The organism is Reyranella sp. CPCC 100927, from assembly GCF_007859315.1.
Classification (GTDB): Bacteria; Pseudomonadota; Alphaproteobacteria; order Reyranellales; family Reyranellaceae; genus Vineibacter.
Genome location: NZ_VOHA01000016.1, coordinates 1 through 113986, shown reverse-complemented (window position 1 = coordinate 113986; position 113986 = coordinate 1). Strand labels below are relative to the sequence as shown.

108 protein-coding genes, 1 tRNA gene, 1 pseudogene and 1 riboswitch (1 of these 111 cut by a window edge) are annotated in these 113986 nt (G+C 66.0%); of the genes and pseudogenes, 69 read left to right on the top strand and 41 right to left on the bottom strand.

The features are described from left to right. On the bottom strand, positions 1–1002 hold the 5' portion of the coding sequence (ribA, locus tag FQU96_RS30590; RefSeq protein ID WP_146545169.1) for a GTP cyclohydrolase II. The gene continues 183 nt to the left of window position 1, outside the view; only the first 1002 of its 1185 coding nucleotides appear in the window; its start codon is at positions 1000–1002; the stop codon falls past the left edge of the window. Positions 1003–1110: 108 nt separating this feature from the next. On the opposite strand from ribA, the gene FQU96_RS30585 reads away from it, so the two are divergent. Both FQU96_RS30585 and FQU96_RS30580 read left to right on the top strand, forming a co-directional pair. Beyond that, positions 1111–1986: an alpha/beta hydrolase gene (locus tag FQU96_RS30585; protein WP_178130800.1), complete on the top strand. Its 876-nt coding sequence runs from the start codon at positions 1111–1113 to the stop codon at positions 1984–1986. A 208-nt stretch (positions 1987–2194) separates the two neighbouring features. Next, positions 2195–2887, top strand: a complete 693-nt coding sequence (locus tag FQU96_RS30580) for a response regulator transcription factor (protein ID WP_146545167.1) — start codon at positions 2195–2197, stop codon at positions 2885–2887. A gap of 88 nt (positions 2888–2975) precedes the next feature. Here FQU96_RS30580 and FQU96_RS42860 read toward each other — a convergent pair whose 3' ends face one another. Next, complete coding sequence (locus FQU96_RS42860; RefSeq protein WP_255468634.1) at positions 2976–3098, bottom strand: hypothetical protein; 123 nt, start codon at positions 3096–3098, stop codon at positions 2976–2978. A gap of 541 nt (positions 3099–3639) precedes the next feature. Here FQU96_RS42860 and FQU96_RS30575 point away from each other — a divergent pair. Further along, positions 3640–3957, top strand: coding sequence for a hypothetical protein (locus tag FQU96_RS30575; protein WP_146545166.1), 318 nt, complete (start codon positions 3640–3642; stop codon positions 3955–3957). Positions 3958–3992: 35 nt separating this feature from the next. On the opposite strand, the gene FQU96_RS30570 is transcribed toward FQU96_RS30575, so the two are convergent. Beyond that, a complete protein-coding gene (locus tag FQU96_RS30570) occupies positions 3993–4268 on the bottom strand; it encodes a hypothetical protein (RefSeq protein WP_146545165.1) in 276 nt (91 codons plus the stop codon). A gap of 847 nt (positions 4269–5115) precedes the next feature. On the opposite strand from FQU96_RS30570, the gene FQU96_RS42855 reads away from it, so the two are divergent. From FQU96_RS42855 to FQU96_RS30545, 4 genes are all read left to right on the top strand, one after another. Further along, the gene (locus FQU96_RS42855; protein WP_255468633.1) at positions 5116–5457 is read left to right on the top strand and encodes a hypothetical protein; all 342 of its coding nucleotides are present in this window, start codon (positions 5116–5118) and stop codon (positions 5455–5457) included. Positions 5458–5654: 197 nt separating this feature from the next. Next, complete coding sequence (locus tag FQU96_RS30555; RefSeq protein ID WP_146545163.1) at positions 5655–6035, top strand: hypothetical protein; 381 nt, start codon at positions 5655–5657, stop codon at positions 6033–6035. A gap of 143 nt (positions 6036–6178) precedes the next feature. Next, positions 6179–6484: a hypothetical protein gene (locus tag FQU96_RS30550; protein WP_146545162.1), complete on the top strand. Its 306-nt coding sequence runs from the start codon at positions 6179–6181 to the stop codon at positions 6482–6484. Positions 6485–6579: 95 nt separating this feature from the next. Beyond that, the gene (locus tag FQU96_RS30545; RefSeq protein ID WP_218574943.1) at positions 6580–7077 is read left to right on the top strand and encodes a cupin domain-containing protein; all 498 of its coding nucleotides are present in this window, start codon (positions 6580–6582) and stop codon (positions 7075–7077) included. Between the two features lie 99 nt (positions 7078–7176). On the opposite strand, the gene FQU96_RS30540 is transcribed toward FQU96_RS30545, so the two are convergent. Both FQU96_RS30540 and FQU96_RS30535 read right to left on the bottom strand, forming a co-directional pair. Next, positions 7177–7896, bottom strand: coding sequence for a GntR family transcriptional regulator (locus tag FQU96_RS30540; protein WP_146545161.1), 720 nt, complete (start codon positions 7894–7896; stop codon positions 7177–7179). Positions 7897–7937: 41 nt separating this feature from the next. After that, positions 7938–8960: a ferredoxin--NADP reductase gene (locus FQU96_RS30535; RefSeq protein WP_178130799.1), complete on the bottom strand. Its 1023-nt coding sequence runs from the start codon at positions 8958–8960 to the stop codon at positions 7938–7940. Between the two features lie 210 nt (positions 8961–9170). On the opposite strand from FQU96_RS30535, the gene FQU96_RS30530 reads away from it, so the two are divergent. After that, on the top strand, positions 9171–10238 hold the full coding sequence (locus tag FQU96_RS30530; RefSeq protein WP_146545159.1) for a ferritin-like domain-containing protein: 1068 nt from the start codon (positions 9171–9173) through the stop codon (positions 10236–10238). 42 nt (positions 10239–10280) lie between these two features. Here FQU96_RS30530 and FQU96_RS30525 read toward each other — a convergent pair whose 3' ends face one another. Beyond that, complete coding sequence (locus FQU96_RS30525) at positions 10281–11222, bottom strand: pyridoxamine 5'-phosphate oxidase family protein (RefSeq protein ID WP_146545158.1); 942 nt, start codon at positions 11220–11222, stop codon at positions 10281–10283. A 4-nt stretch (positions 11223–11226) separates the two neighbouring features. Next, entirely contained in the window at positions 11227–11871 is a 645-nt protein-coding gene (locus FQU96_RS30520) for a glutathione S-transferase family protein (RefSeq protein ID WP_146545157.1), read from the bottom strand. Positions 11872–11978: 107 nt separating this feature from the next. On the opposite strand from FQU96_RS30520, the gene FQU96_RS30515 reads away from it, so the two are divergent. Continuing rightward, entirely contained in the window at positions 11979–12881 is a 903-nt protein-coding gene (locus FQU96_RS30515; protein ID WP_146545156.1) for a LysR family transcriptional regulator, read from the top strand. 111 nt (positions 12882–12992) lie between these two features. Here FQU96_RS30515 and FQU96_RS30510 read toward each other — a convergent pair whose 3' ends face one another. After that, positions 12993–13661, bottom strand: a complete 669-nt coding sequence (locus FQU96_RS30510; RefSeq protein ID WP_146545155.1) for a hypothetical protein — start codon at positions 13659–13661, stop codon at positions 12993–12995. Between the two features lie 125 nt (positions 13662–13786). Next, a complete protein-coding gene (gene hspQ, locus FQU96_RS30505) occupies positions 13787–14110 on the bottom strand; it encodes a heat shock protein HspQ (RefSeq protein ID WP_146545224.1) in 324 nt (107 codons plus the stop codon). A gap of 190 nt (positions 14111–14300) precedes the next feature. Between hspQ and FQU96_RS30500 the strand changes: the two genes are divergently transcribed. The 11 genes from FQU96_RS30500 (at position 14301) to FQU96_RS30450 (ending at position 25757) form a co-directional block, all read left to right on the top strand. Then, positions 14301–15317 carry an NADP-dependent oxidoreductase gene (locus tag FQU96_RS30500; RefSeq protein WP_218574942.1) on the top strand — a complete coding sequence of 339 codons (1017 nt, stop codon included), beginning with the start codon at positions 14301–14303 and terminating at the stop codon, positions 15315–15317. Positions 15318–15460: 143 nt separating this feature from the next. After that, on the top strand, positions 15461–16312 hold the full coding sequence (locus tag FQU96_RS30495; RefSeq protein ID WP_146545153.1) for an MBL fold metallo-hydrolase: 852 nt from the start codon (positions 15461–15463) through the stop codon (positions 16310–16312). A gap of 145 nt (positions 16313–16457) precedes the next feature. After that, positions 16458–17330, top strand: coding sequence for a class I SAM-dependent methyltransferase (locus tag FQU96_RS30490; RefSeq protein ID WP_146545152.1), 873 nt, complete (start codon positions 16458–16460; stop codon positions 17328–17330). 37 nt (positions 17331–17367) lie between these two features. Then, entirely contained in the window at positions 17368–18828 is a 1461-nt protein-coding gene (locus FQU96_RS30485; RefSeq protein WP_218574941.1) for an adenylate/guanylate cyclase domain-containing protein, read from the top strand. Between the two features lie 161 nt (positions 18829–18989). Continuing rightward, positions 18990–19697: a Tim44/TimA family putative adaptor protein gene (locus tag FQU96_RS30480; protein ID WP_146545151.1), complete on the top strand. Its 708-nt coding sequence runs from the start codon at positions 18990–18992 to the stop codon at positions 19695–19697. 148 nt (positions 19698–19845) lie between these two features. Further along, positions 19846–20979, top strand: coding sequence for a murein transglycosylase A (locus FQU96_RS30475; protein WP_146545150.1), 1134 nt, complete (start codon positions 19846–19848; stop codon positions 20977–20979). A 161-nt stretch (positions 20980–21140) separates the two neighbouring features. Beyond that, positions 21141–21953 (top strand): (Fe-S)-binding protein, encoded by an 813-nt coding sequence (locus tag FQU96_RS30470; protein WP_146545149.1) that lies wholly within the window; start codon positions 21141–21143, stop codon positions 21951–21953. Between the two features lie 19 nt (positions 21954–21972). Then, a complete protein-coding gene (locus FQU96_RS30465; RefSeq protein ID WP_146545148.1) occupies positions 21973–23400 on the top strand; it encodes a LutB/LldF family L-lactate oxidation iron-sulfur protein in 1428 nt (475 codons plus the stop codon). Further along, a complete protein-coding gene (locus tag FQU96_RS30460; protein WP_146545147.1) occupies positions 23397–24068 on the top strand; it encodes an LUD domain-containing protein in 672 nt (223 codons plus the stop codon). Before FQU96_RS30465 ends, FQU96_RS30460 begins: the two co-directional genes overlap by 4 nt. Before the next feature lie 17 nt (positions 24069–24085). Then, positions 24086–24835, top strand: coding sequence for a methyltransferase domain-containing protein (locus FQU96_RS30455; protein ID WP_146545146.1), 750 nt, complete (start codon positions 24086–24088; stop codon positions 24833–24835). Positions 24836–24866: 31 nt separating this feature from the next. Beyond that, on the top strand, positions 24867–25757 hold the full coding sequence (locus FQU96_RS30450) for a transporter substrate-binding domain-containing protein (RefSeq protein ID WP_178130798.1): 891 nt from the start codon (positions 24867–24869) through the stop codon (positions 25755–25757). A 58-nt stretch (positions 25758–25815) separates the two neighbouring features. Here FQU96_RS30450 and FQU96_RS30445 read toward each other — a convergent pair whose 3' ends face one another. The 3 genes from FQU96_RS30445 to FQU96_RS30435 are packed head-to-tail and all read right to left on the bottom strand — an operon-like array spanning position 25816 to position 28836. After that, positions 25816–26589, bottom strand: coding sequence for a class I SAM-dependent methyltransferase (locus FQU96_RS30445; RefSeq protein ID WP_146545144.1), 774 nt, complete (start codon positions 26587–26589; stop codon positions 25816–25818). 39 nt (positions 26590–26628) lie between these two features. After that, positions 26629–27759: a succinylglutamate desuccinylase/aspartoacylase family protein gene (locus tag FQU96_RS30440; protein ID WP_146545143.1), complete on the bottom strand. Its 1131-nt coding sequence runs from the start codon at positions 27757–27759 to the stop codon at positions 26629–26631. 15 nt (positions 27760–27774) lie between these two features. After that, the gene (locus tag FQU96_RS30435) at positions 27775–28836 is read right to left on the bottom strand and encodes a cyclopropane-fatty-acyl-phospholipid synthase family protein (protein ID WP_146545142.1); all 1062 of its coding nucleotides are present in this window, start codon (positions 28834–28836) and stop codon (positions 27775–27777) included. A gap of 383 nt (positions 28837–29219) precedes the next feature. Here FQU96_RS30435 and FQU96_RS30430 point away from each other — a divergent pair, with 383 nt between their 5' ends. The 7 genes from FQU96_RS30430 (at position 29220) to FQU96_RS30400 (ending at position 38878) form a co-directional block, all read left to right on the top strand. Continuing rightward, positions 29220–30218, top strand: coding sequence for a hypothetical protein (locus tag FQU96_RS30430; protein ID WP_218574939.1), 999 nt, complete (start codon positions 29220–29222; stop codon positions 30216–30218). A 431-nt stretch (positions 30219–30649) separates the two neighbouring features. Beyond that, positions 30650–31987, top strand: coding sequence for a hypothetical protein (locus FQU96_RS30425; protein ID WP_146545140.1), 1338 nt, complete (start codon positions 30650–30652; stop codon positions 31985–31987). A gap of 271 nt (positions 31988–32258) precedes the next feature. Next, positions 32259–33872 (top strand): ShlB/FhaC/HecB family hemolysin secretion/activation protein, encoded by a 1614-nt coding sequence (locus tag FQU96_RS30420; RefSeq protein WP_178130797.1) that lies wholly within the window; start codon positions 32259–32261, stop codon positions 33870–33872. A 30-nt stretch (positions 33873–33902) separates the two neighbouring features. Next, positions 33903–34595: a tetratricopeptide repeat protein gene (locus FQU96_RS30415; protein ID WP_146545138.1), complete on the top strand. Its 693-nt coding sequence runs from the start codon at positions 33903–33905 to the stop codon at positions 34593–34595. A 32-nt stretch (positions 34596–34627) separates the two neighbouring features. Next, on the top strand, positions 34628–35638 hold the full coding sequence (locus FQU96_RS30410) for a response regulator (RefSeq protein WP_178130796.1): 1011 nt from the start codon (positions 34628–34630) through the stop codon (positions 35636–35638). 57 nt (positions 35639–35695) lie between these two features. After that, positions 35696–38338, top strand: coding sequence for an ATP-binding protein (locus tag FQU96_RS30405; RefSeq protein WP_146545136.1), 2643 nt, complete (start codon positions 35696–35698; stop codon positions 38336–38338). Positions 38339–38539: 201 nt separating this feature from the next. Continuing rightward, positions 38540–38878 (top strand): hypothetical protein, encoded by a 339-nt coding sequence (locus FQU96_RS30400; RefSeq protein ID WP_146545135.1) that lies wholly within the window; start codon positions 38540–38542, stop codon positions 38876–38878. 6 nt (positions 38879–38884) lie between these two features. Here the strand turns inward: FQU96_RS30400 and FQU96_RS30395 are convergent, their stop codons facing one another. Both FQU96_RS30395 and FQU96_RS30390 read right to left on the bottom strand, forming a co-directional pair. Next, positions 38885–39547 carry a hypothetical protein gene (locus tag FQU96_RS30395; RefSeq protein ID WP_178130795.1) on the bottom strand — a complete coding sequence of 221 codons (663 nt, stop codon included), beginning with the start codon at positions 39545–39547 and terminating at the stop codon, positions 38885–38887. Positions 39548–39656: 109 nt separating this feature from the next. Next, a tRNA-Ala gene (locus FQU96_RS30390) sits at positions 39657–39732 on the bottom strand. A gap of 154 nt (positions 39733–39886) precedes the next feature. Here FQU96_RS30390 and FQU96_RS30385 point away from each other — a divergent pair. The 6 genes from FQU96_RS30385 (at position 39887) to folD (ending at position 43366) form a co-directional block, all read left to right on the top strand. Further along, positions 39887–40267 (top strand): RidA family protein, encoded by a 381-nt coding sequence (locus FQU96_RS30385; RefSeq protein WP_146545134.1) that lies wholly within the window; start codon positions 39887–39889, stop codon positions 40265–40267. A 33-nt stretch (positions 40268–40300) separates the two neighbouring features. Beyond that, complete coding sequence (locus FQU96_RS30380) at positions 40301–40567, top strand: hypothetical protein (RefSeq protein WP_178130794.1); 267 nt, start codon at positions 40301–40303, stop codon at positions 40565–40567. Further along, a complete protein-coding gene (locus tag FQU96_RS30375) occupies positions 40567–41667 on the top strand; it encodes an FHA domain-containing protein (protein ID WP_146545133.1) in 1101 nt (366 codons plus the stop codon). The genes FQU96_RS30380 and FQU96_RS30375 overlap by 1 nt, the downstream gene beginning before the upstream one ends. A 149-nt stretch (positions 41668–41816) precedes the next feature. Continuing rightward, complete coding sequence (locus tag FQU96_RS30370; RefSeq protein ID WP_146545222.1) at positions 41817–42119, top strand: YggT family protein; 303 nt, start codon at positions 41817–41819, stop codon at positions 42117–42119. Next, positions 42116–42430, top strand: coding sequence for a DUF167 domain-containing protein (locus tag FQU96_RS30365; RefSeq protein WP_146545132.1), 315 nt, complete (start codon positions 42116–42118; stop codon positions 42428–42430). The genes FQU96_RS30370 and FQU96_RS30365 overlap by 4 nt, the downstream gene beginning before the upstream one ends. A gap of 39 nt (positions 42431–42469) precedes the next feature. After that, positions 42470–43366 carry a bifunctional methylenetetrahydrofolate dehydrogenase/methenyltetrahydrofolate cyclohydrolase FolD gene (gene folD, locus FQU96_RS30360; protein WP_146545131.1) on the top strand — a complete coding sequence of 299 codons (897 nt, stop codon included), beginning with the start codon at positions 42470–42472 and terminating at the stop codon, positions 43364–43366. Positions 43367–43409: 43 nt separating this feature from the next. Here the strand turns inward: folD and FQU96_RS30355 are convergent, their stop codons facing one another. The 3 genes from FQU96_RS30355 to FQU96_RS30345 all read right to left on the bottom strand — a co-directional run bounded on the left by FQU96_RS30355 (position 43410) and on the right by FQU96_RS30345 (position 46899). After that, complete coding sequence (locus tag FQU96_RS30355) at positions 43410–44252, bottom strand: TorF family putative porin (protein WP_146545130.1); 843 nt, start codon at positions 44250–44252, stop codon at positions 43410–43412. A 206-nt stretch (positions 44253–44458) separates the two neighbouring features. Continuing rightward, positions 44459–45517, bottom strand: a complete 1059-nt coding sequence (locus FQU96_RS30350; protein WP_146545129.1) for a lysine-2,3-aminomutase-like protein — start codon at positions 45515–45517, stop codon at positions 44459–44461. A 47-nt stretch (positions 45518–45564) separates the two neighbouring features. Continuing rightward, complete coding sequence (locus FQU96_RS30345) at positions 45565–46899, bottom strand: hypothetical protein (RefSeq protein WP_255468640.1); 1335 nt, start codon at positions 46897–46899, stop codon at positions 45565–45567. A gap of 65 nt (positions 46900–46964) precedes the next feature. On the opposite strand from FQU96_RS30345, the gene msrB reads away from it, so the two are divergent. Further along, a complete protein-coding gene (gene msrB, locus FQU96_RS30340) occupies positions 46965–47381 on the top strand; it encodes a peptide-methionine (R)-S-oxide reductase MsrB (protein ID WP_146545128.1) in 417 nt (138 codons plus the stop codon). 114 nt (positions 47382–47495) lie between these two features. Here the strand turns inward: msrB and FQU96_RS30335 are convergent, their stop codons facing one another. After that, the gene (locus FQU96_RS30335) at positions 47496–48200 is read right to left on the bottom strand and encodes a dienelactone hydrolase family protein (RefSeq protein ID WP_255468632.1); all 705 of its coding nucleotides are present in this window, start codon (positions 48198–48200) and stop codon (positions 47496–47498) included. 17 nt (positions 48201–48217) lie between these two features. Here FQU96_RS30335 and FQU96_RS30330 point away from each other — a divergent pair, with 17 nt between their 5' ends. Further along, positions 48218–48856: a GNAT family N-acetyltransferase gene (locus FQU96_RS30330; protein WP_370461488.1), complete on the top strand. Its 639-nt coding sequence runs from the start codon at positions 48218–48220 to the stop codon at positions 48854–48856. A gap of 19 nt (positions 48857–48875) precedes the next feature. Here the strand turns inward: FQU96_RS30330 and FQU96_RS30325 are convergent, their stop codons facing one another. Next, positions 48876–50456 carry a winged helix-turn-helix domain-containing tetratricopeptide repeat protein gene (locus tag FQU96_RS30325; RefSeq protein ID WP_146545127.1) on the bottom strand — a complete coding sequence of 527 codons (1581 nt, stop codon included), beginning with the start codon at positions 50454–50456 and terminating at the stop codon, positions 48876–48878. A 429-nt stretch (positions 50457–50885) separates the two neighbouring features. Between FQU96_RS30325 and FQU96_RS30320 the strand changes: the two genes are divergently transcribed. The 3 genes from FQU96_RS30320 (at position 50886) to FQU96_RS30310 (ending at position 52677) form a co-directional block, all read left to right on the top strand. Continuing rightward, positions 50886–51407 carry a hypothetical protein gene (locus FQU96_RS30320; protein ID WP_146545126.1) on the top strand — a complete coding sequence of 174 codons (522 nt, stop codon included), beginning with the start codon at positions 50886–50888 and terminating at the stop codon, positions 51405–51407. An 84-nt stretch (positions 51408–51491) separates the two neighbouring features. Continuing rightward, entirely contained in the window at positions 51492–51701 is a 210-nt protein-coding gene (locus FQU96_RS30315; RefSeq protein ID WP_146545125.1) for a hypothetical protein, read from the top strand. A gap of 223 nt (positions 51702–51924) precedes the next feature. Continuing rightward, positions 51925–52677: an SDR family oxidoreductase gene (locus tag FQU96_RS30310; RefSeq protein WP_146545124.1), complete on the top strand. Its 753-nt coding sequence runs from the start codon at positions 51925–51927 to the stop codon at positions 52675–52677. A gap of 65 nt (positions 52678–52742) precedes the next feature. Here the strand turns inward: FQU96_RS30310 and FQU96_RS30305 are convergent, their stop codons facing one another. Then, entirely contained in the window at positions 52743–54326 is a 1584-nt protein-coding gene (locus FQU96_RS30305; RefSeq protein ID WP_146545123.1) for a winged helix-turn-helix domain-containing protein, read from the bottom strand. Between the two features lie 161 nt (positions 54327–54487). On the opposite strand from FQU96_RS30305, the gene FQU96_RS30300 reads away from it, so the two are divergent. The 5 genes from FQU96_RS30300 to FQU96_RS30280 are packed head-to-tail and all read left to right on the top strand — an operon-like array spanning position 54488 to position 59341. Further along, the gene (locus FQU96_RS30300; protein ID WP_146545122.1) at positions 54488–55252 is read left to right on the top strand and encodes a sensor histidine kinase; all 765 of its coding nucleotides are present in this window, start codon (positions 54488–54490) and stop codon (positions 55250–55252) included. Between the two features lies 1 nt (position 55253). Next, positions 55254–55943 (top strand): response regulator transcription factor, encoded by a 690-nt coding sequence (locus FQU96_RS30295; protein WP_146545121.1) that lies wholly within the window; start codon positions 55254–55256, stop codon positions 55941–55943. Between the two features lie 52 nt (positions 55944–55995). Further along, positions 55996–57402 carry an HlyD family secretion protein gene (locus FQU96_RS30290; protein WP_370461453.1) on the top strand — a complete coding sequence of 469 codons (1407 nt, stop codon included), beginning with the start codon at positions 55996–55998 and terminating at the stop codon, positions 57400–57402. Next, positions 57392–59017 carry an MFS transporter gene (locus FQU96_RS30285; protein WP_146545120.1) on the top strand — a complete coding sequence of 542 codons (1626 nt, stop codon included), beginning with the start codon at positions 57392–57394 and terminating at the stop codon, positions 59015–59017. The genes FQU96_RS30290 and FQU96_RS30285 overlap by 11 nt, the downstream gene beginning before the upstream one ends. A gap of 57 nt (positions 59018–59074) precedes the next feature. Further along, positions 59075–59341, top strand: a complete 267-nt coding sequence (locus tag FQU96_RS30280) for a hypothetical protein (protein ID WP_146545119.1) — start codon at positions 59075–59077, stop codon at positions 59339–59341. A 73-nt stretch (positions 59342–59414) separates the two neighbouring features. On the opposite strand, the pseudogene FQU96_RS42850 reads toward FQU96_RS30280, so the two are convergent. Next, a pseudogene (locus FQU96_RS42850) lies at positions 59415–59504 on the bottom strand (IS5/IS1182 family transposase); the annotation flags it as partial. A 224-nt stretch (positions 59505–59728) separates the two neighbouring features. On the opposite strand from FQU96_RS42850, the gene FQU96_RS30270 reads away from it, so the two are divergent. The 7 genes from FQU96_RS30270 to FQU96_RS30240 all read left to right on the top strand — a co-directional run bounded on the left by FQU96_RS30270 (position 59729) and on the right by FQU96_RS30240 (position 67040). Next, positions 59729–60637, top strand: a complete 909-nt coding sequence (locus FQU96_RS30270) for an MBL fold metallo-hydrolase (RefSeq protein WP_146545118.1) — start codon at positions 59729–59731, stop codon at positions 60635–60637. Positions 60638–60919: 282 nt separating this feature from the next. Beyond that, positions 60920–61834 (top strand): MBL fold metallo-hydrolase, encoded by a 915-nt coding sequence (locus FQU96_RS30265; protein WP_146545117.1) that lies wholly within the window; start codon positions 60920–60922, stop codon positions 61832–61834. Between the two features lie 300 nt (positions 61835–62134). Further along, entirely contained in the window at positions 62135–63361 is a 1227-nt protein-coding gene (locus FQU96_RS30260; RefSeq protein ID WP_146545116.1) for an NAD(P)/FAD-dependent oxidoreductase, read from the top strand. Between the two features lie 77 nt (positions 63362–63438). Beyond that, a complete protein-coding gene (locus FQU96_RS30255; RefSeq protein WP_146545115.1) occupies positions 63439–64215 on the top strand; it encodes an acetoacetate decarboxylase in 777 nt (258 codons plus the stop codon). A gap of 29 nt (positions 64216–64244) precedes the next feature. Continuing rightward, positions 64245–65438, top strand: a complete 1194-nt coding sequence (locus FQU96_RS30250; RefSeq protein ID WP_146545114.1) for a patatin-like phospholipase family protein — start codon at positions 64245–64247, stop codon at positions 65436–65438. A 41-nt stretch (positions 65439–65479) separates the two neighbouring features. Continuing rightward, a complete protein-coding gene (locus FQU96_RS30245) occupies positions 65480–66262 on the top strand; it encodes a 3-hydroxybutyrate dehydrogenase (RefSeq protein ID WP_146545113.1) in 783 nt (260 codons plus the stop codon). A gap of 379 nt (positions 66263–66641) precedes the next feature. Beyond that, on the top strand, positions 66642–67040 hold the full coding sequence (locus tag FQU96_RS30240; protein WP_146545112.1) for a hypothetical protein: 399 nt from the start codon (positions 66642–66644) through the stop codon (positions 67038–67040). Positions 67041–67046: 6 nt separating this feature from the next. On the opposite strand, the gene FQU96_RS30235 is transcribed toward FQU96_RS30240, so the two are convergent. Next, the gene (locus tag FQU96_RS30235; protein ID WP_146545111.1) at positions 67047–68633 is read right to left on the bottom strand and encodes a winged helix-turn-helix domain-containing tetratricopeptide repeat protein; all 1587 of its coding nucleotides are present in this window, start codon (positions 68631–68633) and stop codon (positions 67047–67049) included. Between the two features lie 388 nt (positions 68634–69021). Then, positions 69022–69152, top strand: a riboswitch (TPP riboswitch). 60 nt (positions 69153–69212) lie between these two features. Between FQU96_RS30235 and thiC the strand changes: the two genes are divergently transcribed. Beyond that, positions 69213–71054, top strand: a complete 1842-nt coding sequence (gene thiC / locus FQU96_RS30230; RefSeq protein WP_146545217.1) for a phosphomethylpyrimidine synthase ThiC — start codon at positions 69213–69215, stop codon at positions 71052–71054. 201 nt (positions 71055–71255) lie between these two features. On the opposite strand, the gene FQU96_RS30225 is transcribed toward thiC, so the two are convergent. The 5 genes from FQU96_RS30225 to FQU96_RS30205 form a co-directional block, all read right to left on the bottom strand. Further along, positions 71256–72557, bottom strand: coding sequence for an NtaA/DmoA family FMN-dependent monooxygenase (locus tag FQU96_RS30225; RefSeq protein WP_146545110.1), 1302 nt, complete (start codon positions 72555–72557; stop codon positions 71256–71258). 123 nt (positions 72558–72680) lie between these two features. Next, positions 72681–74627, bottom strand: coding sequence for a LysR substrate-binding domain-containing protein (locus tag FQU96_RS30220; RefSeq protein ID WP_146545109.1), 1947 nt, complete (start codon positions 74625–74627; stop codon positions 72681–72683). A 58-nt stretch (positions 74628–74685) separates the two neighbouring features. Then, positions 74686–75591: an ABC transporter permease gene (locus FQU96_RS30215; protein WP_178130793.1), complete on the bottom strand. Its 906-nt coding sequence runs from the start codon at positions 75589–75591 to the stop codon at positions 74686–74688. Further along, positions 75588–76529 (bottom strand): ABC transporter permease, encoded by a 942-nt coding sequence (locus FQU96_RS30210; protein ID WP_146545108.1) that lies wholly within the window; start codon positions 76527–76529, stop codon positions 75588–75590. The genes FQU96_RS30215 and FQU96_RS30210 overlap by 4 nt, the downstream gene beginning before the upstream one ends. Positions 76530–76542: 13 nt before the next feature. Beyond that, entirely contained in the window at positions 76543–78132 is a 1590-nt protein-coding gene (locus tag FQU96_RS30205) for an ABC transporter substrate-binding protein (RefSeq protein ID WP_146545107.1), read from the bottom strand. 208 nt (positions 78133–78340) lie between these two features. Between FQU96_RS30205 and FQU96_RS30200 the strand changes: the two genes are divergently transcribed. Next, complete coding sequence (locus FQU96_RS30200) at positions 78341–78586, top strand: hypothetical protein (protein ID WP_146545106.1); 246 nt, start codon at positions 78341–78343, stop codon at positions 78584–78586. Between the two features lie 51 nt (positions 78587–78637). Next, the gene (locus tag FQU96_RS30195) at positions 78638–79819 is read left to right on the top strand and encodes a multidrug effflux MFS transporter (RefSeq protein WP_146545105.1); all 1182 of its coding nucleotides are present in this window, start codon (positions 78638–78640) and stop codon (positions 79817–79819) included. Between the two features lie 45 nt (positions 79820–79864). Here the strand turns inward: FQU96_RS30195 and FQU96_RS30190 are convergent, their stop codons facing one another. Next, positions 79865–81052 carry a hypothetical protein gene (locus FQU96_RS30190; RefSeq protein ID WP_146545104.1) on the bottom strand — a complete coding sequence of 396 codons (1188 nt, stop codon included), beginning with the start codon at positions 81050–81052 and terminating at the stop codon, positions 79865–79867. Positions 81053–81372: 320 nt separating this feature from the next. Here FQU96_RS30190 and FQU96_RS30185 point away from each other — a divergent pair, with 320 nt between their 5' ends. Then, positions 81373–85725, top strand: coding sequence for a DEAD/DEAH box helicase (locus FQU96_RS30185; protein ID WP_146545103.1), 4353 nt, complete (start codon positions 81373–81375; stop codon positions 85723–85725). An 82-nt stretch (positions 85726–85807) separates the two neighbouring features. Here the strand turns inward: FQU96_RS30185 and FQU96_RS30180 are convergent, their stop codons facing one another. From FQU96_RS30180 to FQU96_RS30160, 5 genes are all read right to left on the bottom strand, one after another. Then, on the bottom strand, positions 85808–86896 hold the full coding sequence (locus FQU96_RS30180; protein WP_370461485.1) for a TRAP transporter substrate-binding protein: 1089 nt from the start codon (positions 86894–86896) through the stop codon (positions 85808–85810). A 38-nt stretch (positions 86897–86934) separates the two neighbouring features. Continuing rightward, positions 86935–87705 carry an amino acid ABC transporter ATP-binding protein gene (locus tag FQU96_RS30175; RefSeq protein ID WP_146545101.1) on the bottom strand — a complete coding sequence of 257 codons (771 nt, stop codon included), beginning with the start codon at positions 87703–87705 and terminating at the stop codon, positions 86935–86937. Positions 87706–87711: 6 nt separating this feature from the next. Then, positions 87712–88380: an amino acid ABC transporter permease gene (locus FQU96_RS30170; RefSeq protein ID WP_146545100.1), complete on the bottom strand. Its 669-nt coding sequence runs from the start codon at positions 88378–88380 to the stop codon at positions 87712–87714. Between the two features lie 5 nt (positions 88381–88385). Beyond that, positions 88386–89051: an amino acid ABC transporter permease gene (locus FQU96_RS30165; protein WP_146545099.1), complete on the bottom strand. Its 666-nt coding sequence runs from the start codon at positions 89049–89051 to the stop codon at positions 88386–88388. A gap of 136 nt (positions 89052–89187) precedes the next feature. After that, positions 89188–90060, bottom strand: coding sequence for a transporter substrate-binding domain-containing protein (locus tag FQU96_RS30160; RefSeq protein WP_146545215.1), 873 nt, complete (start codon positions 90058–90060; stop codon positions 89188–89190). Positions 90061–90245: 185 nt separating this feature from the next. Here FQU96_RS30160 and FQU96_RS30155 point away from each other — a divergent pair, with 185 nt between their 5' ends. Next, on the top strand, positions 90246–90869 hold the full coding sequence (locus FQU96_RS30155) for an HAD-IA family hydrolase (protein ID WP_146545098.1): 624 nt from the start codon (positions 90246–90248) through the stop codon (positions 90867–90869). Positions 90870–90873: 4 nt separating this feature from the next. On the opposite strand, the gene FQU96_RS30150 is transcribed toward FQU96_RS30155, so the two are convergent. Next, positions 90874–91857, bottom strand: a complete 984-nt coding sequence (locus FQU96_RS30150; RefSeq protein WP_255468630.1) for an alpha/beta fold hydrolase — start codon at positions 91855–91857, stop codon at positions 90874–90876. A 102-nt stretch (positions 91858–91959) separates the two neighbouring features. Here FQU96_RS30150 and FQU96_RS30145 point away from each other — a divergent pair, with 102 nt between their 5' ends. Then, on the top strand, positions 91960–92460 hold the full coding sequence (locus tag FQU96_RS30145) for an OsmC family protein (protein WP_146545096.1): 501 nt from the start codon (positions 91960–91962) through the stop codon (positions 92458–92460). 84 nt (positions 92461–92544) lie between these two features. On the opposite strand, the gene FQU96_RS30140 is transcribed toward FQU96_RS30145, so the two are convergent. From FQU96_RS30140 to FQU96_RS30130, 3 genes are all read right to left on the bottom strand, one after another. Beyond that, entirely contained in the window at positions 92545–93672 is a 1128-nt protein-coding gene (locus tag FQU96_RS30140; protein WP_146545095.1) for a YeeE/YedE family protein, read from the bottom strand. Between the two features lie 70 nt (positions 93673–93742). Next, complete coding sequence (locus FQU96_RS30135; RefSeq protein WP_146545094.1) at positions 93743–95269, bottom strand: DHA2 family efflux MFS transporter permease subunit; 1527 nt, start codon at positions 95267–95269, stop codon at positions 93743–93745. Between the two features lie 89 nt (positions 95270–95358). Next, positions 95359–96984, bottom strand: coding sequence for an alpha/beta hydrolase (locus tag FQU96_RS30130; protein WP_146545093.1), 1626 nt, complete (start codon positions 96982–96984; stop codon positions 95359–95361). 292 nt (positions 96985–97276) lie between these two features. Here FQU96_RS30130 and FQU96_RS30125 point away from each other — a divergent pair, with 292 nt between their 5' ends. The 3 genes from FQU96_RS30125 to FQU96_RS30115 are packed head-to-tail and all read left to right on the top strand — an operon-like array spanning position 97277 to position 99451. Continuing rightward, the gene (locus FQU96_RS30125; RefSeq protein WP_146545092.1) at positions 97277–98332 is read left to right on the top strand and encodes a type III polyketide synthase; all 1056 of its coding nucleotides are present in this window, start codon (positions 97277–97279) and stop codon (positions 98330–98332) included. A 59-nt stretch (positions 98333–98391) separates the two neighbouring features. Beyond that, positions 98392–98880 (top strand): M48 family metallopeptidase, encoded by a 489-nt coding sequence (locus FQU96_RS30120; RefSeq protein ID WP_146545091.1) that lies wholly within the window; start codon positions 98392–98394, stop codon positions 98878–98880. Positions 98881–98893: 13 nt separating this feature from the next. Further along, a complete protein-coding gene (locus FQU96_RS30115) occupies positions 98894–99451 on the top strand; it encodes an isoprenylcysteine carboxyl methyltransferase family protein (RefSeq protein ID WP_146545090.1) in 558 nt (185 codons plus the stop codon). Here FQU96_RS30115 and FQU96_RS30110 read toward each other — a convergent pair. Then, complete coding sequence (locus FQU96_RS30110; protein WP_146545089.1) at positions 99394–100689, bottom strand: UbiH/UbiF/VisC/COQ6 family ubiquinone biosynthesis hydroxylase; 1296 nt, start codon at positions 100687–100689, stop codon at positions 99394–99396. The genes FQU96_RS30115 and FQU96_RS30110 overlap by 58 nt on opposite strands. A 220-nt stretch (positions 100690–100909) precedes the next feature. Here FQU96_RS30110 and FQU96_RS30105 point away from each other — a divergent pair, with 220 nt between their 5' ends. The 4 genes from FQU96_RS30105 to FQU96_RS30090 all read left to right on the top strand — a co-directional run bounded on the left by FQU96_RS30105 (position 100910) and on the right by FQU96_RS30090 (position 104714). Then, complete coding sequence (locus tag FQU96_RS30105) at positions 100910–101248, top strand: P-II family nitrogen regulator (RefSeq protein WP_146545088.1); 339 nt, start codon at positions 100910–100912, stop codon at positions 101246–101248. A 27-nt stretch (positions 101249–101275) separates the two neighbouring features. After that, positions 101276–102637: an ammonium transporter gene (locus FQU96_RS30100; RefSeq protein WP_146545214.1), complete on the top strand. Its 1362-nt coding sequence runs from the start codon at positions 101276–101278 to the stop codon at positions 102635–102637. A gap of 369 nt (positions 102638–103006) precedes the next feature. Further along, positions 103007–103345 (top strand): P-II family nitrogen regulator, encoded by a 339-nt coding sequence (locus FQU96_RS30095; protein ID WP_146545087.1) that lies wholly within the window; start codon positions 103007–103009, stop codon positions 103343–103345. A gap of 46 nt (positions 103346–103391) precedes the next feature. Then, entirely contained in the window at positions 103392–104714 is a 1323-nt protein-coding gene (locus FQU96_RS30090; RefSeq protein ID WP_146545086.1) for an ammonium transporter, read from the top strand. A 31-nt stretch (positions 104715–104745) separates the two neighbouring features. Here FQU96_RS30090 and FQU96_RS30085 read toward each other — a convergent pair whose 3' ends face one another. The 3 genes from FQU96_RS30085 to FQU96_RS30075 form a co-directional block, all read right to left on the bottom strand. Next, positions 104746–107328, bottom strand: coding sequence for a PAS domain S-box protein (locus FQU96_RS30085; RefSeq protein WP_146545085.1), 2583 nt, complete (start codon positions 107326–107328; stop codon positions 104746–104748). Between the two features lie 77 nt (positions 107329–107405). Further along, the gene (locus FQU96_RS30080) at positions 107406–107831 is read right to left on the bottom strand and encodes a response regulator (protein WP_146545084.1); all 426 of its coding nucleotides are present in this window, start codon (positions 107829–107831) and stop codon (positions 107406–107408) included. A 16-nt stretch (positions 107832–107847) separates the two neighbouring features. Beyond that, positions 107848–108222, bottom strand: coding sequence for a response regulator (locus FQU96_RS30075; RefSeq protein ID WP_146545083.1), 375 nt, complete (start codon positions 108220–108222; stop codon positions 107848–107850). A gap of 344 nt (positions 108223–108566) precedes the next feature. Here FQU96_RS30075 and FQU96_RS30070 point away from each other — a divergent pair, with 344 nt between their 5' ends. From FQU96_RS30070 to FQU96_RS30045, 6 genes are all read left to right on the top strand, one after another. Next, a complete protein-coding gene (locus tag FQU96_RS30070; protein ID WP_146545082.1) occupies positions 108567–109877 on the top strand; it encodes an NAD(P)/FAD-dependent oxidoreductase in 1311 nt (436 codons plus the stop codon). Between the two features lie 84 nt (positions 109878–109961). Beyond that, complete coding sequence (locus FQU96_RS30065) at positions 109962–110327, top strand: DUF3817 domain-containing protein (protein WP_146545081.1); 366 nt, start codon at positions 109962–109964, stop codon at positions 110325–110327. Beyond that, on the top strand, positions 110324–110752 hold the full coding sequence (locus FQU96_RS30060; protein ID WP_178130792.1) for a CopD family protein: 429 nt from the start codon (positions 110324–110326) through the stop codon (positions 110750–110752). The genes FQU96_RS30065 and FQU96_RS30060 overlap by 4 nt, the downstream gene beginning before the upstream one ends. Before the next feature lie 90 nt (positions 110753–110842). Further along, positions 110843–111283: a hypothetical protein gene (locus FQU96_RS30055; RefSeq protein WP_146545079.1), complete on the top strand. Its 441-nt coding sequence runs from the start codon at positions 110843–110845 to the stop codon at positions 111281–111283. A gap of 289 nt (positions 111284–111572) precedes the next feature. Continuing rightward, positions 111573–112772 carry an aminotransferase class I/II-fold pyridoxal phosphate-dependent enzyme gene (locus tag FQU96_RS30050; RefSeq protein WP_146545078.1) on the top strand — a complete coding sequence of 400 codons (1200 nt, stop codon included), beginning with the start codon at positions 111573–111575 and terminating at the stop codon, positions 112770–112772. Between the two features lie 2 nt (positions 112773–112774). Further along, on the top strand, positions 112775–113986 hold a 1212-nt coding region (locus tag FQU96_RS30045; RefSeq protein WP_178130791.1), incomplete at its 3' end, for a DNA translocase FtsK 4TM domain-containing protein.

The window sequence follows — 113986 nt, the reverse complement described above, 5'->3', positions numbered from 1 at the left end:
GGCGGCCGGCCAGTACAGCCGTTCATCGGGATCGAAGCCCAGCTGTTCGTTGGCATCGACGGTGTCGAAGCCGCCGTCCTGCAGCTGATAGGCACGCAGCTTGTTGACCAGCCCGATGCCGCGGCCTTCCTGCGCCAGGTACAGCAGCACGCCCGAACCGTGGCGGGCGATCTCGGCGATGGCGCCACGCAGCTGCTCGCCGCAGTCACAGCGCAGGCTGGCCAGCAGATCGCCGGTGAAGCACTCCGAATGCAGCCGCACCAGAACCGGTGCTGTCGGATTGATCTCGCCGATGACGATGGCGAGATGCTCCTTGCCGCCGTCGGCCGGTCGCCACGCCACGATGCGCGCGTTCTCGGCGTTCTCCAGCGGCACGCGGGCGTCGGCCACCGGCCGCAGCTCGGATGCAGCCTGCTTCTCGTAGCCGCGCACATCGTCGGCATCGACATAGGCAACATCCCGTGTCGCCGCCCACTCGCGCCAGGGCCGCGTGCGGTCGCGGGCCAGCGGACCCAGCACGACCGCCGGCATCAGCCGCGCCAGTTTGCTGAGCTCGATGGCGGCCTCCGCGATCGCCGGCGCATGGCTGGCGATCGGCCGCGACAGATGGCGGGTCGCAATATGGGCGCGCTGGTCGGGTGTCGTGGGATGCAGGATCACGTCCACCGGCACGCCGGAGGGCAGGTCGAGTGTCACCGGCTTGTTGGCGTCGCCCATGCCGCCGGCGATGTGCGGCGGGATCTCGATGCCGACGGCTTCGGCGCGCCGACGCGTCGTCACCAGCACCGGCGCGTCGCTGGCGAGGCCCCGCAGCCGGGATAACGTCGTATCGCCACAGGACTCGGCGGCGGCCGCCAGACCGGCGGATCCATCAGTGTCGCGAACCAACACAACGCCGCCGCGGCGCAACTCCGCCACCGCGCGTTCGACGATCGCCAGGCGTGACGGCGATACGGCATCGGCCGGCTTGACGTCACTGCGGCGGGAAGAGGGAGTCGGCATGATGGCGCCCTTTTACCTGTCGGGCCCGTGCCACTCCAGCGTGACAAGCCGTTTCCAGGAATGAGAAAGTGTTACCCTCGGATTATCCTATTGCCGGCGATCGGTTCCATGACCTTGATCTATCGCGATTTTGACCAGGCGGGCCTGGATGCGGCCTACAACAACCGCCTGGCGGTACCGGACTTCGAGGCCGCTTATGTCGGTCGCTGGATGGCGCTCAGCGCCGACGCCCGGGCTCGGGTCCCGTGTCGGCTCAACCTCACCTACGGGCCATCGCCACGTCAACGCCTGGATGTTTTCATGCCGCCGGGAACAGCCCCATCCGGGGGACGCCCGGCGCTGCTCTACATCCATGGCGGCTACTGGCAGGGCGGCGACAAGGATATCTATTCCTTTCTGGCATCAGGCGTCACCGACAAGGGTGCCCTCTTTATCGCGGCGACCTACGATCTTTGTCCGACCGTCACCATGTCGGCGCTGGTGGAGCAGACGCGCCAGGTCGTCGACTGGGTGCATGCCCGTGCGGGCGAGATCGGGCTCGATCCGGGGCGCCTCGTGGTGGCGGGCCATTCGGCGGGTGGTCACATCGCCGCCACCCTGGCGCACACCGATTGGGCGGCGCGTGGCCTGCCGGCCAACGCCTTGGCCGGTGCCCTGCCGCTCTCCGGTCTCTACGATCTCGAGCCGATCCGGCTCAACTACCTGAACGCGGCCTGCCGGATGGACGCCGCCGAGGCGGCGCGGCTCAGCCCGATCCGGCACATCGGCCGGACGGCGCCCCCGACGGTCCTGGCGGTGGGCGCCGCCGAACTGCCTGAACTGGTGCGTCAGACCCGCGACTACGGTGCGGCGCTGACCCGGGCCGGCGTGCCGCCCCGGGCCATTGTCGAGACATCAGGCGATAACCATTTCTCCATCGTCGACACCCTGCTCGACCCTGGCAGCGCCTTGTGGCCTCATCTTAAGTCATTGATGAAGCTGTGATTTTATCCTGCCGGGGATGTGACGCAGGGTGTTCGGGCCGCTCGTGTCTCTAACCGGACCGTGAACGGGCGTGACAGGTATTGGAACCATACTCGGGCCATCATGGCCGCCCACACTCACCCGATGGTATAAGACCATGCAATCCCACCCTTCCGCATCCGCGCCGGCGGCTGGCGGCGTAACCGCCTCGATCGCTCCGGGACAAGAGATGGCAACCAAAGGCAAGAAAATCCTTCTGATCGACGATGACGCTTCGCTGCGCACGGTTCTCGTCGAACAACTCGAGCTCTATGACGGCTTTGCCACCATCCAGGCGTCGACCGGCGCCGAAGGGCTGGAGATCGCCAAGAAGCAGCTCTTCGACGCCATCCTGCTCGATGTGGCGCTGCCCGACGGCGATGGACGGGACATCTGCAAGCTGATGCGGCGCGAGGGCGTGCGTGCGCCGATCCTGATGCTGACCGGCGCCGACACCGACGCCGACACCATTCTGGGTCTGGATTCGGGTGCCAACGACTACGTCACCAAGCCATTCCGCATCAATGTTCTGCTGGCCCGCCTGCGCGCCCATCTGCGCCAGCACGAGCGCAGCGAGGACGCCATCCTGCAGATCGGTCCCTACGAGTTCCAGCCGGCCGCCAAGATGCTGCTCGAGAAGGGCGGCAAGAAGAAGGTGCGGCTGACCGAGAAGGAAACCTCGATCCTCAAATACCTCTACCGTGCCGGCACCCGTGCTGTCGGCCGCGACCAGTTGCTGGGCGAGGTGTGGGGCTACAATGCCGGCGTCACCACGCACACGCTGGAAACCCACATCTACCGGCTGCGCCAGAAGATCGAGAAGGATCCTGCCAACGCCGCGATCCTGGTGACGGACAAGGGCGGTTACCGGCTGCAACCGTAAGACGGGCGATCACAGACCGTCCATTGCCGCCCGATCGTTCCCCGACGCGCCCACCTGCAGACGCTAAGGTTGGCCGTCGTCGGAGACTCTAGGCTGGCTTCCTCTTGGCGGGCGCCACGAGGAAGGGCGATGGCGCGGCTGCCGCCGGTTTCTTCTTGGCGGATTTGGGTTTCTTGATCTCGCGGTTGCTGCGACGTTGTCCTTTGGCCATGTTCATCCTTTCCATGGGCAAGTAACCGGCAACATTGCCGATCTCAAGTGTGCGTCCGATCTGACAAGCTCAGATTCAGTCTGGCTGTGCGCTGACGCTCGTGACGGCTCCTTTGTGACATGGAGCCAGAAATTCGCCGTCTTCGAAAGTTGGCGCCCGGCCACAAGAAGACCGAAGCAGATCTCGGGGCCGACAGCGGCAGTTGATCTTTCAATCCTTGTTTTCGCCGCTTCTTTGCTTTGATTTCCTCAATACATTTTATTAAGTGCTCAGTTTTTTGTATTGAGATTTCATCAGGAATATTCGTATGCTTTATACATCAAACGCACAACCAAATATTGCCTGACTTTTCTGCCCTGTATTGAAACGGCTGGTTCCGGTCTCGCAAGACAGTCGCAGGCTCGAACCCGACTGGCCGGCGGGACAAGGCCATTGTGCGTTCGGGTCTTTGAGCGCAGTAGTCGACTTCAACAGCGATGGCTGGGTTGTTCCGCGTGAATGGTGGGACGACGGCTACCGCAGACCGGATGAGGCCAGGGCCATGTCGGACGACCCGATCGTACTCGACCAGCGCCGGGGCATGGCAGCGCAAAAGGCCACCGAAATCCGGCGACGTCTCGCCGAGGTCAAGGCGGATCAGGTCGCCTTGCGGGACCGACAGGTCGAACTCGAGAAAGTCTATGCTGCCACGTCGGTGCAGACATGGGCGGAGGCCGCCGAGAAGGCCCGGTACTTGATCGAGCTGTTCGCCGCCACACCAGCGGCGCAAGATCCACGTCGACAGCGGCTGATCGAGAGTGTGCTGGAGGACTTCAGGCGCCTGTCCGATATAGCGACGCCACCGCGCGACCATGACTAGTCACTTCCGGATCATGCAACGTGCCTCGGCGACCGTTACCCGGTTTCGGCACTGCGGATTGCCAGCGCTAACGCCGCGCGCGTGCCGATGAGGACGGCGAGTCCGGCGAGCGGGATGACGATGGCGCTCTGCAGGACGGTGGCGCTGGAGATGCCCGCAAGCGGACTATAGATCGACATGCCGACCAACCCGGCCGACACCACGATACTGCCGGCAAAAACCGCCTTTCCCAGCCACCAGCCGGCAATACCGATCCGCTCATACCAGCGAAGCTGGTCTGTCCAATAGATATCAGGCCGCCAGAAGCTCATACCGATCCCCTCGGCGTCGACCTAGGGTGAAACGGCAATGCATGCATTGTCGATGGTATGACGACGAAGTCGGTCGAATACAAACGAATATAAGTCCGGCGCGATCCAGAGGCCGATTTGCCCTGCCCTTGGTGGCAAAGGGTGCTACAAGGCTGCGCGACAGCGTCCGAATCCATCCGGGCCATAGCAGATTGTGATTTTGACGGCAGGACGTTTGGAAACGCGCTGGCGCTCAGTTCAGCGCGATCTGCTGCCTTGTTATTGGGTGCATTTCTATACGCGTGCTGCGGCGTGCGCCGAAGGATCCGAGCAGGAGGAGGCCCGCCATGGCGGCAGGTGAGATGCAGAGCCCGACCCGTGGACACCGGGCACTACAGCGGTCGAGCCAACAGCGAAGAGATGAGCTCCTCAAGGCGTTGCAAAAGACGCGGGACGAGGAACGGGTGAGATTGCTTGAAGCGGAAGCCGCCAAGACAGCCCGTCTTCGGGCGCTTCGGTTGGCCAAGGAGGCTGCCGCAGGGGAGACCCCGCTTCTCAAAGGCGTCTGCGTCGAGCCTTGATTGACGATCTGCGTAACAATCTGTGTGGTCTGGAACAAGATCATCTCAGGGGCTATCGATGCCATTCAAACCCAACTACGGTCACCAGCGCGCCGAGCGCGCCCGCGCTCAAGGAGCCCGGCGTGAAGAAAAGCTGAGGCAACGGCAAGAACGGTCAGAAGAACGCAAGGCTGCGGCTGCCGCGGCGGAAGCCGTGCCGAAGCAAGGCGTCGAAGGGCGACCTGCCCCGATAGACCCCAACGGCGGGTCTGAGCACAAAGACTGAACAGGCGGCGCGGCCGCACGCGATGGCGGCCGCTTTCGTTTTCGCCACGCTCGTGATCGGCCCGGAAAGGCGTGTCGGGGCGATGTTACCACTGAACATATCGAGGACCGGCGTCGGCGGTCGTTCGACAACGGAGCAATCGATGTCTCGCAAGAAAAGCAACGGCGAATTCACGGCATTCGACGTCGTCTACGAGGACGGTTCACGCACCTCGAACCGCAAGATCGCCAATTCGGAACTGGATGGCGCTCAAGACGACGCGGTCGTCCGCACGATCATCGAAGCCCAGGATCAGAAGGTTGCGGAACTCTCCGGTCGCCCTCGGGGCGCCATCAAATCGATCGCGCGATCGGCCGGTCGCTGAGCCTCGTCGATACGCCGGGATACCGCGGGACAAGGGCTGCGCGCTGAGCACCCGCGCCGCCGATCGCGCCAGCCATGCCCGTCCTGCATGTGCCGGCGTGCCGACCTGCGCCGGAGACCTTGAGACTCGCTTTTGTCCTGGCTCGGCTGTCGGGTACGATGCGTTGGGAAGGGGCCTTGGGCGCTAGGAGGCGGATCGTGTCCGAAACGACATTCATGAAGGTCGACGGCCTGGAAGGCGATGCGCGCGAGCCGCGCGACTATGTCGGCTGGTTCAAGGTCGAGAAGTTCACCTGGGATCGTGCCGAGAACATCCAGTTCGGTGAAGGCAAAGATGTCGATGCCATCGTCACCATCGCCGGCGGCAAATACGCCTCGCCGTTCTACAAATTCCGCACCAGCCACGAATCGATCAATCGCGTCGAACTGCACGTCATCGATCGCGGCAACCTGGAACAGTCGATCGAACTGAGCGACGTGGTCGTGATCGACTACGGCCGGGCCGGCGAAACGAAGCTCAAAACGCAGCTCATCGAGCTGAGGCTCAACGCGACGCGTGCCCTGGTCAAGGGCGGTTGACTCTTCATCGACCGAATGGCGTGAGGGCTCGACAGCCATTTCCGCTGCTGAACCAGCTGTCGGACGGGCTTCGTGGCGTGATACTCGATTACCTTTGGGATCGCGCCACGCTTCACGCGCTGACGGGTCTTCACGAGGTGACGGTGCCCGTCATCGACCTTGCGTGGCATCTCGATCTGCCGTTCTGGGCGAACGGCGGGAAGCCGTTCAAGGTGCGGCCGTCCGCCGTGGCAGCGGATCGCAGCCGGTATCCGGCTCAATGGGAACGGACGATGGCCGCTGACCTGCGGTTCGCGTTGCATGCGCGCACGCGCTCTACCGGACAGGTCGTCATCCTGGACGGCATTCACCGACTGCTGAAGGCATCGATCCTCGGTTGGCCGACTGTGAATGTTCGGCTTTTGACAGAAGCTGATCTCGACGACATTGCGATTGCCGCCCCACGGTAAAAGCACGGCACGGACTGCTTGCGCCAGCCTCCGATCGTGAGATATTGTATCCAATATTGTCGATATAGGATACAGTAAGAATCAGGAGGAGACCAATGTCTGACGCCGCCACGATGACCGATATCGACGATGTCACTCGCTTGCCGAAGAAGGACCCGATGAAAGGTCCCCTGACCGCGGCGCACCATCCACACGAGATCCGGCACATCGACGACATGGACTGGGAGATGCTTCGCTATCCCGGGCAGTGGAGCAAAATGCTCTTCCATCCGCGACCGGACCGTCCCACCGAGCCGAACGCAGGTCTCTTCCGCGTCGAACCAGGCGGCCATCACCCGATGCACAGCCACTACTTCGCGCAGGTCTGGTACATCCTCGAAGGCGAGTTCGACATCGGCGGCAAGATGTACGGGCCGGGCACGATGGTGTTCCATCCCGATCCGCATGTCGAAGCGCCGCTGCACACCAAGACGGGCGGCCTCATGCTGTTCGTCCAGTATCCGGGTCCGACGACTGGCAAGCCCGCTGTCTACGACGGCCGCTTCAACGTGAAGGAACGCAAGCCACTCGACGCCGAGAAATATGACTGGTGACACACCTGTCATCCCGAGCGTAGCGAGGGATCTCCTGCGTGTGACGCAGAGCGCTATTCTCGGGAGATCCCTCGCTGCGCTCGGGATGACAGTCGCGACTCAATCGCGCTCGAGGTAGCCGCAACTTTCCAGCCACCAGACCATGATCTCGCCCGAGCGCAGAATGTGATGGGTCATGGCGCGGCGTACCGCCGTCGCGTCACGCCGCTCGATGGCGTCCAGGATCGCATCGTGCTGCGCCACGTTTTCGCGCATGCGCTGCCCGTCCATCGCCAGCGCCGACATCATGATGCCGCGCGTGAAGCCGATGTGCATGTCCTGCGCCACCTGGCTCAGGCGTCGGTTGCGGCTCGCTTCCAGGATGACGGCGTGAAACGCGTCGTTGGCTTCGACCCAGTTGGGGAGCCTCGCGGCGGGGTTGCGCGCCGGCCCCTTCTTGTCCTTCGCCGCGGCCAGCTGTTCCACGGCCTGGGCGAAGCGCGCCTGCGCCGCCCGGATGCGCTCGATCTGCGCATCGGTGATCCATTCGACAGCGAGTTCTGCAGCGAGCCCTTCCAGCTCGGCGCGAACCTGGTACGCCTCGCGGATATCACGGGCGCTGAGCGCGCGCACCGTCGCGCCCTGGTTCGGCGTGTGCTGGACGACGCCTTTCACTTCCAGCTGACGCAGCGCTTCGCGGATCGGGGTGCGACTGACCGAAAACGCTTCCGCCAGCGCCTCCTGCCGCAGTCGCGTGCCGGGTGGGTACTCTCCCGACACGATCTTGGCGTTTATCTTGTCAGCGAGGTGACTGACGAGCTTTTCGCTGGGTGCCGACATGGACTCTCAGACCGCTGCGCTGTCTGGAGACTACACCGCTCTCACACCACGTCGTAGGTGATCTCGACCTCCTCGCCGAAGGCATGGCCCTGGCAGGTCAGGATCCAGCCGCTGGCGAGATCGTCCTCGGTGTAGATGTCGTTGTTGGCCAGCACAATCTTTCCCTTGATCTTCTTGGCCGCGCACGAGGCGCAGAAGCCTTCCTCGCAGGCCGAGTTGGGCGACAGGCCCGCCTCGCGCGCCGCGTTGAGGATCGACAGGCCCTTGCGATAGGGCACGCGATGCACTTTGCCCTCGAAGTGGATGGTGATCGCATCAGGGATCACGTCGCCGTCCTCAGGCGGCGCCATCGGCACGGCCTCGTTGCCTGAGGCCTCGAAGCGCTCAATCAGCACGCGGTTGCGCGGCATGCCGGTCTTCAGCAGCGTGTCCTCGACCAGGGTCATGAACGGACCCGGGCCGCAGAGATAGGCTTCCGCCGTCTCGAATCCCGCCAGCGTCTGGGTGACCTCGGCGGCCGTCGTCAGGCCCTGCTGGTCGTCGAGGTGATGGCGCACCTCCAGGCGGTCGGGATGGGCACGCGCCAGCGCGTCGAACTCGGCCTGGAAGATCACTGATGGCGCATCGCGGTTGGCGTAGAACAGCCGCATGCGCCGGTTGGTGGTCTTCAGCGCCGACTTGATCAGCGACATCACCGGTGTGACGCCGCTGCCGCCGGCGAACAACAACAGCGGAGCCTCGCCGCCGTTCAGCACGAAGCGGCCGGCAGGCACCATCACGTCGAGCGTGGCACCTTCCTTCAGCGCGTCATGGAACCAGTTCGAGCCGCGGCCGCCGTCCACCCGCTTGACCGTGACCTTGGCCTCGCCGTCGGTCTCCGGCGCACTGGAAAGCGAATAGCAACGCGCCACGGTGCCGTCGGGATGTGGCACCTTGAAGGTCAGGAACTGGCCGGCGCGATAGCGGAAGCGGTCGGCGAGTTCGGGCGGCACGGCCAGCACAAAGGACCGGGCGTCCGGTGTTTCCTGCACGATGCGCGCGACGCGCAACTGGTGATACGACATCAAGGCTCTCGTCATCGAAGATCGGCGCGGTCCGCCTTATGCGCGATTCCGGGCTGACAGTGCTAGCAGAACATGCTAGCGTCCGCCCACAAATATGAACGGAGCGTCATAAATTTTCCGTTCGTTGGAGAGGAAGCGGCGGCCCGGGTCGGTGTTCATCGGCCTTGTTGGGGCGTCGCGCGACAGCCGTGACCGCCTGGAGGCCGTAGCATGACGTCCACGAAAATCTATGAGCTGCCCGTCGACATCACCGAGTGGAAATTCGACGGCAAGACCCAGATGCATTTCACCTGGGAGTACGAGGACGGCTCGGCCGAGCTGCTGAACCTCTACGAAAAAGGCAAGCAGCAGCAGTGGAACGCGACAGACCGGCTCGACTGGACGCAGGAGTTGCAGGAGGACAACCCGATGGGGATGTCCGACGAGTCGATCCCGATCTTCGGCTCTCCGTTCTGGGACAAGATGACGGAGAAGGAGAAGATCTGGCTGCGCTGGAATCTCGCGTCGCACACGATCTGCCAGTTCATGCATGGCGAGCAGGGCGCGCTGATCGCGACCGCCAAGATCGTGAACACCGTGCCGGACATGAACGCCAAGTTCTATGCCGCCACCCAGGTGATGGACGAGGCGCGCCACGTCGAGGTCTACAAGCGGCTGATCCACGAAAAATTCAAGATGGCGTATCCGATCACGGAGTCGCTGAAGAACCTGCTCGAGCAGACGCTGACCGACAGCCGCTGGGACATGACCTATCTCGGCATGCAGGTGCTGATCGAAGGCCTGGCGCTGGCCGCGTTCCAGCGCATCCGCGATCAGGCGAAGAACAACCTCTCGGCCGCCGTCAACGCCTACGTCATGCAGGACGAGGCGCGTCACGTCACCTTCGGCCGCCTGGCGTTGCGCGACTACTACCCGCAGCTCAGCGACCATGAGCGTGCCCAGCGCGAGGAGTTCTGCGTCGAGGCGCTCTACTTCATGCGCGACCGCTTCAACCAGAGTGAGGTGTGGATGCGCTCGGGCCTGCCGGTCGACAAGCTGATGGAGTACGCCTTCAACTCCGGCGTCATGCAGGCTTTCCGCACGCGGCTCTTCACGCGCATCGTGCCGATCCTCAAGGACATCGGCCTGTTCGGTCCCAAGGTACAGAAGGCGCTGACCGACATGGGCGTCATGGAGTACGCCAAGATCGACGCATCGACCATCCTCGCCAACGACGGCAAGGTCGCAGAGGATTTCGACAAGAAGCGGTTCGTGACCGACGCGATCGCCGCGCAATAGCACCGTCTGGCGATGCCGGCGACCATTGAGTCGCCGGCATTCTCAGGTCCAGGCGCCCGTCTTCGCCAGTTGCGGCGCATACTCGGGCGCGGACCAGCGCAGCGGCAACGCACGCTGAAGCAACCGGCCGTGCGTGATGCGCAGCCGCAGCAGCCGTTCGGCGCCCTGGAAGGCCGCAAGCTCGGCACCGTCCCAGATAACCTCGGCCTGCGCGGCCAGCATCAGCAGATCACCGCTGTCGAAATCGACGAACAGCAGGCCCGCACGCGGATCGAGCGCGATGTTGCCCATGGTGTTGAAGAAGGCGTTGCCACGGAAGTCCGGGGCGGTCAGCACGCTGCCGTTGTCGTCATGGTCGACGCGCACGAAGCCAGGCTTGCCGCCGCGATGGGAAACGTCGACCCCTTGCTGGGGCGCCGCGGAGGCGATGAAGAAGGTATCCGCCTTGGCGACAAGGGCGCGCGCATCGACCGATAGACGAGCCGTCTCGGATAGCAGCGCAGGCGATGGCGTATCGACCCGATAGGGCCGACGCGCCTGAATGTACTGCGCGCAGTTGCCGAAACTCTGCTCGACGGCCACGGTGAAGCCTGCCGCATCCAGCGCCGTGATCGAACCGTTCAGTCTATTGCGCCGGCGCGTTTCAAGTTGAATGCCGAGCAGGCCCAGGTCACTGCCGACATCCAGGTTCTCCGCCAGCGGATCACCGGGAACGGGCCTTGCGTCGACGCGCAGCGTTCTGGCGTCGGGCGACGCGGCGAAACCCGGCGCGCCGGTTAGCACCGAAGCCCAGGGCTGGCCGCCGGCGTCCCTGCTGCCGACGAACAGCAACGGCAGCAGGGCGAAGAAATCGCGATGCTGATCGGGCATGGCGTGCCGGATGCCCACGGCGCCCGGTTTGGCGAAACGCGCCGCCATCCCGGCTTGTTGCTGCATCTGCAACTCGCCGGGGTGGAAGGGAAAGGGGATGCGGTTGTCGTCCATGGGATCACGCGGCCGCCACCGGTGTCTGGCGCATCGCGACGAAGCCCGGCAGCGCCTCGATGCGCGCCAGCCAGTCGCGGATGTGCGGATAGGGCTGCAGCGAGACGCCGCCTTCCGGAGCGTGGGCGGTGTAGCTGTAGAGCGCCAGGTCGGCGATCGTCGGCGTGGCGCCGGTGACGAAAGCGCGCGCGGCGAGGTGCGATTCCAGGACGGCGAACAGCGCCGCCGCAATGCTCTTGGCGCGTTCGTGGTCCAAGGGCGCGCCGAACACGGTCACCAGCCGCGCCGCCGCCGGCCCGAAGGCCAGGGGACCGGCCGCCGCCGACAACCAGCGCTGGACAGCGGCAGCGGCAACAGCGTCGCGCGGCAGCCAACGGCCCGCCGTGTCGTAGCGGGTCGCCAAGTAGACCAGGATGGCGTTGCTGTCGGCCACGATGACGTCGCCGTCCTCGATCACCGGCACCTGGCCGAAGGGGTTCTTGGCGAGGAAGGGAGCTGATTTGTGCTCGCCACCCTTGAGGTCAACGTCGGCCAGCGCATAGGGCAGGCCGAGCAAGGACAGGAAAAGCTCGACCCGATGGGCGTGGCCCGAGAGAGGGTGACGATACAGCCGGATCGGCTGGGCTGGAGCGGCGGGCGAGACGGTCATGACGGGAACCCCGGTTGGTATGGCGCGTGACCTCCCATATGCTATTGCCAAGATCGATATGAACATCCACAGAAGGCAACCCACTATTTCATAAAATGGAATAGTCTATGGACCGCTTGGAGACTTTGCGGGTTTTTATCGCCGTGGCCGAGGCGGCCGGCTTCGCCAGCGCAGCGCGCAACCTGGGTCTGTCGGCGCCGGCCGTGACACGGGCGGTTGCCGCGGTGGAGGAACGGCTGGGCGTGCGGCTGTTTCAGCGCAACACGCGGCGGGTGCGGCTTACCGAAGCCGGCGAGCGTTTCGTGAAGGACGCCAAACGTATTCTCGGTGAACTCGAAGACGCCGAAGCCTCGGCCGCCGGCCTGCATGGCGAGCCGCGTGGCATGCTGAACATCACGGCGTCGGTCATGTTCGGCCGCATGTTCGTGGCGCCCGTCCTGATGGATTTCCTCGATAGACACGCCGCGGTCTCCGCCCGGCTTGTGCTGCTCGATCGCGTCGTCAACCTGATCGAGGAGGGCTTCGATGTGGCGGTGCGCATTGCGCATCTGGAAGATTCGAGCCTGAGCGCCCAGCGCATCGGCGAGGTGCGCCGCGTCGTCGTCGCATCGCCGGACTATCTGGCCCGCAACGGCACGCCGCAGCGGCCGACCGATCTGCAGGCGCACCGCGCCATTCTGTCGTCACAGGCCGGCGCGGCCGAGGGCTGGACATTTGCCGAGCCGGGCGGCGGCACCGACGTGATCGATGTGCCGTCCCAGTTGACGGCCAACGTCGCGGAGATCGCGATCCAGGCCGCGATTGCCGGTCGGGGATTGGCGCGCGTGCTTTCCTACATGGTGGCGCCCGCCGTGCGCGCGGGCCAGTTGCGTGTCGTGCTGGATCAGTACGAACCACCGTCGGTCCCGATTCATCTCGTGCACGCCGAAGGCCGTCGCGCCAACGCCAAGATTCGCACCTTCGTCGATTTCGCCGCCGCACGCCTGCGTACTGACGCGGTGTTGCAGTAGCTGTCGATCGTTGTCATTCCGAGCGAAGCGAGGAATCTTTCGGGCGGTCTGCTGATCGTTGAAGCGGAAAGATCCCTCGCTACGCTCGGGATGACAGACGCGCCGCTGATCTCAGCTGCAGCTTTCGACCTTCGGCGGTGCGTCGAGGATCGTGGCGATCTTGCTGATGTCCAGGCAGCGGTCGGCGATCCACGCCTTCTCGTTCACGTACAGGCCGAAGTAGCTCATCATGGCAGCCTGTCGCGCCGCGTCAGGCTGCTCGCGCGCCAGTATCCAGCCCAGCGCGTAGATGTTGGACACGGCGAAGTCGGCGGCAGCCGTATCCTTGTCCTTGGCCCACAGCGTTGCGTTCTTTTTCGCCGAGTCGGTGCCGGGACCGGTCAGCTCGTTGAGCCAGGCAAACGATGCATCGACCATTGCGTAGGCGTCGGCAAAGCGTTTCTTCTCGGCTTTGACCTCGGCGGCGCGAGCGGGGATCGTTTTGCCGGCGACGGTGTCCTTGGTGCAGCCTGACCAGCGGCACAAGGTGACCATGGCCAGATACTCCGCCATGACGATTTCGGTGTTGCGGTTGTTGTGCAGGCGCCACTTGCGCGCCAGTGTCCAGCCGTGGCGCGCCTCGTCCTTGAAGGGGCGTTCGGCGACCGTCGAGCCCTTCTCGAGTTCGGCCAGCACGGCGCGCGCGGCACCGGGCCATTCCGGCGGCATCTGCGCAAAGGTCGGTGTAGCGACCAATGCCAAAAGGCACGGCACAATCAACGCCACAAAGAGCCGCTGCATCGTTTGCTCCCGCTCGGACTTGCCACGGTCCATAAGTGCGGGAACTTGTCGTATTTGTCTATGCAATCGGCATATCGCCTCGGCCGATCGAGCCGGCGGACGCGATCTCAGGCACGGGCCTTGCGTCAATGCGCGCGGATGTGGCGGGGTTCGTAGTGCGAGCCGTTGAAATCGGCAAACAGTTCGCCGATCTGCGGATGGCCGACGGGCTTGCCGCTGCGGTCGGGCAGCAGATTCTGTTCGGACACGTAGGCAACGTAGGTGGTTTGCGCGTTCTCTGCCAACAGATGATAGAATGGCTGGTCGCGGCGCGGCCGCACCTCTTCCGGAATCGACATCAGCCAATCCTCGGTGTTGGCGAACACTGGATCGATATCGAAGATCACACCCCGGAACGGGTAGATCCGGTGCTTGACCACCTGACCGATCCCGAACTTGGCGGTTTTCATGGTTTTTTCCCCGCGATACGCTGCGCGCGCGGCGCGCGTCCGCCCCGAGGATCCATCATGATGGGGCGCCAGTGGGGCGTCCGGACCTTGTGCGCGCATGTATTTTGCTCCCGATAGGGGGGTGAATGCAACGCATCCCCGAACGTTCGCTCTCAACCTGGATGCTTATACACGATACGGAGCAAGGACCGTGCCGACATCGCGCAATCTTGAAAACCGCCGTGTCGTTCTGGCGGCCCGCCCGTTGGGGATTCCGCAGGCCGATCACTTCGCGCTGGAGACGACATCGGTGCCTGAACTGGGTGACGGCCAGATCCTGGTGCGCAATCGCTATTTATCAGTCGATCCTGCGATGCGTGGTTGGGTCAACGCGGTCGCAAACTATGCGCCACCAGTACCGGTCGGCGACGTCATGCGTTCGTTCGCGGCGGGCGAGGTGATCGCGTCGACGAGCGATCTGTTCACACCAGGCGATCTGGTGAGCGGCATGTTCGGCTGGCAGCGCTACGCCGTTGTCGAGGCGGCCACCGCCCGTGCCGTGTCCGATCGCGATCTGCCGCTGTCCACGGCCCTGGGTGTGCTGGGCGTCAACGGTGTGACGGCGTACTGGGGATTGCTCGGCGTCGGACATCCGAAGGCCGGCGATACCGTGGTCGTGTCGACCGCTGCCGGTGCTGTCGGTTCGGTCGTTGGCCAGATCGCCCGGCTGAAGGGGTGTCATGTCGTCGGCATCGCCGGCGGTGCCGCGAAAGTGCGCCAGTGCCTCGATGTCTTCGGATTCGACGCGGCGCTCGACTACAAGGCAGGCGACTTTTCTGTCGCGCTGGATGCGGCTTGTCCGCAGGGCGTCGACCTCTATTTCGACAACACCAGCGGTGCCATCAGCGATGCCGTTGTGAGCCGATTGGCGCTGCGGGCGCGGGTCGTGATCTGCGGCACGGCCTCGGTCGCCGCCTGGGAGCCCTGGCCGGTCGGTCCCCGGGTCGAGCGGCACCTGCTGGTCAAACGGGCGCGGATTGAAGGTTTTTTGCTGTTCGATTGGATGGATCGGTATGACGAGGCTGTTCGTGATCTCGCAGCATGGGTGCGCGGCGGTCAGTTGCAGTATCGCGAGCATGTGTTGCGGGGCTTCGAACAGGCCCCCGACGCGATCGCCATGCTGTACCGCGGTGAGAATCAGGGTAAGTTGCTTATAGAAATTGACTAAGGACGACAGATCATTGAGGCGGTGGAGGATCGGTCCGTGGCGGAACGAGTGGAGCTTTCCGCCTGACTTCGGCCGCGACAGGATTCTACTATGGAAGTGTCGGGACCGCCGCATCGTGAGGCTGGTGCCGGAAGGAGAGCCGCGTGGCGAGTGATTTCGCGGTCAGGTTCTGGGGCGTACGGGGTTCGATCGCCTGCGCCGGACCGCAATATGTTCGGTACGGTGGCAACACCTCGTGCCTGGAAGTAACGGCGGGGTCGCGGCGCCTGATCTTTGATGCCGGCACCGGCGTGCGCCCGCTGGGCGATATGCTGTGTCCGAACGACAAGCTCGACCTCGACATCTTCTTCACCCACACGCACTTCGACCACATCTGCGGGCTGTCGTTCTTCAAGCCGCTTTATACGCGCGAGAACAAGGTAAGGATGTGGGCCGGGCATCTGGCGCCGATCCTGCGGCTGGTCGACGTGGTCAAACAGATGATGATGGCGCCGCTGTATCCGGTGACGCTCGACATCTTTCTTGCCAAGGTCGAGTTCCGCGACTTTCGCAGCGGCGAGACCTTGCGGCCGGCAGCCGGCGTGCGCCTGCGCACGGCGCCGCTCAACCATCCCAACGGCGCCACCGGCTATCGCATCGAGTATGGCGGCAAGGCGATCTGCTACATCACCGATACCGAACACCGTGGCGGTCCGCCGGATCCGGTCGTGGTCGAGCTGTGCCGCGACGCCGATGTGATGATCTACGACAGCACCTACACGGATGCCGAATATCCGGCCCATCGCGGCTATGGCCATTCGACGTGGCAGGAGGGCATTCGCGTCGCCGACGCTGCCAACGTCGGCAGCCTGGTGATCTTTCACCATGATCCCTCGCATGACGATGATTGCATGGACGGTATCGAGCGCGACGCGCAGGCAGCCCGGCCGGGTACGGCCAGAAACGGCCAGCCGCGCGTCATCGTTGCGCGCGAGGGCATGGTGATCGCGCCATGACGGCACCTCTTACCTCTCTCCGCGAGGGCGGCGGGAGGGAGGGTGAGGTCGGGCAATCACATGTGGACACCCGCAATCTCATCTTGAGGGGGCGGCGCAGCGGGCGTCGCGAAGGATGGGCTGCGGTCTCGGTCATCGCCGCCCCATGACGTCGCGCGAAACCTGGCGGCGCCTGCGGCTGGGCCTCTCGACCGTCCTGGGCTGGCGTCGAGCCGGCTGGTTCATCCCCTACCGCTATGCCGACACATTGCCGGCGGCCGGCGAATCGCCGCCCTATGTCGCCATCGAGCGGATGTTCGCGGCGCGGCAAGGCGATTTCGCCGGCGTGCTCGATCGCATCGATGCATGGGCGGCGCCGTTGCAAGTGCTCGCCGACCCGCCGTCGCCGTCGGCAACGCGCGTGGGCAAGCCGCCGCGCTTCGATCAATCCTGGTTTCCGACACTGGATGCGTGCGCCGCCTATGCCCTGATCCGCGACCACGGCCCCCGGCGCATCGTCGAAGTGGGATCGGGGCATTCGACGCGGTTCCTGTCGCGCGCGCTGGCCGACGGTGGCCACGATGGCGAGATCGTCGCTGTCGATCCGGCGCCGCGCGCCGATATCGCCCACCTGCCGCACGTCAGACTCGTACGCGAAACGGTCCATCGCGCTGATCCCGGGCTGTTCGCGGCGCTGGCATCAGGCGATGTGCTGTTCATCGATTCCAGCCACATCCTGATGCCCGGCAGCGACGTCGACCTGCTGTTCAATCGCGTGCTGCCGGACCTTCCCACCGGCGTCATCGTGCATATCCACGACATCCTGTTACCGGACGACTATCCGCCATCCTGGGCGTGGCGGAACTACAACGAGCAGCTCGCTGTCGTCGCGCTGCTGACAACAGGTGCCTATACGCCGATGTTCGCCAGCCATTTCGCGCGCACGCGCCTGGCGCCGCGTCTGTCGGCGTCGATCGCATCGACGCTGCCGCGGCATCCGGAAGGCTTCCCGACCAGTCTGTGGCTGCGCAAGGCGTAATGCTGTCAGCCCGCGCAGACCGGGCTACACTGTCGTCATGACGGCACAGTCCTGGCTCGGCCGGCTGCGCACATGGCTGATGGATGATGGCCGCGACGATGCGCTGCCGGCGCGCGTGCGCGACACGATCCACGCGCAGCAGGATCGCAGCGAAGTCCTCGTCAGCGTGGCGCAGTTCTTGGCGATCGCCTTCTTCGCCACCTTGTACGGGGCTGCGCCCATGGCCGAGGGCCAAGCGCAATCCGTGACCCTGGCGGTGACGGTCGACTTCCTCGCCGGCCTCTGGGGTATCGATGCCGGGCACGGCGCGCTGGCGTCGTTGCGCGGAGCCGCGGACCACGTCGACTTCGTGTTCGGTGTGCTCGGCATCTACGCCCTGGCCACATTGATGCGCTTGGTCCTGGCACTGCGCCGGCGGCTGGTGCCCTGGATGCTCTATGGCTCGGCCGTGATCGACATGACCTTGCTGATGGCCGTGATCTGGAGCTTCCACCTGAAATATGCCCAGTCCGCCGCCTTCTATCTGAAGGCGCCGACGTTCACGTATGTCTTCATCTTCATCGCGCTGCGCGCACTGCGTTTCGAGGCCCGCTACGTGTTGTTCGCCGGCGCCATGGGCGCGCTCGGCTGGGCGGTCCTGTTGTTGTTCGTGCTCAGCGGGCGCGGCGGTCCGGCCAACGTCACACACGACTACGTCGAGTACATGACGACCAACGCCACGCTGATCGGCGCCGAGGTCGACAAGATCGTCGCCGTGCTGCTGGTGACGTTGATCCTGGCGCTTGCCATTGCGCGGGCCCGCCGACTGCTGGTGCGGGCCACGGCCGAGCGTGCCGCGGCCCAGGATCTGTCGCGGTTCCTGGCCCCGGAGGTTGCCGACCGTATCCGGCACAGTGCCAGGCAGATCGCCGCCGGCGAGGGCGACCTGCGCGATGCCACCATACTCATGGCGGACCTGCGCGGCTTCACGCAGCTGTCGACGACGATGGACCCCGATTCGGTGATGAAGCTGCTGCAGGACTATCAAGGGCGGATCTGTCCTGCGATCCAGGCCAGCGGGGGCAGTATCGACAAGTTCCTTGGTGATGGCATTCTCTGTTCGTTCGGCGCGGCGCGGCCGACCGATACCTACGCCGCCGATGCCCTGCGCGCGGTCGACGCCGCCGCCGCCGCAATCGCGTTATGGAACGCCGAACGGGCGGCCCGCAATCAGCCGTCCATCCGCGTGGGCATGGCGCTGGCGTCGGGCCGTGTCGTTTTCGGTGCCGTGGGTGATGGCGATCGGCTGGAATACACCGTCATCGGCGATGCCGTGAACCTCGCCGCCAAACTGGAGAAGCACACCAAGGAAGAGAACGTGCGCGCCCTGTGCGACGCCGACACCTATGCGCGGGCGCTGAACCAGGGCTATGTCCCGTCGGGCCAGGGAGAACGCCGCACGGCGCGCATCGTCAGCGGCGTTGCCGGGGCGGTCGATCTTGTGGTGCTTGTACCGTGAACGCGTTTCGTTCCGCACTTGAAGCCTGAGCGGAGCGGGTGCCTTGATCTTGCCCGATTTACGGGCTGCCGATGGTCGATGACCCCATGTCCTTGCCCTTTGTGCGGCTACGCCTTATGTAATGAGGGACGGCTCGGGGCCGGCTCGTTCCGGGGGTTCCCGTGGGCAATATCGACATCATCCTGATCGCATTGGTGGCAGTCTTCCTAGTGTTGAGGCTGCGCTCTGTCCTGGGACGCCGGACCGGCAATGAACGGCCGCCGACGCAGCAGCAGGATCCCTTTGCGCCGCCGCCATCGGCGCCACCGCCCTTCCCGACCAGTGAGCCGCGTCGTGACGGCGGTAACGTCGTCACGATGCCGCGGCAGCCGGATCGCCCGGCGCCGACCACCGGCGGTGCGCCGGTTACCGTGTCGGCGGCAGCGACGGCCGGCATCGGCCTCATTCGCAGCGCCGATGCGACCTTCGAACCGATCGGGTTTGGTACGGGCGCGCGCGGCGCGTTCGAGATGATTGTCGGCGCGTTCGCCAAGGGCGACGTCGCCACGCTGCGTACGTTGCTGGACGATGCCACGTTCGGCAGCTTCGAGTCGGCGATTCGCGATCGTCAGGCCAAGCAGCAGACGCTTGAAACCAACCTGGTCGGCTTCCTGTCGACGGAGATCGTCAACGCCGAGATGGAAGGGTCGCGGGCCCTGGTCACGGTGCGGTTTGTCAGTGAGCAGGTCAACGTGACCCGCAACGTCGATGGTCTGCCGGTCGACGGCAATCCGAACACCGTCGAACGGGTGACCGATTTGTGGACGTTCGCGCGCGATACGCGCTCCAACGACCCCAACTGGCTATTGGTGCGTACGGCGTCCGAGTAGTCATTGGTGATTGCGGCCCTCGTCCGAGAGGTCGCGCCAAGCGTCGCCATCAGGGGCGGTCCGCCCCGACATCGCCACGATCCCAGTTTCCCATTCGGCCCGTGTGGGGCGGGTTGTGTGCCGTGCTGTTTGCATTAGGATCAGGTCGATGAACAAGAAAAAGACGGTCGAGGGAGCAGGGGCCCGCCGGTGGGGGTACGCTGCGCAGGTTCTCATCGTTGCCGCGCTGGCTTTGGCCGGCTGCGCCGGCGGTGGCGCCAGCGAGTCGCCGCGCCGCCAGGCACTGATGGTCGCCAAGTTCGATGATCTGCCGAGCTGGCAGCAGGATACCCAGGTTGAAACCATCGCTGCCCTGCGCCGCTCCTGCCCGCGTCTGGCAAACGGTGACGGCACTCGCATCCAGACCGGCGCCGGCGAACTGCACACGACGGCGGAGCAATGGCGCAAAGTGTGCACGGCCGCCGAAGCGGTTGGCCGCGACAATCGTGCTGCCCGTGTGTTCTTCGAACGCTATTTCGATGTGCTGGCCGTGGGCAGCGACGGGCGGTTCACCGGCTACTACGAGCCCGAGATCAAGGGCAGCCGCGTGCCCAGCCGGCGCTTCACGATCCCTGTCTATCGGCGACCACCTGATCTGCAGAACGACAGGGCGTACCTGACGCGCGCTGAGATCGAAAACGGCGCCTTGCGTGGCAAGGGGCTGGAAATCGCCTATGTCGAGGACACGATCGGCTTGTTCGAAATGCATGTTCAGGGCTCGGGCCGTATTGCGCTCGCCGAGGGTGGCGTGATGCGACTGGGTTTCGACGGCACCAACAGCCGGCCCTACACCGCGCTGGCCAAGGTGCTGATCGATGACGGTTCGCTGAAAGCGGACGAGGCCACGTGGCCCGGCATCCGCACCTGGCTGCAGAAGAACCCGACGAAGGCGCGTGAGACGATGCGCCGGAACGAACGCTACGTCTTCTTCAAGGATACCGGCGGTGCCGGCGCCGTGGGCGCGCAGGGTGTGGCGCTGACATCGGGGCGGTCGATGGCCGTCGATCCTGCCTTCGTGCCGTACGGGCTGCCGGTCTACATCGATACCAGCCGCCCGGCGCCGAACAAGCCTGGTGAAACCCTGCCCTTCCGCCGGCTGATGGTCGCGCAGGATACGGGCGCGGCCATCAAGGGGCCTGTGCGTGGCGATGTCTTCTTCGGCGCCGGCTCGGCTGCCGCCGACACCGCGGGCCGCATGAACAGCACCGGCCGCTGGTGGATCCTGGTGCCGAAAAGAAGCTGAGGCGCCGTATTTCGTCCGGAAGCTCTAGCCGGAGCACAAAGGCGTTTCAGACCGCCTCTTCAGGCCGCGCTTTGCCGGCATGATGCTGGCCAAGCGAACATGCGGACGCGCGACATGCCCGCGGCATTGTCCGGTGCGCCTGCATCCCGTATGACCCTTTCATGACCCGTCCGCCGACATCCGCTGCAGCACCGTCCGACCGGCCGCCAGGCCGCGGATTGACGGTCGGCCTGTTCGTCACCTGCCTGGTCGACATGTTCCGGCCGTCGGTCGGTTTCGCTGCCGTGAAACTGCTGGAAGACGCCGGTTGTCGGGTGGCAGTGCCCGACGTGCAAACCTGCTGCGGGCAGCCGGCCTACAACAGCGGGGACAGGCGCGATGCGCGCGCCGTGGCAGCGCAAGTGATCGCCGCCTTCGACGACTTCGACCACGTCGTCGTACCCTCGGGCTCGTGCGGCGGCATGATCGCGCATCACTATCCGGCCCTGTTCGACGATGATCCGGCGATGCGCCGCCGTGCCGAAACGCTGGCCGGCAAGACGCATGAGTTGATGGCGTTCCTGGTCGACGTGCTGGGGGTGCAGCGCGTGGCCGCACGCTATGACGCCAATGTCACCTACCACGACTCGTGCTCGGGCCTGCGCGAGCTGGGCGTGAAGGCGCAGCCGCGCACGCTGCTGGCGTCCGTTGCCGGGCTCAAGCTGGTCGAGATGGCCAATCCGGAAGTCTGTTGCGGCTTCGGCGGCACGTTCTGCGTCAAGTATCCCGACATTTCCAACGCGATGCTGAACGACAAGATCGCCGATATCGGCGCGACGGGAGCGGGTACGCTGCTGGCAGGCGACCTCGGTTGTCTGATGAACATGGCGGGCAAGCTGCAGCGCGACGGCAAGCCGGTCCAGGTTCGCCACACCGCCGAGGTGCTGGCCGGCATGGGTGACATCGCCGGCATCGGCGAACCTGAAGCGGCATAGGACGACAGCGAGCACAGCCATGCAGTCCACCGCCCATGCCTTCAAGGACAATGTCGAGCACGCGCTGGTCGACGACAACCTTCAGCAATCGCTGGCCCTGCTCAAGGTCGGCTTCTCCGAGCGTCGACGCCAGGCGGTCGAACGATTGCCCGAGTTCGAGGCGCTGCGCGATCGCGCCCGTGACATCAAGAACCATGCGCTCGCCCATCTCGACTTCTATCTCGAGACGTTCGAAGCCAAGGTCCTGGCGCTCGGCGGCCATGTGCACTGGGCGCCGACGGCCGAGGACGCGCGCCACATCATCCTCGACATCTGCCGCGAGGCGGGCGCGCGTACGGTAGCCAAGTCGAAGTCGATGATCGCCGAGGAAATCGCGCTCAACAACCATCTGGAAGCCGCCGGCATCGAACCTGTCGAGACCGATCTCGGCGAATACATCATCCAGCTGCGCCGCGAACCGCCCAGCCACATCATTGCGCCGGCAGTGCATCTGACCAAGGACCAGGTCGCCGACACGTTCCTGGAGCATCACCGCAAGCTCGGCTTCGACAAGCGCCTGAGCGAGCGGGGTGATCTGGTCGCCGAAGCGCGCCAGGTGCTGCGCCGGCGCTTCCAGGAAGCCGACGTCGGAATCACGGGTGCCAATTTCCTGGTCGCCGAGACCGGCAGCTCGATGCTGGTCACCAACGAAGGCAACGCCGATCTCTCCAACACGCTGCCGCGCGTTCATATCGTGCTCGCCAGCATCGAGAAAGTGATCCCGACCCTGGAGGATGCCGCCACGCTGTTGCGCGTGCTGGCGCGGTCGGCGACCGGCCAGGAATGGTCGAGCTATACCACGTTCAACACCGGCCCGCGGCGGCCCGGCGATCCCGACGGTCCGGCGCAATACCATGTCGTGCTGCTCGACAATGGTCGCAGCGGCGTGCTGGGCACGCAGATGCAGGACATGTTGCGCTGCATCCGCTGCGGCGCCTGCATGAACCACTGCCCGGTCTACGGCGCCGTCGGTGGCCATGCTTATGGCTGGGTCTATCCCGGGCCGATCGGCGCCGTGCTGACGCCGCAGCTGATCGGCGTCGAGGAAGCCGGCAACCTGCCCAACGCCTCGACCTTCTGCGGGCGCTGCGAAAGCGTCTGCCCCGTGCGCATTCCCTTGCCCAAGCTGATGCGGCATTGGCGCGAGCGCGAGTTCGAGCGTCACCTGACGCCGGCGTCGATCCGCCAGGGCCTGGCGATGTGGGCCTTCCTGGCGTGTCGGCCGGCGCTCTATCGCCGTGTGACGGGGATTGCCAACCGCGTGCTGGCGTTGTTCGGCCGCGTCGCCGGCCGCTACGGCTGGCTGCCGCTGGCCGGAGGCTGGACGCGCTATCGCGATTTTCCGGCGCCGCAACGCGGTGGCACGTTTCACGCGCAGTGGCGCGCGCGGGGCGGCGCCCGGCGATGAGCGCCCGCGACCAGGTGCTGGGCGCCATCCGCCGGTCGTTGAAGCGCGGCGCGTTGTCGGGCGAGGCGCGGGCGGCCGTCGAGGCCCACCTGCGCGAGCATCCCGTCAACATCGTGCCGGCCCGCACCGCGGGTACGCACGAGGATCGCGTGCGGTTGCTCGAGCAGTGGGCTGCCTTCAATCATGCAACGACAGCGCGCGTCGTGGCGGCCGACGTGCCCGGCGCGGTGAGCGACTACCTGGCGTCGAACAATTTGCCGGCCCGTGTCGTCATGGCGCCCGATCCGGCGCTCGATCACTATGACTGGAACAGCCGGCCAATGCTGGAGCGGCGTCGCGGTTTGCCCGAAGACGCCGATCGCGTCACCGTCACCGGCGCGCTGGCAGGTGTCGCCGAAACCGGCACCTTGGTATTTGCATCCGGACCCGAACATCCCACGTCACTCAACCTGCTGCCGGAAACCCACGTCGTCGTCCTGCGCGAAGCCGATGTGGTGGGGCCGCTGGAAGAGGTATTCACGCGCCTGCGGGCACGCTACGGTGAGGGCGTGATGCCGCGCACCGTCAATACCGTGACCGGACCGTCGCGCACCGGCGACGTGGAACAGCAGCTCGAACTGGGCGCGCATGGCCCGCGACGCCTGCATATCCTGATCGTGCGCGACTGAGCGCGGGGCGCGGCGAGATGGATCAGCCGGCGCAGATCAAAGTGGTGGGTACCAGCGCCGCGCGAGAGGTCGATGAACTGCTCGACACCGTCGCCGGCAACCGCCGGACGGGTCCGCTCTCGGTGCTGCAGGTCGGCGCCCGCATCGCGCCGGTCAATAAGGCGGAACGTAATTGGCGTCATCTGGTCGACACCAAGTACGGCAAGCGGGCCCGCTTCGTCGGGTTGGATATCGAAGCCGGCGACAACGTCGATCTGGTGTTCGACATCTGTGCCGATGCGGCGGCCTTGGACAAGGCGCTGGGCCGGACGCGCTTTGACTTGATCGTGTGCGAGCACGTGTTGGAGCATGTGCGGGCGCCATGGCAGGCGGCGGCGACGATACAGACACTCCTGGCGCCCGGCGGTCACGTGCTGGTGGCCGTGCCATGGGTTCATGCGCATCACGCGCGGCCCGACGACTACTGGCGCATGTCCTTCGCCGGCATCGCGCTGCTGTTCGAGGCACTGGACGTGGTCGGCCTTTTCTACACAGGCACGGGCGCCGGTCTCGACGTTGCCTATCGCGTGACGCGAGGAGACGCGCTGGAGCTGTCACCCGCGATGGGCGCCGTCGAACAGGGCCTGTTCCAACTGACGCTCGACCATGCCGAAAACAAGGACCTGCTGGAGCGCCAGCCTGGCCAGCGCCTGCCGCTGTCGCGAGCCTACATGCCGGCGATGCTGGTCAATGTCGTGGCGCGCAAGCCCCGGCAATCCGCCTCTTGACCTCGGCCATCGGATCGTCGATCCAACCAGTATGTTCGTTGGCTTCCTGCTGCGTCTCGTGCGTGCGCCCAAACTGACCGTCTGCCTGATCGTGGCGGCGGTGGCATTGACACCGGTGCTGGCGGCGGCGCAGGCGCCGAACCAGCCGTCACGGCCCCGCGCGGCCCCGGCCCCCAAAGGCGGTAAGCCGGCGCCGAAGCCGCCGGCGGCGCCCGCCGCGCCCAAGGCGACCACCGTGGTCACCGAAGGCAATTTCCCGCCGTTCAACATGGTCGATGCGCAGGGCAAGCCGGCGGGCTTCGAGGTCGAACTCGCCCAGGCGATCTGCCAGCGCGCCAAGATCGAATGCAAGATCGTGGTTGCGAAGTGGGACGAGATCATCCCCGGTCTGCTCGACAAGCGCTACGACATCGCCATGGCATCGCTTCAGATCACATCGGAGCGGCGCAAGCATGTTGCCTTCAGCCGCCGCTACTATACGCCGCCGGCGGCCTTCGTGACGGCCAAGGAAGCGGCCGTGCCCGATGGCGCGCCGGTCCTGATGCGCGGCAAGACAGTGGGTACCCAGCGGGCCACCACCTTCGCCGACTATCTGGATCGCACGTTCCGCAAGACCATCAAATTGCGCCAGTTCCCGACCGCGGAGGAGGCACGACGCGAACTGGTGGCCGGCAAGGTTGACGCCGTACTGGGCGACAAGGTCTCGTTGTGGAAGTGGCTGGGCTCGCCCGAGGGCGCGTGTTGCGCCTTCTTCGGCCAGGACATCAAGGACACGCGCACGTTGGGTGAGGGCGTCGCCGCCGGCTTCCGCAAGGACGACCCGAAATTGCGCGAGACCTTCAACAAGGCACTGGCCGAGTTGCTGGCCGACGGCACCCACAAGAAGATCGCCGACCGCTATTTTCCGTTCGCGATCTACTAAAACCCGCGCTCCCAGGCGCAATGCGCTCGGACCACAGTCGCGTGCAGCTATCGCATGCTCATCCGCCGACCTTGCGATAGGCGAACATTGCGGTGTCGTAGGGGAAGGCAACTTCCTGCGTTCGGGCGAGTTCGGGCGTTGCCGCAATGAGAGCCCGTACGCGCCGCGCCACGTCGGCCTTGCCGTCGGACGGCAAGGCGGCGATGAAGCTGACCGACAGTGTACGATCGACAATCACCTGCTCGGGCGTGCCCACATGAGTGTTGCGGGCGTGTTGCTCGCCGAGGAACGACAGCCCGTCCGTGACCAGGGCGCGGCGCCACTGACCGGTGCGGTAGCGCGGTGCGCCGCCTTCGAGCGGATCGGTGAGCGCCGACAGGGCCGCCACCCACGGCACCGTCTCGTCGCGGACGTTCCAGATCAGGCCCAGCACGCCGCTGGGCGCCAGCACGCGGCGGATTTCGGCGACAGCTTCGGTCGTGGCGAACCAGTGAAATGACTGGGCGCAGACGACGGCATCGAGTGCGGCATCGGGCAAAGGAATGGCGCTTGCGGTGCCGGCCAGGGCCTGTACGTCGGGGTTCTCCTGCGCGATGCGCGTGCGCATCTGGTCGACCGGCTCCACCGCGAGTACCCGGGCGCCGGTGCGGCGCAGATAGGGCAGGAACTTGCCGGTGCCGGCGCCGAGATCCAGTACCGTCTTGCCGTGACCCAGCCCCACGGTTTCGCGCAGCCAGGTGTCGCATTGCGGCGGATAGTCCGGCCGTCCGGTGACATAGGTTTGGGCCGCCGTTGCATAGCCCGTCGAAGCAGCTTTGTGGATGGAGGACATGGCGCACATGTAGTCAATGGCGCCGCGGGCGGGAAGAGATCAATCACCCAGAAGATTGCCGGTGCGGTCGGGCAATGGCTCGGCCCCCGCGATCTTGGCGACGCGATCGCCGGGCCGCACCAGGCCGGGACTCGACCGGGCAAACAGGACGCCGGCGACACGCGTGCGCAGTGCGACGTCGCTGCCCTGATGCGCCGGCGATATGAGGGTGCCGAGAGTATCACCCACTGCCACCCGATGGCCGGGAGCGACCGCGGGCACCCACAGGCCGCCATGCGGCGCTTTGACGACATCGACGCCGTCCAGGGGCGTGGGTTCGCAGAGCGCGGCGGGCGCTGGCGGCGCTGTGCCTGCGATGATGCCACGGCTCTGCAGCCAATCGAACAGCGCGCCGGCATCGCGCGCCGCGGTGCTGTCGTCGATGTCGGTCTTGCCGCGCAATTCGATTGTGGCCGCGAGGCAGCCGTCGGACGGAATCGGCTTGTCGGGATAGGCCTCGGCCAGATGCCGCCACGGGCGGCTCAGGCACTCGTCGAAGGGCACATCACCCGAGTCGGCGGCGGTGAGCACGGCGGTGGCACCCAGGCGTGCCGCAAGGTCATGGAGCGCCGACGCCTGTTGCGGCACGACGTACAGGTGCAGGGCCGCCTGGTCGTCGCAGTGAAGATCGAGCGCAATGTCGGCGTCGATGGCGTGACGCTGCAATGTCAGCTTCAGCACCTCGCTTTCATCCAGTGCACGGCGCCGCTCCAGCAGGTGAGCGGCAGCGCTGCGGATGAGCGCGACGTTGTCGTTCGCGTCGCCGGTCAGGCGATCCTTGACGGCATCCGCCAGCGGCGCCCGCAGCTCGAGGAAAGCGCGATTGAAGTTGCCGGCGCCGTCCAGCGCATAGCGACCGACAAGATAGCCGCCGACATGTTGGGCCAGCCCGATCGGGTTGGCGAACGGCACGACGGCGATCTCGCCGGCGATCCTGCCGTCCCGGTCGGCGCGCGCCAGGCGTTCCGTCAGATGGCGCAGCACCAGGATGCCGGGCAGTTCGTCGGCATGCAGGGCGGCCTGCAGCCAGACCTTGGGCCGCGCACCCGGTGCGCCGAAACGGTGCACGACAAGGTGCCGCTCGGTTCCCGGTGTCGGTGACGGCAGCGCGATGCGTTCGGTGTGGGCCATGGGTGTCGGACGGCGTCAGGGTTTGCGGGCCGTCAACACCGTGAACATACCGGCCACCATGGTGCGATCGATATCGCGAAAGCCGGCGCCCTGCAGCAGGTCTTCCTGAACCTCGCGTGTCGGCACGACGTTGCCCCATGTCAGCTCATTGTAAGCGGTCTGAACCGAGAAGGTGTATTCCGGGCGCCGCAGATCGGCGTGCGTGGATGGGTAGGTTTCGTCGAGGATGAAGAAGAGGCCGCCGGGTTTGAGGGCGCGGAATGTCTGCGCCATCGCGCCGTTGCGGTGTTCCAGCGGAATTTCGTGCAGCACCTCGAACATGGTCGCGACGTCGAAGGCATTCTCCTCCTGCGCGGTCTCGCCACCGATGTGCGCCACCGTGATGCGATCGGCAAGACCGGTGCCGGCGATGTGCGTGCGTGCGGCCGCTATTCCGTGCGCATCGACGTCGACGCCGTGGCAACGGACGTTGGGCCATGCCTGGACGATGCGCATCATCAGGCCGCCGGCGCCGCAGCCGACATCCAGTAGGCGGCAGCCGGCCTCGAGACTTGCGCGCACGCCCGGGACGGCGGGCAGTATCCGTCGTGCGACGAATGTCTGCAGGCCGCCGGTGGTAGCCGCGATCAGATCGGAAAAATCGCGACCATGCTGTTGGAAGGTGAAAACACCGCCGTCGCGATACAGACGCGCGTGGTCGGCAAGGTCGGGCCCGCCGTAGCGCTGCATCACAGTCACGTAGGCACCGATATGGCGCGGGTCGCTGGCCGTCACCAGGATCTCGCGCATGAAGGGTGCCAGCCGGAACGTCTCCGGCCCCTCGGCGTCCAGCAGCTCATAGGCGCACGCCGTGCGGCACCATGTGGTGACGTACGGCGCATGCAGTCCCAGCGCCACGGCAATCTCGGCCGCGCTGGCGGCGCCGCGCTGGTCGATGGCGGCAAACAGGCCGGCGTCGATGCCTGTTCCCATCAGATGGGTCGCATGAAAGCCCTTGATGTAAGACCACACCAGAGCGGACTGCTGCTCGGCGGTCCGCTCTGCCGGTGCTGCGACAGATGAAGGCGGCGCGACCATGGAGACCTCGTGCGATGCCGGCGACCATGGCACCGTAGGCGGCTCGTGGACGGCGTCAAGCGTCGCGAATGCCTGGATCGGGGCGCTGAACAAGTACCGATCTCACCGGATCCGGAATGAAATGATACCGACTTCAGCACGATTTACTTGGCGACATTCCGGATGACCGGTTCATTTGTGGATTGATTTGTCGCCGTGGTCGAGAACGATAGATTCGTTCATTTGTTGACGCACAGTAATGGTGAGTACTAGCTAAATAATGTCGAGATTGAGGCTCGACGTTCGCGAGGGATTTGATCATGCGAGTTCGAGGAATTCTACGGGCTACAGCCCTTGCTGCGCTCCTTGCGCTCGCAGGCGGCTGTAACGGCAATGATGTGTCTTTGACGACGAGCGGCAGCAAGAACGAGCCGCCGCCGAACAATCCGCCACCCAACAACCCGCCGCCGAACAACACAGGCTTCGCCTTGTTGCCGACGGTCGCCAACACGGCGGGCGGCCTGACGCAGGGTATCGTCAAGATGACGGGCGATTCGCTGTCGATCCTGGGTGGCACGGTCACGACGCTCGGCCAGGCCTTGCCGCAGCCGGTCGGCGGCTCGGTGATCGTTCTGGGCGTCGCCGTCGATCGCACCGGCAAGGGCGTGTCGGGCTTGGGCGACAACCTCGCCGGCATGTTCACCCGCGTCGGTACCCTGAGCATCAATCCGCTGCTGGGAACCGGCGGTCTGCTGACCCCGATCCTGACCAGCGTCGGCCAGGTCCTGGCGCCGGCGATCGGTGTTGCGGGCGTCACGGGCCCGGTCACCGGTCCGCTGCTGGTGCAGGTTGCCAATGTCGTCAATTCGCAGTCGCTGCTGTCGGCGCTGCAGCCCGTGCTCAATCCGGTCCTGGCGCCGTTGTTGAGCACGAACGTCACGGCCAACCACTTGCCGATCCTGGCCGGCCTCAATGCCGGATCCACACCGCTGCTGGGCAATATCCTGGGCGGTCTGCTCGGCGGCGGTTCCGGCAACAACGGCGGCCTGCTGAATGGCGTGCTGGGTGGCGGCGGCGGTAACGGTGGCCTGCTGAACGGCGTGCTGGGCGGCGGGTCCGGCAGCAATGGCGGCTTGCTGAATGGCGTCCTGGGCGGCGGCAGCAGCGGCGGTGGGTTGCTGAACGGCGTGCTGGGTGGCGGCGGCCAGGGTAACGGCGGTCTGCTGAACGGCGTACTGGGCGGTGGGTCCGGCGGCGGCGGCCTGCTCAACGGCGTCCTCGGCGGCGGCAATGCCAGCAGTGGCCAGGGCAACAACAGCAACGGTGGGCTGCTCGGTGGCTTGCTGGGCGGTGGCTCGGGCAGCGGCAACAACGGCGGCCTGCTGGGCGGCCTCCTGCGCTAGCCCACGCCCCGTCGCGGGAGAGGCCGCCAGTCGCGACCTCTCCCGATCTCTCAAGGGGGCCGATGGCCTCCAGTAGAAGCGTCAGGTCCGAGAGCTTCCATGAGGCTCTCGGACTTTTCCGTTGGGGAGAGTGATCTGGGTTAAGTCTCGCCGCGTACGTCGGTCAGCAGACCAGCGAAACGGCATTTGTTGCTCAGGGGAGGGTTTGTCGCGCTTCTGGATTCATTCCAATCCCACCGGATCCGGATGGAATTCGAACCGTAAGCGGAACAACCATAGGTACGTGTACCTCCGGGAATGATTTCAATGGCGGCAGGAATTGCTGCCAAAAGTGAAAACGAAAGTTTCCGGGTGTCGTTGACGCACTGAGTGAGTGAAGATTACTTTGAAATATCGGGAAGTAAGCCCGATTTTTCACAAAGGAATTTAATATGCACGCTCGAGAGATATTGCGGGCGGCGGCACTTGGGGCAGCACTTGTTGCACTCGCCGTCGGTTGTACCGACAAAGACAAAAGTATAACCACTACTTCAACCGGCAAAGATGGAAGTAATGGCGGCAATGGTGGTGGCAACGGCGCCGGTGGTAATGGGGCAAATGGTGGCGCCGGTGGTAATGGTGGCAATGGCGGTAATGGTGGAAACGGCGGAACGGGTGGCCCCGGCGGGATCGGTGGCACCGGGCTTGTCCTGCTGCCGACTATTACGGGCACGGCCGGTGGTCTGACGCAGGGCGTCGTCAAGCTGACCGGCGATACGCTGTCCGTCCTGGGCGGCACCGTAGCCGGCCTGGGCGCCGGCCTGCCGTCTCCACTCGGTGGTTCGGTTGTCGTTCTGGGTACCGCGGTTGATCGTACCGGTACGGCCGTCAGCGGCCTGGGCGACTCGCTGGCGGCAACGTTCCAGCGCGTCGGCACCCTCAGCATCAACCCGCTGCTGGGCACCGGTGGTCTGCTGACGCCGGTCCTCGCCAGCACGGGCCAGATCCTGTCGCCGACGATCGGCGTCAACGGTCTGACCGGCCCGCTGACCGGCCCGGTGTTGGCGCAGGTCTCCAGCCTGGTGAATACGCCAGCGCTGCAGCCCCTCTTGGGTGGCGTGCTCAACCCGGTGCTGCAGCCACTGCTGAGCACGGCCGGCACCCCCAACAACCTGCCCCTGCTGCAGCAACTGGGTAGCGTGACCGGCAACACGCTGAACGTCGGTGCCAATCCGGTTCTGACGGGCGTGCTCGGCGGCCTGCTGGGCGGCGGTTCGGGTGGCGGTGCCAATGGCGGCTTGCTGGGTGGCGTTCTCGGCGGCGGTGGTACCAGCGGCGCAGGTGGCGGCCTTCTGGGCGGCATCCTCGGCGGTGGTGGCACCAGCGGCGGTACGAGCGGCGCCGGCGGTGGTCTTCTGGGCGGCGTCCTCGGTGGCGGCGGTACCAGTGGTGGCACCAGCGGCGGCGTCCTGGGCGGCATCCTCGGCGGTGGCGGCACCAGCGGCGGCACGAGTGGTGGCACGAGCGGCGGCGGTATCCTCGGCGGCGTGCTGGGTGGCGTCACGGGCGGCGGCACCAGCGGTGGCACGACCGGCGGTACCTCCGGCGGTGGTGGCGGCATCCTCGGTGGTGTTCTGGGTGGCGTTACTGGTGGCACCAGCGGTGGCAACACGAGCGGCGGCAACGGCGGCTTGCTCGGCGGCATCCTGGGTGGTGGCTCGGGCAGCACGTCGGGCGGCAACTCGGGTGGCGGCCTCTTGGGTGGCATCCTCGGTGGCGGTCGTCGCTAGACGGCAAATGACAGCAACGGTTGGTCCAAATAGGACCAACCGTTAGGTCCAAGACGGACGCTGTTTGCAACTCCCTCGTGCCCGCTCAGGGCACCATCAGTAGGCTTGATCTGGGGGCTTGAGTATCCGGTCCTTGGGTCACCGCATCCTCAACGCGATGCGCAAAAGTCGAAGCTGAAAAATGTTGGGATCGAAGTTTTCGGAATACTTGTTCCGGCTGTCTTTGGGGGTCGTCCTCATGTATCCGTCGGTTTCCTGGAGCCAAGGCACCGTGCTCGATCCTTCGAGGGTCGGTCGCGAGATCCAGGGCGTCGATCCGACAACACCGCGGCGGGACGTGGCTGTCCCCAAGACCCGCCCCGGCTTCACCATTGATCCGGCGATCGCCGGCCGCTCCATCACGGTGCGCAAGGTGGTCCTGGAAGGCGTCACCGGCTTCCAGGCTGCCGACCTGCAGGACCTGTTCTCCGGCGTGGTCAACAAGACCGTGACGCTCGGCGACCTGGGCCAGGCCATCGACAGCATCTCGCGCAAGTATGAAGAGGCCGGATACGTTTTCTACAACGTGCTCCTGCCCAACCAGGACTTCGCTGACGGTACTGTTCGCATCGTCGTCGTCGAGGGCTACATCTCGACCATCGAATTCGCCGGACCGCAAGCCAGCGCCGGAGTCACCGGCAGGATCGGCGGTATCCTGGGCAATCTGCGCGACAAGCGGCCGGTCCGTCGCTCCGCGCTGGAGCGCTATCTGCTGATCGCCAACGAGATTCCCGGCGTCAAGATCGACGCCGACGTGCAGCCGGACGGCAGCGGCAAGCTCGGCGCGCTGAAGCTGATCGTGCAGCCGAAGATCACCTACCTGCAGGGCATCGGCCAGATCGACAACTATCAGAACGTGCCCGGCAACGGCCTGAACTTCCGGCTGGGTGCGATCGCCAACTCCGTGTTGGGATGGGGCGAATCCACCGAGGCGCGCTGGCTGTTCGCCACGCCGTGGAAAACCCTGCACCTGTTCGACTTCCGTCATTCCGAGCCGATCACCGACGAAGGTGACCGCTTCGATGCCATCGTTCAGTATGTACAGCAGCGGCCCAAGACGGTTTTCAACGGCACCCGCATCGATTTCCGGGGCGAATCGTTCTACGCCCGCATCCAGTATCGCTACCCCGTCATTCGCGCCGTTGCCGAGAACATGACGGCGTTCGCGGCGCTCGACTATGTCAACGTGAACTACAAGATCGAAGGGTTCCATCTGCCTGGCGACTCGCTGCGGGTGGCGCGCGTCGGCGTCGTCTACGCCACCAAGGATTCGCTGGACGGCATCTTGAACGCCACGGCGCAGGCTAGCATCGGCCTGGATGTCTTCGATGCCCGGGCCAAGGGCAGGTTGAAAGCGAATGCCGGCTTCCAGAAATTCACGCTCAACGTCGAGCGCACGCAGCCGCTGTTCGGCAATCCCGATTTCAACCTGGTGACGAAAGCCACCGGCCAGGTCGCGACCGGGACCGTTCCCAACGCCGAGGTGTTCGGCTTCGGTGGCCGCGACTATGGCCGGCCCTTTACCACTCTCGAAACCGTCGGCGATCACGGCTTCGCCGTCTCTGGCGAGATCCGCTGGCGGGCGCCGATCGATTTCATACCGCGCGAGTGGCTGGACCATTACTTCTACGCCTTCGCCGACTATGGGCGCTTGTGGGTCAGCAGCCGCGTGAACAAGCCGTTCTTCAACCAGGGCGCATCGGCGGGCGGCGGCATCCGCATCAAGATTTTCGACAGGTTCAGCGGCGAGATCGAGGCTGCCAAGCCACTGGCCGGACGCGTCAGCAACCAGGGCGGCAGTCAGCGCAACTGGGAAGTGTTTGTACGTTTGGGGGCATCTTTTTAATCGGTTTTTGAGCATTGGGGAGATTTTACCGTGAGGCATACTTTAATCGCGATTGGTCTGGCCTCCGCCATGCTGTTCGGCGTGCCAGCACAAGCCGGCTTCAACGAAGGGATGACGGCATACAAGGCGGGCAACTACGCCGTGGCCTACAAGGAGTTCGACTCCGCTGCGCGCGAGGGCGACAAGTTCGCCCAGGTGATGGCGGCGACCATGTGCCTTGAAGGCTCGGGCGTGGCGCGTGACGTCAAGCAGGCGGCCTACTGGTTCGAAAAGGCGGCCAATGCCGGTCACAGCTACGCCCAGTACGCCATCGGCATGCTCTACATGGCCGGTGACGGTGTGTCGAAGGACACCCGCAAAGGTCTGGTGTGGCTCAAGGCCAGCGCCGATCAGGGCTCGTTCTTTGCTCAGACGACACTGGGCGATGCGTATGCCAACGGCATCGGCGTGACGCCGGACAAGGGGCGCGCGCTCGATTTCTATCGTCAGGCCGCCAATCAGAACTATGCCGTGGCTCAGCTGAAGCTCGCTTCGGCCCACTACCTGGGCGACGGGCTGCCGAAGGATCCGGTCGAAGCCTACAAGTGGACCTTCCTGAGCTCCAGCCAGCTCGATGGTGCCCGCTCGCTGCTGGCCAAGCTCCGCCAGGAACTCACGCCGGCCCAGGTTGCCGAGGGTGAGCGCGCGGCGCGGGCGTGGCAGTCGCAGTCGGCGCAGCGCTGAGACGGGAAACGCTGAGAATGGAAGCATCGGCCATGCCGGAAACTGAGCCAGCCCTGACAGCGACAGCAGGCGGCAACGCGCCGCGACGGCCAGCGTACCCGTCGGTCCGTGGTGATCTGCGCAAGGGGCCGCAGACACCGCCCAGCGTGTTGATCGTCGACGACGAGGCGGATCTGCTTGAGGAGATGGCCACGACGCTGAGCGAGGAGGGCTTTGCGGTTCTGCGCGCGCCCAGCGGCACGGCAGCGCTCAGGCTCTTCGGCGCCAATCCGGAGATCGGCGTGGTCGTGACCGACGTTCGGATGCCTGAACTGGATGGACTGCAGCTCATCGAACGGCTGTTGGCCGAACTGCAGCCCGATGCGGCCAAGCCGCAGATCATCGTGCTGACGGGTCACGGCACGATGGATACGGCGATCCGTGCGCTGCGTTTGCACGCCAGCGATTTCCTGAGCAAGCCGGTGACACGTGCCGACCTCGTGGGGACCGTGCGCCGGGCGATGGACCGCTGCATGGGCGCGCGCGAACAGAGCTCCGAGCAAGCCGACATCCGCAAGCGCTACTCCGAACTGCAGAACACGTTGTCGCGCATCAACGCGACGCTCAATCGCTTGCTGGTCGGCGAAGCCAACGTGGAACCCGTGGCGACCGAAGGCGCGCCGGGGACGCAGGCATCGGACGCGCGGCCGCCGGAGAGACCCGACCGGATCCGTTCCATGCTGCGCGAGCACCGTGTTCGTGCGCGGATTTTCCGCAGCAGCGTTCTGCTCGACCCCAGCTGGGACATGCTGCTCGAACTGATGCTGGCGCATATTGAAAACAAGCAGACCTATCTCACCAGCCTCTGCGTGGTCTCGGGCTTGCCGACCACGACGGCGTTGCGGCGGGTCGAGCAATTGATTGCCTCGGGACTGGTGCGGCGCGAGGACGATCCGGTTGATCGTCGGCGTGTGATCGTGAGCCTGACGGACAGTGGCATCGAGCGTCTTTCGGCCTACCTGGAGCAGGTGGAACGCGACGGCGCCAAGATGAACCGCGCTTAGCGTTGAAGACATCCCGTGCCGTTATCGTCATCGACTGCACAGCGTCATGAAACCACCGTGTGGGAAGGGTGGATCCGCAAGCGCCTGGCATCGCCCATCGATGCTGCGATCGCGGCGGGCCTTCTGGCGGCCTTCATCGACTGGTTCGTGCCGTCCGCCGGCGAGTTTCGCATCCTGCTCGGCCTGTCGCTGGTCTATCTCGTCTTCCTGGTCCACGGACACCGCTTCGCGCTGGTGAGCGCGTTGTGTCTGTCGGCAAGCTGGATCCTGACCGGCAACCCGCCGGTATTGGCCGCCATTCCCCTCGCCGCGGTCGGCGGTGTCTGGCTGCTGCGGCGCTGGGGGTGGGGCCTGCCGCCGGCGGCCGGCGCTTTCTGGCTGCTGCTCGGGTTGCCGGCGCTGTGGGGCATCTTTGCCGGCCTGCTCGATCTGCCGCCGCGCGTGGCGGCCTATGTAGCGCTCAACTACGCCCTCAACGGCATCGCCTGCGCGGCCCTGGCGGCGTTGGCCGAACGCCTGTTGCCCAGCCACGGGCGCACCACCACCCAGCTCACGGTGCAGGAAACCGTCCGCGCTTTTCTGCTGCCGCTGACCATCATCCCGGTGGTCGTGCTCGTGGCGCTGGACGCCGCGCAGAGCCATAGCCGCTATATCGCGGAAGCCGAACGGACCACCCAGCTCATGGCCGCACGCACCGGCAATGTCGTGCGCGGATGGTGGGACGGCATGCGCACGACGCTGCGGCATGCGGGTCAGATCAGCCTGGAGGAGTACCTCGGTTACCGTGGTCTGCCGCGTCCCGGTTTGGCGCTGTTGAATGCCCACGCCGATGCGTTGGCACAGTGGCAGCTGTCCGAGGTGCTGTTGGTGATGGCCTCCGGTCGGGTCGTCGATCGCTGGCCGCCGGCCAACGGCGGCACCGATATCGATCAGCGCGGCTGGCCGCGCGGCCCGTTCACGGCACCGGTGATTCTGGCGACACCATCGTCCAGCGGTGGCGCGACCCGCATCACAACCCTGGTGCCGATCGCCAACGCCGGCGAATATCTCGGTCTTGTTGCCGGTACGGTGTGGTCGACGGCGATCGGTGATCTGCTGCGCTCGACGCCGCTTGAGCACGGCACCGCGCTGGAAGTCCGTACCCGCAACGGCGAGACTCTCGAAGCGGTCGGTACACCCGGCCTGCAGCAGACGTCGGGCAGTGCATTGGCGGGGAACGGCTCTTTTGCGCGGCCGTGGTCGTCACGCGTTTTTGTTGCAGATGTAACAATCGATTCAACCTTGCCGTGGACCCTGCGGCTGGCCCAGATTCCCGTCGCCCTGCAGGCCCAGGCGCTGGACCAGGGTCTGCGGGCGCTCCTGGCGGGGGCGGCGATCTGCGTGCTGGGTGGCATTGCCGCCTCGATGTTGGGCTGGGGCCTGACGCGGTCGTTGACCGGCGTGGCGGACTCGGTATCGCGGTCGATGGCCGAGATCGGCGCGCCACCGCCGCCGACCCGCATCACGGAACTCGACCGGATGTCGCACCAGTTCCTGGAGGCCGGTGCCGCGCTGCGCGCTCAGACTCACGATGCGCGCACGCGCCAGGAACGCGCCGAGCGGCTGGTCCGCCAGGCGCCCATTGTCCTCTTCACCTTGCGGCTGGCGGCGGACCTGCAGTGGTCGTTGGCATCGCACAACCAGACCCTGGAGCAGCAGTTCGGTCACCCGCCGGGTTCGATCACCACGCGCCAGGCGTGGGAAGCGATCATCGATCCCACGACGGCGCTGAGTGCGGCGGAGTTGCAGGTGCTGGTCGCGACCGGCGGGCTGCTGGCCGAGCGGCGCGTGCGCTGCGGCGATGGCAGCTGGCGCTGGGTCTACGAGCAGCTGGCGCTGGTGAAGGAGGCGGCGGGGCACAGCCGCGAGGTGATCGGCGTCTGGCTCGACATCCATGAGCGTCGCGAGGCCGAGCTGCGGCTGCTGCAGTCGTCCAAGCTCGTCACCCTAGGGGAGATGGCCACCGGCATGGCGCATGAGCTGAACCAGCCGCTCAACGCCATCAGCCTGGCCGCCGAAAACCTGCAGCACCGCTTGCAGCGGACCGATCTGCCCGAGGACGCACGTGACTACCTGCATGCCCGGGCCGAGCGGATCGCGGCCCAGGCCGTGCGGGCAGCGCGCATCATCGACCATATGCGGGTGTTCGGCCGCGGTCCGTCGGGCGACGGCGAGGCCTTCGACATCCGTGATGCCGTCGCCGGCGCCCTGGTGATCTGCGGCCACCGCATGCGGGCCGATGGCATCGTGGTTCGCCAGACATTCGATGACGGGCCGCTGGAGGCGTTCGGCTATCGGCCGTCGCTGGAGCAGGTTTTCGTCAACGTGCTGCTCAATGCACGCGATGCGCTGCTGGCGCGCCACCCGTCATCGATCGACATCGATCAGCCGCCGCCCTCGCGATGGGTTGAAATCACGGCGCGCCGGCAAGACGACTCCGGCCTGGAGATCGCCATCGCCGATAACGGCGGCGGTATCGACGCCCAGGCGTTGTCGCGTGTGTTCGAGCCGTTCTTCACGACGAAAACACCGGGTCAGGGCATGGGCCTGGGACTTTCCATCGCGTTTGGAATCGTGCGCGACATGGGCGGATCGATCGCCGCCCGCAACAGCGACGCCGGAGCCATCTTCACGATCCTGCTGCCGGGCAGAAACGACTAGTGCGGACGCCATCCTGTAATAGGATGGAACACGGTCACCGCCCGCGTTTCGGGATAATTCTGGACGTGACGTGCGATCCGGCGGGAACGCGGGGCGGGGATCCGGCGTTGACACACTCAGGACACGATTGAACCTGAGCGTTTCCATGCCGAGAATTGGCAACCGAGGAGGACCCTGATGAGGTCAGTCTGGTCAGTCCCGATGGCGCTTGCGCTGGCGATCGCCACCGCAGGCGTGGTTCAGGCACAGCAGCCCTATCCGTCGCAGTTTGCCAATCAGTGGATGAACTCATGCGTGAGTTCATGCCAGTCCAACGCCTTGTACAAAGATCGCCAGGGTGTTTGTGCGCCTTACTGCACCTGCATCGTGCAGGAGGTCCAGGCGAGCGTTCCGCTGGAAGTCGCGATGCAGGCCGAGAAGGACTTGGCGAACAAGAACAACAATTCAGAAGCCGTCCAGCGGGTGAACAAGGTCACGCATCAGTGCCAGGCGCGCTTCGCGCCGCAGCAGGCACCGACCAGGCAGAGCAAGACCCGCTGACGCGTCTCAGTATTTCACGGCGCTGCGCGCATTGGGCGCAGCGTACTCGAGCAGCCGCCCGGCTTTGACCTCCATGGTGTCGCGCCGCCGCAGGTGGCGTGCTTGCGCCGCTGTAATCAGCGGATAGTGGCGGCTGTCGTCGACCCATTCAGCGACATCGAAGCAATTGTCGTCGCGGCCCACCCATAGGTTTGGGGCGAGCCGGCGCAGGTCGTAGGGCCGCGAATAGGTCCGCAGTGTCTTGCGGTCCTTCAGTACGTACTCGTGAAAATAGGTCAGTGCCAGTTCGCGCAGCGAGCGATGGATCGGGTCGCGCCAGCGCAGCCAGACATGGTTGCTCTTCGAAATGGCGCCCCAGGCACCGCCGCGGCGAAAGACTGCCACAACATGGTCGTCGTCGGTGGCGTCGGCCTGCAGATCCATCAGCAGCGGCGGCTCGCCCGCCAGCCACAAGGCACAGGCGGCCACGAAAGCGCCCTCCAGGCAATGGGCATGGCCTTGCCGCAGGGTTTCGCGCACGGATAGGGCTGTGTCGCCCTTCAGTTCGAAGTTTGTCGGCAGCGCCGTGACAAAATCCTGGATCCGCTCCGGTGTGCGCAGGCCCCTGAGGGTTCTGTACTGGGCGGGAGAGAGGCCAAGCCGTTCGGCCGTGGGTGGTCGGACACGCATGCCGTCATCCTGCGTTGGATCGGGGCCGCGGCTCAATGGCACAACAGCTGGTGGTGCATAAAGACAAACGGCGCCCCTGGGGGCGCCGTTGTCGTTGTTTTCGGTCGGATGGTGGAGCTGAGGGGGATCGAACCCCTGACCTCCTCATTGCGAACGAGGCGCTCTCCCAGCTGAGCTACAGCCCCCCGCCCGAAAACGGCGCGGATAATGGTGACGGGGACCGCCGAAGTCAAGGAAGTCGGGGCCGCAGCCGTGCGCAGAAAACATGCTTCCGCACGCGCTGGCGCTTGCCTCCGAGCATGGGCTCATGTCAGTTTCTGCCGTCGGTCGAGGGGTTCCATGAGCAGACAAAAAGTGCAGTCCGAAGCGGCGCCGGCCGCGCTGGGTCCGTATTCCCAGGCGATCGTTGCCGGAGGCATGGTGTATTGCTCCGGGCAGATCGCGCTCGACCCCAAGACGGGGCAGTTCGCCGGCGATACGGTCGAGGCGCAGACGCACCAGGTTATCCGCAACCTGCAGGCGGTATTGCAGGCTGCCGGCAGTGACCTGGGGAAGATCGTCAAGACCACGGTGTTTCTCGCCGACATGGGCGAATTCCAGGCCATGAACGGCGTCTACGCCGGCTATTTTCCCGATCCGGCACCGGCGCGCAGCACTGTGCAGGTCGCGCGGCTGCCGCGTGATGCACGGGTCGAGATCGAAGCCGTTGCAACCCTCTGAGCGCCCTCGGCGCTCGGGTTCAGGAGGTCGGACATGGGAGATATGGGCGGTATGGCGGCCAGTTTGGGGGCCCTGTTTTTCGTGTTCTACCTGATCGGCGTCGCGATCGTGGCTGTGCCCTTCTGGTTCATCCTGAAGCGGGCCGGGTTTTCGCCCTATCTGACGCTGCTCAACCTGATCCTTGGGCTCGGCACCCTCGTGATCATGGCGATCCTTGCCTTCTCGCGCTGGCCGGCCGGCGAGTCGGGTCGCACCTCGACGGTGCAGGACCTGCTGCGCCAGGTCCAGGGAGGCCGATAATGGACTACGGTGGCGGCGCCCTCATCGGCGGCCTGATCATCTCGCTGCTCATTACGTCGCTGGGCATCTGGATGACTTGGCGCATCATCGAGAAGGCGGGTTATCCGGGCTGGTATGCCCTGGCGATCGGTATCGGCGGGTTCATTCTCGGCCTGATCCCGTTCGTCGGCTTCCTGGTCCAGCTCGCGCAACTGGGACTGATGTACGCGTTCGCCTTCGTGCGCTGGCCGAAAGAGGGTGGGACGGTTCCTTTCGGCGGCGGCATTCCTGGCATTGCGCCGAGCGCCGCGGGCTATCCGCCGCAAGGCGGCTACCCGCCGGCCACCGGCTATCCACCGCAGCCCGGCGGCTATGCGCCGCCGGGCTACCCGCAACAGCCGGGCTACCCGCCACAACCCGGTGGCTACCCGCCGGCGCCGGGCTATCCGCAGCAGGGCTACCCGCAACAGCCGGGTCAGCCTGGCGGTTATCCGCCCCAACAAGGGGGCTATCCACAGCAACCTGGCTATCCGCCGCCGCAGCAATACGGCCAGCCGCCAGGCTACCCGCCGCAGCCCGGCGGTGCCGGCGGCTACAGCCCGCCGCCGGTTGCACCGCCGCCGTCTTACGGCCAGCCGCCAGTGTCGCCGCCGCCGTTGGCACCGCCGACCCCATCCGGTGGCGGCGATGGGGAAGCGACGGTGATCGCCGGCCGATCCATGCCGCAAGCCGGCGCGCCGGTTGCGCCACCCCCGGCGCCATCGGCTGCCCCGCCCCCGGCAGCGCCGCCGGCGCCGGCATCGTCCGGTCCGGGATGGACGCTGTCGACACCCGGTCCGGGCGGCACGCCCTTCGTGCTGACCATGGCCGAGGGCAAGAACATCTACCTGGTGAGCGGCCAGGGCGGCGGCGGTGACCTGATCGTGCCGGAAGCGTCGATCGGCAATCCGCATGCGCGCCTGCACCTGGCGCCGGGGCGGCTGGGCCTGGAGGATCTCGGCTCGACCGGTGGCACGGCCATCGACGGGGCCCAGCTGCTGCCCAGCCACGGCATCCGCGAGGTAACCCAGTCGAAGAAGATCCGCTTTGGCGCCCTGGAGTTTTCGCTGGCCCGGGCGTAAGGCCGCCCGGAATCGTCCGCGACGGCATTGCTGTCGCAGACGATGCTTCGGATGACCATATAGTCGATAGCTGAGCCCGTCTTGTCGCATCCCCGGGGCTCGGCTATGCCTGCGCTGACCCTGTTCCCACCCCTCGGAGAGCCCTGGTGATTTCGTCGCTCGCCTACGTGCTCAACCTCCTGCTGACCTTTTTTGTCTACCTGCTGATCGCCCAGGCGATCATGAGCTGGCTGCTGGCCTTCAACGTCGTGAACTACAGGAATCAGGTGGTGCGCACGATCTGGGAGTTCCTGGCGCGCATCACCGAGCCGCTGCTGCGGCCGATCCGGCGGATCCTGCCGAGCTTCGGTGGCATCGATCTGTCGCCTCTGGTGCTGATCCTGATCATCATTTTCCTGCAGCGCGCCATCCTCTTTCCGTTGGAGACCGGACAGCCGATCTCGTTGCTGTGAGCTTTTATCGGGCCGCCGGTGATGGGCTGAGGCTGCGGCTGAAGGTGAAGCCGCAGGCGCGCCGCGCCGCCATCGAGGGCATCGTGCCCGATATCGAAGGCGAGGCGCTGGCCGTCGCGGTCACGGCGGCACCCGAAGACGGCAAGGCCAACGCGGCACTGATCGGGCTGCTGGCGCGAACCTGGAAATTGCCGGCCGCGTCGTTTTCGGTGGTCCACGGCGCGACCGCGCGGCGCAAGCTGGTGAGCATCGCCGGCGATCCTGACACCCTGGGCGCGCTCATCGAGGCATGGCGCGCGTCGCATTCATGATCTATGTCGGCGCCGGATCAACGGCACGGAGAGGTCTGAATGACGGCAAGCATCATTGACGGCAAGGCCTATGCAGCCGGCCTGCGCGAGCGGGTGGCGCGCGAGGTCGCGACACTGAAGGCGGAGAAGGGCCTGACGCCTGGTCTCGCCGTGGTGCTGGTGGGCGACGATCCCGCGAGCCAGGTCTATGTCCGCAGCAAGACGCGGCAGGTCACCGAAGCCGGGATGGCCGGTTTTGACCACAAGCTGCCGGGCGATGTCCCGGAGGCCGATGTGCTGGCGCTGGTCGCCCGGCTGAACGCCGATCCGGCGGTGCATGGCATCCTGGTGCAATTGCCGTTGCCGTCGCATATCGCGTCCAGCCGCGTCATTGCCGCGATCGATCCGGCCAAGGACGTCGATGGACTGAGCGCGACCAATGCCGGCCGGCTGGTGCAGTCCACCGGCGGTGCGCTCGATTTCTCGGTCGCCTGCACGCCGCTGGGCTGCCTGATGCTCCTGAAGGATTCGCTGGGCGCGCTCGCCGGTGCTGATGCCGTGGTTGTCGGCCGTTCGGTGCTGGTCGGCAAGCCGATGGCACAGTTGCTGGTGCGCGAGGATTGCACGGTGACGGTCGCCCATTCGCGCAGCCGCGATCTGCCCGCACTGTGCCGGCGCGCCGACATCCTCGTTGCTGCCGCTGGACGCGCCGAGATGATCAAGGGTGACTGGATCAAGCCGGGCGCCACGGTGATCGACGTCGGCATTACGCGCATCACCAAGCCCGACGGCAAGCAGCGGCTGATCGGCGATGTCGAATTCGAAGCCGCCCGGATGTCAGCGCGCGCCATCACGCCGGTGCCTGGCGGCGTCGGCCCGATGACCATTGCCTGTCTGCTGCACAACACCCTGCAGGCCGCTCGGCGCAGCGTGGGGTTGGGGCCAGCGGCGATTTGAGTTTTTTTGGACCGCGGGCGTCCGCGCCCGCGGTCCAAAAACGTCAGAACGACTTGCTGATGCTGAAGATGGCGCGCGGGGCGCAGTACTTGTAGCCGCCGCCGTTGCACCGGGTCTTGGAGATGTTGGTGTCGACGTAGGTGAGGCCGAGATCGACGCCGTACACTGTGGCCACGATGCCGACCTGCCAGTCCCAGTAGTCGGGGTTGGCGAAGCGCGCGTTGTGCTGGATCGACTGGTGGCCCAGCCCGCCGAAGATCTTGAACGACACCTTGTCGTGGATCTGAATGAAGCTCAGCGGCACCGTGACCATCGCCTGCTTGTACCAGGCGCTGCCCGAGCGGGCGAAGAAGTTGGGGCTGTAGCGCACCTGGCCCGCGATGCTGGCGAAGCCGAAATCATAGCTCAGCGCGCCGCCGAACTCGTCGTAGTGCAGGTGGGCGCCTTTGATCGAGCCAGGATAGCGGTAGCCGATCCAGCCCAGGTCCAGCACCATCTTCTCGTTCAAGAACTTGAACTTCACGCCGGCGACCATGTCGATCTCCAGCGACTCATCGACATCGGGCGAGAAGTTGATGCTGCTGCCCCAGAAGCCGCCGTAGACCGACACGGGCGCGAAGCTGACGAACGACAGCGGCACTTCATAGGTGAGGCCGGCTTGCAGGGCAGGCGCCTTCTTGCTCTGCGAGATGCCGCGGAAGCGATAGTCGGATGTCAGCGTGACGATGCCGGTGATGTTGCCGCCGAACGGGCCCGTCGGATCCGGCGTCGGTGGCTCGGGTGCCGGCGTCGATGCCGGTGCTGGTGCAGGCGCCGTCTGCGCGACCGCTGCTCCTCCCCACAGGGCGGCCATCACCAGGGCCGCCGACAAACGCTTGATCACCATCTTCCCCTCGCATGCATGCCATGGACGTGCGATCGCTGCGCGATCGATGACAGCAGGCTTACAAGCAGGTTCCGTACCACTGCGGGGGAGCTGGGGTGTCGATCCGACCAGCGGAAGAAAGCGGCATCGTTCACGCCGCGATCGCTCAAAAAACGAGCCGACCGTGCAAGGAACGCGCTGACCGTGGCGCTTAAAGCGCCAGTGACCTAGCGGGCGGGATAGTCATGCCGATCGCCGCGGAAGTCCTCGATCGTGCGCTGCCCGTCGCTGGCGGGATCGCCGACATAAGTCGGGCCGATCGGGCTCTTCCCATAGCCGCCGGGAATATCCAGCACATAGGTTGGCTGGCACAGTCCCGACAGCCTGCCGCGCAGGGCGCGCATCAGCGCCTGGCCCTCGTCGATGGACAGGCGGAAATGGCTGGTGCCGCGCGCGAGATCGGGATGGTGCAGGTAGTAGGGGCGCACGCGGGCGGCGACCAGGGCGCGGAACAGGGCCTCGAGCGCTTCGACCGAGTCATTGACCCCGCGCAACAGCACGCTCTGCGACAACAGTGGAATGCCGGCGTCGGCCAGCGTCGCCAGGCTGGTCCGCGCCGCTGACGTCAGCTCGCGTGCGTGATTGCAATGCACGCCGACATAGACCGCGGCTCGCGTCGTTTTCAGGGCCGCCACCAGCGCGTCGCTCACACGGGCCGGCTCGACGACCGGTACCCGTGTGTGGAAGCGGATCACCGCGACATGTGCTGTTGCGTCGAGCGCCGCCACGATGCGGGCGATGCGCCGTGGTGAAAGCATGAACGGATCGCCGCCGGTGACGACCACCTCCCAGACGTCCGGATGGGTCGCGATATAGTCCAGCGCCGCCTCGAGGCCGGCATCGTCGAGCATGTCACCGCCCGGTCCGACCTGCTCGCGGCGAAAGCAGAATCGGCAATAGACCGGACAGGCGTGCAGCGGCTTCAGCAGCACGCGGTCGGGATAGCGATGCACGATGCCCCGGACCGGCGCGAAGGTGTGATCGCCGATCGGATCCGTCAGCTCGTCTGATGTGGTCGTCGCTTCCTGCGCTGTGGGGATGAACTGCCGCGCGATGGGATCGCCCGCCGGCGCGCCCTCGATCAGGTCGAGCAGGTCGGGTGTCACGGCGATGGCATAGTCGCGCGCGACCTGCGCCAACGCTGGATCGCCGGCCGCGGTGGGCGGCAGAACGCCGGCCGCGACAAGGTCGGCGAGTGTGCGGGCAGTGGTCGAAGCGCGGGTCATCGGTCTGTGGCCGCCTTCAACGCCGATTCCGGGCCAGGGTCAAGACCTCACGGTGGCGCGCGCACAGGCCTGCCGGTGAACGGGTTCCAGCCCAGGGCCGCCAGCGTGGCCCATGCCGTCGCCCCCAGATGGGGGCGGTTGAAATAGAAGAAGTCGGGCGTCGTGCTGTCCGGTCCGATGGCGAGCCCGGTCGTCAGCTGCGGTGCCGGCGTGGCGTAGAGCCAGCCGTCAGGGCTGCGATGGATCCGCAGGCCGTCGAGCAATGCCGCGGCACGCGCCGGCTGCCCGGTCGCCTGGAAGACCAGCGCGGCCTGTGCCGTGCCTTCGATCCATAACCCATCGCGGTCGTTGTCAAAGTCATAGCCGCCCGCGACGGCGAAGTGCCTGTCGACGCAAGCCAGGCTTGCCGACCAGGCTGGCGTCGCGTCGGCGAGCAGATGCGGCCAGAGCTGCGCGTCGAGCGCCAGATGGTCGGGCTCGGTGACCGGTCCGAGGGATGGGTCGGTGCCGGACGGTGCCGTGCCCAGGGCAAAGCAGCCGATGGCATTGACGAACACGATGTCGAGGAAGCGGCGCGCCGCACGGGCCATGTCGGCGATTCGCGCATCGCCGGTGGCGCGCGCGTACCAGCCGGCGGCGGCGGCGATATCGATGTTGTGCTCGGTCGAGGCCCAGCCCAGGCGCTGTTGCGCGGGGTCGTAGCCGTGCACGCCGCCTGTGAATCCAATCCCACCGGCGGTCCGTGTGCGCGACTCGATCCAGTCCAATGTCCTTCGCGCGGCGGCGAGATAGCGCGAGTCTCCCGTCGCCTGGTGCAGGGTCAGAAACGCCAATGTCACCCAGGCGACATTGCCGGTCGCGCTGCCGTCCTGGTACGGATCCTCCGCCCAACGACCGGCCGTGGCATCCCACCAGCCCGGCAGCAAAGCCGCCTCGGCGGTGGAAACGGCACCGGCTCTGTAGGCATTGCGCACACGGCCGTCGCGGAAGCTACGATCCTTGTCGAGCGCGTGGAGAAATGCCGCGCCGATGCGCCGGGCGCGCTCGACGTCACCGCACGCCGCCAGCGCGATGACAGTCAGGGCATTGTCATAGGTGAACGCGGTACTGCGCAGGGCTGGTGGAACCTCCCGCTCTTTCGGGCCGGGCCGATAGCTGGCGACAAACACCTCCTGTGTGCCTGCGCTCCTGGCGTCGGTTGCCGTCGCCAGCACCGTGCAGAGCTCGTGCGCGAATTCCTCGGAAACAGGCGCCGCATGTGGAGATCGCCCACTGGCAGCCCACAGGCTCAGCACCAATGCCGTGATGGCGAGCGCGTTTTGCAATGACCAACGCAGCATTCTGATACCCATGGCCATGGTGGGGCTGTCATCGATGGCCACCAAGGGGGCTTTTCAGTGGCGCGCGGCAAGGCCATCTTTTGCAGCCTGTCACACGAGGTTCGCCCATGGCCGCCACTACCAAGCCTGCAGCTTATCCCGTCGAAAAGCCCGATGCCGACTGGCAGAAGGAACTGACGCGCGAGCAGTACATGGTGCTGCGCAAGCACGCCACTGAACGCGCCGGCACCAGTCCGCTGAACAAGGAGTACGGCAAGGGCGACTATGTCTGCGCCGGTTGCGGCCATCCGCTGTTCGATAGCACGACCAAATTCGACAGCGGCACGGGCTGGCCGAGCTTCTGGGAGCCCAAGGCCGAGGCTGTCGGCACCACCGAGGACCGCAGCTTCTTCATGCGCCGTGTCGAAGTGCACTGCGCCAACTGCGGCGGCCATCTCGGTCATGTCTTCGATGATGGTCCGCAGCCGACCGGCCTGCGCTATTGCATGAACGGTGCAGCGATGAAGTTCCTGAAGGAAGAGTAGGAAGTTTCCTTCTTTGGACCGCGCGCCTCCACGCGCGCATCAGTGCGGCGTCCACGGCCTTTCGCTCGACGCTTCGCGTCGAGCGAAAGCGGCGTGGACGCCCGCGGTCCAAAGTTACGCCAGCGCCTTCTTGAACAGATCCAGCGTGCGGCCGTTGGCGAGTTTGCAGCTGGCTTCGCTGTAGTGCTGGCCGCCGACGCGGCAGAACGCATGGTCGTCGTTGGGATAGCCATGGACGGTGACATGTGCGTTGCCCTGCAGGCCGTCGCGGATCTTCTTCTGCGCCTCGGGCGGCACGAAGCCGTCCTTCTCGGCGATGTGCAGGATGGTCGGGTTCTGCAGGCCCTTGGCGTCGTCGAGCTTGCCGTCGATGCCGACGCCATAATACGCCGCGCCCGCCTCGGCGTCCGAGTGGCACATCATCATGTAGGTCAGGAAGCCGCCCAGGCAGTAGCCGGTGACGCCGACCTTGCCGGTGCAGCCGGTCGTGGCGCGCAGGAAGGCAAGCGCGACCTTGAGGTCCTCGATGCCGTTGGTCTGGTCAAAGCCCTTGTACAGCGCGAACGCCTGGTTCCATTCGTCCTGGCTCTGGTCGGTGATGTCGACGCCTTCCTCCTGGCGCCAGAAGATGTCGGGCGACAGCGCGACGTATCCCTGCGCCGCCCATGAATCGCAGATGTCGCGCATCACCTTGTTGACGCCGAAGATCTCCTGGATCACCAGCACGCCCGGCCCGCTGCCGCTCTTGGGTTTGGCGAGATAGCCGCCCATCTTGCCGTCGCGCAGGCGGATCGATGCGTTGAGGTGCGGGTTGGGCATCGGCTTCTCCATTGGTGATGCTTTTATTGAAGGCAGCGACGGTAGCGCGGCACCATGGACAAGTCATCAGCCCGATGGTTCAACGGAGGTGTGCCGGTTCGTGTGACACCATGACGATCTCTTCCATGCCGCGGCGACAGTTGACGACAAGTCGCCTGGTGCTGCGACCAACATCCGCCGCGGACGCCGATCGCGCTTTCGACATTCAGTCGGATTGGGCCGTGACACGCATGCTGAGCATGGCGTCGTTTCCGCCCGATCGGGACGAGATCGGGCGCTGGTTCGCCGACCACCGACGGGAGTGGGCGGCCGGCGAGGCCTTCCGGTTTGCCGTCGAGCGGGGCGGCAGGTTCATCGGTCTCGTCGACGTCGATGAAGTTCGCGGCGGCGACGGCGAACTCGGCTACTGGTACGAGCAGCCTGTTTGGGGTCAAGGCTATGCGTTTGAAGCGGCAAAGGCCATCGTGCGCTTTGCATTCGATGAGGTCGGCCTGTCGCGGTTGCGGTCGGGCCATGCCGCCGACAACGCCGCATCGGGAAAAGTGCTCCTCAAGCTCGGATTTCAGCCGCTCGACACGGTCCAACGACGGTCCCGCTCGCGGGGCGAAGACATCATGCAATGTCGCTATGTTCTGGCAAACCCTGCGCGATCATGAGCCGTCCGCGCGTGCGCTCTCATTCCGGGAGCCCCGCTTTGCGCAGCCCTTCCGCCAGCGTGGCGAGATCTTCCGGCCGGTGGATCGGCAGCCATCCCGGGATATTGGAGATGCGCAGCGCCGGATCGAGCTGGCGCAGGTGGTGCATCGCACGCGTCGCTTCGTCTGTACGACCGGCCAGCGCGTGGCTGGCCGCGATGATGCCGACCACCATCAGGAAGCTCGGCAGATCCCGAAACGCCCGCTCCGCCCATGACGAGGCCGTGTCAAATCGGCCCGCGAACAAATGCGCCGCCGCCATGCCGGCTTGCATGCGATACATTTCAGGGTCCAGGGGGCTGAGCCGCATGGCCCGCGTGAAGTGCTCGATGGCGCTATCCGGCTCGCCGCGCCAGACCCTCAGGAAGCCGCCGAGGAACCAGGCCGCTGCCAGGTTCGGATTGAGCACCAGCGCCCTGTCGAGCAATGCGATACCGCCATCCAGGTCGCCGACGAGATTGCCCAGCGCATGGCCGCTGCGCGTGAGGGCGACCGCATCGTCCCGGCCCAAGGCGACCGCCCGGCGGGCCAATCGGGCACCTTCGGCGATCTCCTGCGGTGGGTCGGCCATCCAGCCGTTGACCTTGCGCCAGAAATGGCACCAGGCCGCCATCGCGTAGGCAGACGCAAAGTTCGCATCCCGCTGCAGCGCATGATGGAATTGCACCAGTGCCTCGTCGATGGACTCGCGGGTGCCCCGATGCAGGTTCGCCGTGCCGCGCAGATAGTAGTCGTAGGCGTCGAGGCTTTCGGTCGGCTTGCGCTTTGCGCGTTCTATTTCGGCACGCTCCAGGTGCGTTGCGATCGCGCCGACCACCTTCTCAGTGACCTGATCCTGTAGTTCGAAGATGTCGCCGAGGGTGCCTTCGAAACGGTCTGCCCAGAGGTGCCCCCCGGTCATCGCATCGAGGAGCTGTCCCGTGATGCGCACGCGGTTCGCAGCTTTGCGCATGCTGCCTTCCAGCACATAGCGTACACCGAGCTCGCGGCCCACCTGCTTCACGTCGACCGCCTGGCCCTTGTACGCGAAGCTCGAATTGCGGGCGATCACGAACAGCCAGCGAATGCGCGACAATGCCGAGATGATGTCCTCGACCACACCATCGATGAAGTAGTCCTGTTCGGAGTCGCCGCTCAGGTTCTGGAATGCCAGGACTGCGACGGATGGTTTGTCGGGCAGCTCCGGTGCCTGAGGGAGCGCGTCGCGCGCGTCGTCGTCGGTGTTCTCGCGGCTGAAACCGGCCAGTGGCTGCCCTTCCGTGACGTCGCCGACAAACCGAAATCCCTTGCGCGCGATCGTTCGGATCAGGCGCTGGTCCTGACCGCTGTCGCCGACCGCCTTGCGTGCTGCATTGATATGACTGGTGAGAGTCGATTCAGAGACGATCCGTCCGTTCCACACCACATCGAGCAGCTCGTCCTTGCTGACGACATGCTCACGCCTCTGCACCAGATAGAGCAGCAGGTCGAAGACTTGCGGGCCGACGGCAATTGCGCCCGGGCCACGGGTAAGTTCCCGCCGCTCAGGGTCGAGCACGTAGTCTTCAAACGCGTACGGCACGCCGGTCCTCCCTGATCGCGCACGCAGGCGCAGATACGCAGCCAGGGCAACAGGGTGGACACCCACCGTCTGGCCACAGCATAGCAGCCTTCGTCGAGCACGGCATCGTCGCGCCGATTAAGGTCGCGCCCTCATTAAATTGGAAGCGCACCTCGCGCGAGGTCCAAGACGTCACAGCCGCTTTGGCAGGCCCGACGGTGGTCCGACCACACTGTCATCCCGCAGCGAGAGAACTCCGCGAACGGCGACTCCATTGCCGGGAGATCCCTCGCTGTGCTCGGGATGACAACGGTTTCCATAAAGCCGAGATGCGCTCTAGACGAAGAATCAAGGAAATTTCAATCTCGATCGAAGGCAGCTGCAAGGTCTTCTGGCGACCGATCCGGCATCTTCCGCTCAGTCGAACACGACACGACGCGGAGAATGACCATGAAGATCCTCGTCATCGGACACCGCCGCCTGATCAGGACCAGTCTGGCCGACAGGCTTCATCACGACGGCCGCGAGGTCGTGGCCGTGTCGCCGGCTCTGGGTATCTGTGCAGCACTGTTGGCGGCTGTTTGCATCGGCGCGATACGCGTCGATGACGCGATGTCCAGCACGTCGAGGGCGACGCTTGCCGCTGTCCACGAGACCAATCCGCACGCTGCTGCGTCACTGCTCGTCGCTCGCTCGGCCACGGCTTTGAGTTCATCCGCACGCGCCCGCCCGACCCCGAACGGTGCAGCGCAGCGCGTTCAACCGGAGCGGAGCGTACGTGCCCTGCTGAGGGCAATGCAGACGATTTGTCATCTGGCGCGAACAGCGTACTTCGCGATGGCCGGATGCCTTTCGCTTTCCGGATCCCCGTGGCTGAGAGCGCTTGCATCCTTCGGCCTCGCCGGCAGGGAGGCTCTCACCGTTCGCGCCAACGGCTCGGATGTTTTGTCGACATCCTGCCATGCAGCCTGAGGCGGCCCGGACGTCTATCGAGCCATGAGGAAACGTCATTTGCGAAGCGCCTGCCCCGAACCACCTGTCGCCAAGGAGCCAGAGATGTCGCGTATTGCCCGAAACGAGAAAGTGACCGGCCCGAAGCTCGATCAACTTCGCATGATGATCGTCTCGGCGTTCTTCGTAGGGATGGCCGCGGGCGTACTTTTGGCGCTCGGCTGGGATGTCGCTTTCCCTGGCTATCATGCGGCAACGATCGACACAGACATTCTCGTGAAGGAAGAGCCGGCCGTTGCGGAACCGGCAAGTTAGGATCCTGACTGGTGTGCCGGAAAAGCGGCGGCACCTCCGGATGGCAAGTGAGTGTAAAGCATCAATTTTTCGAGCCGCTGTGAACTAATATAACCGGCCGCTGCGGCCTTGGACGAAGAACCAAGGGAAATTCAATCCCGCGTGGCGACGCCTGCAAGGTCTTCCGACCTGTGATCCGGCATTCTTCGCGTCGTCGAACCCGACACAACGCGGAGATTGATACATGAAGATCGTCGTCATCGGCGGCAGTGGCCTGATCGGAAGCAATCTGGTCAACAGGCTTCGCCAGAAAGGCCATGAGGTCGTGGCCGCGTCGCCGAGGTCGGGTGTCAACGCCATCACGGGCGAAGGACTGTCGGCAGCCCTGGCGGGCGCCGCAGTTGTCGTCGATGTGGCGAATTCGCCGTCGTTCGAGGACAAGGCCGTCCTGGATTTCTTTCAGACTGCCGGCCGCAACCTGGCCGCGGCGGAAGCGGCGTCGGGCGTCGAGCATCACCTTGCCTTGTCCGTCGTCGGGGCCGATCGGGCGCCGGACAGCGGCTACCTCCGCGCCAAGGTGGCCCAGGAGACGCTGATCACGGCGGCCGCGATCCCCTACACCATTCTCCGTGCGACGCAGTTCTTCGAGTTCATCGGCCCCATCGCCGAAGCCGGCGCACAAGGCGGCGTGATCCGGCTGTCGCCCGCGCTCCTGCAACCGATCGCGTCGGATGACGTCGCGGCGGCGCTGGCCGACCTGGCCGTCGCGCCACCGTTGAACGATATCGTCGAAATTGCCGGTCCCGATGCCTGGCCGCTCGACCATGTCGCCCGGAAGTTCCTCGCCGCTCGGGGTGATCCGCGCCAGGTGGTTGCGGACATCCACGCACGCTACTTCGGCACCGAGCTGAACGATCGGTCGCTGACGCCAGGCGACCGTCCGCGGTTGGGGCCGACCAGTTTTGACGACTGGCTCAACCGTACGTCGGCGCGCTGACCGTCGGGCAGGAAGCGCCTGGTTGTGTAGTGGATGATCTCGCACCCTGTTGACCAACCCGGCCGTCACGCCGGCAGCCCGGCTCTTCGCAGGCCTTCCACGAACGTGGCCAGATCGTCCGGTCGCCGGAGCACGACCCAATCCTCGACGTCGGAAAGCCGCAAGGCGGGCGCCAGACGACGCACGTGCTGCATGGCGCGCTGTGCTTCGTCCATTCGGCCGGCAAGTGCGTGGCTCGCGGCGCCAAAGGCGAACACCCGCAGCACGTCGGGCAGCGTCCTGGATGCCTTTTCCGCCCATGCCGACGCCATGTCGAAGCGTCGCGCGAACATATGTGCCATCGCCGTGCCGGTCTGCATCTGGAATATCTCGGGATCGAGCGGGCTCAAGCGCATGGCATGCGCAAAACGCTCGATCGCATCATCAGGCTCGCCGCGGGAGATCCGCTGGAAGCCACTGAGATACCAGGCGATCGTCAGGTTGGGATTGAGCGCCAGCGCCCGGTCGACCGCCGCGATGCCATTGTCGAGATCGCCGCCGAAATGGGCGAGCGCGTGGCCGCCTCGCGTGAGGGCGACCGCATCGTTGGCGCCCAGTTCGATCGCGCGGTTGGCCAATCGAGCGCCCTCGGCGTAGTCCCGCACGCGGTCGCCGATCCAGCCGTTCATTTTGCGCCAGTAAATGCACCACGCCGCCATGCCATGGGCCGACGCGAAAGCGGGGTCGCGTTCTATGGCCCGGTAGAACAACGCCAGTGCGGCGCTGATGCCCTCGCTGGTAGCCTGATGGAAGCTCGCGATACCGCGCAGATAATAGTCATAGGCGCCGAGGCTTTCCGTAGGCTTGCGCATCGCGCGCGCGATTTCCGCCCGTTCAAGCTGTGGCGCGATAGCACCGACGACACTCTCGGCCAGCTGATCCTGCAGATCGAAGATGTCATCGAGCGCGCTTTCGAAGCGGTCCGTCCACAGATTTGTTCCGGTCGTCGCGTTGACGAGCTGTCCGGTGATACGAACCCGGCTCGCCGCCTTGCGCACGCTGCCTTCCAGCACATAGCGCACGCCCAGCTCGCGGCCCACCTGTTTCAGGTCCACCGCCCGGCCCTTGTAGGTGAAGCTCGAATTGCGGGCGATCACGAACAGCCAGCGATTGCGTGACAACGCGGTAACGATGTCCTCCACGACGCCGTCGGCGAAGTACTCCTGTTCGGGATCGCCGCTCAGGTTCTGGAATGCCAGCACGGCGATTGATGGCTTGTCGGGAAGGGCGAGGACTGGTGCCGAGAGTTCGGTCGATCCTACGGCCTCTGCCGCGATGGTGCTGCCGCCATCCTGGACCGGGAGGTTCCGGATATCGCCAACGAACCGGAACCCCTTGCGCGCAACGGTCCGGATCAGGCGCTGCGCCTCGCCGCTGTCACCGAGCGCCCGGCGCACCGCATTGATATGACTGGTCAAGGTCGATTCGGAAACGATCCGCCCATCCCATACCGCTTGCAGCAGGTCGTCCTTGCTGACGACGCGATCACGGTGCTGCACCAGGTAGAGCAACAAGTCGAAGACCTTGGGCCCGACGGCGACCGTCGCGGCGCCGCGCGTGAGCTCGCGTCGTTCGGGGTCGAGCACATAGTCCTCGAACGCATACTGCACGCCAGCTCTCCCTGATCGCGCACGCAAGCGTCGGACTGCCGGGTCGCTTGGACGGATAACCAAGGGAAATTCAATCACAATCAAACGGCGACGCAAGGTCTTCCAGCCGGCGATCCGGCATCCTCCGCCTGCTCGATCACGACACAGGCCGGAGGTACGTCATGAGCTCTCAGCAAAACCTGGCCCTCGTCAGCGGCGCTTCGCGGTCCAACAATGCCGGCATCTTCGCGGTCGCCTCGATTGCGCACGAGGTCAACCAGCCCCTGGCGGCGATCGTGGCCAACTCACAGGCGTGTCGACGCTGGCTGTCCGCCGATCCTCCGAATCTCGACCGGGGCAGGACAACGCTGGAGCGGATCATTCGCGACGCCCACGCGGCTGCCGAGCTCGTCAGCCGCATCGATGGGCTCTTCAGTCGGGGCGGTATTCGGGCAAGAACGTCGGTCGATATCAACCAAGTGATCGACGCGGTCTGGCAGTCGATGGCCGATGAGATCGCGACGAAGAATATCCGTGTCGCGTTCGAGCTCGACCCCGACCTTCCGCCTGCACGCGCCGACCGGATCCAGATCCAGCAGGTCCTCACCAACCTCATCCGTAACGCACTCGACGCGCTCGATACAGTCGCGGACGACGCACGATCAGTGCAGATCCGCTCACTGTGCGACGCGGCCGGGACGATCCGTGTGGAGGTTCGGGACAACGGGATCGGCCTGACCGAGTTCGAGCAGATTTTCGAGCCGTTCTTCACCACCAAGACGCACGGCATGGGCATGGGCCTCGCGATCTGCCGTTCAATCATCGAGTCGCATGATGGCCGACTCTGGGCATCACCCAACAAGCCAGGCGGGACGACGTTCGTCTTCACGCTGCCGGTTCACGCCAGCGATGCCGAGGCGCTGCGTGCCAGTCATGAGGTCAAATGACATGACAAACGACCCTTCCAGGCTCCTGCCGCGCCATCAGTCTGGCCCGCCGGCGAACAGTGGCGATCTGCAATGTCCCCTCGTGTTGATCGTCGACGACAATGAGGCGGTCCGGGCCGCGCTTCAGGAACTCCTGCTCTCGGTCGGCCTCGACGCGGTCTGTTTCGCATCGACGCGTGAATTGCTGGGCGCCGCGCTTCCGGCAAGACCGGGTTGCCTGATCCTCGACATCCGCATGCCGGGATTGAGCGGCCTGGATCTCCAGCAACATCTCGCATCGATCGGCAACAGGAAGCCGATCATCTTTCTCTCCGGCCATGCCGACGTTGCGATGACGGTCAAGGCCATGAAAGCCGGAGCCGTCGATTTCCTCACGAAGCCGGTGCAGGAACAGGCGTTGCTCGATGCCGTGTCCGCCGGCATTGCACGGGATGTCGCGCAGCGAGCCGAGGATCGCATCGTCAAGCAGCATGTCGACCGGTTTGCCACGCTGACCCCGCGTGAGCGCCAGGTTCTGCATGAGCTGGCCTACGGGCGAGTCAACAAGCAGATCGCCTTCGACCTGGGGATCAGTGAGGTCACCGTCAAACTCCACCGCGGCAACGTCATGCGAAAGATGCAGGCGGCGTCCGTTGGACAGCTTGTACGCACCTGGGACTCGGTGCCCGCCGAGCTTCGCGACAGACCGTGAGCCGCGCGCATCTTCCGCCCACTCGAACACAACACCGGCTGGAGGACATATGATGACGAGCAACGCCAATGGGTCGCTTCACCCGGCCGGTGGCCTCAGCGATGCCATCGAACGCAAGCAAAAGGATCTGCCGGGCGAAGCGCTTCGGCAAAGCTGCCCGGCCGAAGAGGCGCCAAAACACCGGAAAGAAGGGGCCAGCACGCCCAAGTTGCCGCTGGCGCTCATCGATGCGGCACGTGTACCGCCTCAGCCGGACAAGGCCGCCGGCGTTGCGTTGAAAGCGCCTGGCGGAGGTGACGCCACGCCGCGGCGCGCAACGCCTGATAACGCTGGCCATGGCAGCCCTGAGGCGGCTGCGCCGCCCGCGCCGCCATCGCGCAGCCTGCGCCGGCTGATCATACCGATGCTGGCCGTCGGTATCGTCGGCGTGTTTGTGGCGGCCACGTCAGTTCGGTGGGAGGCGTGGCTGGGAGCGGCCGCCGTGCAGACGACGGACAACGCGACGGTGCGCTCCGACGTCACGCGACTGAGTGCGCGCGTAAGCGGCAATATCAGGCGCGTTGCGGTTGAAGACTTCCAGCACGTCAAGGCGGGCGATGTGCTGCTGGAAATCGAACCGGCAGACTACGACGCGGTCGTGGCGCAAGCCGAGGCGAGCGTCGCGGCGGCACGGGCCCAGCTGGAAAACCTCGAGAATCAGAAGGCATTCCAGCAGGCAGCCATCGACCAGGCGGAGGCGCAGCATCTCTCGGCGCTCGCGCGTACCGTTCAAACGCGCGAGGAACTGGCACGGCAGGAAGCACTCCTGCGCGGCAGCCTCGCGGGCACCCGCCAACGGGTTGAGCAGGCGACGGCCAATCACGACACGGCCAGGGCCGCCCAGGCTGCCAGCGACGCGACGATCGAAGCGCAACGCCGCCAGCTCAAGGTCTTGAACGGCCAGCAGGCGTTGCTGCACGCCAATGTCCTGGCCGCCGAGGCGGCGTTGACGACGGCCCGACTGCGCCTGGGCTACACGCGTATCGTGGCGCCGGTCGACGGTGTCGTCGGCGAGCGACGGGTGCAGGAAGGCGACTACGTCAATGTCGGGACCTTGCTGATTGCCGTGGTGCCGCTGCCAAATGTCTACGCCGTCGCCAACTACAAGGAAACGCAGCTCACGCACGTGGCGCCGGGCCAGCCGGTCGAAGTGACCGTGGACATGTTCCCCGGCACCGTTCTGCGTGGTCGTGTCGAGCGGCTCTCGCCGGCGAGCGGATCGAGCTTCGCCCTGCTGCCGCCCGACAATGCCACCGGCAATTTCACCAAGGTGGTGCAGCGAATCCCTGTCCGCATCGAATTCGACGCCGGGCAGCCATTGGTCGAACAGTTGCGGCCGGGGATGTCGGTCGTGACACGGATCAACGTGACAGGTGATGTCAAGAAATCCGCGCAAGGGGTGAGCAGCCATGGCAACTGAGCTGACCAGTGCTGGTGCTGTCTCGACAGGCCGCCCCAGCCACAACCCTGTGCTGGGGGCGGCCGCGGTATTGGTCGGGGCCTTCCTCGTGAGCTTCGACCAGCGGCTGCTCGCGATCGGCCTGGCGGATCTCAGAGGCGCCTTCGGACTGACGTTCGACGAGGGTACCTGGCTCGCCACGATTGCGCTCGCGCCGCAGCTCCTCGTCGCACCCGCCATACCCTGGCTCGCGACCGTCCTCGGCGTGCGCCGCGTGCTCGTTGCGCCCAGTCTGATCTACATCGTCCTGTCGCTGGCCATTCCCTTCGTCCGCGACTACCAGGCGCTCCTCGCTCTGCACTTCGTTCATGGTTTGCTGCTGGGTGTCTTCGTCCCGGTAACGATCATGATCGTCTTGCACAATCTGCCCATGCGGTGGTGGGTTGTCGGCCTTGCGATCTACTCGTTCCGGCTGTCGTTCACGGGCAATTCAGGCGTATCGCTGGTGGGTTTCCATGTGCAGCACCTGGGCTGGGAGTGGATCTATTGGCAGAACGCCATCGTCGCTGTGGTCATGGTGTTGCTGGCATGGCTGGGCACGCCGCGGGAAACCGTCAATCGCCAGCTTCTCGCCAAGGCCGACTGGGGCGGGATGTTGCTGCTGGGCGGCGGCCTCGCCCTGATCTACGCCGGCCTCGACCAGGGTAACCGGCTTGACTGGTTCGAGTCCGGGATCGTCACCAGTCTCCTTGTGGGTGGCGGTGCGCTAATCATCGGCTTCCTGATCAATGAAGCGGTCGTCCCGGAGCCCTGGGCGCATCCATCGGTGCTGATGTCGCGAAACATCGGCCTCGCGATGCTGGCGCTCATGACCTACATGGTCACGAGCCTGTCCAACATGATGCTGGTCCCGAACTTCCTGACCGTCGTCGGCCACCTTCGACCCGAGCAGGTTGGCGACTTGCTTCTCAACTACACGGCATTGCCGCTGGTTGGCGTGGTCGCCGCCGCGGTCTTCCTGCTGCGCCGGTTCGACGCGCGGTGGGTGATTCTCGGCGGGCTGACATGCTTCGCCATCAGCGGCTGGATGGGGACCGGCATCACGCATGAGTGGTCGCCCGATGATTTTATTCCCATGGCGCTCGTGCAGGCCCTCGGCCAGGGCCTCACCTTTACCGGCCTGTTGGTCTTCGTGGTGTCCAATGCGAACCCCGCGCGTACCGTCGCGCTCGTTGCCTACATCCAGGTGATGCGCCTGGATATCATCGAGATCACCACCACTGTCATGAGCACCTGGCTGCGCGTGCGCGAGCAGGTCCATTCGAACTTGATCGGCTTGCATGTGTCGGCGGGCGATAGCGAAGTCGCGCATGCGCTGGACCAGCTGAAGGGACGATTCATCGAGCACAGCGCCGCCGCCGAGACGGCCGTGGCGCGCGCGACCAGTACCTTGGCGTCGTTCGTGCGGCGTCAGGCCGACGTCCTCTCCTTCATCGACGGTTTCGAGGTAACCTTCTGGGCCGCCATCGCCGGCATGCTGCTGGTCAGTCTGATGCGCGCGGCGCCGCCCGGCCCGCTTACGCCAGCCGCGCTGAAGCCGGCGGTCGCGCCCGCGCGGGCGCATGCCACCGCTTGAGATACGCGTTACGATGGTCAAGCGGGATTTAGGCACTCAAGCCAAGGAGCTGGGACGATGGGCATCGTTACGGAGATGCGCAAGTCGCACTGGATCACCCGGTTTTCTGTTGCCTGCGTCGTCGGGATCGTAGCGATCGCCGGAATCTGCTGGGCGGCAATCGGCTCCCTCGATCTCGATCCGGGGGCAGTCGCACCGTTGATCCTGGGAATCATATTCACGGTGGCGCTTGCCGTCGGTTTGATGGCGCTGGTGTTCTACAGCCATCGCAGCGGACAAGACGACGATGTTCGGGTCGAACCCACCGAGCCGAAGGTTGATTGATCGGTGCCCCATCCCCACCGGTAACCTTCGCGAACGGCGGGCTCACGCCCGGGATGGCCAAGTGCTCGTGCCGCGGCGCTCCTGATCCGACTACCCAAAAGATGCGATTGATGACACGCCGGTCGTTGATCGGTGGGATGCCGCGCGGCTTGTCCGGCAGCATCGGTTTGATCGCGGCTCATTCGCGGTCGGTGTTCGTCGCTTGAAGCGCAGGCCCGCGATCTGCCTCAACCTATCTCAAAGTGTAGGTTTATCTACTTCTTGGGTAGCTGAACCTAGCAGGCTGCACGGTATCGAGGGCCCGGTACGTTCGCGATCATGGTCTCGCCACTAGCGGAGCAACACCACCACTAGCAGAGCAACATCACTCGTAGAGAGGAGACGAACATGCTGGACGACACCTTACGTCTCGATAGACCGAGGGCCGATGAATTGGTTCCGTCGCGCTACGCGCTGCGGGTCGGCGAGATTGACGTGCTGGTGATCAGCGATGGGGTGCTGCCGCTGCCTGACGCGACGATCGCCACCAACGGCAAGCCGGCCGAGGTGGCGGCCTGGCTGGACGACATGCGCCAGCCGGCGGACAAGTTCTTTTGGCCGCTGAACGTGATCGTGGTGCGCAGTGGCGGCCGGACCGTGCTCATCGACGCCGGCGTTGGAGCGGAGTTCCGGGACTTCCCGCAGACCGGGCGATTGGCACAGCGACTGCAGGCCGCCGGCATCGACCCTGCATCCGTGACCGACATGGTGATTACCCACCAGCACGTCGACCACGTCGGCGGGCTGCTTGCCGACGAGCTGAGGAGCCGGCTTCGCCCGGACTTGCCGATCCACATCGCGGCTGCCGAGGTCGAGTTCTGGAGGTCGCCCGATTTCTCCCGCAACGCCTTTCCGAAGGGGATACCGGACGTGCTCCGATCGGCCGCCACGCGGTTCGCGGACACCTACCGCAAGCAACTTCAGCTGTTTGATGACGAGCGCGAGGTGGCGCCGGGCGTGGTCATCCGTCGCACCGGCGGCCACACCCCCGGGCACAGCGTGGTCCGCCTGACGTCCGGCGGCGAACGGCTGACGTTCCTCGGCGATGCCGTGTTCCATAACCACTTCGAGCGTCCCGATTGGCACAACGCGTTCGACCATGACCCCGAGGAGTCGGTCCGCGTCCGGGTCGGTCTTTTGCGGGAGCTGGCGGCGAGCCGCGAGCTGCTGGTGGCCGCTCACGTGTCGTTCCCGTTCGGTCGGGTGGCGGTCGCCGGCAACGCCTTTCGTTTCATACCGGCCTACTGGGAATACTGACCGCTTGTCGGTCAGCACCGAACGCGACGACCCGCATGCGCTTGAACAACGGGTCGATCGCAGCGTCGTACGACATCATCAGCATCTTCGCCGGCGTAGGCTTCGTTGCCCAAGCCGGCGAAATCGCGAGCGTGACTCACCTCAACCCATCTCAAAGGGCAGGTCTACCTGCTTCTTGGATAGCAGAACCTAGCAGGTTGCACGGTATCGAGGGCTCGGCACGTCAGCGATCATGGTCTCGCCACTAGCGGAGCAACACCACGAGCGAAGGAGGAGACAAACATGTTGGACAACGCCTTGCATCTCGGTAGACCGAGGGCCGACGAACTGGTTCCGTCGCGCTACGCGCTGCGGGTCGGCGAGATTGACGTGCTGGTGGTCAGTGATGGGCTGCTGTCGCTGAAAACCCCGAACTTGGCCACCAATGCCGACCCGTCCGAGGTGGCGGCCTGGCTGGACGACACGTTCCTGCCGCCAGACGAGATGGTGTGGCCGGTGAACGTGGTCGTGGTGCGTAGCGGCGGCCGGACCATACTGATCGATTCTGGGCTCGGGGATCAGCAGCCGGACTTCAGGCGGGCCGGGCGGTGGGCCCAGCGCCTGCAGGCTGCAGGCATCGATCTAGCGTCCGTGACCGACGTGGTGCTTACCCACATGCACTTCGACCACGTTGGCGGGCTGCTCGTCGACGGGGTGAGGGAGCGGCTGCGTCCGGACGTACCGATCCACGCGGCTGCCGCCGAGGCCAAGTTCTGGGCATCGCCCGATTTCTCCACGAACGCCTCCATGCCAGCGTGGTTTCCGGACGCGGCTCGGTCGGCCGCCGCTAGGTTCTTGACCGAGTACGGTAGCCAGCTGCGGCTGTTCGAGGCGGAGCATGAGGTGGCGCCAGGGGTGCTCGTCCGTCGTACCGGCGGCCACACCGTCGGGCACAGCGTTGTTCGACTGGCGTCCGGAGGCGACCGGCTGACGTTCCTCGGCGATGCCGTGCTACCAGCCGGTTTCGACCACCCCGACTGGTACAACGCCTTCGAACACGACCCCGAGGACGCTGCTCGCGTCCGAATCGGTCTTTTGCGGGAGCTGGCGGCGACCCGCGAGCCGCTGGTGGCCTGCCATCTGCCGTTCCCGTCCCTCGGCCGGGTCGCGGTCGCCGGCGACGCCTTTCGTTTTGTACCGGCCTATTGGGAGTACTGACCGCCTGAGCGCAGCGAAGGATCTTGCAGTACTGGCATCGACACGGACGGCGCTGATGATCATCAGCGCCGTCATTCTTTGAGGGACATACCGCAGGGTCCTTCGCTGCGTTCAGGACGACGAGAAGGGCCGATGCACATCCGCCAATAACGTACACCAGGATAGCGACCGTCTTGGACGAATAACCAAGATAACTGCAACGGCAATTCAAGGGCGCTGCAAGGTCTTCCGGCCGGTTTGCAGGCATCCTCCGCTCACATCGATCGCGATGGACGTGATCGATACCCAACAGAGGGTCCCATGCCAAAGCAACCGTCCGCCCAACGCATCGTCATCATCGGTGCCGGCTTTGCCGCTATGTACGCTGCGCTCTCCGCCGCCCGTCTTCGCGACATGAAGGGCGTCTCGTCCCAGGAGCTCGAGATCGCGCTCGTTGCACCGGAGCCCACTCTGGTGATTCGCCCGCGTCTCTATGAGCCGAAGCCGGAAACCCTGACCGCGCCGCTCCAGGATGTCCTCAAGGCCATCGACGTTCTCTACGTGCAAGGCCTCGCCGAGACCGTCGACACCAAATCCCGCTCGGTGCAATTCGTTACCGCCAAGGGTGTGCGCGAGACACTGCCATACGATCGGCTGGTCGTGGCCACCGGCAGCCGGCTGTTCCGTCCGAACATCCCTGGCCTCGCCGAGTATGCCTTCAGTGTCGACCAACGCGACGACGCGGTTGCCCTCGACCGGCACCTGCACAGCCTGGCGGATCGGCCGGCGTCAGCGGCGCGCGACACCGTCGTCGTCGCCGGCGGGGGCTTCACCGGCATCGAGGTGGCGACGGAGATGCCGGCGCGGCTTCGTGCGATCCTCGGCAAGAATGCCAAGCCGCGCGTCGTCATCGTCGAGCGCAACGACGCGATCGCGCCGGATATGGGCGCCGGCCCGCGGCCGGTCATCGCGGGTGCACTGCGCGAGCTGAATGTGGAGACCCGGCTCGGCGCCGGTGTCGCGTCACTGGACGATACCGGTGTCACACTGAGCGATGGCGTGCGCATCGAGAGCGCGACCGTGATCTGGGCGGCCGGCATGCGCGCCGCGCCGTTGACCGCGCAGATCCCGGCCGAGCGCGATAACTTCGGCCGGCTGCTGGTCGACCGCGAGTTGCGTGTGTCGTCGGTACCCGGTGTTCTTGCGACGGGCGACGCTGCCAAGGCCGCCTGCGACGATGTCGGCAACTACGCTCTGATGTCGTGCCAGCACGCCACGCGAATGGGCGCCTTTGCCGGCCACAACGCCGCCGCCGAGCTGCTGGGCGAGCCGCTGAAGCCGTATCACCAGAAGGCCTATGTCACCTGTCTCGACCTCGGTGAATACGGCGCGCTCTTCACGCGCGGCTGGGACCGCAAGGTGGAGATGGTCGGCGCCGAGGCGAAGAAGACCAAGCAGGAGATCAACACGGTGTGGATCTACCCGCCGAAGCCCGAGCGTGCTGCGGCGCTCGCATCGGCCGAGCCGGAGCGCGTCACCGACGTCTAAGCGCCTCGCGCGACAAGGGCTGCGCTCCGCATCGGAGCGCAGCCCACGCAGCCATCGATAGCCTGGAGCCCATAGCAATGAACCGCGAGACCCTTCGCAGGACGGCATTTGCCATGCCGTTGACCAACCCGGCTTTTCCCGCCGGCCCGTACCGCTTCGTCAACCGCGAGTACTTCATCATCCAATACCGGACCGATCCCGAGGCGTTGCGCCGGGTGGTGCCGGAGCCGCTTATGCTGCTCGAGCCGGTGGTGAACTACGAGTTCATCCGGATGCCGGATTCAACGGGCTTCGGCGACTATACCGAAAGCGGTCAGGCCATCCCGGTATCCTACCAGGGCCAGGTCGGCAGCTTCACCCATCAGATGTTCCTCAATGATCATCCACCCATCGCGGGTGGGCGGGAGCTGTGGGGCTTTCCCAAGAAGCTGGCGCAGCCGACGCTCGCGGTCGAGACCGACACCCTGGTTGGCACCTTGAACTACGGCTCGGTCCGCATCGCCACCGCGACCATGGGGTACAAGCACCGCACTCTCGACGCCGCTGTCGAAGCCAAGAAGCTCACGGCGCCCAACTTCCTGATCAAGATCATCCCGCATGTCGATGGCACGGCGCGCATCTGCGAGCTCGTCCGCTATCACCTCGAGGATGTGACCGTGAAGGGGGCCTGGAGCGGCCCGGCATCCTTGCAGCTGTCCCCGCACGCGCTTGCGCCCGTTGCCGAGCTGCCGGTGCTGGAGGTGCTGTCGGCCAAGCACCTGGTCGCCGACCTCACGCTCGGCCTCGGCACCGTCGTGCACGACTACCTGGCTGAGACGGCAACACGTCTGCCACGCCACGCGATGTCGGTCTGACGCGGATCGTCAGTCCCAGGAGAATGACAATGTACGTGAACCATAAACAGCAGCTCGGCGATAGCGACGCCTCCACGCAGATCGAGATACCGCATTATGATGTCGTGGCCCTGGTGCTGCAGGGTGGCGGGGCGCTCGGGGCCTACCAGGCCGGAGTCTACGAGGGCCTGCACGAGGCTGGAATCCGGCCGACCTGGCTGGCTGGCATTTCGATCGGCGCGCTCAATGCTGCCGTGATCGCGGGTTCGCCCGAATCCCACCGCGTGGGGCGGCTGCGCGAGTTCTGGGAGACCATCTGCGCCGCGCCGGTGGAATGGCCGGCGCACGACGGCCTGCTGGGCGCCTTGCCTTTCACCGTCGACCTGCGCTCCGCGCGCAATGCCGCCGCGGCCATGCGCGCCCTAATGACGGGACAGACCGGCTTCTTCAAGCCGCGATTCCCGCCGCCCTTCATGTCGCTGTTTCCCGGCGACGCCGCCACCAGCTTCTACGACACCACGCCGCTGCGTGACACGCTCAATCGCCTGGTCGATTTCGATCTGCTGAACGCGGGCGACACCAGGGTCAGCGTCGCGGCGGTGAACGTCCGCAACGGCAACATCGTCTACTTCGATACGGCGGAGCGACGACTGAGGGCCGAGCATTTCATGGCATCGGGCGCCCTGCCGCCGGGCTTTCCCGCCATAGAGATCGACGGCGAGTACTACTGGGACGGTGGCGTGGTCTCGAACACGCCGCTCGCGCGCGTTCTCTCGAGCGAGCCACGGCGCGATACCCTGACCTTCCAGGTCGACCTGTGGTCGGCCAAGGGCCGGCTGCCCAACGACCTGCTGGAGGTGTCGAGCCGGCAGAAGGACATCCAGTATTCCAGCCGGACCCGCGCCATCACCAGCCACATGATGCAGATGCAGAAGATGCGCCAGGCGCTGCAGCAATTGATGGCGAAGCTGCCGGAGGCGGCGAAGAACGACCAGGACGTCCTGGCCATCGCCGATCTGGCCCGCCATCAGGCCCACAACATCATTCACCTGATCTACCAGTCCAAGGCCTTCGAAGGCCACTCCAAGGACTACGAGTTCGGTCTGCATGCGATGCGCGAGCACTGGCAGAGCGGCCTGGATGACATCCGCCGCACCCTGGCCGACCCGCGCCGCCTGCACCGGCCGGCGCCGGAGCAGGGCATCGTCACCCATGACGTGCATCGCGAGACCCGCGCTTCGTAGTTCACCCGCTTCCCTCAGACCACATCACAAGGAATACGGTCATGTTGAAAGGCAAAGTTGCGATCGTCACCGGCTCTACCAGCGGTATCGGCCTCGGCATCGCCAGGGTACTGGCCGGCCAGGGCGCCGACATCGTGCTGAACGGGTTCGGCGATGCCGACGAAATCGAAGCGCTTCGCAGTGACCTCGAGCGCGCGCACGGCGTGCGTGCCGTCTACGACGGTGCCGACATGTCGAAAGGTGACGCCGTGCGCGGCTTGGTCGCGGCCACGGTCGAGAAGCTGGGCCGCATCGACATCCTGGTGAACAACGCTGGCATCCAGTTCACGGCACCGGTCGAGGAGTTCTCGGCCGCCAAGTGGGACGCGATCCTGGCGATCAACCTGTCGGCCGCATTCCACGGCATTGCCGCGTCCGTGCCGCCGATGAAGAAGCAAGGCTGGGGCCGGATCATCAACATCGCCTCGGCGCACGGTCTGGTCGGCTCGGTCCATAAGGCGGCCTACGTGGCGGCCAAGCACGGGCTCGTTGGGTTGATCAAGGTGGTCGGCCTGGAGACGGCCGGCAGCGGCATCACGGCCAACGCCGTCTGCCCCGGCTGGGTGTTGACGCCGCTGGTCGAGAAGCAGATCGCCGACATCGCGGCCCGCAAGAAGATCAGCCGCCGCGATGCGACAATGGAGCTTCTCGGCGAGAAGCAGCCCTCGCAGGCCTTCGTCACACCGGAGCAGTTGGGTGGGACGGTGGCGTTCCTCTGCTCGCCGGCGGCTGATCAGATCACTGGCACGGCCATCGCTGTCGATGGGGCATGGACCGCCCAGTAGGACGCCGACACTCCCTCAGGACATCGCGCGAAAGGATCGCCGCAATGAAGGACGAGCCACGCCCCTCTTCAGGTCTGCTCCGTCGCGATGTCTTGCTGGGCGGTGTGGTCGGCATCGCCGCGGCCGGCGTCGCTGTCGCTGACCTGGCCCAGGATGAGGAGGACGTTCCGGCTTCTCACCCTGGCCAGGGGCACCCGGAAGATCTCCGACCCGGGTGCGCCGCACGACATCAGAGCGAGGTATCAGGATCGGGTCAATGCCGATCTGCGTGCGTTGATCAGGGCCTGAACACATGCGGGCCCACCGGTCATCGAACTCAACGGGAAGGGCGCAACCCATGACGGCCACACAAGACAAACTCGCCATCCGAATCGTGATCATGACGATGGTGGCGTTCAACGGCATCTTCCTCAGCGCGAACGGCCTCTTCATGCTCGTCGCGCCGGAGACGTGGTACTACGCCGTGCCGGGCGTGACCGAGACCGGCTTCTACAATCAGCACTTCATTCGCGATATCGGGATCATCCAGCTGTTCCTGAGTGTGGCTTTCGGCATCGGCATGTTCCGATCGGAACGCCGCATCGGGCTGTGGGCCGCCGCGACGCTGTGGCTGAGCGCGCACGCCGTCTTCCATCTGTGGGAGGTGGCCGTCGGCATCTGTTCGCCATCGGCCATCCTGCGCGATTTTGCAGGCGTCAGCCTGCCAGCAATTTTCGGGGCGATGTTGACCCTCTGGGCAATCCGCCAAGCACACGCTGCAAAAGCCGCGTGTGCTTAGCCGGCCTTACTCGGGCAACCCCGCCTTTCGCAGGCCATCTAGATAAGCATCCATCAGCTTTGCATCAAAAATAGGCGCCCGCCGGCGCAAGGCTGAAACAGTCAATGTAGGCTCCTGTTGCAGCAGATGCGCGATCGTATCGCGTGCCTCCTGCACGCGACCGAGCCCGATCAGGCATGCCGCATGGAAGCGAAGCGCCGGTGCAAAGAATGGCCGCTCCCTGAGCGCGCGGGACGTCCATGTGACGGCCTCATCGAAGCGTTCGGCCAGGAGGTGGGTGCATCCGATGGCGGTCATGGTAAAGAATGCTTCCGGATCGTATGGGCTCAGTCGGATGGCTTTGAGAAGTGGTGGGAGGGCTTCGTCGGGCTGCCCTGCGGTCGCCAGTGCCCAGCCGCGAAGGCCTAGCGCCTGCGCGCCGTTCGCATTCAGGGCGAGCGACCTGTCGTACAGCGCGAGCGCCCGCTCGGGGTCGATGCGAAGCTGCCACAGTGCAAAGCCCACCATCCACAGCACGGTCGGGTCGTCCGCGCCATCCCGCAACGCCTCCTGACCAAGCCGTGCCGCGGTGGCTTTTTCGGCTTCCGGCGCGGTGGCCCAGCCGTGGGGATTTCGCCACGCGTAGCAGCGCGCGGCCAGCGCCTTCGCCAGTGCAAAGTGCGGGTCGATGGCAACGGCCCGATCGAGCAGCGCAAGCGCTTGATCCACGCCCTCGCGGGTCAGGGCGTGGAAGTGCGGCAGCGCCCGGAGATAGCAATCGTAGGCGTCCAGGCTTCCGGTCGGCTTGCGCATCGCGCGCTCGATCTCCGCCCGTTCCACTTGTGGCGCGATGACGCCGACGACTCCCTCGGCCATCCGATCCTGCACCTCGAAGATGTCGTCGAGGGCGCTTTCGAAGCGGTCCGCCCAGATATGCGCCCCGGTCGTCGCATCGATGAGCTGCCCCGTGATGCGCACGCGGTTGGCAGCCTTGCGCATGCTGCCTTCCAGCACGTAGCGCACACCGAGCTCGCGGCCCACCTGTTTCACATCGACCGCCCGGCCCTTGTAGGTGAAGCTTGAATTGCGGGCGATGACGAACAGCCAGCCGATGCGCGACAGCGCCGTGATGATATCCTCCACCACGCCGTCGGCGAAGTATTCCTGCTGCGGATCGCCACTCAGGTTCTGGAACGCCAACACCGCGATGGACGGCTTGTCGGGAAGGGCGAGCACCGGCGTGATCGTCTTGTTCGATCCGGCGGTTCCGGTCTCGAGTGGGACGCCGCCATCGGATGCCCGGGTCTCCTCCCGGACGTCGCCAACAAACCGGAACCCCTTGCGCGACGCTGTCCGGATCAGGCGCTGCGTCTCGCCGTTGTCACCGATCGCCTTGCGCAGGCCATTGATATGGCTGGTCAGGGTTGATTCTGAGACGATCCGCCCATCCCACACGGCTTGCAGCAGGTCATCCTTGCTGACGACGCGGTCACGGTGCTGCACCAGGTAGAGCAGCAGGTCGAAGATCTTGGGCCCAACGGCGACTGTCTCGACGCCGCGCGTGAGCTCACGTCGTTCGGGGTCGAGCACGTAGTCTTCAAACCTGTACTGCACGTCGGCGGCCCTACCGCGCCTGGGCGTGAGGACTGTCGTCCCACGCAGCCGATGGCACGACTACGCCTTCCCCGGTGAGGAGTCTTTCACTCCCAACCAGGCTGAAAGGACCGAACGATGAAACCCCTCCGGTCTGCACCGCGCACCCCGTCATCGCGTGGCCACTCGTAGCCGCCTACGCCATTCTACATTCTAGGTGATTGTTCAGGTCGTACCACGGTGTGCAGGCCACCGCCACCCCACGGTTCGGTGCCAGTGTCGACGCCACGCGCGACAGGTTGCGATTGGACGTACCGCTGCAAGCAGCGAGACACAGTCGGGCATCCTGCGCTGCGCGCTTACCATCGCGGCGGCCCTTGACAGTTGCGCCGCATCGGACGACGGTGCGCTCGATTCCAAGGGGAGTCCCGACAAGGGGCTGAGAGACTGCTGGCACTGTCCGTCACGGACGTTGCAGCGCGGTGACCCTTCGAACCTGATCCGGATCATGCCGGCGAAGGGATGGATCTCGTGGCCTCACCGCCCCGTCTCCCGCACTTCGCGATCCGGATCACCACCGGCGCCGTGCAGGAGACCATCATGCCCGACTCGCTATCCCCTCAATCGACGACCACCGTGTCGACCGGCCCGTTGCCCGCGTCGCGCAAGATTCATGTCGCCGGCGTTCATCATCCCGATCTCCGCGTGCCGTTGCGCGAGATCGAGCTGACGCCGGGTGCCGGCGAGCCGCCGGTGCGCGTTTACGACAGCTCCGGTCCCTATACCGATCCGGCGATGCGCATCGACATCGCCGCCGGCCTGACGCCCTTGCGTCGGCCCTGGGTGCTGGCGCGCGGCGACGTCGAGGAATATGACGGCCGCACCTGGAAGCCCGAGGACGACGGCCGGCGCCGCGGCGATACACGGGCGCGCGATGCGTTTCCCGGCTTGATGCGCCGGCCCCTGCGCGCCAGATCAGGCCAGACCGTGACTCAACTCGAATACGCGCGCCGCGGCATCGTCACGCCGGAGATGGAGTTCATCGCCATTCGCGAGAATCTCGGCCGCGCCCGTGCGTTGGAGGATGCACGCGAGACCGTGGCCGACGGCCAGAGCTTCGATGCGGCGCTTCCCGAACACGTGACGCCCGAGTTCGTGCGTGACGAGGTGGCGCGCGGCCGCGCCATCATCCCGGCCAACATCAATCATCCGGAGGCCGAGCCGATGATCATCGGCCGTAACTTCCTGGTGAAGATCAACGCCAACATCGGCAACTCGGCCGTGGCCTCGTCGATCGGCGAGGAGGTCGAGAAGATGGTGTGGGCGATCCGCTGGGGTGCCGACACGGTGATGGACCTGTCGACCGGCCGCGACATCCACACCACACGCGAATGGATCATCCGCAACGCGCCGGTGCCGATCGGCACGGTGCCGATCTACCAGGCGCTCGAGAAGGTCGGCGGCAAGGCCGAGGACCTCACCTGGGAGATTTTCCGCGACACCCTGATCGAGCAGGCCGAGCAGGGCGTCGACTACTTCACCATCCACGCCGGCGTGCGGTTGCCCTACATCCCGCTGACAGCAAGGCGCGTCACCGGCATCGTCAGCCGCGGCGGTTCGATCATGGCCAAGTGGTGCCTGGCGCATCATCGCGAGAGCTTCCTCTACGAACGCTTCGAGGAAATCTGCGAGATCATGCGCGCCTACGACGTCAGCTTCTCGCTGGGCGACGGCTTGCGGCCGGGCTCCGGCGCTGACGCCAACGATGCGGCGCAATTCGCCGAACTCGAAACCCTCGGTGAGCTGACGCAGATCGCCTGGAAGTACAACGTGCAGGTGATGATCGAAGGCCCGGGTCATGTGCCCATGCACAAGATCAAGGCCAACATGGAGAAGCAGCTCAAGGTCTGCGGCGAGGCGCCATTCTACACCCTGGGCCCGCTGGTCACCGACATCGCGCCCGGCTACGACCACATCACGTCAGGCATCGGCGCCGCCATGATCGGCTGGTTCGGCACGGCGATGCTCTGCTACGTCACGCCCAAGGAGCATCTGGGCCTGCCCGACCGCGACGACGTGAAGGTGGGCGTCGTCACCTACAAGATCGCGGCGCACGCCGCCGATCTTGCCAAGGGCCATCCCGCGGCCCGTATTCGCGACGATGCACTGAGTCGCGCCCGCTTCGAGTTCCGCTGGCGCGATCAGTTCAACCTGTCGCTCGACCCGGCGACGGCCGAGCAGTTCCACGACCAGACCCTGCCGGCCGAAGGCGCCAAGACGGCGCACTTCTGTTCCATGTGCGGCCCGAAGTTCTGCTCGATGAAGATCACGCAGGAAGTGCGGGAATACGCCGCCAAAGGCATGGGCGACATGTCGGCGAAGTTTCGCAACTCCGGCAGCGAGATCTACCTGCCGGCGGCCGACACGACGACGGCCCGTTGACATTCGCATGCGGCCATTGCCTCTCGGCCTCTCCCCGCCAGGGAGAGGCCGAGACCTCGCGCCAGCGTCGCTGCGCGGGGGCGACGGTCGCGACGAACCGGCGGTGGGCCGCATCATGCAGATCCGCCGGGAGCGGGGCGCGCTCGACACACGATGGCGGCGATGGCCGCCCAGGCTGGACGGTCCGGTATCGGCAGAAACTCAGAACGCCAGCAGGTTGTCGCGGAAGTGCGTGTGCTCGTACTCGCGCCGCGTCAGCTGTCGCTTCCACAGCGCGGGGACAAGCTCGTCCACGATCGACTGGATGTACTTCGGCTTGAAGTGGCCGACGACGAGAAAGCCGTCGCCACCAATTTCCTCCATGGCCTCCTGCATCTGGCCCGCGATCTGGTCCGCGGTGCCCACCATGTGGGTGAAGCCCTGGCCGTTGGGTTTGGTCACGATGTCGCGCAAGGTGGCATCGGGACCGGCGTTCTTGAAGGTGCGCAGCAGGGTCTGCATGCCGTTGGTCTTGATCTCGGGTACCGGCGTGTCGAGATCGAATGTTGAAAAGTCGATGCCGGACAGGAACGACATCGCGGCCAGGCCGCGCTCGACGTGCTTCTGGCGCACCTGCGCCAACATCTTCCGGGTGTCGTCGACCTCGTCAGCACTCTTCACGACCGTCGGCACGCACGTGAACAGGGTCTTGATCTTGGCGGGATCGCGGCCGAGCGCGGTGGCGTGGCGGTGCACCTCGTCGCGATAGTCCTTCATGTCGGCGATGGTCTCGCCGCCGGCCAGGACGATCTCGGCATTGCGGCCGCTGAATTGTCGCCCGCGCGGCGAGCCGCCCGGGGCCACGAACACCGGCCGGCCCTGCGGCGAGCGCGGCACGTTGAGCGGACCGCGCGACTTGTAGAATTTGCCCTCGAAGTGGACGGCCTTCACCTTGGCGGGGTCGATGAAGGTGTGGGTGGCCTCGTCCATCACCACGGCCTCCGGCTCCCAGGCATCCCACAACTGGCTGACCAGGTCGACGTATTCGTCGGCCATGTCATAGCGCAGGTCATGCTCGATCTGCTTGTCCAAGCCGTAGTTCTGCGCCGCCGCGTCGCTGGTGGCGGTGACGATGTTCCAGGCGATGCGGCCGTTCGAGAAGTGGTCCAGCGTCGACAGGCTGCGGGCCAGCAGCCACGGCGGGTAGAATGTCGTCGTCAGGGTCGGCGCCAGGCCGATATGCCGGGTCGCCGCGATCAGGTAGGGCGTCAGCATCACCGGATCGAACTTCGGCGTCATGGTGGCGTGCTTCAGGTAGAAGTCCATGCTGCCCTTGTAGGTGTAGGGCACCGCCGAGGAGTCCTCGAGGATCAGCACATCGAAGCGCGCCCGCTCCAGGGCGCGCACGGCGTCCTGGTACAGGTCGGGCTTCGTCCAGTCGTAGCCGTGACCGAACCCGGGCTCGTTCCAGCCTTGGATCGTGATGCCGGGTCCGAGAAACCAGCCGAGATGGAACTTGCTCATGGGACGGCACTCCGCATTGACCGACGCGGCGGGACTTTGCCCGCGATCCCTGGTGCCGGTTCATGCAAACGCGCGGCACGTCTCATAAAAAAAGCGGGAACGGCATGCCGGCGACCCCGGCCGTTACGAGGCGAGCGGCATGGCTGCGAGGAATGGAAGCAGCGGCTGCCCGGTGTGGAGCGCCGGACTTGCGAAGGCTTGCCGGAGTTCGACCAGAAATGCGGTTTCGGCGTCACGGTACGGCTTGCTGCGCGCCCGCGCCAGGCAGACCGAGCGCACGATCTGCGGATCCTTGATCTCGTGGATGGCAAGGCCCCGCCGATGGCGGCTCCTGTTCACGGAGCCGGTCGGCAGGATCGTGGCGCAGTCGCCGATCTTCACCAGATTGAGGCAGGCGGCCATCGAATCGACCTCGATCCGGGGCTGCAGCGTCAGTCCATGGCGGCCGAGGCTGTGCATCAGCAGCGTGCGAAGGCCGTGTCGGCTGGACGGCAGCAACAACGGCAGGCGCGGCACCTGCCCGAGGCTGACCGGGCCCGGCGGCAGCAGGCCTGACGCGGCGCTCGTGACGACGGCCAGCGTGTCTTCAACGATCACCTCGAGCGCCAGGTCGGGATCGGCGACGTATCGGTCGACAAGGGCGAAATCGACCAGACCGCGCTGCAACCACCGCATCAGCGTGCCGGAGTACCCCTCCATGACGCGCAGCACATCGTCGGGATGCTGGCGGGACCAACTGTGCAAGGCCGCGGCGAACCCTTGCGACATCAGGCTTTCGTCGTCGAGCGCCGGAATCATGCCGATCCGGATCGGCATTGCGCGTTTGTCGGCCGTCGCGCGCAGATGGCGCAGCGTCGCGCTGAAACGCGCCATCAGCGGCCGCAGCAGGTGGTGCAACGCGGCGGCGCGATCGGTCGCGCGCAGTCCCTGATGGGAGCGATCGAACAGCCGACAGCCCGCCTGCGCCTCGATGTGGTGCAACTGCACGGTCAACGCCGGCTGTACGATCGACAGCCGTCGTGCCGCGCGGCCGACATTGCCTTCCTCGTAGAGGACCATGAACGATCGGCAGTATTTCAAGGACAGCGGCCGGGTTTGCGGCACGGGGAACGGAACGCCGGAAGGCTGGTCGAGCGATGCCTGCACCGCGTCGCGCAGCAACCGGGCGATGTCTGGGAATGCGCCACCGGTGACCGCCAGAACCGGGTCGAGGTGCGTCGTCTCGACACGCGCGACGGTAAACTGCTCGTCGACCAGGCTGGGGTTGAACAGGCTCGCCGGGATGATCGCAGCCGTGCCGGGCGTGAGCGCGATCTCGGCCAGGACGCCGGCAAGCGTGTCATCGGACCATGCGACGGTGGTCTTCGCCTGCGTGGCCAGCGCTGACAGGCGTGCGCGCGCGTCCGCCGGCAGGTGTGGGGCGTGGAGTTTTACGTCGGCCAGTGCGTCCAGCCCGACGCCGGCAGCCTCGTCACTGTTCTGCCGGCCGGCACGGATCAACAGCCAGCGATCCGCGGCCGACAGCGTGCCGGTCGCGCCGGAGGTGAAACCCAGATCACCGGCGGCAGGATTGTCCCTCACATAGGTTGGCAGCAGGCAGATGTCCGGCCGCTGCATTGCCAGCTGGGCCGCGATCCGGTCGACCGCCCGATCGAGCAGGGAACCGGGAAAGCCTGACGGCAGCAGGATGGGAGTGAACGTCGGTGTCGCGCGGCCGCTGCGGAAGAACCGGGCGCAGAAGGTCGCGTGCGCCAGTAGCGTCCGGAACCGATTGTACGTTTCCAGGCCGGCCTCGGTGGGCAGGACACGCGCCGAGTTGCTGCGACGGAAGTGCTGGTGCCCGATGTCGTCGGCAACCAGCTTGGCATGGGCGCTGACGGTCGAACGCCCCAGACCCAGGGACGCGGCGGCACGCACGACACTGCCTTCGCGGACGAGCGCGAGGAAGGTGCCGATCTGCGTGAATGTGATCACCGACCGGGAACGGACCGCATCGCTCGTCGCAGGAAACATCGCCTCGGCCAACACGTCTGTGCGGCCACCATCGCGGACGCACGCGAATGCGGACAAACGACTTTTCCTTACAAGCCGATCAAGCAGCGCTTTCCGATCTTCCCGGTAGAGACTTTCAAGGATCGCGTTTCTGGGTCGGGTCGAGCAGGTCGCGCAGCCCGTCGCCCAGCATGTTGACCGCCAGCAAGGTCACCGACAGGAACACGGCCGGGAAGAAAATCAGGGTCGGGCGGATCTGCCACAGCGCGCGGCCGTCGGCCATGATGTTGCCCCACGACGGCGTTGTCGGCGGCGTACCGGCGCCGATGAACGACAGGCCGGCCTCCAGCAACATGGCCGTCGCCCACACGAAGGTGGCCTGTACGATCAGCGGGGCGACGATGCCCGGCAGCAGGTGCCGGACCACGATCCTCGGCCACGTCGTTCCCACCGATATTGCGGCTTCGACGTAAGGCTGTTCCCGTAGCGTCAGCACGATGCCACGGATCAGGCGCGCCACCCGCGGCACTTCGACGATGGTGACGGCGATGATCACGTTGAGCACCGAACCGCCCGTGACGGCCATCAGCGCGATCGCCAGCAGGATGGCCGGGATGGACATGACGCCGTCCATCACGCGCATCACCACCGCATCGAGCCGCCGATCCGAAGCCGACAGCATGCCGACGGCCGCTCCCAGCAGGGACGACAGCGCGGCGACCGCGACACCGACGAGCAGCGAGACCCGCGCCCCGTGCAACACACGCGCGAACAGATCGCGCCCCAGCTGGTCGGTACCGAACCAGTGCTGAGCTGACGGTGGCAGCAGGCGGCGGCCGGGTGACAATGCGCGCGGGTCGGCGTCGATCAGGGACGGCCCCGCGACGGCGAGAACAACCACGGCCATCAGCAGCACACCGCCGATGACAAGGTCGGCGTGCCGCCGCAGTACGGCCAGGCGCGTCCCGAGGCGCAGCAGCGAGAGGCGAAGCGGTTCGCCTGGCGCCGCCGGATGCAGATCGCGCGGCGTGCCGTCGCTCAATACCGGATCCTCGGATCGAGCATCGTGTAGCACAGGTCGACGGCGACATTGACCAGCACATAGGCGGCGCTCAGCAGCAGCACGACGCCCTGGATGATCGGATAGTCGCGATGCAGGATGGCATCGACCGTCAACCGGCCGATGCCGGGAATGGCGAAGACGTTCTCGGTGATCACAGCCGAGCCGATCAGCGTGGCAATGCCGATGCCGATGATGGTGACGATGGGCACGGCCGCGTTCTGCAGGGCATGGCGGAACAGGATGCGCCACGGCGGCAGACCTTTGGCGCGCGCCGTGCGGATGTAGTCTTCCGACAGCACCTCCAGCATCGAGGCCCGCGTGACCCGCCCGATGAGCGCGGCGTAGACCAGGCTCAGCGTCACCGCCGGCAGGATCAGGCTGCGCAGCCACGACGGCACGCCGTCGGACAGCGGCGCGAAGCCTTGCACCGGCAGCCATCGCAACTGGGTGGCGAAGATGAACGCCAATGCATAGCCGGCGATGAACGAGGGAATCGAAAAACCGAGCGTGGAGAAATAGACCAGGGCACGGTCGGTCCAGCCGCCGCGGCGGGCTGCCGCAACGACGCCGAACGGCACGCCGACGGTAATCGAGATCACGACGGCCAGGATCAGCAGCGAGAAGGTCGGCTGCAGGCGCTGCCCGATCATGTGCGCCACCGGCTCGCCGCTGAAGATCGATGTGCCGAGGTCGCCGTTCACCATCTGCCATGCCCAGCTGGCAAAGCGCCGGTGCGGCGGCTGGTCGAGCTCCAGCGCGGCGCGGATCTTCTCGATCTGGTCTGGCGTCGCCTGGTCGCCGGCCAACACCGTCGCCGGATCACCCGGCGTGAGGTAGAGCAGGCTGAAGACGATGGCGGCCACCACGCCCATCACGGGCACGGCCATCAGGATCCGGCGAATGGTGTAGGCCAGCATGGCGCGCCGCGCGTCAGGTCTTCGCGATGTTCCAGTAGGCGAACACCGGGCTGGGGAACACACCCGTCACGTTCCTGCGGTAGGCGACCTGGTTCAGCACCGAGCCCAGCGGAATGTAGGGCAGGGTCTTGAAGGCCTGGACCTGCAGCATGACCGCCAGACGCTTCTGTTCGTCCGCGTCCGTCGCGTTCGCCCACTGATCGCGCAGCGACTCCATCTGCGGGTCGTTCGGCCACCCGAACCACGCCGTCGGGCCGCCGGCGCGCAGCATCTGATGGACGGCGGGATTGACGATATCCGACCCGGTCCACACGGTGACGAACAGGCTCCAGCCCCCCTTGTCGACCGGCTCGCGGCTGACCCGGCGTTGCGCCAGGGTCGCGAAATCCATGGCCACCAGCTTCACGTTCATGCCGATGCGCCGCAGCAGGTCTTCAGCGACCTGGCACATCGCCGCGGTGGCAGGTGAATCCATGACGCCGAGAATGACCACGGGTTCGCCGGCGTAGCCCGCGTCTTTCAGGGCGGTCCTGGCCTTGTCGATGCTCCTGACTTTCAGGATGTCGGCGCCATCCTCGCTGGCGTAGGGCGAGTCGGCGCCATAGTAGCTGTAGCATGGCTTGATCAACGCCGGATCGGAGACCGCGCTTTTCAGGAAGTCGGACTGGTCGACGGCCATCGCGACCGCCTGGCGGATTCGCGGGTTGTCGAAGGGCGGCTGCGTGTGGTTGAGCTGCAACATGTAGTAGTTGCCGGTCGGGTTGCGTGTCGCGACCACGATGTTGCGATCTTCCCTGAGGATGGGAAGCAGGTCGGGCGGCGGCGAATCCCAGTAGTCCTGCTCGCCGGCCTGGAGCGCGGCCATCGCGGTCGATGAGTCGTTGATGAACGTCCACGCCACGCGCGCCACGGCCGGGATGCGACCACCGGCAATGCCGTTCACCGGTTCCTTGCGTGGGATGTAGCCGTCGAACCGGGCCCAGGCGGCGCGCGCGCCCGATACCCATTCGTCCTTCAGGAACCGGTAGGGACCGCTGCCGATAGTGTCGGTCACCGCCTTCATCGGGTCGGTCTTGGCCATGCGCTCGGGCATGATGAAGCACTGCGACGAGCTCGACTTGCCCAGTGCCGCCGGCAGCAGTGGGAACGGTTTCTTGAGCTTGATGCGGAAGCGCCGGTCGTCGACCGCGTCGAACGTGTCGATGAACTTCATCGTCAGTTGGCCGAAACCGTCGCGGGCACCCCAGCGCTGTATCGAGGCGATGCAGTCGGCCGATCGCACGGGCTCGCCGTCGTGGAATTTCAGGCCCTCGCGCAGGCCCAGCAGGTAGGTGCGGCCTTCGTCCTCGACCGTCCATCCCTCGGCCATCTGGGGCTGCGGCACATACGCCATGTCGACGGCCAGCAGCTGGTCGAAGGTGAGGAAGGCATAGTCCTTGGTCGGCGGAGCCGTGGTCCAGATGGGATCGAGCGACGCCAGATTGCCGTTGCGGATGACCCGCAGCGTCGTGGCCGCCGACTTCTGCGCCAGGCCGGGCCGCGCCAAAATCGGCAGCGACCCTGCCGCCAGGGACGCACCCGTGAGGAACTGCCGACGTTTCATGGGGACGGGCCTTCGAAAGACGACCGGGCCGCCCGCGCGGCCGACATCCCAGGCTAGGGGCCACCCCGCGGGCAGGGCCAATAGTTGAAACCGGAACCGGCCATAAAAAACCTCGTGACCCTCCCGCCTGGGACGGGGTGCGGCTGGTCAAGGTCACGACATTGGCGCACAGGCCGCCAGATCCCGGTACGGTTCGGGCCGCCGCGTCGTGGCATTCAAGTTTTCAGCGCAGATCGGCTTCTTCGCGTTTATGGGGATGCATGCGGAGTATGATCGGATTGTCGCATTGACGGTCGACGGTACGGGCAGCGACGGTTCAGATGGAGTCCGGCCGGTGAAGGAGGAGGCAGAGGCCATGCGCGATGAACTGGCAGCAGGCCGCGCGCCCATCGCCGGCGCGACGACCTGTTTCGAGGGCGCCCCGCCGGCGGGGCGGGCCAGCCCTGGACTTTAGACATCGCGAGCAGGCGTTGGCGTCACTGCTGGTTTCCAGGAGCCCTGACCTTTGAGCTTGCGAACGGCACGGCCGCCGATCTGGCTGTTGATGATCGCGACCGTTGCCTCGCAACTGGCGCTGACGATCTATCTGCCGGCGCTGCCCAGCATCGCCACGCACTTCAACGTCGCCTATGGCACGGCACAGCTCACCTTGTCGGTCTATCTGCTGGCCTTCGCGTTCGCGCAGCTGGCCGTGGGCCCACTCTCCGACCGCATCGGACGACGCCCTGTTCTGCTGGCCTGTCTGGCGATCTTCGTCATCGCCAGCGTGCTGTGCGCGCTTGCCGTGTCGATGGAGATGCTGATCGGCGCGCGCCTGTTGCAGGCCTGCGGCGCCTGCGGCGGCGTGGTGCTGGGCCGCGCCATCGTGCGCGACAGCCGCGCCGCGCACGAAGCGCCGCGCGCCATGGGCTACATGGCCTCGTCCATGGCGCTTGCCCCGGCGCTGGCGCCGCTGCTCGGCGGGCAGATACTGCTGATCTTCGATTGGCGCGCGAACTTCTGGCTGATGGCGGCATTCGGCGGTGCCGTGCTGATCGCGGTCTGGCTGATCCTGGGCGAGACGGCACCGAAATCGAAGGCGGCCGCCAGTTGGTTGCGCGCCTATCTCGAGGGGTTCCGCATCGTCATGCGCGAGCGGCGCTTCGTCGGCCTGATGATTGCGGCAACCTCGGCCTCGTCGGCGTTCAACATCTTCTTTTCGGGCGGACCGATCCTGCTGATCCAGGTCATGGGCGTGTCGGCCGCCTTGTTCGGCTGGTTCACCCTGGCCTGGGCCGGCAACTTCGTCATCGGCAGCCTGGTGCAGGGCCGCCTGCAGGGCCGCGTGAAGAGCATCAACCTGATCGCCTATGGTCAGCTCGTGCTGATCGCCGGCGCGCTGGGCATGATGGCGGGGGCGCTCGCGGGTTACGTCACCCCGCTGGCGCTGATTATTCCGCTGATCCTGATGGGCTGGGGCAATGGGCTGAACATGCCCAATGCCATGGCCAATGCGCTGGCCTCGGTGCCGGCCAGTCATGTCGGTGCCGCTTCGGCGCTGATGGGCTTCGTGCAGATGCTGGCGGCGGCGCTGCTCACCGTGCTGATGGGCTACGTGTCGCACACCACGCAATTCAACATCGGCCTGGGGATCGCGCTGGTCGGCCTCGCGGGTTTTGCCGGCTGGGCGTTGCTGGTGCGGCGATGATCGGCTGGCCGGCGGCTGGTCTGCCGGTGTCGCCCGATCGCTACATTATCTGCCACCCGGCGCCATGACGGCGGCGACGAAGTCGCGCTGCATGATGGCGTTGTAGATGACGTCCCAGGGCCTGTTGGCAAGGTCGGCACCCGCCACAGGCGTGCGGCTGGTCAAGGTGACGACATTGGCGCACAGGCCGTTCGATCCCGGCACGGTTCGGGCTGCCGCGTCGGTCGGCGCCAGCTGAGCCAGCGTCTGTCCGTTCATGAAGGTCGGGATCTCATTCCAGCGCTTGATGAACTGCTTGCCGCCCAGTTCGGCTTGGTCACAGCCCAGGTGGGCGAATACGACCGCAACGCCGTGTCCTTTGCCCGGCATATCGATATCGGCGATCAACGCCATGGCGTAGGGCGGCAGCCCTGTGGCCCGGTCGCGGGCCATCTTCTCTTCGAGTTTCTTGCGCATCTCATCGACGGTCTTCGGTTCCAGGATCGGCATCGACCCGTCGAAGCCGATGATCGGTGACGACAGGAAAGCCTGCACGATTCGAGTGCCGTCCTTGGACAGTGACTCGGCACCGCGCAGGACCGCGTCCACGACCGGTTGCGTGGTGATGTTCGATGTCGATGCGTTGCGCGCCGCGGCGACGACCGGGGGAAACGCGGCTTGAAACAGGTTCCGTCCCTCGCGCGCGACCACCGACGTCTTGCCGAGTTCGCCGCGCCAGGGATCGCCGGGACGGCGCCCCTTGATATCGATGGCGCCAGGGTTGCCGTTAGCCACCATGCCGCCCTCGATGGCGGTGAAGCCGCGGTTGGGCAGGTCGTCGAACACCGTCTTCGCGCTGGCGTCGTTGCGCAGGAACCAGACGGCAACCTCCTGCGGCGGACTGTTGTAACCAACGAACGCATCGATCTCGGTGGGTGCCACCGCGACCTGCCCTTCCCAGACGCCCATGTCGTGGTACCGCCACCACGAACTGAGCGGCCGGATCATGCCGCCTGCCGACAGGCGCCGCATGAGCTCCTTCGACATGGTTCCCTTGCCGTCGGGCAGAAGGCGTCGCGCTGTGGCGAGATCGACCGTGGCGGCCAGGGGGAACTGCTTGGCCTCCGTCTCCAGGATCGTCTCAGGGACCACCGACAGCAGCTGGCGCAGTGGCACGGGATCATCGGCATGAGCACTGCCGGCCGCCGTCATGACTGCAAGAGCAAGTGCATAGATCGAACGCGACTGTTTCACCGGCTATCTCCTGGGCTGCGGCCGCGTGGTATCATATCATGGCGTCGAATGTGAATGACTAGTCACTTTTCAACCATTCACGTTGGCGATAGATGGTCCTTAGCGCCTTGTCGCGCGCGGATTCGCGTAAGTACCTGTTTCTATGAATTAATTCCCCTGTGCTAGCTGCACTTCGCAGGTTCCCCCGAGCAGGAAACGCGCCGATTGATTCATCGGGCAAGCCCCCCATATGCTGTGAACAAACCAAGAAAAGTGGCGTTGCGTTGTGCCTGGGATCGCTTCCCGGAAAGTCCGTCTTTCGCCGCGTGGGTTCAGGATCCGTGACGTCCACTCCGCTCTTTCATCCCGCGGTCGCCGCCTGGTTCGCTGACCGTTTCAACACGCCCACGGCGGCGCAGGCCCAGGCGTGGCCGGCGATCAAATCCGGCCGCGACGTGCTGATCGCGGCACCGACGGGATCGGGTAAGACGCTGGCGGCCTTCATGGCGGCGATCGACGATCTGGTACGCCAGGGCCTGAGCGGCGAGCTGAAGAACGAGACGCAGGTCGTCTATGTCTCGCCGCTCAAGGCGCTGTCGAACGACATCCGCATCAACCTCGACGCGCCACTGTCCGGCATCCGCGCCGCGCTCCAGGCGCGCGGTCTGGCTGACGTCGATATCCGCACCTGGGTTCGCACCGGCGACACGCCGGCCAATGAACGCCAGCGCATGGGGCGGCAACCGCCGCATATCGTCGTCACCACGCCGGAGTCGCTGTACATCCTGCTGGGCTCGGAGTCGGGACGCCGCATGCTGGCGACCACCCGCACGGTGATCGTCGACGAGATCCACGCGATCGCGCCCAACAAGCGCGGCAGTCACCTGGCGCTGTCGCTCGAACGACTGGACGCCTTGTGCGGCCGGCGCCTGCTGCGCATCGGCCTGTCGGCCACACAGAAGCCGATCGAGACGGTCGCGAAGTTCCTCGTTGGCACGCAGGCTGGCGCCAGCCGTGCCTGCGAGATCATCGATACCGGTCATCGCCGCGACCGCGACCTTGCCCTGGAGGTTCCCGAGTCGCCGCTCGAGGCCGTCATGGCGATGGATGTGTGGGAGCAGGTCTACCGGCGCCTGGCCGATCTCATCGGACAGCACCGCACCACCTTGGTCTTCGTCAATACGCGCCGGCTTGCCGAGCGGGTGACGCGCCGGCTCTCCGACCTGCTGGGTGCGGCCAACGTCGCGGCGCACCACGGCAGTCTCGCCAAGGAGCAGCGCTTCGATGCCGAGCAGCGGCTCAAGCACGGCCAGTTGAAGGCGCTGGTGGCCACCGCGTCGCTGGAGCTGGGCATCGATATCGGCGATGTCGACCTGGTGTGCCAGCTGGGTTCGCCGCGCTCGATCGCGAGTTTCCTGCAGCGCGTCGGCCGATCGGGCCACGCCGTCGACGGCACGCCCAAGGGCCGGCTGTTCCCATTGTCGCGCGATGAGCTGGTCGAATGCGCCGCCCTGCTCGACAGCGTCCATCGCGGCGAACTCGACCGCCTGGCGATTCCCGAGCAGCCGCTGGATGTGCTGGCGCAGCAGATCGTGGCCGATGTCGCCACGCGCGAGTGGCAGGAGGATGATCTCTATGCCCTGATGCGGCGCGCCTGGCCGTACCGTGACCTGGCCCGCGCCGACTTTGACGCCATCGTGGTGATGCTGGCCGATGGCTTCAGCACCCGGCGCGGCCGCCGAGGCGCGCTGATCCACCATGACGCGGTCAACCACGTGATGCGCGGCCGTCGCGGGGCGCGGCTGACGGCGATCACGGCGGGCGGCACCATCCCCGACAATGCCGACTACCAGGTACTGCTGGAGCCGGAGAACCATGTCATCGGCTCGGTGAATGAGGACTTCGCCGTCGAGAGCATGGCCGGCGACATCTTCCAGCTGGGCAACAAGAGCTACCGCATCCAGCGCGTCGAGCGCGGCACCGTGCGCGTCGAGGATGCACAGGGGCTGGCGCCCAGCATTCCGTTCTGGCTCGGCGAGGCGCCGGGCCGCAGCGATGAGCTGTCGGGGGCTGTGTCGCGGTTGCGCGCGACGATGGCGCAGCATCTGCGGCGCGATCCCGCGGGCGAGAGCGCGCTGCACTGGCTGATGTACGATCTCGCGATGGCCGAGTCGGCGGCCGAGCAGTTGACGGCGTACCTCAAGGCCGGTCACGCCGCGCTGGGTGTGCTGCCGACGCGCGATGCGCTCGTGCTGGAGCGCTTCTTCGACGAAGCCGGCGGCATGCAACTGGTCGTGCATTCACCCTATGGCAGCCGCCTCAACCGGGCTTGGGGCCTGGCGCTGCGCAAGCGCTTCTGCCGCAAGTTCAACTTCGAGATCCAGGCCGCTGCGACCGAAGACAACATCGTGATTTCGCTCACCGAGGCACACAGCTTCGCGCTCGACGAGGTTACGCACTATCTGCACTCGGCATCGGTTCGAACGGTGCTGACGCAGGCCGTGCTCGACTCGCCGATGTTTGCCACGCGCTGGCGCTGGGTCAGCGGCGTGTCGCTGGCGCTGCCGCGTTTCCGCGGCGGCAAGAAGGTGGCGCCGCAGCTGACCCGCATGGCGGCCGAGGATCTCATCGGCGCGGTGTTTCCCGACCAGATTGCCTGCGCCGAGAACCTGCCGGGCGATCGCGAGATTCCCGACCATCCGCTGGTGCGGCAGGCGATCGGCGACTGCCTGACCGAGGCGATGGACATCGACGGCCTGGAGCACCTGCTGCGCGGACTGGAGTCCGGCGCGGTGCGCATGATGACGTGCGATCTCACCCAGCCGTCGCCGCTGGCGCTGGAGGTTTTGTCGGCACGCCCTTACGCCTTCCTGGACGACGCGCCGCTGGAAGAGCGCCGCACGCAGGCCGTGATGGCGCGTCGCTGGCTATCGGCCGACGACGCGTCCGACCTCGGGCGGCTCGATGCCGATGCCATTGCACGTGTGCGTGCCGAAGCCTGGCCCGAGGCGACGAACGCCGATGAATTGCACGATGCGCTGGTGTGGCTCGGCTTCCTGACCGAACAGGAGGCGCAGGCGACAGCCGGCTGGCACGATTGGCTGGTGGCCCTCGCCGGCCAGAAGCGGGCGGCGCGCCTGACGGTTGCCGGGTCGACGCTTTGGATTGCCGCCGAGCGTTTGGCGCAGGCGCAGGCCCTGTGGCCGGGGGTGGTCACGGCGCCGCCCATCGCGGCGCCGGCGCGGGCAGATGAACGTGCTTGGTCGCGTGACGAGGCGCTGGTCGAACTCATCCGTGGCCGGCTCGAGGGCTTGGGGCCAGTCGATACCGAGGCCCTGGCGTTGCCGCTGGGTCTGACGCCGGCTGAGATCGCCGCACCCCTGGCGGCACTGGAGGCGGAAGGCTTCGCCCTGCGCGGTCGTTTCACACCCGGCGCCAACGCCGATCAGTGGTGCGAACGCCGGCTGCTGGCACGCATCCATCGCTACACGATCAAGCGGCTGCGGGCCGAGATCGAGCCCGTCGCGGCACGCGACTTCCTGCGTTTCCTGTTCGCCTGGCAGCGTGTGTCACCGTCGGCGCGGATGGCCGGGCCGAAGGCGCTCGAAACGGTCGTGGTGCAGCTCGAAGGCTTCGAGGCGGCCGCCGGCGCGTGGGAGAGCGATATTCTCGCGGCGCGCATCGGCGACTATCGGCCGGCCTGGCTCGATGAACGATGCCTCGCTGGACAGATCGCGTGGCTGCGGCTGCGGCCGCACACCGCCCGCAACGGCGAAGGCCGCGCCGCGCCGGTGCGCACGACGCCCATCACGCTGCTGGAGCGCCGCCACGCCGCGCTGTGGACCGCTCTGTCACCGCACGGTGACGCCGCACAGGCTGGGGTGCGGTCCCGCGCCGTGCTCGACTGCATTAAGGAGCATGGCGCGTCGTTCCTTGATGAGCTGGTCCAGGGCACCGGCCTGCTGCGCCTGCAGGTGGAGGAGGCGCTGGCTGAGTTGGTGGCGCTGGGGCTGGTCACGTCGGACAGCTTCGGTGGTTTGCGCGCGCTGTTGACGCCGGCGAGCGAGCGTCGTGCCGGCGGCCGCCGTCGTCGCCGCGCGGCATCGTACGCCATGGAGGATGCCGGTCGCTGGGCATTGGTGCGTCGCCTGCGGCCAGCAGCGTCCAAGCCGGGCGATGACGCGACGGCGATCGAGCACGTGGCGCAGGTGTTGCTGCGCCGCTACGGCGTGGTGTTCTGGCGGATGCTGGAGCGCGAAGCCGCATGGTTGCCACCTTGGCGTGACCTGCTGCGCGTCTACCGCCGGCTCGAAAGCCGCGGTGATATCCGCGGTGGCCGCTTCGTGGCCGGCTTCACGGGCGAGCAGTTCGCGCTGCCCGATGCCATTGGCGCGTTGCGCGAGACGCGGCGCCAGATCGCGGACGACGACTGGATCGCCGTCTCGGGTGCCGATCCGCTCAACCTCGTCGGCATCCTGACACCGGGGCCGAAGCTTGCGGCGCTGGCCGGCAACCGGCTGCTCTATCGCGCCGGCGTGCCGATCGCGATGCTGTCGGGCGGCGAGGTGGAATTCTTCGGCGATCTCGATTCGGCGACCCAGTGGCGGGCCCGCAAGGAACTGCTGCGTCCAGTCGAACGCACGTCCGTCCTCACGCTGGTGCCGCCTCGGCCCGAGGGCGACGTCGCCGCCTAAACCCCGCCTGTGTTACATCTCCTCTTCCCGCGGGAGCGGGGAGAGGTGTGATCTCGGCCATTTGCCCTCAAGCGTACGACGCTCAGCGTTGTGTGCGCATATGCACCATGAAGCTGTCGTACGACAGTTCACCCACCTGCCACCACGGCAGCTGTGTGTCACGGAAGCCGGTGTAGGACTCCAGCGCCTGCTTGAATGTCGGGCTGTTCGCTGCGGTCTCGTCGTAGATGTCATGCGCTGCCTTGTAGAACCCCTCCATCATGGCCTGCGGGAACGGCTTGAGGACGGCGCCGTCGGCCACCATCCGATGCAGTGCCGGCGCGTTCACGGCATCGTAGCGCGCCAGCATCCAGTTGTTGGCGGCCTCGCAGGCGTTCTTGAGAATGTGCTGGTAGGCCTTCGGCAGCTTGTTCCATTGGTCGAGATTGACGACGAGGTGGTACATCACGCTGCCTTCCCACCAGCTTGGATAATAGTAGTACTTCGCGATCTTGTGGAACCCAAGCTTCTCGTCATCGTAGGGACCGACGAACTCGGTGCCGTCGATCGTACCTTTCTCCAGCGCCGGATAGACATCGGCCGCGGCGATCTGTTGGGGCAGGGCGCCGAACCGCGCCAGCACGTCGGCGCCGAAGCCGGCGAGGCGAAACCGCAGGCCCTTGAGATCCGCCATGGCGTTCAGCTCCTTGCGGAAGAAGCCGCCCATCTGCGTTCCTGAATTTCCCATCGGGAAGCCGACGATATTGAACTTCGCCAGCGCCGCCGTGATGATCTCGACGCCGCCGCCGAAGTGCCACCATGCGTGCTGCATCCGCGCATTGAGGCCGAACGGGACGCCGGCAGCGAAGGCCAATGCCGGCTCCTTGCCGCGGTAGAAATTGACCGGCGACTGGCCGCAATCGACGGCGCCGCTCTGCACGGCGTCCAGGACCATGCGGGCGGGCGCGATCTGATCGGCCGCGAAGGCCTGGATCTGAAACCGGTTGTCGGTGGCGTCGGCAACGTATCGGGCCAGTGTCTCCGACGTGCCGAAAATCGTGTCGAGCCCGCGCCCGAAGCTCGAGGCCAGCCGCCATTTCACTTCGGGCAGCGACTGCGCCACGGCCGGCGCCGCGATCGCGCCGGCCACCATACCCCCGGCAGCGGCCGCGAGGCCGCGCCGTCGCTTGATCGTCTTCATGGAATGCTCTTGCGCTGGAGAAGATCACATCACCGAAACACACCGTGGAAGCGGCCCAGGAACGATGCGAGCCGTTCGGATTTGGGATTCACCAGCAGGTCGCCGGGCGCGCCCTGCTCGGCCACGCGGCCGCCTTCCATGAACACCACGCGGCTGGCGACCTCGCGCACGAACAGCATTTCGTGGCTCACCACCAGCATGGTCATGCCGCTCTTGGCCAAGTCCTGCATCACGGCCAGCACCTCGGCCACCAGTTCGGGATCAAGCGCCGAGGTGACTTCATCGAACAGCACCAGCTTGGGCTCCATGGCCACGGCGCGGGCGATGGCGACGCGTTGCTGCTGGCCGCCCGACAGCTGGTAGGGATAGTGGTCACGTCGCTCCGACAGCCCGACGCGGTCGAGCCAGCGGCGCGCGATGTCAACTGCCTCGGCCTTCGGCCGGCCCTGCACCTTGATCAGGCCCAGGGTCACGTTCTGCTCGGCCGTCATGTGCGGGAACAGGTTGTAGCTCTGGAACACCATGCCGATTTTGGCCCGTTGGGCGCTGATCGCCGCCTCGCTCAGCCGGCGATGCGTGCCCTCGGCGTAACCGATACGCTCACCGCCGACCTGGATCTCGCCCTGGTGGAATTCCTCCAAGAGGTTGATGCAGCGTAGGAACGTGGTCTTGCCCGAGCCGGAGGCGCCGATGATCGCCACCACCTCGCCCTGCTGGACCTCGAGGTCGATGCCCTTCAGCACCTCGGTGGCGCCGAAGCGCTTGTGGACATCGATCGCGCGCAGGAGGGGCTGGGTCATGAAGGCTCAATAGTGGAAGTGGGCGGTGCGGCGCTCGATCAAGGCGCCGAGCTGGGAGATGATGAAGTTGAAGATGACGTAGAGCGCGCCGGCGGCGAAGTAGAACTGCAGCACCATGTAGTTGCGCGCGATGGTCTGCTGCGTCGCCAGCAGCAGCTCGACGACGCCGATGATGGAGAGCAAGGTCGTGCCCTTCACCATCTCCACCGCCGTGTTGACCCACGGCGGCAGCAGTCGGCGGATCGCCTGCGGCAGCAGCACGTAGCGCAGGCGTTGCCAGAAGCGCAGGCCGATGGCCTTGCCGGCCTCGGTCTGGCCGATCGGGATCGATTCGATGGCGCCGCGCACGGTTTCCGACATATGTGCGCCGCAGAAGCCGCCCAGCGCCACCACGCCGGCGGTGAACGGCGAGATCTGCACGCCCAACAGTGCCAGCCCATAGTAGCTGAACAGGATCAGCACCAGCACCGGGATACCGCGCACGGCGTCGACATAGCCGCGCAGCAGCAGGCGGACGGGCCAGGGCCCGAAGCTCAGCGCAATGCCACCCAGCACGCCGATGAACGAGCCGATGATGATGGTGTACGCCGACAGCCGCGCCGTGACGGCAAGCCCGGCCAGCAGGCCGTTGCGTGCCACCCAGACTTCGTAGAGGAAGGAGCCCTGCTCGAACATTGGGATCACCGGATCACGGCGTAGCGCCGCTCGACCCGGCGCAGCAGCCAGGCAATGGCGTAACAGGTGACGAGGTAGAGCGCGCTGGCGGTCAGCCACGACTCCATGACGCGAAACGTGTTGGCGTTGATCTGCCGGGTGACGAACGTCAGCTCGGGCAGCGCGATGGCGGCGGCCAGCGACGTGTCCTTGAACAGCGAGATCAGGTTGTTCGACAGCGACGGCAGCGTGATGCGGAACATCACCGGCAGCACGACGTAGACCTGCCGCTGTACTGGCCGTAGCCCGATGGCTTTCGCCGCCTCGACGTAGCGCGCCGGGATCGAGGCGAGGCCGGCACGGAACACCTCGCAGAGATAGGCGCCGGCATAGATCGAGAGCGTGATGATGAAGCTCGCGGTCTTGTCGAGGAAGAAGATGCCCAGCTCCGGCAGCCCGAAATAGACGAAGAAGATCAGCAGCAGGATGGGGCAGTTGCGGACGATCTCGACATAGGTCCACACGATCCCGCGCAACGGCGCGAACCGCGATTGGCGCCCGTAGGCGGCGAACAGCCCGATGACGGTGCCGATCGCCAACGACAAAGCCGCCAGCCAGAGCCCCAACCACAGGCCGGCCAGCATCTTGTCGAAGCTGCGGAAGATGACGTCAAAATTGAACTGGTAGGTCATCGGCGCAGAGTCTCCCCCACCGAAGGTGGGGAGGTGCCCGAAGGGCAGAGGTGGGCCTCACGTGGTCTCGATTACCAAGACCACGTCATCTCCCCTCGGCCCCTTGGGAGCACCTCCCCACGACATGGGAGGAGGATCAGACGAATTCCTGCGGGAAGCCGACCTTCGGTGTCGGTAATTCCAGGCCGAACCACTTCTTGTAGGAGGCGGCGAAGTAGTCGAAGTCGACGCCCATCATCGCTTCTTTGTAGACGGTGTTGACCCAGTTCAGCCAGATCGGATCGCCCGGCCGCACCGCCGAGGCGTACGAGTTGGGCATCCAGCCGTAGCCACCCTCGACATAGCGGTTGGGGAACTGCTGCATCAGCCAGCGGATCGCCGACTGGTCGCCCAGGTAGGCATCGATGCGCCGTGCGTTGAGCGCCTGCAGCGTGGTGTCCGGGCTGTCGAACTGGTCGACTCCCGCCTCGGGCAGCGCCTTGTGGACCCATTCCTCGATGAAGACGTTCTGCATGGCGCCGATCTTGGCCGACTTGCCGGCGGCCTTGACCTCCTGGAAGGTCTTGTACTTGCCGCCCGCCATCATCATCAGGCCGACGCCTTCGCGATAGTAGGGGATGGTGAACTCGACCTGCTGGGCGCGGCCCGGCGTGATCGTCATCCACTGCACCACGATGTCGACCTTGTTGGTGACCAGGCTCGGGATGCGCGCGTCGGAACCCTGGATGACGTACTCGACCTTCTCGTAGTCGTCGAACAGGTTCTTGGCCAGCAGTCGTGACAGGTCGATGTCCATGCCGACCAGCTTGCCGCTGCGGTCCTCGAAGTGCCATGGCGGGTTGGTGCTGCCGGTACCGACGATCAGCTTGCCGCGCTTGAGCACCTCCTGCAGCTTGCTCTTGGACGGATCGATGGTCTGCGCGAGCGCCGCGCGCGGCGCGGTGGCGACCGCGCCGACGGCGCCGACCGCCGCGACGACGCCGGCCGTCGCTGCCGATAGATGAAACATGTCGCGCCGCGTCGTTGCGGGCGATTGACCTTGTTTCTCGTCTTCGTTCATGAACTCCCCTCCCACAGGCAGTCGATTGTCGCGCGGCGATCCTTGCAGAAACCGCGCCGACGCGCAGGCAAAAATCATGCGAAGTTGCACGTGTGCGAACGAACTATGCGGATGATTTGCGAAGGGTGCGCTTCATGACGCGATATCGTGCAGTCCTGTTTGACCTCCTGACGGCCGTGCTCGATTCCTGGTCGTTATGGGACGCTGCTGCCGGCAGTAGCGAGATCGGTCGTCGCTGGCGTGCTGCCTATCTGCGTCGCACGTACGCCTGCGGGGCTTATCGTCCGTATGAAACGCTGGTCGCCGAAGCGGCGGCGGATGCGAACGTCGATCCGGGTGCCGTGGTGCAGCTTGAGCGGCACTGGACATCGCTGGTGCCGTGGTCCGGCGTACAGGACACGTTGACCACACTGCGGGCAACGCATCAGCTTGCGGTGGTCACCAACTGCTCAGAGCGCCTCGGGCATGTCGCTGCCGAGCAGGTGGGCGTGCCGTTCGATGTCGTGGTCACGGCCGAGCGCGCCGGCTTCTACAAGCCCGATCCGCGACCGTATCGGATGGCGCTGGATGAACTCGGCGTCGATGCCCGCGATGCGCTGTTCGTCGCCGGTTCCGGTTACGACCTGTTCGGCGCCGCCGCCGTTGGGCTCGACACCTATTGGCACAACCGCATCGGCCTGCCGGCGCCTCAGGGCGCACCGGCCGCGATGATCACGTCGCGCGCGATCGAGCCGTTGCTGACGGTGGTGCGGTTGTGAGGCGCTACAGACCTTTCAGGAAGTCCAGCAGCAGCGTGTTCACCGCCTCGGGCCGCTCGCCCTGGATCCAGTGGCCGGCGCCGTCGATGATGTGGCTGCCGCGCAGGCCGGGCAGCGTCTGCGGGTAGGCATCCAGCTGGGACTGTGATGCCGGAAAGCGCAGCACGCCATCGCGGCTGCCGGCGATGAACATCGAGGGCTGGCGGATCGGCACCCCGCGCCAGGGGCCGAACAGCGACCAGCTGCGCGTCAGGTTGCGATACCAGTTCAGGCCGCCGCGGAAGCCGGTGCGGGTGAACTGCGCCGTGTAGTAGTCAAGTTCGGCATCGCTGAGCCACGACGGCAGCGACGGCGGATCGACCGTGTTGTCGAGCAGGCCGCCGCCTTCGGGCAGCTGCGCGAAACCCTTGCCGCGCTCCTTCATCTCGCCGCTGGCGGTGTAGTAGATGCGCCGTAGCGCGGTGCGCACGTCGCGCTCGAGCTCGGCTTCGGCGACACCGGGCTTCTGGAAGTACTGGATGTAGAAGTTGGTGATGCCGATCTTGGCCAGCGCCGACAGCAGGTCGACATAGCCCGACGGCGCCCACGGCACGCTCATGCCGACGACGGCGCGAAAGACGTCGGGCCGCAGCATGGCACTGTTCCATGCCGCCGGTGCGCCCCAGTCGTGGCCGACGATCACCGCCTGCGTCTCGCCCAGCTGCTTCACCAGCTCGACCATGTCGCCCACGATATGCAAGATCGTGTAGTGCTCGATCTCGGCTGGCGCGTCGGTGCCACCATAGCCGCGCATGTCGGGCGCCACGCAGCGGAAGCCGGCGGCGCTCAAGTGCTTGATTTGGTGACGCCACGAATACCAGCTCTCCGGCCAGCCGTGGCAGAACAGCACCAGCGGTCCACTGCCGGCTTCGGCATAGCGCATGGTGATGCCGTTGGCGCTGACGGTCTTGAGCGTGATGCCCGGAACAGGTGAAGCAAGCAGTGTCACCGGTGGTTCCTCCCATTGTGGGTTCCACTCTAGCGCAAACGGCGCCATGCTGGCGTGGATTGGAATCGCACCAGCCGCAGCGCGGAAGCACGGGAGCAGGCCATGGACCTCGAACAACTGCGCGCCATCCAGGCGCCGCTCAAGGAGAAGTATCGACAGGCGCCCGACGCGGCGACCATTACGCTGCGCGCCAGCGGCAGTCTCGATTCGTCAAGCATCGCCTGCAAGGTCGATACCGGGCGGGCCCTGGTCGAGGCCGGCCTGCATCCGGCCACCGGCGGCGACGGCTCGCAGGCCTGTTCCGGCGACATGCTGCTGGAGGCGTTGGTGGCGTGCGCCGGTGTCACCCTGAAAGCGGTGGCCACATCGCTGGGCGTTGCCATCCGCCAGGGCACCGTGCGCGCCGAAGGCGATCTCGACTTCCGCGGCACGCTCGCCGTCGACAAGGCAGCCCCTGTTGGTTTCCGCGATATCCGGTTGTCGTTCGATCTCGACACCGATGCCACGGCCGAGCAGCTCACGACGCTCTACAAGCTCACCGAGCGCTACTGCGTGATCTACCAGACCCTGAAGAACCCGCCGTCGCTGGCGCTGACGGCATAAGAAACGGGCGCTCCGGTCACCCGGAGCGCCCGTCGGGGAGGCCGCCCGCTGGCCGTTGTGTGTTGTCAGCGGACGGTGTCGAACTCAGGAGTGTGATACGGCGCCCACCGTGCCGGGCTGTCCGCCGATGCGCTGCCGCGCCACGGCCACGATCTGGCGCCAGCGCATCGCCAGCACGGCGCCGACGAAGATCGACGCGATGGCCAGCAGCGAGCCGATCGACAGGGTCGAGACGCCGGTCAGGCCCTGGCCGATGGTGCAGCCGATCGACAGCACGCCGCCGACGCCCATCAGGGCACCGCCCACCAGATAGCGCCGCGTGTGGTTGGCGCCCTCGAAGCCTTCCAGGCGCGCCTCGCGCCGCAGCAGCGCGACCAGTGCCGCGCCGACCGGAATGCCCAGCACCCAGGCGATCGCGAAATCCATCGTGGCGCCGGTGTAGGTCAGTCCGTAGATCAAGGTCTGCGCCAGCGGACCTGTGACCGTGATGCTCTCGGCCGGTGTCGGGTTGAACTCGTCGACGGCGAGGATGCCAGTGACGGCAAATCCCGCCGGCACCAGCAAACCGATCAGCGCGCCGCCGATCAGGTGGCGCGGCGCCACGCGGCGGCGGAACACATAGGCCAGCGCCGGCAAGGTCAGCGCCGCGACGACCAGGCCGCGCGCCCAGTCCGACGAGGCGCCCCAGATCCTGGCCGGCAGCGCCGCCAGACTCTGGTCGGCCAGCCCCAGGGCCTTGAGTTCGACACCCGTGGCGCCGCTGAAGGCCTGGCGCGGCAGGGCGAAGAGCCCGCGCAAGGTAGCGTAGGCGGCGATCGCCAGCACCATCAGCGTGACCAGCGAACGCAGGTTGCCGCCGGCCGCCAGCACCAGCAGCCGTGCGCCGCAGCCGCCCGCCAGCACCATGCCGACGCCGAACGCAAGACCGCCCAGGACCACGCCGCCCAGCGGCAGCAGCGACGGCATGTATAGCGCCTTGCTCAGGTCGAGCAGCCCCAGCGCGACCAGCGCCTGGGTGCCGAGGACGGCGACGGCGGCCGCCAGCAGGTAGCCGCGCAGGCGGGGCGCGTCAGGCGTTGCGATCATGTCCTCGACCGCACCGCGCACGCAGAACGCCGACCATCGGGCGATGGCGCCGAAAGCCACGCCGATGGCAAGGCCACCGAGCAAAAGGATGGTTCTGGGGTCGAGATCGGCCACGGTCGCGCTCAATTTTTATCTCGCGAACTGTAAAATAGAGAATTTACCGAATTTCGCGAGAGATTTTTGTTAATATAACATATTATTTTTGTGTTATTGGGGCGACAGAGCGCTGGCGTGCGAATGGCAGGGCCACCACGCCGGCGATGGTGAAGGCCGCCAGCATGGCCCAGGCTTCGTTGGCAGCCGTCACGAAACCCGCCCGCTCGATCAGCGGCTGCACCATGTTCATGGCAGTGCCCGGCATGGCTGGCAGTCCGATGCTGTGGGCGGTCTCGAGATCGCCCGCGGCCAGACGGGCCAGTATTCGCTCGGCATGGACGGGCGCCCGGCCGTAGAGCACCGTGTCGATCAGGGCCAGGCCGATGGCGCCGCCCAGGTTGCGCATCAGGTTAAACAGCCCACTGGCGTCGGGCACCCGTGCCGGCGGCAGATGGCCGAGCGCCAGGCGGGTTGGCGGCAGCAGGCACAGCATGATGGCGCTGCCGCGCACGACCTGGGGCCAGAACATCTCGTCGAAGTCGGTTTCCCAGGTCTGGAAGCAGCTCATGCCAAGCCCCACGGCAAACAGGGTGAAGCCCGCCGCGGTCAGCCACCGCGCGTCGATGCGCCGCTCCAGCGCGACAGCCAAGGGTGCGGTCAGCAATTGCAGGATGCCGGTCACCAGCATGATTTCGCCGATGCGCAGCGGACCGTGCTGGCGCACGAAACCGAGAAAGACCGGCATCAGGTAGACCGAGCCGTAGAGCCCCACCCCCAGCATGAAGCTGAGCCAGCAGCCGATGGCGAAATCGCGATCAGCCAGCGCGCGCAGGTCAACCACCGGACGGTGACTCCGCAGTGTGCGGCGTACGAACGACGTGCCCGTCGCAGCGAACAGCAGCAACAGGCCCAGCACCAGCGGCGACGTCCAGCCGCGTGACGGCGCTTCCTTGAGGGCGATCTCCAGGGTGCCGAGCGCCACGGCCATCAGGATCAGCGACACCCCATCCAGCGTGCGGACATGGTCGCGATCGACGCGCTGCCGTGGCAGCAGGGTGCCGCCCACCAGCGTGGCGATCACGCCGGGCACGACGTTGATCAGGAACAGCCAGTGCCAGGAATAAGTCTCGGTGATCCAACCGCCGACGACCGGACCCAGTGTCGGCGCCAGGACCGCGATCACGCCGGCGATGGTCGTCGCCAGCGCCTGGCCGCGGGCCGGAAACAGCAGGAACACGGCGGAGAACACGGCCGGGATCAGCGTGCCGCCGGCGAAGCCTTGCACGACCCGCCACGCCACCAGGGCACCGAAGCCGGTGCTGGCGGCACAGCCCACGGACGCCAAGGTGAAGATCGTTACGGCGACCACGAAAAGGCCGCGCATGCCCAGCACGCGCGTCAGCCAGCCGGTCAGCGGGATCGCGATCACCTCGGCGATCAGGTACGAGGTCTGGATCCAGCTCATCTGGTCGGGCGCGATCGTCAGCGCCGACTGGATATTGGGCAGCGACGTGGCGACGACCTGGATGTCGAGGATCGCCATGAACATGCCCAGGCACATCGCGGCGAAGCCGGCCCACAGCATCCAGGGCGACGGCGGATGGCTCTCGGTGCGCGGCGATGTCATCGCATCAAAGCCATCTCATGCAGGAACAAGGTCATCACCGGGCGCGGCCGGCTGATAACGAACCCCGCGGTGGGCCTGCTATTCCGGCATCATAGGTCGTTGACGCCGAGAAAGGCGCGCACCTCGGCGACGAATCGCTGCCATGCCGGTTCGGTCTCCAGCAGGATATGGTTGCGGCCATCGAGCGGCAGGAAGCGTGCCTGCGGTATCGTCGCGGCGAACAGCCGGCCTTCGGAGAAGGGCGCGACGTTGTCGTCGCGGCAATGCAGGACCAAGGTCGGTGTACGCACCTGCGAGAGCAGGGGGCGGACATCGATCGTGCCGAAAGCGTCGTTGAGTCGCACGGCATTGCGCGGCGATATCGACATGCGTTGCAGATCGTTGAACCACTGCACTTGTTCGGCGCTGCCCTCGGGAATGAAAAGCGACGTGAACACTTGTCGGAATGCCGGATTGTCCTGGCCCCAGCCCAGCTCCATCAGCACGCCCATCGCCTGCCGGCGCGCGACGTCCTCGGGCGCCCGCAGCGCCCAGCCCTGCGTATAGCCGCCGTACAGCACCAGCTTGCTGACGCGTTCGGGGTGCTTGACCGCGTAGGCGATGGCAATGGCGCAGCCTTGCGAGACACCGACGATGGGAAAGCGCTCCAGGCCCGCGGCGTCGACGACGGCCTCCAGGTCGCGCAGGAAGGCGTCGAACGTCAGGTTCGGTACGTCCCAGTCGGAGAGGCCGTTGGCGCGCTCGTCGTAGCGGACCAGGCGGTGATGGCTCGCCAGCTCGCGAATCCAGTGCCGCCAGACCGGGCTCTCCCAGTCGTATTCCAGATGGGTCATCCAGTTGGCCGGCTTGACCAGCGGCGGCCCCTGGCCGGCGGTGGCGTAGGCGATGCGCACGCCGTCGTCGGCCACGCAGAAACGAATTTCCTGATAGACCGATGATGTCGGCGGTGCCGGCGCGGGAGCCTCGGGTACCGGAACCGCGGTGGCCGGCCGCGGCGGCGCCACGACACCACCCACGTCACGCCAGGTCTGCAGCAGGGAGTCCTTGGGGCCGCCCACCGGCTTCAGGGCAAGGGCCGCCGTCTCATACTGCTCGCGGGCTTCCTGCTGACGGCCGGCGGAGACTAGAAGCCGGATCAGCCGACTCCAGGCCTGTTCGTCCTGCGGATCGATCTGAACCAGCGTGCGGGCATGCGGCAGTGCGCTTTCGACGTCGTCCGCCAGGCGGGCGACAAGCGCTGCCAGGATGCGCGCATGCAGCGCGCGGGCATCTTCGCGCTGAGCCACGACCCATGACCGGAACTCGTGACACTCGGGCAGATCGAGGCCCTCGAGGAACGCGCCGCGAAAGGCTGCGGCGGCGTCCTTCAACTGCGCCACGGACGCCGCGTCGATGTCGTCCAGGCTGGCGCGCAGCGCCAGCAGGTCCACGGTGGTGCCGTCGGCATTGAACTGGATGACGGCACGGTCGGCATGAATGATCGACGATTCGGAATCGCGCACCAGCGCGCGAATTCGGCTCAAGCTCCACCGTAAGGCACCACGCGGATCGTCGGGTACGTTCCACAGCAGCTCGCACAGGCGCTCCCGGCGGTGCGCCCGCCCGGTCACGGCGAGGTATGCCAGCAGGGCCCGGGTCTTGCGCGAGCGCGGCAGATCCAGCCGCTCGGACCCCCGCAGCACTTCCATTTCGCCCAACAACCGAATGGTCAGCATACCCGCTCCACGCGCCCGGCACGCGATCGTTCGTCATACTGCGGTCAGTAACACGCAACCGGTCTAACGGTTCTTCACACGGCTGTCGACCGGCGGGCGGACCGGACGGTGGCATCCGCCGGGATCTTCGTGCGTTCATCCATGGCAGCGGAAGAAATGAAACCGCCTAGTGTTCACCGCTTGAAACAAGTCGTCGAGCCGCTGGTAACCGGCTGGAAACATCCATGCCGACAACGTGAACATCGGACATCGAATGCCGAGCCTTACACTGTAGTCACAGGCCAAGGATCCCATGACCGCCATCGCTCGCCTGCTGTCACTTGCCACTGCGGCACCCGCGCATGCCGTGCCTCAACGCGACCTGATGCAGGCTGCCGGTCGCTACTTCGGTGCCAACGGCGTTGACGTGGATCGCCTGCTGCCGGCGTTTTTGCACGCCGGTATCGACAACCGCCATCTGTGTGAGCCGCTCGATTGGTATCAGCGACCGATCGGCTGGAAGACGCGCAATGATGCCTTCCTGCGGCACGCGCCGGCACTGCTCGCGGACGCCGCCCGGCGTGCCGTTGCCGACGCCGGCCTGAGCTTTGGCGACATCGACCAGATCGTTACCGTCTGCTCGACCGGCGTTGCCACGCCCAGTCTCGACGCCCTGCTGATGGAACGCCTGCCGTTTCGCGAAACAGTCGGAAGGCTGCCGATTTTCGGTTTGGGCTGCGCCGGCGGTGTGACGGGGCTGGGCGCGGCGGCCAGGCTGGCGCGCGCCGAGCCGGGCACCAACGTCCTGTTCCTGGTCGTCGAGCTGTGCACGCTGACCTTCCGCAGCGGTGATCGGCGCAAGGCCAACATCATTGCCACGGCGCTGTTTGGCGATGGCGCCGCGGCGGCCGTCGTGCGCGCCCAGACGATCGCCAACGATAATCCGGCGATACTCCACGCGGGCGAACGGCGGTGGCCCGGAACGCTCGACGTGATGGGCTGGGACGTGGCCGAGGATGGTCTCACGGTCCTGTTCTCGCGCGATATCCCGGCATTGGTACGCGACAAGGTGCGGCCGGCGGCGTGCGACTACCTGGCCCGGCACGGCCTTGGCCTTGCCGACATCGACGGCTTCATCGCCCATCCCGGCGGCGCCAAGGTGATCGACGCCCTGGAAGAAGTATTCGGGTTGCAGACCGGCGGCATGGTCGATGCCCGCGCCGTGCTGCGCGACTACGGCAACATGTCGGCGGCGACGGTGATGTTCGTGCTCGACCGCATGCTGCGACGCGGCCTGCGCGGCCGCAATCTGATGTCGGCATTGGGACCGGGCTTCACCGGTTCGTTCCTCACGCTTGAGGCCGCGTGAGGCTGGTCGGCCGTCGACTTTCGGCTGTTTGGGTGAAGGAGGCATACGTGCAGCATTCCATGAGACGATTCACTGCCGTGGCGATGATGGCCGCCGCGTTGTCGGTATTGGTCGCGGCGCCGGCCGCGCTCGCCATGAGCGGCGGATCGGACACGCCGTCACGACGCTCCAACCCGGACTTCGACAATGCCAAGGCGGCCATCGCCCACAAGCAGTACGCCAATGCCAAAGGCTGGCTGCAGCGCGTGATCGCCGCCGAGCCCAGCAACCCGGAAGCCTTCAACCTGATGGGCTATGCCACCCGCAAATCGGGTGATCCCGCGGGTTCGCTGCAGTTCTACCAAAAGGCGTTGTCACTCGATCCCAAGCACCTGGGGGCGCACGAGTATATCGGCGAGGCGTACCTGATGCTGGATCAGCCGCAGCGCGCCGAGGAGCACCTGGGCCGGCTCGGCCAACTCTGCACCTTCGGCTGCAAGGAGGAGCGAACGCTGAAGGCGGCGATCGCCAACTACAAGAAGGGCATCAAGCCGCAAGCCAGCCGATAGAGTTCATGGACATATGACGCCGTTTCTCTGGTTGCTCGCATTCGTGGTAGTCCAGCGCTTGGCTGAGCTTGCGCTGGCACGCCACAACACGCGGCGTCTGCTGGCGCAGGGCGGTCGCGAGATCGGTGCCCGCCACTATCCGCTGTTCATCCTGCTGCACGGCTCCTGGCTGCTCGCCCTGGCTGTCATCGTGCCATGGTCGACGCCGCCATCCTGGACGCTCGTCGCGATCTTTCTCGTGCTGCAGGCGCTGCGGGTCTGGGTCGTGGCCAGTCTCGGCCGGTTCTGGACGACACGCATCATCACCGTCGAGGACGCGCCTCTGATCCGGCGTGGTCCCTACCGGCTGCTGCGCCATCCCAATTACTGGATCGTCGTCGGCGAGATCGCCGTGCTGCCGCTGGCATTCGGCGCCTGGCACATCGCGCTCGTCTGGTCGGCGCTGAATGCACTGCTGCTGTGGCATCGCATTCGGATCGAAAACGCCGCGCTGGCGCGGCGCCCGCGCGAGGGCTACAGCGCCTCGCCCTTGATCAGGCGTGGCAGATCGCCGATCAACCCCATGGCGTGACGCATGAAGAAGCGTCGTAGTGGCGGCATGCGGTTCACCGCCGCCAGCCCGACGTCGCGAACCAGGCGCAGCGGCAGCACATCGTTGGAGAACAGCCGGTTGAGCCCGTCGGTGGCGCCGATCATGGCGAGGCCGTCAACCCGGCGCCAGCGCTCGTAGTCGGCCAGCACCGAGGCATGGCCGACGTCCAGGCCCAGGCGATGGGCATCGACCACGATCTCGGCCAGCGCCGCGACGTCGCGCAGGCCCAGGTTCCAGCCCTGTCCGGCGATGGGGTGAATGCCATGTGCGGCATCGCCGACCAGCGCCAGGCGCGGTGCCACCAGCCGCTCGGCGGTCTGGACTGACAGCGGATAGGAAAAACGCGGCCCCACCGCCTTCACCGCGCCAAGGTGTTCGCCGAACCGGCGGGCGAACTCGTTCTGGAACGCCGCCTCGGACAGGCGCAGCAACGCCGGAACCAGTTCAGCGCGCTCCGTCCACACGATCGACGACCGGTGGGCGCCGGTCGCCGGATCGTCCGTCATGGGCAGGATGGCGAAGGGCCCCGCCGGCAGGAATTTCTCCTGCGCCACGCCGCGGTGGGGCAGCGCGTGTTCGGCCGTGACGACGATCGCCGTCTGTCCGTAGCCGGCTCGGTGCAAGCGGATTCCCGCCTGCTCGCGCAGCATGCCGCCGCGACCTTCGGCCGAGACCAGCAGGGCGGCATTGATCGCCCGTCCATCGGCCAGCACAACCCGGGCCTCGTTGTCGCTGCGCTCGGCGCCGGAGAGCTCGGCCGGCGCCAGCAGGCTGACGGCGGGAAGTTCCTCCAGGCGTCGGAACAGGGCCGCCCGGATATGGCGGTTCTCGACGATATGGCCCATGGGCGCCACCGCCTCGCCGGGTCGGGCGGCCTGGCGATGATCGAAATGCAGGTGCAACGGCGACACCGGCGCCGGACCACCCGTGGGATCGAGGCGGCCGTCGGAGATCCGGATGTCGAGGATGGGCTGGGCGTGGTGTCCCAGGAAGCGCCAGACGCCGATCGTCTCTAGCGCCCGCTGCGAGCCATGGGCGATGGCGGTGGTCCGGCCATCGAAGGTCGGGGCCACCTGGGATGAACCCGTCAGCCGGTCGATCACAGCCACGCGCACACCGGCCGATCCCAGCGCCGCCGCCAGCGTCGCGCCGATCAGGCCGGCACCGACCACCACGACGTCCGCCGCCTGTTCCTCGGTGCCGTTGTTTGCCGTCAAAGGTGCTGTTCCCGGTGCATGGGTCCCCTAGGTGCCCTTTTTTCCGACAGGCGCCAAGCTCGCCGATGACGGAACGGTCGGACCGGGTGTCGCAGCCGGGCCGCGGTTGGCACGGTTCTTGATCAGCCAGTGTCCGGAAAGGTCAGCGGCCAGGTTCACCTCGACGGCCAAGCGTCGGTGCTGGGAGGGGCTTGTCTGCCGGAGACTAAGGGGAAAGCCGATGAAGTTAGTCATGGCCGTCATCAAGCCCTTCAAGCTCGACGAGGTGCGCGAAGCGCTCACCGCCATCGGCGTTCAGGGGTTGACCGTGATCGAGGTGAAGGGGTTCGGCCGGCAGAAGGGGCAGACCGAGATCTACCGCGGCGCGGAATATGCCGTGAGCTTCCTGCCCAAGGTGAAGATCGAGGTGGTGGTCGCCGACAGTGCGGTCGAGCAGGTCGTCGAGACCCTCAAGAAGACCGCGGCGACCGGCAAGATCGGGGACGGCAAGATTTTCGTGGCCAACGTCGAGCAGGCGGTTCGCATCCGCACCGGCGAAACGGGCGCCGATGCGCTGTAGGAAGACAGGGGAACAAGACCAATGACAATGCAGAAGGTACGTGGTCTGGCGCTGGCGGCTGCCGGGGCTTCGTTGACCGCGATATATGCGGCAACCGCACTCGCGCAGCAGACGCCGCCGGCGGCGCCACCCGCAGCGCCGCCGGCGCCAAAGCTCGACACCGGTGATACCGCATGGATGCTGACGTCGACTGCGCTGGTCCTGATGATGACCATTCCCGGCCTGGCGCTGTTCTACGCCGGCATGGTCCGTCGCAAGAACGTGCTGGCCACGGCCATGCAGAGTTTCGCTATCACGGCCCTCGTCACCGTGCTGTGGATGATCATCGGCTACAGCCTGGCATTCACGACCGGCGGCAACATCATCGGTGACCTCAGCCGTTTCTTCCTGCGCGGTATGGCCGTCGACTCCGTTCATGACCTTGCGAAGACGATCCCCGAATCGGTCTTCATGTGCTTCCAGATGACCTTCGCCATCATCACGCCGGCACTGATCGCCGGTGCGTTCGCCGAGCGCATGAAATTCTCGGCGATGATGTGGTTCATGGGCCTGTGGTCGATCGTGGTCTACGCGCCCATCGCCCATTGGGTGTGGGGCGGCGGCTTCCTCGGCACCTGGGGCGTGCTGGACTTCGCCGGTGGTACGGTCGTGCACATCAACGCCGGTGTTGCCGGTCTGGTCTGCGCCCTCGTGCTGGGCAAGCGCAAGGGCTACGGCAACGACAACCTGGCGCCGCACAACCTCGTGCTGTCGGTGATCGGTGCGTCGCTGCTGTGGGTCGGCTGGTTCGGCTTCAATGCCGGCTCGGCGGTATCGGCAGGCGCATCGGCCGGCATGGCGATGGCGGTGACGCAGATCGCCACGGCCGCGGCGGCGTTGGCCTGGATGTTCGCGGAGTGGGCGATGCGCGGCAAGCCGTCGGTGCTGGGCGTCATCTCCGGCGCCGTGGCCGGGCTGGTGGCGATCACGCCGGCCTCGGGCTTCGTCAATCCGACCGGAGCCCTGATCATCGGGCTGGTTGCCGGCGTGGTGTGCTTCTGGGCCGCGACGTCGCTCAAGAACATGCTGGGCTACGACGACTCGCTCGATGCCTTCGGCGTGCACGGGATCGGCGGCTTCGTCGGCGCGGTGCTGACGGGCGTCTTCGCGACCCAGGCGATCACCGGCAAGGTCGACGAGAAGAACCAGCCGGTCCTGGCCGGCCTGATCGACGGCAACGCCGGCCAGGTGCTGACCCAGATCTACGGCGCCGCCGTGACCATCCTCTACTGCGCGGTCGCCACGTTCATCATCCTCAAGGTCGTCGACGTGATCATCGGCCTGCGCGTCGATCCGGAACAGGAAGTCGAAGGCCTCGACATCAACCTGCACGGCGAGACCGTGCACTGAGTTCAACCGCCACCCCTGGCCGCCGCGCGCGGCATGCCGCCCTTCACTTGCGTTGCGGGTGAAGGGCGGCGGGGGCCCAGACCGCCAGGTCGGGCATCCGAGGTCGCCAGAGTTCCCTCCGCCGCCGGGCCTCGCACGTTCGGTGGCACCTTCCAACGCCCGATGCCGTCACGGTGTCGGGCGTTTTTTCGTCGGGTCGCTCTTCCGACGAGGGTGCCTAAAAATACGGCGCCATGCTGAATTGATGGTCATGTCAGCGAATCGACCCGTCGTATCAATCTTCTGTACCCGTCCAAAAGTTGGGCGGTTATCCTGCGTGTGGTCTATTGATGGGCGGTCCCGATGGACGCCCGCTGTGGAGCTGCACGCATGAAGATGCTCATCGCCATCATCAAGCCCTTCAAGCTCGAGGAAGTTCGCGAGGCGCTCACCGGGCTGGGCGTCCAGGGCCTGACGGTGACGGAAGTCAAAGGCTACGGCCGACAGAAGGGGCAGACCGAGATCTACCGCGGCGCCGAGTACGCGGTGAATTTCCTGCCCAAGGTGAAGATCGAGATGGTGCTGGACGATGCCCTGGTCGATCGCACCATCGAGGTGGTCCAGAAGGCGGCGGCCACCGGCAAGATCGGCGACGGCAAGATCTTCATCACCGACATCTCCCACGCCGTGCGCATCCGCACCGGCGAGACGGGAACCGACGCGCTCTGACACGAACTCCGCGACGTCCACCATAAGAAAACGGGGAGAATGGGCGATGCCCGCAGTCCTGTCTTGCGTCCGCCGCCTTGGTCTGCCGCTGCCTGTCGGGCTGGCGGTTGTGCTGCTGCCGGCGATCGCGATCGCGGCCGATGACAAGCCGAAGATCGACAGCGGCGATACCGCCTGGATGATCGTGGCCACATCGCTTGTGCTGCTGATGTCGATCCCCGGCCTAGCGTTGTTCTACGCCGGCATGGTGCGCAAGAAGAACGTGCTGGCCACCACGGCCCAGACGCTGGCCACCGTCGCCCTGGTCACCGTGCTCTGGGTCGTCGTGGGCTACAGCCTGGTGTTCACGCCGGGCAACAGCGTCATCGGCGATCTGTCGCGTTTCATGATGGCCGGCCTGAAGATGGATAGCGTGCACGACGCCGCCAAGACGGTGCCGGAAAACATCTTCATGATGTTCCAGCTCACCTTCGCCGCCATCACGCCGGCGATCGTCGTGGGGTCGGCCGCCGATCGCATCAAGTTCTCCGCCATGCTGTGGTTCATGGCGCTGTGGCTGATCCTGGTCTACTGCCCGGTGGCGCACTGGGTGTGGGGCGGCGGGTTCCTGCAGAAGGCCGGCGTGCTCGATTTCGCGGGCGGCATCGTCGTGCATATCAATGCCGGCGTCGCCGGCCTGGTGCTGGCGCTGATGCTGGGGCCGCGTCGCGGCTATCCGACCGAGAACATGGCACCGCACAACCTGGTGCTGACGGTGATCGGCGTATCGTTGCTGTGGGTCGGCTGGTTCGGCTTCAATGCCGGCTCGGCCGTCGCCGCCGATGCGCGCGCCGGCATGGCCTTGACGGTGACCCACGTTTCGGCTGCCACCGCGGCGCTGGCGTGGATGTTCGCCGAGTGGGCGACGATGGGCAAACCGAGCGTGCTCGGCATCGCCTCCGGTGCCGTGGCTGGCCTCGGCACGATCACGCCGGCATCCGGCTACGTCGATATCAGTGCCGCGCTGGTCATCGGCCTCGTGGCCGGCCTGGGGTGCTTCTATGCGTCGACCGCGTTCAAGCGGCGCATGGGTTACGACGACTCGCTCGACGTGTTCGGCGTGCACGGCGTCGGCGGCCTGATCGGCACCGTGATGGTGGGCATCTTCGCCACCAGCGCGATTGCCGGACCCGATGTGAAGGGGTTGATCGACGGCAACAGCCAGCAGGTGCTGACACAGCTCTACGGGATCATCTGTACCGTGGCACTGTCGGCGATCGGCACTGCCGTCATCCTCAAGGCGATCGACGCCACCATCGGGTTGCGGGTCACGCCGGAGCAGGAAATCGAAGGCCTCGACATCAACCTGCACGGCGAGAGCGTGCATTGAGCGGGAGCCCCCACCGCGAGGGGGCTCGATCTCAGCTGACGGCGGTGGCGGATATCGGCGCGGTGTCGAACGTCACGGTGAACCGGGCGCCGCCCTCGGCGCGGTTCTCGGCGGTGATCGTCCCGCGCATCTGCTGGATGATCTGATAGCTGATGGACAGGCCCAGTCCAGTGCCTTTCCCGGTCGGCTTTGTCGTGTAGAACGGCTCGAACAACCGCGGCAGCACGTGACCGGGAATACCGGGGCCATCGTCCTCGACCGTGATGACGACGTGCCCCGACTGGCGCAGCGTCTGAACCCGGATCGTGATCGTGCCGCCCGAATTGCGGGTATCGAGGATGGCGTCGCGGGCATTCAGTACCAGGTTGATGATCACCTGCTGCAGCCGGCTGGCATGTCCTGTGATCGGCGGCGCGGCAGGATCAAGGTCGAGGTGCAAGTCGATGCGCGCCAGGCGAAGCTGCTCGTCGATCATCGTGGCGGCCACGCGCAGCGCCTGCACGACGTCGAACTGTTCCGGCATGTCGTCCGGCTTGCGGGCAAAGCCGCGCAGATCGCGGATGATGGTCGCCGCGCGCTCGGTCTGTGCCGTGACGCGCGAACATTTCTCGTCGATGAAGCGGCGCAGGTTGCCCAGAAGGGTGTTATCCGCCGTTTCACGCAGTTCGTCCTGCAGGCTCTCGGCGGCGAAGCGGATCACCGTCAGCGGCTGGTTGATCTCATGGGCGATGCCGGACGCCATTTCGCCCAGGGTGGCCAGGCGCGAGGTATCGAAGAGTTGCAGTTCCGCCTGCCGCCGCTCCGTCTCGTCGACTCCCAGCAGCACGATGTGTTCGACCCGGCCTGACGTGCCGCGCACGGGGTTGGCCGTGACATGGATGGTGCGTCGTTCGCCGCGGGCGTTCGTCAACATGTTGTTGTAGTCGACCGCTTTCAGCGTCTGAGCTTCGCTGGCGCCCAGCCAGGCCTCGACGACCGCCGGGTCGAGGCGCCAATCGGCCAGTGCCGCAAACGGCCGATCGACGATCTGGTCCTCGGTGAGCCCGGTGAAGCTGAGAAAACCGTTGTTGGCCATCACGATGTGCTGGTGGCGGTCGATCAACAGGAACAGCGCGCCGGTCGACTGGACAATCGAGTTCAGCCGCTCCATCCGATCGTGCAGTCGCCGCGCCAGTTCGTGCTGGGCTTCGATGTCGCGGACCAGGCCGGTGATGGCGAATTCGCCGTTGAGATTGTCCTGCTTCTCCGGGGCGGCCAATCGAATCTCGACCATGCGATGCGTACCGTCCTTGGATTGCATCCGGCACGTGAACGTAGCCGGCAAACCGCGATGCGCGCGCAGCCGATCGGCAACCTCATGAAGCAGGGGATGATCGTCCGGATGGATCACCTCGAACACCGATCGCAGACGCAGTTCATCCACCTTGAATCCGAGCAGGTCCTCGATGCCGGCGCTGAGATAGGTCATGCGATTGTCGCGGTTCAGCGAGAACACGGTATCGGTGAGCGAGTTGACCAGCAGCTGGAAGCGTCGCTCGCTGCTGCGCAATGCCTCCTCCCGCTGGATCAGGTCGCTGACATCCGTCCACACGGTCGCGGTGCCGCCGCTGGGTGTCGACGATCGCTGCAGCCGCACCATGCGTCCATTCAGCAGTTGCACGTCGGCACGATGCCCCTCGCGGCGCCGGCGGATATATTCGCTCTTCCAGTGCGAACCGTCCTGGTCGGGATACCGCACCAGCAATTGTTGCTGAAGATGCTCGGCGATGCGCTCCAGCGGCCAACCGATCATCGAGTCGTTCACGCCGCCCAGGTGCGCTACCGTTTCATTGTACTGGCGGTTGAACAGCACCAGGCGCTCGTCCTTGTCGTACAAGGCGAAACCGACCGGCACGGTCTCGATGGCATCGACGACTTGCTGGCGGCTGGCTTGTGCATCGCTTTGCGCCCGGCGCGCGACCTCCGATATATCGTGATGGCGCGTCGCCGAGCGGCCGACCAGCAGAAGCAAGATGACGACCGCCAGAAGAAAGCCGCTGGTGCTGACGACGGCAGTGAGATGCAGGGAGGTTTTCGTCTCGTGCCGCGGTTCCAGGGTGCTGAGCGCCGCGGTATTGGCTGCGTCAGTCAGCCTGACGAGTTCTGCCAGGCGTGCGACCAGGTCATCGCCGATCGCCGTGCCGGATTTTTCGTGTGCGGTGAGTGCCGGCACCATGGCGATATCGAGGGCGTTGAAGGCGTCGCAAGCGCGGTTCGCGTGCAATGCGACCTCGCCCGTGCGCCAGTCCGAATGGGCACAGATCGATCGTAGTTGGCGCGCCGCCTGGCCCCAGGCTTCCAGAGGCGTAAGGGCGTAGATACGGGATCTGTCGCCGAGCCTCGCGCCGAGCACCACGATCAAGGCCTTGTTCAGGTCGTTGCTGCCCGTCGTCACATCGAACGCGGCGGTGCGAATGTTGTGCGCCTCGACCATGTCGCGCGTCATGCGGCTGTCGGCGAACGTAATGGCAAAGCTCAGCAGGCCGAGGATCGCCGCAACGACTCCCCACACGAGCCCGGCGGGGCCGATGGCCGTGCTCAGCCGGCGAAAAACGTCCAACCACCTGCCGATCATGACGTGCTGCGCTTCAACCGTTGTCGACAATGGGTTGGATCGTGTGGACCCGCGCGAGTTGGCCCGGCGGCGCTGCCTTATACGGCCGATGCCGAGTGTGTGATGTCCGGCATCTCAGAGCCGTTGCGTTGCTCGGTGGCGCTGGTGACCAGCGCCAGGAGGCGGCCGAAACTGAACGGCTTGAAGAGCACGGCGACGGCGCCGAGTTCCTCTGCCGAACCGATCTGGCTCTGGTCGAGATGGCCGGTCATGACGATGACGTGGCACGCCGGGTGCCGTCCGCGCGACCGGCGCGCCAGGTCCAGGCCGCTGCCGCCCGGCATCCGCACATCGGTGATCAGCACGTCGGGATTGATCATGCTGTCGATCAAGGCCTGGCCTTCGGCGAACGAGGCGGCGGCGTGGACCCGGTGTCCGCGCCGCTGCAGGAAACGCGAGATCTCGCCGAGGAGTTCAGCCTCGTCATCGATCACAACGATCGTCAGGACGGACGGGGCAGGCATGGTGCCAACTGCAGGTTTAGCGCGCTCGGCGCACGGTTGCGTCGGCGACGAAGCGATCCAGGGTACGCAGAGGGATGGGTTTGTCGATCACGGCAAAGGCCGAGGTCCGTGCCTGGTTGCCCTGTCGAACCAGGTCGGCGTTGCCCGACATCAGCACCCACTTGATGTCCGGATAGCGTTCAGCCATGTCGCGGCAGAACGTGACTCCATCGCCATCCGGCAGATGGATGTCGGCGACCACGACGGCAGGGGATTGCTGCCGACAAACGTCCTGGGCCTCGGCAAGAGTCCTGCAACCGACCGCCGCACGACCGCGACGACGGAGATAGTCGACGATCTCGTCGCGGAGATCTTCATTGTCTTCGATGATGACGATCGCATCGCCAGACATGGCCGCGACCTCCGTCAAATTCTGTTTATGAATGGAACATCAAAAGTACAGTTTTCGGATGCTCCGATTATCACACGGAAGCGCAAAAATAAAACACCCACCCAGGATAGTCCACTTTGGACGGTTGGACAAAGTCACAATTCCGGTTCAATTCCGGATGTGAATTCAACCGGAACCGATAGCACCGGCGAATTGCGCCATGGGAACTGAGTATTTCCATTATCGGCAAGGTTGCCCAGGGAGCGGCAAGGAAAACCCGCCGGCGGACGATCGCCGCATCGATCGGCCGGCATGGCGCGCGGTTGACGGCGCTGGGCGGGCGGGCGACCGTGCTTGACCGACCCATGTCCCATGCGCAGTCCGCCTCGGAACCCCACGACCTCGCATCGCCGCCGGCATCGCGACGTCCGCATGTCGTCATTGTCGGTGCTGGCTTCGGCGGCCTGACGGCGGCCCAGCGCCTGGCGGGTGCCCCGGTCGATGTCACGGTGATCGACCGGCGCAACTATCATCTCTTCCAGCCGCTGTTGTATCAGGTGGCCACGGCCGGCCTGTCGCCGGCACAGATTGCGATGCCGATCCGCAGTGTGCTGCGCGACGCCGCCAATGTGCGCGTGCTGATGGGCCGGGTCAGCGGTGTCGACGTCGCGGGCCGCACGGTGCACACCGACGGCCATGACGTCGGCTATGACTATCTGATCCTGGCCACCGGTGCGCGACACTCTTACTTCGGCCACGACGACTGGGAACAATACGCGCCGGGCCTGAAGAAAATCGACGATGCCACGGCCATTCGCCGCCGCATCCTGACGGCCTTCGAGGCGGCGGAAACCGAGCGAGATCCCGCCGTGCGCCGGCGCCTGCTGAATTTCATCATCATCGGCGCCGGTCCGACCGGCGTCGAATTGGCCGGCGCCATCGCCGAACTGGCGCGCCGGGCGCTGGCCCGCGATTTCCGGCAGATCGATCCCCGTGCGGCGCGCATCGTACTGGTCGAGGCCGGCTCGCGCGTGCTGTCCGCCTTCCCCGAAGCCCTGTCGGAGCGCGCCTATACGTCGCTGCAGCGACTGGGTGTCGAGGTGCGCCTGGGCGTGCCGGTCACGGCGGTCGACGCCGAGGGTGTCGTGGTCGGCAGCGAGCGCATCGCGTCGGCCACGGTGATCTGGGCGGCCGGCGTGCGGGCGTCATCGGCGGCCAAATGGTTGAAGGCGGATGCCGATCGGGCCGGGCGGATCAGGGTTCAGCCGGATCTGTCCGTCCCGGGCCACGACAATGTTTTCGTGATCGGCGACACCGCGCTCGCTCTCGATCCGGCCGGCAACCCCTATCCAGGGCTGGCGCCGGTCGCCAAACAGCAAGGCGCCTACGTAGCCGACCTGCTGCGCGCACGCGTCACCGGGCGCGCGGCGGTGCGGCCGTTCGTCTATCGTGACTGGGGGGCGATGGCGACCATCGGCCGCAATCATGCCGTGGCGCACCTGTTCTCGCGCTACCGCTTCTCGGGCCTGTTCGCCTGGCTGCTGTGGGGACTGGTGCACATCATGTTCCTGGCCGGCTTCCGCAATCGTCTGATCGTGCTGATGGACTGGACGTGGTCGTACGTGACGTTCCAGTCCGGCGCGCGCCTGATCACCGGCGGGTCCAATTCGGATTGAAGCCCGTGCGCCGCCGTGTGCTTGGCTGGATTCGAATGAAGTTTGTCATTCTCGCTGCCGGCGGTTCTTGATAGAGCGCGGGTGATGGCGGGCGAAGAGGTTGACTGGCGACAGGCCGAGCGGACGCAGCTGCGACGGCTGCGGCTGGTGTCCCTGCTCGAGGGAATGACGCTCATCGTATTGATCTGCCTCGCGGTGCCGTTGAAACATCTGGCGGGCTACCCGGCGGCGACGGCGATCGTCGGTCCGATCCATGGCGTGGCGTTTCTGATCTATCTCTGGATGGTCATCAGCACCGTATCGAGCGGCGACTGGCCACGCGGCGAGATCGTCAGGCTCATCGTGGTGGCCTTCATTCCGTTTGGTGCTTTCATGAACATGCGCCTGCTGCAACGGCGCGAAGATGCTTTGGTCGTTGCACCGGCGCCGGCCGGCGAGAGGCGGTCGTGACCTATCTCCTGATCAAGGCGCTGCACCTCGCCGCCGTCATCACGTGGATCGGCGGCATGCTGGTGCTGTCGCTGCTCCTGACGTCGCTGTCGCCCACGGCGGGCGCGCGATCGCGTGATGAAACGCGTCTGATCAACCGGGCGCGTGCGTGGGACGGCCGGGTGACGACGCCCGCCATGCTGCTGGTGTGGATCCTGGGCCTGGTGATGGCGCTCGATGCGAAATGGTTCGCGGCGCCCTGGTTGTGGGTCAAGCTCATCATTGTCGTGATGCTGTCGGCAGTGCATGGCATCCAGTCGGGCACCTTGCGTCGCCTGGCCAACAACCGGCCGCAGACGCCGCCGGCGTTCCTGCGCTTCGCCGCGCCGCTCATTCTCGCCGCGATCACCGTGATTGCGATTCTGGCTATAGCCAAGCCTCTGTAAGACAACGGCAGCCGCGCCAGCGGCTGCCATCAACCTGCCCAAGTGGCGCCCCATCGTCCGCCGCTGCCAGTGCGACGAAAGGGATATGCCATGGTGGAATCGAAGACTGTGCGTTACTTCGCTGCGATCATGATCCTGGCCGCCGGTGTGACGGGGTGCGTGACGGGTTCATCGGGTGGCGGCGATAGCGGTGGACGCTACGTCGAAGCCTTCGACCCGACCGGCAGTGCCTTGGCTGCGGCGTTCCGCCGGCCCACGCGTGAGGCCGATGCCGAGGCGGTGCTGGCCGAGCACGTGCGGACGCCGGCCTTCCTGCAGCAGTATTCGGCAACACGACAGAAGGCCGGCTGTGCCGACAGCGGCGCCTGCTCCCATCGCCTGACGCTGGTCCAGGTTGACGGGCGCGGCAAGCCGCTGGGCGAAACGCCGACATGCGCCGAGATCAGCGCCCAGCTTGATCGCGACGCGCGCGGTCAGGTGGCGGTGCGCGGCATCACATGGGTCCGCCGCGCCGCGCCGTGCGCGGCCTGAGGGCACTTTCTGTCCGATGCCGCCGGGCTCGGCGAAACGGGAGGGTCGAGGGTTTCTCCTCGATCCTTCGCCGGGCCGCGGCGGGATGGGGATGGCTTTGTGCAAGCCATTGAATTCCATGTTAAAAAAACACTCTATCCTGTTCTTGTTATTGATATAATTGTCGTTTAAGATCACCCCATAGTTCGTTGTTAAGGGGTGCTGGGGCCATGATTTCACCGCGGCGTTGCCAGACGCCAAGGGGGGCGCGAAGCTCGTCCGGTCGCCAAGACAGGAAAGCCGGAGTGCAATGATCAACCCCCGCCTTGAGTCCGACCTCAACGACTACCCGTTTGCGCGGCTCGCCACGCTGATTGCCGATCTGCCGGCGCCGGCGCAGCCCATCATCATGTCGGTCGGTGAACCGCAGGGTCCGGTTCCGGCGTTCGCCCGTGACATTGTGAGCCGCGACCTGGCCTTCACCAATCGCTACCCGCCCAACCAGGGCACGCCGGATCTGTGCGCCGCCATCGTGAGCTGGCTGCAGCGTCGATATCGTATTGCCGACGGCGTGCTCGACCCGGCGCGCCATGTGCTGCCGCTGGCCGGCAGCAAGGAGGGCGTCTACGCCATCGGCACCGTGGCGGTGCCGCCGTCCAAGGCCGGCGCGCAGCCGGTCGTCATGATCCCCAACCCGTTCTATCAGGTCTATCTCGGCGCCACGGTTCTGACCGGCGGCACGCCACTGTTTCTCAATGCCGATGCCGGCAGCGGCTTCATGCCCGATTTCGATTCGGTGCCGACGGAGACGTGGAAGCGCACGGCGCTCGTCTACCTGTGCTCGCCCGGCAACCCGCAGGGCGCGATGGCGTCGCTGCCCTACCTGCAGAAGCTGATCGATCAGTGCCGGCGCCACGACGCGGTGCTGGCGATCGACGAATGCTATGCCGAGATCTACAACAACACCGCGCCGTCGGGCGGATTGCAGGCGGCGCTGGCGATGGACGAGACCGGCGGCCGTAACCCGTTCGCCAACGTGGCGGTGTTCCATTCGTTGTCGAAGCGCTCGAATGCGGCGGGGATGCGCAGCGGCTTCGTCGCCGGCGATCCCAAGATCGTCGCCATGATGCTGCGCTGGAAGACCTACGGCGGCGTGCAGGTACCGATTCCCATCCAGAATGCCTCGGCGGCCCTGTGGCGCGACGAGGCGCATGTCGAGACCATCCGCGACGGCTATCGGGCGAAGTTCCAGCTGGCGAAGTCGATCCTGCACAACAAGGGTGGCTTCTTCACGCCCGACGGCGGCTTCTTCCTGTGGCTCGACGTGGGTGACGGCGAAGCCGTCACCCGCAAGCTGTGGGCCGACGGCGGCATCAAGGTCCTGCCGGGAGCCTATGTCGCGCGCGAGGTGGACGGTGTGAACCCAGGCAAGCGCTATATCCGCGTGGCGATGGTGCAGGACCTCGAAACCACGCGCACGGCGCTGACACGCATCGCGGAGTTGCTATAGCCATGGCACTGGCGAGCTTGAGGCATTCGGCCACGGCTGCGGGCAGGTTCCTGCCTGGCGGCACGGCGCTGTTCTTCCGTCACCGCGCGATGGAAATCGTCGGGCTGGCGACGGCGGCGATCGGCGTTGCGTCGCTGGTGGCGCTCATTACCTACCATTCGACGGATCCGTCGCTCAATCGCGCCACCGGCTTTGCGCCCCGCAACCTCTTCGGGGTTCCCGGTGCCACGTTTGCCGACGTGATGATGCAGAGCCTGGGGCTGGGCTCGCTGCTGGTACCGGTGGCGCTATCGGCATGGGGCATCATGTTGATGCGCCGTCACGCGCTGCCGTTCTTCGGCCTGCGCCTGGCACTGCTCCTGCTGGCGACCTTGCTCGCCTCCAGCGCCGCATCGGCACTCGATGCCATCGGGCACTGGACGCCGCATGCCGGGCCGGGCGGCGTGACCGGCGCGGCCGTGGCATCCCGCTTCAAGGAACTCACGCTCACCTACTCCGACGGTTGGTTGCTGGATTTCCTGCCGCCAATCACGGCGATCGCCGCGGTCCTGCTGATGGTGCCGGCGATCGGCATGAAGCGCGGCCACCTGCCGGTTGCCATGCGGCTGCTGCTATTGCCGTTCTCGCTGCTGAAGATGCTGCTGCGCGCCGGCGTCGCCGTGTGGCGCGGCCGTCCGGAGCGCGAGATGCCGGCCGAAGCGGAGGCACCGCAGCCCACCATCGGCTATGCCGATGTCCCCGGCGAGATCGATGCGTCGCAGTATGATCCCGCCCGGTTCACCGGCATTCCGGAGCATGGACAGCCCTTGCCGGGGCGCGACACGCTGATGGTCGACGCGCCGTTGTCGCCGATCGCCGATCTCAAGCCGGTGGAGGCGATTCCCGACGCACCGCCGTCCCTGGACATTCCGCCGATGGCGCCCCGCGCCGCGGCGAAGCGGTCGTCGCTGCCACCCCTGTCGTCACTCCTGGCGCGCGTCTTCGGTCGCGAGCGGGGCACTGCCCACGTCGATGTCTCGCGGGTCGAGCCTGTGTTCGGACAACCTGCCGCCGCTGCGCCTCCACCGGGCGAGTCACCTGCACCGGTGCCGGCCGCCGCACCGGTTGCGCCGCCGGCACAAACACCGGTGCCGGCCGCGGCCGCCGCCTCGGCCACCAGCGCGCGGATCCTGCATCTGCCGCGACGGCCGGGAGCGCCGGCGGAAACGCCGCCG

What these genes read in the sequence shown, in the direction of transcription:
- FQU96_RS30450 (WP_178130798.1), top strand. Translation starts at nt 24,867, where the DNA reads ATGTTCGTTGGCTTCCTGCTGCGTCTCGTGCGTGCGCCCAAACTGACC.
- FQU96_RS30050 (WP_146545078.1), top strand. Translation starts at nt 111,573, where the DNA reads ATGATCAACCCCCGCCTTGAGTCCGACCTCAACGACTACCCGTTTGCG.
- FQU96_RS30225 (WP_146545110.1), bottom strand. Translation starts at nt 72,557, where the DNA reads ATGAGCAAGTTCCATCTCGGCTGGTTTCTCGGACCCGGCATCACGATC.
- FQU96_RS30065 (WP_146545081.1), top strand. Translation starts at nt 109,962, where the DNA reads ATGGCGGGCGAAGAGGTTGACTGGCGACAGGCCGAGCGGACGCAGCTG.
- FQU96_RS30465 (WP_146545148.1), top strand. Translation starts at nt 21,973, where the DNA reads ATGCAGTCCACCGCCCATGCCTTCAAGGACAATGTCGAGCACGCGCTG.
- FQU96_RS30310 (WP_146545124.1), top strand. Translation starts at nt 51,925, where the DNA reads ATGAAGATCGTCGTCATCGGCGGCAGTGGCCTGATCGGAAGCAATCTG.
- FQU96_RS30265 (WP_146545117.1), top strand. Translation starts at nt 60,920, where the DNA reads ATGTTGGACAACGCCTTGCATCTCGGTAGACCGAGGGCCGACGAACTG.
- FQU96_RS30570 (WP_146545165.1), bottom strand. Translation starts at nt 4,268, where the DNA reads ATGAGCTTCTGGCGGCCTGATATCTATTGGACAGACCAGCTTCGCTGG.
- FQU96_RS30115 (WP_146545090.1), top strand. Translation starts at nt 98,894, where the DNA reads ATGACGCCGTTTCTCTGGTTGCTCGCATTCGTGGTAGTCCAGCGCTTG.
- FQU96_RS30125 (WP_146545092.1), top strand. Translation starts at nt 97,277, where the DNA reads ATGACCGCCATCGCTCGCCTGCTGTCACTTGCCACTGCGGCACCCGCG.
- FQU96_RS30280 (WP_146545119.1), top strand. Translation starts at nt 59,075, where the DNA reads ATGGGCATCGTTACGGAGATGCGCAAGTCGCACTGGATCACCCGGTTT.
- FQU96_RS30350 (WP_146545129.1), bottom strand. Translation starts at nt 45,517, where the DNA reads ATGACCCGCGCTTCGACCACTGCCCGCACACTCGCCGACCTTGTCGCG.
- FQU96_RS30530 (WP_146545159.1), top strand. Translation starts at nt 9,171, where the DNA reads ATGACGTCCACGAAAATCTATGAGCTGCCCGTCGACATCACCGAGTGG.
- FQU96_RS30155 (WP_146545098.1), top strand. Translation starts at nt 90,246, where the DNA reads ATGACGCGATATCGTGCAGTCCTGTTTGACCTCCTGACGGCCGTGCTC.
- FQU96_RS30170 (WP_146545100.1), bottom strand. Translation starts at nt 88,380, where the DNA reads ATGTTCGAGCAGGGCTCCTTCCTCTACGAAGTCTGGGTGGCACGCAAC.
- FQU96_RS30585 (WP_178130800.1), top strand. Translation starts at nt 1,111, where the DNA reads ATGACCTTGATCTATCGCGATTTTGACCAGGCGGGCCTGGATGCGGCC.
- FQU96_RS30470 (WP_146545149.1), top strand. Translation starts at nt 21,141, where the DNA reads ATGACCCGTCCGCCGACATCCGCTGCAGCACCGTCCGACCGGCCGCCA.
- FQU96_RS30095 (WP_146545087.1), top strand. Translation starts at nt 103,007, where the DNA reads ATGAAGATGCTCATCGCCATCATCAAGCCCTTCAAGCTCGAGGAAGTT.
- FQU96_RS30575 (WP_146545166.1), top strand. Translation starts at nt 3,640, where the DNA reads ATGTCGGACGACCCGATCGTACTCGACCAGCGCCGGGGCATGGCAGCG.
- FQU96_RS30435 (WP_146545142.1), bottom strand. Translation starts at nt 28,836, where the DNA reads ATGGTCGCGCCGCCTTCATCTGTCGCAGCACCGGCAGAGCGGACCGCC.
- FQU96_RS30315 (WP_146545125.1), top strand. Translation starts at nt 51,492, where the DNA reads ATGTCGCGTATTGCCCGAAACGAGAAAGTGACCGGCCCGAAGCTCGAT.
- FQU96_RS30175 (WP_146545101.1), bottom strand. Translation starts at nt 87,705, where the DNA reads ATGACCCAGCCCCTCCTGCGCGCGATCGATGTCCACAAGCGCTTCGGC.
- FQU96_RS30205 (WP_146545107.1), bottom strand. Translation starts at nt 78,132, where the DNA reads ATGAAACGTCGGCAGTTCCTCACGGGTGCGTCCCTGGCGGCAGGGTCG.
- FQU96_RS30355 (WP_146545130.1), bottom strand. Translation starts at nt 44,252, where the DNA reads ATGGTGATCAAGCGTTTGTCGGCGGCCCTGGTGATGGCCGCCCTGTGG.
- FQU96_RS30485 (WP_218574941.1), top strand. Translation starts at nt 17,368, where the DNA reads ATGACGGCACAGTCCTGGCTCGGCCGGCTGCGCACATGGCTGATGGAT.
- FQU96_RS30210 (WP_146545108.1), bottom strand. Translation starts at nt 76,529, where the DNA reads ATGCTGGCCTACACCATTCGCCGGATCCTGATGGCCGTGCCCGTGATG.
- FQU96_RS30410 (WP_178130796.1), top strand. Translation starts at nt 34,628, where the DNA reads ATGCCGGAAACTGAGCCAGCCCTGACAGCGACAGCAGGCGGCAACGCG.
- FQU96_RS30240 (WP_146545112.1), top strand. Translation starts at nt 66,642, where the DNA reads ATGACGATGGTGGCGTTCAACGGCATCTTCCTCAGCGCGAACGGCCTC.
- FQU96_RS30455 (WP_146545146.1), top strand. Translation starts at nt 24,086, where the DNA reads ATGGATCAGCCGGCGCAGATCAAAGTGGTGGGTACCAGCGCCGCGCGA.
- FQU96_RS30285 (WP_146545120.1), top strand. Translation starts at nt 57,392, where the DNA reads ATGGCAACTGAGCTGACCAGTGCTGGTGCTGTCTCGACAGGCCGCCCC.
- FQU96_RS30080 (WP_146545084.1), bottom strand. Translation starts at nt 107,831, where the DNA reads ATGCCTGCCCCGTCCGTCCTGACGATCGTTGTGATCGATGACGAGGCT.
- FQU96_RS30510 (WP_146545155.1), bottom strand. Translation starts at nt 13,661, where the DNA reads ATGCAGCGGCTCTTTGTGGCGTTGATTGTGCCGTGCCTTTTGGCATTG.
- FQU96_RS30145 (WP_146545096.1), top strand. Translation starts at nt 91,960, where the DNA reads ATGGACCTCGAACAACTGCGCGCCATCCAGGCGCCGCTCAAGGAGAAG.
- FQU96_RS30300 (WP_146545122.1), top strand. Translation starts at nt 54,488, where the DNA reads ATGAGCTCTCAGCAAAACCTGGCCCTCGTCAGCGGCGCTTCGCGGTCC.
- FQU96_RS30535 (WP_178130799.1), bottom strand. Translation starts at nt 8,960, where the DNA reads ATGTCGTATCACCAGTTGCGCGTCGCGCGCATCGTGCAGGAAACACCG.
- FQU96_RS30490 (WP_146545152.1), top strand. Translation starts at nt 16,458, where the DNA reads ATGACGTCGCGCGAAACCTGGCGGCGCCTGCGGCTGGGCCTCTCGACC.
- folD (WP_146545131.1), top strand. Translation starts at nt 42,470, where the DNA reads ATGACGGCAAGCATCATTGACGGCAAGGCCTATGCAGCCGGCCTGCGC.
- FQU96_RS30375 (WP_146545133.1), top strand. Translation starts at nt 40,567, where the DNA reads ATGGACTACGGTGGCGGCGCCCTCATCGGCGGCCTGATCATCTCGCTG.
- FQU96_RS30460 (WP_146545147.1), top strand. Translation starts at nt 23,397, where the DNA reads ATGAGCGCCCGCGACCAGGTGCTGGGCGCCATCCGCCGGTCGTTGAAG.
- thiC (WP_146545217.1), top strand. Translation starts at nt 69,213, where the DNA reads ATGCCCGACTCGCTATCCCCTCAATCGACGACCACCGTGTCGACCGGC.
- FQU96_RS30295 (WP_146545121.1), top strand. Translation starts at nt 55,254, where the DNA reads ATGACAAACGACCCTTCCAGGCTCCTGCCGCGCCATCAGTCTGGCCCG.
- FQU96_RS30425 (WP_146545140.1), top strand. Translation starts at nt 30,650, where the DNA reads ATGCACGCTCGAGAGATATTGCGGGCGGCGGCACTTGGGGCAGCACTT.
- FQU96_RS30525 (WP_146545158.1), bottom strand. Translation starts at nt 11,222, where the DNA reads ATGGACGACAACCGCATCCCCTTTCCCTTCCACCCCGGCGAGTTGCAG.
- FQU96_RS30475 (WP_146545150.1), top strand. Translation starts at nt 19,846, where the DNA reads ATGAACAAGAAAAAGACGGTCGAGGGAGCAGGGGCCCGCCGGTGGGGG.
- FQU96_RS30070 (WP_146545082.1), top strand. Translation starts at nt 108,567, where the DNA reads ATGTCCCATGCGCAGTCCGCCTCGGAACCCCACGACCTCGCATCGCCG.
- FQU96_RS30270 (WP_146545118.1), top strand. Translation starts at nt 59,729, where the DNA reads ATGCTGGACGACACCTTACGTCTCGATAGACCGAGGGCCGATGAATTG.
- FQU96_RS30135 (WP_146545094.1), bottom strand. Translation starts at nt 95,269, where the DNA reads ATGACATCGCCGCGCACCGAGAGCCATCCGCCGTCGCCCTGGATGCTG.
- FQU96_RS30545 (WP_218574943.1), top strand. Translation starts at nt 6,580, where the DNA reads ATGTCTGACGCCGCCACGATGACCGATATCGACGATGTCACTCGCTTG.
- FQU96_RS30440 (WP_146545143.1), bottom strand. Translation starts at nt 27,759, where the DNA reads ATGGCCCACACCGAACGCATCGCGCTGCCGTCACCGACACCGGGAACC.
- FQU96_RS30160 (WP_146545215.1), bottom strand. Translation starts at nt 90,060, where the DNA reads ATGTTTCATCTATCGGCAGCGACGGCCGGCGTCGTCGCGGCGGTCGGC.
- FQU96_RS30400 (WP_146545135.1), top strand. Translation starts at nt 38,540, where the DNA reads ATGGCGCTTGCGCTGGCGATCGCCACCGCAGGCGTGGTTCAGGCACAG.
- FQU96_RS42860 (WP_255468634.1), bottom strand. Translation starts at nt 3,098, where the DNA reads ATGGCCAAAGGACAACGTCGCAGCAACCGCGAGATCAAGAAACCCAAA.
- FQU96_RS30245 (WP_146545113.1), top strand. Translation starts at nt 65,480, where the DNA reads ATGTTGAAAGGCAAAGTTGCGATCGTCACCGGCTCTACCAGCGGTATC.
- FQU96_RS30255 (WP_146545115.1), top strand. Translation starts at nt 63,439, where the DNA reads ATGAACCGCGAGACCCTTCGCAGGACGGCATTTGCCATGCCGTTGACC.
- FQU96_RS30120 (WP_146545091.1), top strand. Translation starts at nt 98,392, where the DNA reads ATGAGACGATTCACTGCCGTGGCGATGATGGCCGCCGCGTTGTCGGTA.
- FQU96_RS30540 (WP_146545161.1), bottom strand. Translation starts at nt 7,896, where the DNA reads ATGTCGGCACCCAGCGAAAAGCTCGTCAGTCACCTCGCTGACAAGATA.
- FQU96_RS30105 (WP_146545088.1), top strand. Translation starts at nt 100,910, where the DNA reads ATGAAGTTAGTCATGGCCGTCATCAAGCCCTTCAAGCTCGACGAGGTG.
- FQU96_RS30380 (WP_178130794.1), top strand. Translation starts at nt 40,301, where the DNA reads ATGGGAGATATGGGCGGTATGGCGGCCAGTTTGGGGGCCCTGTTTTTC.
- FQU96_RS30445 (WP_146545144.1), bottom strand. Translation starts at nt 26,589, where the DNA reads ATGTCCTCCATCCACAAAGCTGCTTCGACGGGCTATGCAACGGCGGCC.
- FQU96_RS30100 (WP_146545214.1), top strand. Translation starts at nt 101,276, where the DNA reads ATGCAGAAGGTACGTGGTCTGGCGCTGGCGGCTGCCGGGGCTTCGTTG.
- FQU96_RS30580 (WP_146545167.1), top strand. Translation starts at nt 2,195, where the DNA reads ATGGCAACCAAAGGCAAGAAAATCCTTCTGATCGACGATGACGCTTCG.
- FQU96_RS30290 (WP_370461453.1), top strand. Translation starts at nt 55,996, where the DNA reads ATGACGAGCAACGCCAATGGGTCGCTTCACCCGGCCGGTGGCCTCAGC.
- msrB (WP_146545128.1), top strand. Translation starts at nt 46,965, where the DNA reads ATGGCCGCCACTACCAAGCCTGCAGCTTATCCCGTCGAAAAGCCCGAT.
- FQU96_RS30335 (WP_255468632.1), bottom strand. Translation starts at nt 48,200, where the DNA reads ATGCCCAACCCGCACCTCAACGCATCGATCCGCCTGCGCGACGGCAAG.
- FQU96_RS30520 (WP_146545157.1), bottom strand. Translation starts at nt 11,871, where the DNA reads ATGACCGTCTCGCCCGCCGCTCCAGCCCAGCCGATCCGGCTGTATCGT.
- FQU96_RS30165 (WP_146545099.1), bottom strand. Translation starts at nt 89,051, where the DNA reads ATGACCTACCAGTTCAATTTTGACGTCATCTTCCGCAGCTTCGACAAG.
- FQU96_RS30515 (WP_146545156.1), top strand. Translation starts at nt 11,979, where the DNA reads ATGGACCGCTTGGAGACTTTGCGGGTTTTTATCGCCGTGGCCGAGGCG.
- FQU96_RS30385 (WP_146545134.1), top strand. Translation starts at nt 39,887, where the DNA reads ATGAGCAGACAAAAAGTGCAGTCCGAAGCGGCGCCGGCCGCGCTGGGT.
- FQU96_RS30090 (WP_146545086.1), top strand. Translation starts at nt 103,392, where the DNA reads ATGCCCGCAGTCCTGTCTTGCGTCCGCCGCCTTGGTCTGCCGCTGCCT.
- hspQ (WP_146545224.1), bottom strand. Translation starts at nt 14,110, where the DNA reads ATGAAAACCGCCAAGTTCGGGATCGGTCAGGTGGTCAAGCACCGGATC.
- FQU96_RS30130 (WP_146545093.1), bottom strand. Translation starts at nt 96,984, where the DNA reads ATGCTGACCATTCGGTTGTTGGGCGAAATGGAAGTGCTGCGGGGGTCC.
- FQU96_RS30055 (WP_146545079.1), top strand. Translation starts at nt 110,843, where the DNA reads ATGGTGGAATCGAAGACTGTGCGTTACTTCGCTGCGATCATGATCCTG.
- FQU96_RS30330 (WP_370461488.1), top strand. Translation starts at nt 48,218, where the DNA reads ATGCTTTTATTGAAGGCAGCGACGGTAGCGCGGCACCATGGACAAGTC.
- FQU96_RS42855 (WP_255468633.1), top strand. Translation starts at nt 5,116, where the DNA reads ATGGCGGCCGCTTTCGTTTTCGCCACGCTCGTGATCGGCCCGGAAAGG.
- FQU96_RS30075 (WP_146545083.1), bottom strand. Translation starts at nt 108,222, where the DNA reads ATGTCTGGCGATGCGATCGTCATCATCGAAGACAATGAAGATCTCCGC.
- FQU96_RS30260 (WP_146545116.1), top strand. Translation starts at nt 62,135, where the DNA reads ATGCCAAAGCAACCGTCCGCCCAACGCATCGTCATCATCGGTGCCGGC.
- FQU96_RS30395 (WP_178130795.1), bottom strand. Translation starts at nt 39,547, where the DNA reads ATGCGTGTCCGACCACCCACGGCCGAACGGCTTGGCCTCTCTCCCGCC.
- FQU96_RS30250 (WP_146545114.1), top strand. Translation starts at nt 64,245, where the DNA reads ATGTACGTGAACCATAAACAGCAGCTCGGCGATAGCGACGCCTCCACG.
- FQU96_RS30320 (WP_146545126.1), top strand. Translation starts at nt 50,886, where the DNA reads ATGAAGATCCTCGTCATCGGACACCGCCGCCTGATCAGGACCAGTCTG.
- FQU96_RS30085 (WP_146545085.1), bottom strand. Translation starts at nt 107,328, where the DNA reads ATGATCGGCAGGTGGTTGGACGTTTTTCGCCGGCTGAGCACGGCCATC.